Raw genomic sequence first — 97,444 nt, 5'->3', positions numbered from 1 at the left:
TGCCTCTAAAGAACTTAGGGAAAAAATAGCAAATAAAGAAAGTTTTAAAAGATTAGAGTTTTTATAGTTTTTTAAAGAGTTTAAAGTGTTTGAGTTAAAACGAAAATTATCGTTCCCCCCCCCATGAGGTGATTTTTAGATAAATTTATATTCATTGAAAAAGTCCTTTCAAAAAATAGTTAATGTGTTTGATGGGTTATTGTTTATTTGTATATATTTGTAACATTTGTTACTAATATTTTAATAATATAATCGGAATATTAATATTTTATTTATAAATTTTTCCTTAAAAATAATTTAAGATAAAAGTTATCTTAAATACTTTAAACATAACAATATTAATACTTTCAATAAAAATTATTGCAAAAATTTAATCTTATTTTCTAAAATACTTTTTGGGGTAAGTCCGATGAATTTTTCATTTATTTTGCCTTTTTCATCATAAAAAACTATCACAGGCACACCATAAATTCCACCCACAGCTTTAGATAAAAATGAGCTTGCTTTGGCTTCATATAAAAGTGGCAAATCTAGCTTTTTTTCCAAAAGAATTTTTTGAGCTTCTTCTTTTGAATTAGCTCCATTTAACACCGCTAAAATAGGAAAGTTTCTTTCTTTATAAAGCTCGTTTAACATAGGAATTTGTGCATTACATGCACCACAATCTTGCGTGAAAAAAAATAAAGCGTAAGCTTGATTTGCATTTTGTGTTTTTAAGGTTTTTTCAAAACCATCATATTTAAAAGTATAGTTTTGATTTGAATTTAGGGTTTGAAATTCATTATTTGAGCATGCACTAAAGAAAAAAATGCTTATTAAAGCCAAGAAGCAATAGAAGCTTTTAGTTGCGACCATGGTTTTTCTCCTATAATTTTATCTTGCACAACTCCATCTTTAATGACAAAAGTAGTTGGCACTGCAAAAACGCTAAATCTTTGCCACGAGATATCTAAATCATCTTGTAAAAATGTGATATTTTTGTAATCATATTTTGTAGCAAATTCTTCAAAATCCTTACCTTTATCTATAGAATCAAGGGCTAAAATAGTGATTTTTTTAGGGTATTCGTTAGCTAGTTTTTCCAAGAGTGGTAAGTCTTTTAAACAAGATGCACAACCTTGCTCCACAAAGGTTAAAACGATAAGATTATCAAAGTCAGCTAGTTTGATTTTCTCACCTTGTAAATTTTTTGCTGCGATTTCTGGTGCTTTTAGACCTATTTTACCACCATTTTTATTGTTATTTTCAAAACACGCACTTAAAAAAACTAAACATAAACAAGCTAAAATTATACTTTTAATTTTCACTTTTCATCACTCCATGGCTTAAAATGATAGTTCTATCAGCAAAGGTAGCTAAGTCTGGATTGTGAGTGATTAAAACTATGGTTTTGCCATCTTGTTTTAATTTACAAAAAAGTTCTAGAATGTTTTTTTCATTTGCCTCATCTAAATTTCCAGTTGGCTCATCTGCTAATAAAATTTCAGGATCATTCACTAAAGCTCTTGCTATGCATAGTCTTTGTTGTTCCCCGCCACTTAGTTGGCTTGGTAAATGCGTAAGTCTGTGTGAAAGCCCTACTTTTTCTAGCGCCATTATAGCGTCTTTTTGTTCTATGCTTGAGTGATAAAACTGAGCTAGCATAACATTTTCTAAGGCATTTAAATAAGGTATTAAATGAAATTGTTGAAAAATCAAACCTATTTTTTCTCTTCTGATTACGCTTTTTTCTTCTTCGCTTAAATTTCCAACTTCTTTATCATCTAAAAAATACTCCCCGCTACTTTGAGTATCCATCAAAGAAAGTATATTTAAAAGCGTTGATTTACCTGAACCTGATGGACCCATGATAGCTAGCCATTCACCTTGCTTTACTTCTAGGTTGATATTTTGCAAAGCTTTAACTTCATTAAAATTACGATTTAAATTTGAAATTTTTATAATATTTTTCATCACTCACCCTTTAAATTTTCACAAACATTGATTTTTAAAGCTTTTTTTAGCGGCAAAATACTTGCAAAAAATGCAAATACCAAAGAAACAAGTACCGCAAAAAATACTGAAAGCAATCTAAAATCTATACTTGCATTAAAAATCAAATACCCAAAAATATTTGCCAAAAAATATCCACAAAAAGCACCAAGCAAACTCGCACTTAAACTTAAAATAAACACTTCAGCTCCAAAGAGCTTGATGATTTCTTTATGCTTAGCTCCTAGTGCAAGGTGCAAGGCTATTTCTTTTTTTCTTGAAAAAATCACCGCACTAAGAGTGGTATTTACACTCAAAGAACTAATGAGCAAAATAGTTAAACTAATCAAAGCCATTAAAGCTTTGATCTTTTCTAAAATCACACCTTCGCTAATAGATACTGAAGCTATGACTTTAGCTTCTACATTGCCCTTGCTAAGCTCTTTTGCTTTTTGATCTAAACTTTCATAATCACCTAGCAAAATAGCTTGAGCATAATTTATCACTTCTTTAGCTGCTAACTCTTGTGCTTTTTTCAAAGAGATGATTAAAACCCCATCTTGCTCATCGTTGCTTCTTAAAATAGCTTTGATTTTTACTTTGACTATTTTAGATATACTTGGGTTATAAATTTGTAATTCTTGTCCTATTTTAAGCTCTAATTGTTTAGCTAAATCAGCTCCTACAAAGGCACCATCTTCACTAAAATCACTCAAAGAAAAGCTTCCTTTTAAAACTTCCATAAAAGGCTTAGTAAGCTTTAAATTCGCAAAATCAACTCCAACAACCACCGCACTTGAGCTTTCAAGATTATAAAAACCATATAAAAATGGGGTTAAAGCCTTTGCTTTCAAGCTTTCTTTAACTTGATTAAACTCATCCATACTTAAAAACTCATCATCTTTTGGCGTGATGATAAAATTAGCCCCATAAGCCTTTAATTCTTTAGATAATTTTGTGTCAATATCAAAATAAATATTAAAAAATGAAGCACTAACCATAGCACCCATAAACACAGCTATAAAAATAATACAAACTCTTTTATAAGAAAAAATAAGAGATTTAAAAACCTCTTGCATAAAAAAATTATTTGCCATATAAAACCTCTGAAGTAGAAAGTTTAGAAATTCCTTTGATAGAAAACAAACATCCTAAAAATACTATAAGCACCGCAAAAAATAAGCAAATTGGTAAAATAATCCAAGATATAGCAATAGCATGATCAAATATACTAAGAGCAATAACTTCTGAAACTCCCACGCCAAAAGCAAAACCAAAAACTGCTCCAACTAAAGCTACCACAACCCCTTCTAGTGCAAAAATCATATAAATTTGCAAAGTGCTAGCACCCAAAGCTTTTAAAAGTCCTATTTCACTTTTTCTTCTAAAAATATCTGCACTCATTAAAGATGATATGGCTATGGAAGCTACGATTAAACATATAATACTAACTACTGCCATTAAAGATTGAATTTTAGATACTATCAAACTTTCTGCATCTGAAATCGCACTCACTACTTTTGTGCTAGCACCTTTAAAATCTTCTGCGATTTGATAAGCAATAGAACTTACATAAGCAGTACAATACCACTGATCATACTCAAGCTGATCAAGACTATCTACATCGCGTCTTGCTTTTTGTGCTAAATCATTTTCAGGTATAGTCAAAGCCGAAACTTCTGCTTTGGCAAATAAACCTTCTTTTTTAGAAAGCTTTTGTGCTAAAAGCAAAGAAGTAATGATTTTATTTGAAAAGACTTGAGTTAAGTCTATAATACCAACAATTTTTACTTTAAAAATTTGATCATTTTGCACAAGGGTGATTTCATCATCTATTTTTAAATCATACTTTTGTGCTAAGTCTTTTCCTAGCATTATTTCATCTAAACTATCATCTTTTGGGTAATTTCCTTTGATTTGACTATATTTATATAATTCTTTAATACCCGCATAAAAATCATCATCATCTTGCACCTTTATAGCCTTATCAAAATAAGTTCCCACTAAAGAGATATTTTCATAATTTGCATTTGGAGTTTGAATTTTTACTTGAGTATCTAAAAATGGTGCAAAGGCATTGATATTATTTCTCCAAAAAATTTCTTTTATAGTATGAAGCTTGTTTTCTTCTAAAAAATTTTGATTTTTCAAAGGCTCATAGATTTTATTACCCACTTCTACACTTAAACTTGCACCTTTAGGTAAAACTAAAATGTTTGACCCATAACTTCTTAATTCTTTTGTGATTTCATTACCTATACCCAAAGTAAGATTTAACATAGTAGCCATAAGTAAAGTAGCTAAAAAAATCGTCAGCAAAGCTAGGGATTTTTGAATTTTATTTTGAAAAATGGAATTTTTTACAATCTTAACTTGCATAGTCATTTCCTAGTAAATTATGAATTCTATATTTTGAAGTCTTATTCATATCGATATATTTTAAAGGATCGTTTTTAAACTCTTCATAGTTTTTTTCATTCGCAAAAAAATATGTTCTTCCTTTATAAACATAAGATCTTGGTGCTTTTAAATTAATTAATTCAGTATGATCAATAGGATCATAAACTTTCTTTTCTACTACTTGAGTGAAAAAATTAACCCCATCTAAAATTTCTGAAAAAGGTATGATAACCTTACCATTTTCAAATTTATACTTCATAGGGATAGGATTACACCCACCTGCCTTACCTACACTTGGTAAGAAAATTCTAACATTACATGAGATACAAATTAATTCTCCACCTTTTTTAACATACCCCATATCCCCACATATACTACAAGCATCAAAAACAGCTACTGGCGAGTCTTTATCTTCTCTTTTGTTAATTAAAAAAAATCTCACCACTTTACCCTCATCACTAATATAAGCAAAGCGATGTAAGTTATTATCTCTTAAAATCGCTACATCAAAGACAAATTCATTATTTTCATTTGGCTCTACATAGGTTGGCTCGTCTATGGTTACCGGTCTTGAAGCATGCAAGTCATAAAAAAGAAAAATACAAAGACTTAAAATCATAGCACTAAAAATACTTGCACTAAAATTAGTTATAGTTGAATTTTTTGCTTGATTTTTTCTAAATTCTATATCAAAATCTTTTTTCTTGCTGTTTTCACTCACTCTTTGCTTTAGAGCTAAAACTATACAAATTCCTAGCAATAAAAACCATACATAAGTATAAAATTTAGCATAATACACACTTTTTGCCACATAGCTTAAATACAAACTTTCTGTTTCTATCACGCCTTCTCTCATAAGGTGTAATAAAATTTGAGCTAAAGCTTCATTTAGATAAAAAATCACAATAATAAATAAAAATAAATTTAAAAACTTAAATTTAAATTCCCTTAACCATCTTGTAAAAAGATAAGCCCCAAAACACACAACAAAAGCAAGCAAAATAAGTCCAAAAGAGCTAATCGCTAAAGAATCTAAAAAATTAGTGCTTAATATAGGAAAATCGATAGAAATATGTAAGTATTTTATACCAAAAGCAAAAGATAATAAAAAAAGCAATATTGCTTGAATTTTTTCTTTTAAAAAATTCTTTTTCATAAAAGAAAAAATGATAACACCCAAAAACAATAAAACAAATAAAATATCATTAGAAAAATATAACAAATCATAACTTAGTGTTTTAGCACTAATAAAAAAAGCAAAATAAGAAAAAACAAAACCCACAAAAGCAAGTTTAAACACTAAAGAATTTTTTAGATTATAAAAAAATAAAGCACTCAAAAGCGCATAAGAAAAAAATACTCCAAAAAAATGTACAAAATAAATCGACATAGGCTCTTCTTTGATAGAATTTATTTATAAAATCAATAATTTCATAAATAAACCCTAGCAAAAGCTAGGGAAAAATCACTTAGGTTTTCCTGTATATTTGAAGTTATATTTAACCGAAAATGGCTCAAACCACTTACCAACACCTGTTTCTTTATCAACATGGCGTCCAAAACCTTGTTTTTCTGGACTTTCTATTAAAAATACTAACTCGTAATTTCCAATGCCTGTATCCATTTTTAAATTTGCACCATAGTGAGGGCCATCATCTGCTACCATAGGCATAAGAGTTCCTGTTTTTACTTTACCATTGTCAAGATTAGTTAGCTTATAAGCTATAGTTAAATAAGGAATCCAAAAGCCTTCTGGAAAGCCGTTTTTATTGCCTTTTAATGCATGAATATCTGCTTCAAGGTGAATATCTGCTAAACTAGCTGCAAGGTCAATCCCTCTTGGCTCCATTTCAATTGGTTGTAAATAAACCGCTGCTATTTCCATACCATTTAACTCATAAGGATCGCCAATTGGCACCTCTGCTGCAAAAACTGAACTAGCTAAAATACTAGCTGCTGCGCCTAAACTTAATAAAGTTTTTTTCATATTTTTTCCCTTTTATTTGAAATTTGCTTTGTTATAAAAATACCCATAATGAGTAAGATTAAAACCATAAACTGAGGTATGATGCTCTCATAGTAAGGATAAATTCCAAGCCACAAAATTCCTTCAAAATCAAAAGGAAGTAAGCTTGGGGTGATAACCTTAGCTTCTATGAGCTCACCAACGCCTTTGCCCGTAAAGACAAAGACCATATAAAAAATAATGTATGAAGTTATATAGAAAAATTGTTTTACTGGTATTTTTAAAGCACCAGCTTTTAATAAATAATAAAGTATGACAAGTATAATTAATCCACTAGCTAATCCTATAAATATAAAACTATAATCTGTGCTTGTTTTTGCATCAAATAATAAAGCCTGATAAAAAAGAATAGTTTCAGCACCTTCTCTATATACAGCTAAAAATACACTAAACCATAAGGTTTTTGCTGAATTATGTGATATAGCTTCAACTGCTTGAGTTTTTATGTGATTTGCCCATTTTTTATTTTGTGCATTTGATAAAAGCCAAAAACCCACATAAAACAATAATGCAACAGCCACAAGCATAGTAATACCTTCTAGCAACTCTCTGCTTTGCCCTGCTTGTTCTTTAAAAATCCATGATATAAAAAATGCCGTTACAAAACTTAAAAATATCCCACTCCAAAGTGCTGAATATACTATATTTAAACGTTTTTTATTGCCACTTTGAACTAGGTATGAAACTATAGCTACAATGATAATTAAAGCTTCCAAACCCTCTCTTAAGATAATACCCAAAGCCCATATAAATAAAGACATAGGTGAGGATTCTTGAATTTTATCTAAAGAGCCTTCCACTAAGGCACTAAGCTCGTCAAAATTTTGTTTTAATTCTTCTTTAGAAGCACTTGCTTTAATAAGTGCAACGCCTTTTGAAAAATAACTTTCTATTTTTAATTTTAAAGCACTATCAATAGCACCAATTTTACTTTCCATACCACTTGCTTCAAAAATATCCAAATACACATTTTGTAAAGCATCTATACTATTTAAACTAAATCCCTCATAATTTTGCAAAATATCATTAAGAGCAATTTTCATATCATCATATACTTTAGTATAGTTTTTAGCACTCATAGCACTTTCATCAAAGCCTTTAACTTGAAGCAAGGCTAATTCTTCTTTAGGTAGAGCTAAAAACGCTTCATATAATAAATCTGATATGTTTGAAATTTCATCTCTAATAGTTTTTTCATCTAAAATATTAGCATTAATTTTTCTTATAATAGTTCTAAGTTTAGTTTGAATTTTTTTATCCACTCCTGCCTTAGTATATCTTGCCACTAAAACTTCTACTTTTGAATTTCTATAGTCTTCAAACAATGCTGATTGAATCAAATCTTTAGCTTTTTGATAGTCTTTATTTACAAAAGCTAATGCAGCCTGATCAAGCTTTGAAATCATAGAATCCATTAAAAATTGTAACCTTGCATCCAAAGCCGAAGCTTCTTGCAAAGCTAATAATGCTTCATCTTTTTGAGTGTCTTGCTCTTGAGCAATCAAACTTTGAGTTGAGTTTTGTGAAGTTTGTTCTTTAACATTCTCTCCAAGCAAAGCAGCAAACATCGCTTCAGCTTGTGCTTGGCGTTCTTTTTCTGCTTTTAAAGATGAGTTTTCAGCTGCTTTTTTATCATAATTTACATCACTAGCTTCAGCTTTAAGCTGGAAGCCTTTTTCTAAAATAGGAACTATTTCATCTAAATCAAAATACAAACTACTAATCAAAGCTTCTATTTTAGAAAAATCTTCTTTATCTTTATATAACTTTCTTAAATTAACAAATTTACGCTCCATAACGATGGCTTTTCTACCAACATTACGCCCAATAGAGCCTTCCATGGTTTCAAAATGCTGAAAGTATGCATCTTCTGCTTTTTTCTTTGCTTCTAAATTTTTATTTTCTTTGTATAAAATCATACTTTCATTTAAAATTAGTTTGATTGCTTGGGCTTCTTTTTGATAATCAATCTCTCTAGCATAAACAATAGTACAAAATAAAAAAATTATCAACAAGCTTATTTTTTTAAACACTATTTTACTCCGAAATGATATTCATTTTTAAAATCATAGTCGCAAGTATAGTACTAGCTTTCTTAAATTTAGATAAACATTATCATTATTTATTTCATAATAAATCAGATAAAAATACTACAAAATGCTACTTTAATCTACAAAATAAGCAAAAAAATTATTATTTTTAAGAGTATTGTTTATTTTTTATTTGTTTTAATCATAAAAATAAGTTTTTCTTTGCTAATATGTGGTGGTTTTAAAAAATTTCAAGGAGTTTTTGTGCTAGTAATTACCCATGAAAAACCAAGCAAGCTCAAAAAAATGTTAAAAAATTTAGGTTTTTGGGTGATTATAGGAATAATAGCTGGTATTAGCCTTGGTTTATTAGATAAAGAACTTGCACTAGCTAGTAAAATCGGGGTAGATTATTTTATACAAGCTTTAAAATTTTTAATAGGGCCTATTATATTTTTAACTATTGTTTTAGGAGTTGTTAGCCTTGAAAGTCTAAAGCAAGTTGGAAGTATAGGTGCTAAAGCTTTATTGTACTTTGAAGTAGTGAGTACTTTTGCTTTAGCTATTGGTATTTTTATGGCAAATATTATGGGACCTGGAAAAGGAATGAACCTTGATCCAAACACCTTAGATAAAGATAGTGTAGCTCAATTTGTCAATAACAATATAGAAATAAGTGCGCAAAATGAAATTTTACATATTTTAAAAGACGCCATACCTACTGATATCATCGCTGCTTTTAGCGAGGGAAAAACCTTGCAAATCTTAGTTATAGCCCTAGCTTGTGCTTTTATTATTTCGCTTATGAGAATTGATGAAAGAAAAGCTATACAAAAAACCTTAGAAATAATGCAAAGTTTTGTTTTTAAAATCCTAGAAATCATTATGTATTTTTCTCCTATTGCTGCTTTTTCTGCGATGGCTTTTTTAGTGGCAAAATATGGACTTGATTCTTTGTTAAATTTAGGATATTTACTTGTTGTTATGCTACTTGCTTCTTTGCTCTTTATCTTTGGAGTTTTAGGACTTATTTGTTTTATTGCCAAAGTAAATATTTTTAAATTTATGCGTTTTATTTCAAGAGAAGTTTTGATAGTTTTTGCTACAAGTTCTAGCGAATCAGCATTAGCTCCACTTATGAGAAAGCTTGAAAAAGCAGGAATTTCAAAAGCCACTGTGGGTTTGGTATTGCCAACTGGATATAGTTTTAATCTTGATTGTACTAATATTTATTTGGCTATGAGTTTGATTTTCCTTGCACAAGCTTTTAATGTAGAGCTTTCTTTAACGCATGAAATTAGCATTTTAATCGTACTAATGATAGCTTCAAAAGGTGCTGTTGGTGTAACTGGTTCAGGTTTTATTATACTAGGAAGTACGCTGGCAGCTTTATCTAATATGCATATTGCAGAAGCTAACAATGGCTTAGGAGCAAGTTTAGGCGAGGTTTTACCAGTAGCTGCTATTTCTATACTCTTGGGTGTGGATAAGTTTATGTCTGAAATTCGTGCGGTAGGAAATTTATGCGGTAATAGCGTAGCAGCTTTAATCGTAGCTATTTGGGACAAACAAATAGACTGGGAAAAGTTTCGCTACGCTCTTGATAATCCTAAAGAATTTACTAATGCGGGTTTTGATTAAAAAACCTCTTTTTGTATTTTTTCTACATATTTTTCTCTTAGTTTTTGGGTATAAAAGCCTACTTTACCATCATTAATCACCTTGCTATCTGCTTTTATAACACCTAAAATCAAAAAAGTAGCCGCAGAAATAAATACCTCATCAGCCTCATATACTTCTTTCATACTAAAAGCTCTTTGATCTACTTTAAGATCAAGTTCTTTGGCAAATTTCAAGATATTTTTACGGCGAATTCCTGGTAAGATTTCATTAGAAAATGGCTTAGTAATTAAAGTTTTATCTTTTATAATAAAAGCTGAACTACTAGAAGCTTCCGTTACTAAAGCATTTTCTACCATAAAAGCTTCAAAAACCTTAGCTTTTATAGCTTCTTCTTTTGCAAGACATTGAGCCAATAAAGAAATTGATTTTATATCCCTTCTTTTCCATCTTAAATCAGATGTTGAAATAACACTTACCCCATTTTTAGCATACTCATGCTCAATCACCTTGCATTCAAAAGCAAAAGCCATAATAGTAGGTTTTAATCCCTTCAAAAGAGCAAAATTTCTACTAGCAACCCCTCTAGTAACTTGCATATAAAGCCCACCTTCTTTAAGAGAGTTTTTAATGATTAATTGCTCTAAAATATTTTCAAATTCTTCTTTTGTATAAGGAATTTGTAGTTCAATTTGAGCCAAACTACGCTCAAAACGCTCCCAAAATTCTTCTTTGTCAGCTATTTTTGCATTTACCACAGGAACTACTTCATAAATTCCATCCCCAAAGATAAAACCTCTATCAAAAACACTCACTTTAGCTTCACTAGCTTTTACAAACTCATCATTTAAAAACACCACTTCCATTTCTTGCATAAGTCCTCCTTTTAATCAAATAAATCAACAATATCTTTTGGCAAATCAAGCTGATTAGAATAATAAAAATACTTAGCTAAAACTAAAATTCCTATATAAAATTCTATCTTTTCATCTAAAAATTGCTCTATGTAAGCATGGGCATTTTGAATGATTTCTTTTGCTCTATGCGGATTAGTTAAATAATAATCAAGCAAAGCTTCTACATTTTCATAATCATCATCAATCAAAGCAAAGTGCTCATTTGGAACTAGCTTTCCTTCCATAAACCAAGTTTCATAGCGCATTTTTGGAGCTAAAACTAAAGAATTTGTTCTCATCGCCCACTTTAAGTTGCTTGCTACGTCATTGCCTTCTAAAGAAAGTAAAAATTTAAACTGAGTTTGATAGGCTCTACTGATTTTAAAATTTAAATTTTTAATCCATTTTTCAGCTTGAATTTTTCTACCACCAACATGAGCAATATCGCAACGAGGATTATCAAAATACTTTTCAAAAAATTTAATACGATGAGGCTGATAAATCGCACCTCTAAAAAAAAGCAAGTCTTTTTTATCTTCAAATTGATTTTTATCCTGTATAAAATCAAAATGTCTGTTTTTATCTAATTTTAAAATGATGTTATTAAAACCATTTTCAACCGGTCTTGATTTAGCTATACTTGGATATTTAAGATTATAACTAATATCCCCAAAACCTTTAATCCACAAAAAATCATCATCAAAATACTTACTGATTGCATAAGCATCATAAGCATAAGAAGTTTTTTTAAAAGGAAATTTTCCTATTTTTTCATAATTTTCAAATTTTTTTATATCAAAAAAATCATTTTGCAGATTATAATAATTCAAGCGAGTAATAATATTATCTATATTTTTTAATTTTAAAATTTCTTTTAAAATATTTTGCAATTGATTTTGATAAATTTTTCTAGGTATAAAACTCTTAGCTATGCCTTTTACATTCATCATAAATCTAGAATCTGCCATTTTTCTTCCATTTTGATATTAAAATAATATAAATTTTAACACAAGATTTCATTTACAAGACTTAAAATTTAGTTTAATTAAAAACAAAAATGTTAAAATCACAAAAATCACATACTAATTGGGTAAAAAATGAAAATACAAGAATTTATTTTAAACTTTATTTTTAAAGTTTCAAACCAACCTGTTAATTTAAAAGATTTATTAGAAGCAAACGCCTTACTTAATGAAGGCATGATGGTAGATCCTGCGAAATTAAATTTTAAATTTAAGGTGTTTAATTCTTATCTTATTTATGCATTTTTTTGCATAGCTATTTTAGTTCCTATGCTTATCATTAGTCATTATTTTTTAACAATTATTGATTTTCATATTAGTATTTTAAGTGCTGTTTTTGTAACCGCTTGTGTTTTTATTGGCTATGATATTTTTAAAATTTACACTAGAAAAGTAATAAGTAAAAGATTATTAAAAAAAGCTTGGGCTTTGCATTTTCCATATTTTGCTTATGAAAAATATTCAAAAATAGCAGAAAATATTTATAACCAAGCCATTAAAGAAGAAATCCCAAAAAACCAACTCGAGCAATATGTTTTAGAAAAAATCATTCAAACACAAGATTAATCTAAAAAGTCTAAAACTTGATTTTGAAAATATAGCGCCTCAAGCTGTCTTTGAAGCTCTTTGTTTTCCTCATCTAAAACAAGTTCTTGCGATCTTAAATCCGCTATATCTCTACTTACATAATAAATTTGATTTCTAATATAAATTTGTGGGAAAAATATCAATAAAGCAAATGCTATCATCAAACCTGCATATATTAAATTTTTAGGACTTAAATTTTTATTCTCCTCACTTACTATACTATCTAAAAGTTCATATTTATCTTCTTGGTTATACTCTTGGTTTTCTTCAAGTCTTACTTTTTCTTCTAAAATTTTTTGTTCTTGCTTGGCTAGTTTTTCTTTTTCTTTTAATTCCTCTTGAGCTTTTCTTAGTTTTTCTTGTTCGATTTTTTTTTGCTCTTTTAGTTCTTGTTTGAGTTTAGCTTTTTCTTTTCTTTTTTCTTTTAAATCTTGAAATTTTGAAGTGACAAAAACATTGCTTTGGGTAAGAATTTTAGATATTTGAATAGGATCTTTATTTTCTTGTTTTTTTTCTATTTTTCTTACTTCTTGAGTTGATTTGTTACTTTTAAGCGTTTTAGAATTTGCAATATTTTTTTTATCGAATTTTTCTTTTTGCTTTTTGAAAAAATTAAGTTGTAATTTAAAAGGCTTTTTTTCTTCTAATTTAACATTAATCAAATCTTCTTTTAAATAAATAGCAGATTGCTTCTTAGGTTTTTCTTCATACTCTTCATCAAAATCTGTAAATTTAGGTCTTTTTTTACGTTGTATTCTATTTTTTAGTATACGATCGCTCTCATTAAAATTTTGCTCATATTCTTCATAAGGCCTACCTTCTTTAATAGCCCTGGAATATTTCAACATTTTTTCACGTATATTTTGCTTTTCTTTTAAAAAATCATCTTCAACCATTATTTACCTAAAATAAAAAATTCTCATTTTTGCACAACTTGATCTGCTATTATAGCTTATTTCTTCTTTGGAGGCACTTATAGCTTTTTTACTTAAAATTTTCCCAAGACTATGTCCTTTGCCACATTCGCATTTTATGGCTCTTTCATCACAAATGCAGTCTTTTTCCCATCTTTTAAAAGTATTTTTTACTATCCTATCTTCCAAAGAATGAAAACTAATAATGGCTAATTTACAATCTTTTAATTTTGCTTTTTCTATGTTTTCAAGCAAGGATTTTAATTCGCCAAGCTCATTATTTACTTCTATACGCAAAGCTTGAAATACAAGTAAAGCTAAAGACACATTGCGTCCTTTTAGCTTAGCATTTCCTATAATTTGACTTAATTCTTTTGCGCTTGCAATCTCTTTTTGACTTCTTGCATTGATGATTTTTTGAGCAAGCATTGAAGCAACCGGTGTTAAATCTCCATAATCTTTAAAAATTTGCTCCAAGGCTTCCTTACTGTAAGAATTTACCACTTCTTTAGCGCTTAAAGGATGATTTTGATCCATTCTCATATCTAAAAAATCAGAATTTAGTGAAAAACCTCTATCATTTTTGTCAAGCTGCAAAGAAGATACACCGATATCAGCTAAAATTCCTCTTAAGTTTTGCGTTGGAATTTGAGTTAAAATATCTTTAAAACCTATATGATTAAAACTTATCCTATCTTGAAATTTTTTTAAAAATTCTTTAGAAAAATTTAAAGCTTCTAAATCTTTATCACAAGCAATTAATCTTAGTTTCTCATGAGCTTGCAATAACGCCTTAGAATGCCCTCCATAACCCAAAGTGCAATCTAAAAAATCTCCACTATCAAAATCATCAAAAGCGTCTAAAACTTCTTGCAGTAAAACAGGAATATGTGGACTTTGCAAAATAAACCTTTAAAATATTTTTTAGTATAATATCTTAGTTAAGTTTAAAACAAGGTTTTTAATGAATAAAGAAAATATCATTTCTCAAATCAAAATACTTTCTACTTCAATGTTTAAAAAAAATTTTTTTGGAATTTGCCACGGATCGGTTTCAGCAAAACTATCTCAAAGTTCTTTTATTATAAATAAAAATGACACTTTTTTAAATCAACTAGATGAAAAAAGTTTAAGTATTTTAAAATTTGCAAAAGATTATAGCTGGGATGAGGCAAGTAGCGATAGTGAAATCCATAAAAGTATATATGAGAATATACCTGAAGCCAAATTTATATGTTTTGCCTGTCCAACCTATACCTTATCTATGAGTTTAAATCATGATTTTATAACACCTCAAGATTATTTTGGTGAAATTTTTTTAGAAGAAATTCGAGTTTATAATCCTAAAAATTATGAAGATTGGGAGGATAGATCACAAACTGAAATTTATCGTTATATGTTAGAACAAAAACAAAATTTTGTTGTTGTAAAGGGCTATGGTATATTTGCCTATGGTAGAACAAGTTATGAATTAGGTAAAATTATAGATTTAATTGAAAATTCTTGCAAAATTATCCATTTAGCGGAAACAAATTTATCATAATAATTTAAAATTAATCTTTTATTAATCACAAATTATTTATAATTTATAGTTTAATTTATTTAATCAGATTGGGGTAAAAATGCTCACTTGGATGCAGCATCATAAAAAATACTTAGTTGTAACTATTTGGATTAGCGTTATTGCTTTTGTTGGAGCAGGTTTTGTTGGTTGGGGGAGTTATGATTTTAACACCGACAGGTCAAATTCTGTTGCAAAAGTAGGCGATGAAAAAATAAGTTATGATGAGTTTAATCTTAAATATTCTCAATTATTTGGCTATTATTCTCAGCTAAACAATGGCAATTACACACAAGAACAAGCACAAAAAGATGGCTTAAATACCCAAGCTATTAATGAACTTATACAAGAAAAACTACTACTTTCTTATGCTAAAACCTTGGGTTTAAATGTGAGCGAGGAAGAAATTGCTTATGATTTAGCACATCAAAAAATCTTTCATAATGCTTCAGGTGTTTTTGACAAAAATTTATACTATAATCTGCTTGCAAGAAACAACTATACACCAAAAACTTATGAAAAAATCATTCACGATGAGTTATTACTTAAAAAAATCAATGCTATTTTAAATTTACAAATCAAACCCAATGAACTTGATATGTTTGGCGCAAGTTTTTTAATGCAAGATAGTTTAAAAGTTCAAGCTATAAAACTTGATAATAAAAACATAACAATAGATGAAAAAGAGTTAAAACAAACTTGGGAGAAAAATAAAGAGCTTTATAAGACGCAAAAAAGTTACGAGCTTGCAACTTATTTTTTAAACCCTGATATAATCAAAATTGATGACAAAGAAATCCAAGCTTACTATGAAGAAAATAAAAATGATTATAAAGATTTTGCAGGAAAAATTCTAGGTCTAGAACAAAGCAAAGATAAAGTTATAAAAGATTTAAAACTTTCTAAACTTAAACTTAAAGCCAATGAAAGCTATGTGGCTTTGAGAAAGAACGAGCTTAGTTTTGATAAAAATATCACAATCAGCGATGCTGATATTTATTATCCTTTAGAAAATATACAAAAAGCTAAAGAAAATGATTTTATTAAGCCTTTTAAATTTGAAAACGGCTATATGATTGCAAAAATTATAAAAATAAATCCTATACAAACTATGACTTTTGAGCAAGCTAAAAACGAAGTAAGTAAACTTTACATTAAAGAAAAAACTAAAGCCTTATTAGAAGAAAAAGCAAAACTCGCCCTAGATAATTTCCAAGGTATAGACATAGGTACTTATAGCCGTGACTCAAGCAAAAATGCAAAAGTGGGTAATATGATGAATGATACTGAATTTAGTGAGTTTTTAATGCATGTATTTGACTCAAACAAAGCTAAATCTTATGTATTATTTGATGATAAAGCAATAGTTTATGAGATCACAAAACAAACTTTAGAAAATAAAAACAAAGAAGAAATTTACAAATTTATCATAGAGCAAAGCGCTAAACAAACTAAACAAGCTTTACTTAAGGAAGAATTATTAAAAAAACTTATAGAATTATATCCAATTCAACGCTATTATAAAGGAAATACAAATTGAATATTTTAGGAATTGATTTAGGCTCAATACAAACTTGCGCCATATTAGCACAAAAAAGCGAAGAAGGACTAAAAGTCATTGGTTTTGGAAAATCAAAATCAAATGGTATAAAAAAAGGAGCAATTACTAATATAGAACTTGCTTCAAAATCCATAGAAGAAGCAGTAGCTGATGCACAAATGATGTCAGGCGTGCATTATGATAAAGTAATTGTATCTATTTCAGGTGCTTATGCAAAAAGTGTAGATAGTATAGGTGTAGTTAATATACCAAATCATGAAATAGGTATTAAAGAAATTCACAGAGCAGTAAGCACAGCAAAGCATACTGCAAATATACCTAGTGGATATGAAATCATTCATGTATTACCTTATAATTTTAAAGTAAATGATCTTGAACATGTAGAAGATCCTTTGGGAATGAGTGGAAATCGCCTTGAAGTTTCTACGCATATTGTAATCTCACAAGAAGTGCATATTAAAAATCTAAAAAAAGCTGTGGAGCTTGCTGATCTTAGAGTAGATAATATCGTTCTTTCAGGATATGCTTCTTCTATCGCATGCTTTGATGATAGTGAAAAAGAATTAGGTGCTATTTTAATCGATATGGGTGGAGCAGTTTGCGATATGGTCATTCATGCGGGTAATTCTATACGCTACAATGAATGCTTGCAAATTGGCTCAGTAAATATCACCAATGATTTATCCATAGCTTTACATACCCCACCAAAAGAAGCAGAAAAACTAAAATTAAATTATGCATCTTTAGCGCAAAATGAAAACTCAATTATACAAATTCCATACATGGGTGATGAAAAAAGAAAAAATGAAGTTTCAGTAGAAGTCATATCCAATGTAATTTATGCAAGAATTGAAGAAACTATTATTATTTTAGCTAAAATGCTAAGCGATAATGCTTGTGCAAATCAAGCAGGAGCAGGTATAGTATTAACAGGTGGAATGACAAAATTTGCAGGACTTGACAAGCTTGCTTCAGCTTATTTTGATAATAAAGCTGTTAGAATAGCGACTGCAAAAAAAGATACTATGGATGGTTTTAAAGAAATTTTTGAAGATGCAGAAAATAGCTGTGCTATAGGTCTTTGTTTATATGGTGGTGGGCATTTTACTCCTTATGAATTAGATTCTAATGAGAAACTAAGATACAAAGGAGAGCCTGAATTTATCAATAAACAAATCAAACAAAATCTTACCATAGATGAAAATGAAGAAGAAAATAAAGATTTTGAAGAAATTTTTCAAGATCAAAAAGAATTTGAAGATGAAAAAACAGAATTAGCAAAAATAGAAACAAAGAAAGATAAAAAAACGAATTTAATGCATAAATTTTGGAATAAATTAATAAACCAGTTCTAATAGGAGACACAATGAGCGAATATCTAGTGGAAGAAATGCAACACGCAAAAGGTGCAAAAATAAAAGTCATAGGCTGCGGTGGCGGTGGCGGTAACATGATAGATCATATGGTAAATATGGGTTTACATGATCTTGATCTTATTTCAGCTAATACTGATGCACAAGCTATAGCTAAATCTTTAGCAAAAACTAGAATTCAACTAGGTGAGAAAAAAACCAAGGGTTTGGGTGCTGGAATGCAACCAGAAATTGGAGCAGAAAGCGCAAGAGAAAGTTTTGAAGAAGTAAAAGCTGCTTTAAGTCAAAGCGACATAGTATTTATTTCAGCAGGACTTGGTGGTGGAACTGGTACAGGTGCAGCTCCTGTTGTAGCACAAGCTGCTAAAGAAGTAGGTGCGCTAACTGTTTCAGTTGTAACTATGCCTTTTGCATTTGAAGGAAAACAAAGAAAAAAATTAGCAGAAGCTGGTTTAGCTGAATTAAAAAAAGAAAGTGATTCTATCATTGTAATCCAAAACGAAAAACTTCTTAGCATACTCCCAAAAAAAGCAGGTATAAAAGAAGCATTTAAACTAGTTGATGATATTTTAGCTAGAGCTGTTAGGGGTATGGTGTCTATCCTTTTAGAAGATGGTGATATTAATGTTGACTTTGCTGATGTTAGAACTGTTATGAGCCACAGAGGTTTAGCACTAATGGGCGTGGGTCATGGAGAAGGTGAAAATGCTATCATGGATGCATTATCAAGTGCTATAGAATCTCCATTATTAGACGGCATGACTATGAAAGGCGTTAAAGGCGTAATCATCCATTATAAAATTGGTCCTGAATGCTCATTGATAGAAATTTCACAAGCTACTCAAAGCATTAGCGATATAGCAGATGAAAACGCAAAAGTAATCTTTGGTGCAACAACTGATGAGAGTATGGGTGATCGTGTTGAAGTTACTATCATTGCTACAGGTTTTGAAGATAAAGCTGAAATAGAAAGTGCTAAAGAACAAGAAGAAAGTAAAAAAAATAGCTATATGAATTTACGTAAAGCTAGCGGTGGATTTGATGAAGAAGTGATTTCTCAGCTTGATGTTCCTGCTTTCTTGCGTCGCCAAATGGATTAATTTTTTAGTAAAAATCCTTATATGAATTCTTCATTATTATGTGATTTTTACGAACTAAGTATGGCTTATGCTTATTTTAAACAAAATATGCATAAGCAAATTGTTTATTTTGAAGTTTTTTTTAGAAAAGCTCCTGATAATGCTTCTTATGCTGTTTTTTGTGGATTAGAACAAATCATAAATCATATTAATCATTTTTCTTTCTCTAAAGATGACATAGATTTTTTGAAAAATACTAAAAAATTTGATGATGAATTTTTAAACTACCTTTCAACTTTAAAATTTAGTGGAGATATACTAAGCGTTAAAGAAGGTGAATGCGTTTTTGCTAATACTCCTTTAATGACCATTAAAGCACCTATAATAGAGGCTTTATTGTTAGAAACTTTCATACTTTTAACCCTAAATCATCAATGTCTAATTGCCACTAAAGCCAGTAGAATTGCTCAAGTTGCAAAAGAAAAATTGCTTTTAGAATTTGGCTCTCGTAGAGCTCATGGAGAAAGTGCAGCTTTAAATGGTGCTAGAGCTGCTTTTATAGGTGGTTTTCATGCAAGTGCTTGTACTTTAGCTGGGAAAAAATTTAATATTCCTATTAGTGGAACCATGTCTCATGCTTGGGTGCAAATGTTTGATGATGAGCTAAGTGCTTTTAGAGCATATTGTCAAATTTATAAAGACAATATAAGTCTTTTGATTGATACTTATGATTATAAAAAAGGTATTGAAAATGCTATTTTAGTTTTTAATGAGTTAAATGCGCAAGATTCTATGCAAAATTATTCTATCCGTATTGACTCAGGAAATTTGCTTAAAATCTCTAAATATATTAGAAAAAAACTAAATCTTGCTGGATTAACAAAATGCAAAATCATAGCTAGTAATACTTTAGATGAGTTTATCATAGAAAAATTGCTAAAAAACAAAGCCCCAATCGATGCTTTTGGCATTGGAGAAAAGCTTATTACTTCTGCAAGTTCGCCTATTTTTGGAGCTGTTTATAAGCTTGTTGCATTAGAAAAAAACAATCAAATCATCCCTAAAATCAAAATCAGTGCAAGCTCAAGCAAAACAACCTTGCCACATTTTAAAAAACTTATAAGGTATTATAAAAACAATAAAGCAAGTTTTGATATTTTATATACACATGATGAAAGTATTAAAAATTACCAAGGTTATACATATAAAAATTTACATGAGCTTATTTTTAAAGATGGAAAATTAATCTATGAGCTTCCTAACTTGAAAAATATTCAAGAGTATCATAAAAAAAGTGTTGATAGTTTAAATTTTAAACTAAAAAAACTTCAAAATCCAAGTATTTATAAAGTAAAAATTTCTAAAAAATTACAAAATATGCAAAAAACTTACTTAGAAAAAAATTAATCTTTTTCTCTAAGTTTTACCTCATCTTCTACTTCAAGTAAAAATCTATCTACAAGCTCATCTTCTTTTAATTTGGCCACTACTTCACCATGTCTTATAACTAAACCTTGATTTTTTCCAAAAGCAATAGCCACATCAGCACCCTTAGCCTCACCCAAGGCATTTACAACACAACCCATAACACTTATATTTAATGGTTCTTTTATATGCTTAGTTTTTTCTTCTACTATTTTAATCGCTTTGATCAAATCACTTTGAATTCTTCCACAAGTTGGACATGAGATGATATTTACTCCACTTTTTTGCACTCCACTATCTTGCAAAATAGCCCTTGCTGCTTTAATCTCTTCTTCAAGCTCCCCTGTCATAGAAACTCTCATTGTATCGCCTATACCTTTTAAAAGCAAATTTCCTAAGGCAATCGAGCTTTTAACCGTGCTATGAAATTTAGTCCCTGCCTCAGTAACTCCTAAATGAAATGGATAATCACAAAGTGGTCTTAGAGCTTCATAAGCTTTTATGGTATTTTGCACATCTGAAGTTTTCATAGAAATTTTAATATCAAAAAAGTCTAAATCTTCTAGTAATTTTATATTATATAAAGCGCTCCCAAGCATAGCTTCTATATTATAACCATATTTATCGCTAAATTGCTTTTCTATAGAGCCATGATTTACCCCTATTCTAATAGGAATTTTCCTTTGTTTACAAGCTTGCACCACTTCTTTGATATTTTCTTTTGAGCCTATATTTCCTGGGTTAATTCTCACCCCATCAATAAATTCAGCACAAAAGACTGCTAGCTTATGATTAAAATGTATATCCACTATTAAAGGTAAGGGACTTTTTGCTTTGATTTCTTTTAAAGCTCTTGCATCTGCCATATCCAAACAGGCTAAACGCACTATATTTGCACCAGCAAAATAAAGCCTATTAAGCTGCTCTAAACAACCTTCAATATCTCTTGTTTTAGTAAAAAGCATAGATTGCACTGAAATAGGAGCATCTCCACCTATTAAAACATCACCTACTTTTATTTGTCTTGTTTTGTACCTTGTCATTAAAATCACTCTAAAAATATTTTTAGAGTATTATAGCCCAAAAATGGGCTATATCATTAATCTTTTTTATTTTTATTAAGAGATTTATATTTTATATCTGTATCTCTTGTTAAAAGGGTAAAAATTTGATTTGTCAAATCTTGAGTAAGTTTTTTAGCTTCCATTTGATTTTGCAATGAAAAATCAACTAAAATTTGCTTTGCTTTGTTCTTATCTTTTTTATAAAGACTTAAATATTCTTTTTCCATAGCTTCTTGTTTTAAAGATGTATCTTTTTCAAATTTAGCATAAGCATTTTTTACGATAGGAGCATATTTATTATAATCACTCATTACAAGAGTTTGCAACTTGCGATAAATCCAATAAATTGATTTATCATCAGCTTCATTTGTTCCTTGTTGATATCCTGCAATAAACTCATCATTGCCAAAATAATAAGGCAAATACACACTCAAATCAGCCATTCCTATTGCGACATAATTTAACCTACCTATTTCTTTAGGAAGCCACGGTCTAACTTGCATAATGTGAGATTCATAAGTTCTAAACACACTCACAACACGGTAAATGTTTTCATTTTCATTGAAATTTGCATATGGATCATATTTTGTTCCATCATAGTGCGATCTTAAAGCTTTTTTTAAATCATCCACACTAAGTTTTTGCTCAGGTTGCAAAAACACATTAATATTAGCGCCATTTTTTACATCTTGATTTAAAGATGGATTAAACATTTTTTGTATCCACCAAACTCTAGGATAATTATAAGTTAAATCTCTATCATCATTTCTTGTATAAACTTTAAAAAAATCAAAATCCTTATCCACTTTAGGATTATACGCTTTATGAATGACGGCAAAATTTATTAAATTTTTAGAATGTAAGGTATTTTCATCGTTGAATTTTAGTTGTTTTAGCCTACCTTGATTCGCACTAACAAAATACGAATTATTAGGAATTTTTACAGCCATCCACTGATGTGCTGTGGCACTTTCTAAATACCAAATTTCTTTAGAATCCACAAAAGCTACTCCAAAGCCCTCAGCTGCTCCTTGTTTTTCTATAATATCACCCAATAATAAAACACCTTCTTTTGCACTTTTAATTCTTGGAAGCAAAACATCCAAAATATCATCTTCGCTAATGCCATTTTTCTCATTATAAGGATCAAATTTTAAAAGCTCATCTTTTGCATAAATTGATTCAGTAGCGCTTATCCCAACACCCATTTCATTAAAACCAGTAGCACCGTGTAATTTACTTTGCCAATTAGCTATAGTGCTATATTGAAAAGATTTGGTAGGTAAAGGGTAAGTAAAATCATTCATTCCTTGATGTGCTTTAGTGCTATAAATGCCTTTTTGATTTTCAACTCTTGGATGAATTAGAAAAACTTGTGCCTTATCTGCCTTACTGTCAGCACTTCTTGCAACCAACATAGAACCATCTCTACTTGCTTCATTTGGTACTAAAATAGTAGTGCAAGCTAAAGCATTATTAAACAAAGCACCAAAAAGTACACAACCTGCAAGAAAACTAAACTTTTTCATTTTCTCTCCTTTAAATTTAAGAAATTAAAAAAGTATATTCTTATCAAAAATAAATTTAAAATTAAAAATAAAATATTGTTTTTATTATAAAATAATAATTATTTATAAATAAATATATTTTTCAAGAAAAATCAACTGGATCTATATCGCAAGTAATATTTTTAAAATTTAAAGCAAAATGCTCAAATTTTACAAGCTCTTGATGGGTATTAGCACGCAATAATACATAAAAACGCCATTTTTTATTTAGCATTTCAATACCGCAAGCACCATGGCCTACTAATTGCACTTGTTTTAATTCTTGAACTTTATTAGCTATAAATTCACATAAATTTAAAGCTTTGTTTTTATCCTCATCTTCAATAATTAGCCTTAAAAGTCTTTTAAATGGAGGGTAAAGCCCGCTCCTAGCATTTAATTCATCTTTTAAAAAGCTATCATAATCTTGTGTATATTTTTCAAAAAAAGATCTATTTTTAGTTTGCAAAAGCACCCTACCCTCACCCTTTCGACCTGCACGACCTGCTACTTGCATAGCAAGAGCCAAAGTCTCTTCCAAAGCTTTAAAATTAGGTCTAAATAAGTACTCATCAAGACCCAAAATCACACTCAAATCCACGTTGTGATAATCATGTCCTTTAGCAAGCATGGAAGTGCCTACTAAAATATCAATTTTTTCTTGATTAAAATCTTTTAAAATCATATCAAGCTTTTTTACACTGCTAATCTCATCACTATCAAATCTTTTTATGATAGGATTAAACTCAGCTAATTCTTTTTCTAAAAGCTCACAAAGCTCTGCTGTGCCCATTTTTTTAGCTTCAAGCATAACTCCATTGCAAGTTGGGCAGGCTTGATCGATTTCTTTAGTGAAATTACAATAATGACACTTTAATGCATTTTTATTTTTATGCAAACTCAAAGCTATAGAACAAAAAGGGCATTTAATGGTATTAGCGCATTCTTTGCATAAAATTTGTCTAAAATTTGCCCTTGTAGGTAAAAATACCACAGCTTGCTTTTTATTTCTTAAGCTAATTTTTAATTCTAAAAGCAATTTTGATGAGACACTAAGCTCGCTCTCATCATATAAAAACTGCTTTTTACTTTCAAAGAAAGTTCCTTTAAGTCTAAAACAAGGATGTTTATAAAAACTTACAACACTTGGAGTGGCCGAACCCAAAAGAACTTTTATATGCATTTTTTTTGCTATAAATAAAGCCAAATCTCTTGCATTGATTTTTGGATTATTAGAAGCTTTATAAGAATTATCATGCTCTTCATCAATAATAATCAAACCCAAATTCTTAAAAGGTAAAAACAAAGCCGACCTAGCTCCCACTACCAAAAGAGCTTTTGAATTTGCTAAATCTTGCAAATATTCTTGCTTTTTTTTCTTAGTAATTTTAGAATGCCACAAGAAAAAATGCTCGCCAAAATACACTTTTAATCTTTTTTGCATTTGTGGAGTTAGAGCGATTTCTGGCATTAAAAGCAAAACCTGCTTTCCTTGCTCTAAATATTCTTTTATCAAGCTAATATAAATTTCAGTTTTACCACTTCCTGTATCACCAAATAGCAAACTAGTTTGTTTGGTTTTTATAAATTCCAAAGCCTTTTGCTGATTTTTACTTAAACTAGGTGCTTTTTCTATATAAATTTTTTCATTTTTATACTCTTTAATACTTTCAAACATACCTAAAACAAAAGCTATTTTACCAGCATAATAATAAGCAATAAATTGAGCGAGTTCGTATTGATATTGCGTTAGTTTAAAACCTGTTTTTTCCTTTATAGCTTGGGTTTTAAAATCAGGCTTTGAACATTTTTGTAAAATTATAGCTTTGAGATTTTTTTTCCTTGCAAGATCAACTATTACCTCATCTAAAATTTCAAATTCTTCTTCACTTTCATAAGTTAAGGTATCTAAATAATATCCTTTAATAGCAAGTTGATAAAAATTCAAAACCCATAATCCTTACAATTTAAACTCACACATTCTAAAAAAACTTTTTCACTATTATAAGAAAAATCTATGTAATTTTTAGAATTTATAAAAAATCTATATTGAGTATTTGCTATTTTCATCCACGATTTTTTAGATGAAATGATTGGTTTTTCTAAAACGCTGTAAGTGCATTGTTTTGTATTTTTATGATTTTGAGAATGAGAACATACAAATAATTTTTGATTTTCACTATTTATCAAAGCTTCATCTAAAATTGCTGGAAAATCCTTACTTTCTTTAAATAAAAACTGATTTCTAAGTAAAGACAAAGAAGCATTGATAAGCTCCACCTCACTTTTTACTTGAATGAGTTTAGCATCATTTTTTCCAAAAGAAAAATACGGATAAGCAATTACGCTAAGAATAGCAATAATCATCATACAAAAAACAAGCTCTATCAATGTAAAAGCTTTTTTTGTTTGCATTTATTTTATTTCTTCATCGATAGTATTGATAAGTTTATTGAGTTCTTTTTTTAAGATATAGTTTTCGTAGCTAAGTTTTACAAAAGCATTAATGAAATTTGCAAGCTCTATCTTGCCTGTACCTCCAGAAATTAAAGCAATTTCATCTTCAAGATGATTTGCAAATTCATTACTGCATGTTACAACAAAGTCTTTTGCATAGACATTAATTGTAACTTTTCTTTGGTTATTGTTTGCCAAGAACTGCCTCTATTTTTTTGATCACATCTTCACTTTCAATATTTTTATTTTTAAGCTCTTCTTCTAAACGCGCGATTTGATTATTTTTAGCTTCATTTTGTGCTTTTACACTTACTAATTCATTTCTTAAATTTTCATTTATTTCACATACTTCATTATATTTAGCCAAAAGCTCATTTACTTTATCTGTCATTGTGTTGATTATTCTTTCATCATACATATTTTCTTGCCTTTATTGATTTTATATTTAGAGTATTTTAAACACATAATTGTAACAAAAAAAAATTTAATTTTGCATAGCTTTTTGTTTTAAAATTTAAATTTTTACAAAAAATTTTGTGTAAAATTAGCAAAAATACAAGTTAGGAAAATTTATGTTTGAACTTACTAGTGATTTTAAGCCAAGTCCTGATCAAAAACAAGCCATTGATGGTATAGTAAAAAGCATTAAAGCGGGTAATAAATACCAAACCTTGCTAGGTGTTACAGGCAGTGGAAAAACTTTCACTATGGCAAATATCATTAAAAACTTAAACATGCCTACTCTTATCATGAGTCACAATAAAAGCTTATGTGCGCAACTTTATAGCGAATTTAAAGGTTTTTTTGCAAATAATCATGTGGAGTATTTTATAAGCTATTATGATTATTATCAACCCGAGGCTTATATACCAAGAACCGATGTTTTTATAGAAAAAGATAGTTCCACTAATGAAGACTTAGAAAGATTAAGACTAAGCGCAAGTGCTTCGCTTTTAAGTTATGATGATGTTATTTGCATAGCTAGTGTTTCGGCAAATTATGGCTTGGGAAATCCAAGTGAGTATGTGGGTATGGTTTTAATTTTAGAACTAAATATGCAAATTTCACAAAAAGAACTTTTAAAAAAACTTGTAGATATGGGCTATAAACGCAATGATAATTTCTTTGATAGGGCTGATTTTAGAGTAAATGGAGATATAGTAGATATATATCCAGCTTATTATGAAGATGAAGCTATTAGGCTTGAGTTTTTTGGCGATGAGCTTGAGGCAATGTATCATTATAATGTCTTAGAAAATAAGAAAGGTAAAGATTTAAAAAAATTCATACTTTACCCAACCAGTCAATTTAGCGTAGGTGAGGCTAGGCTTAAAGAGGCTATAAAAGGTATAAAAGCTGAATTAAATGAACGCCTTGCTTATTTTGAAAATGAAAATAAACTCGTAGAAGCACAAAGACTAAAACAAAGAGTAGAATTTGACCTTGAAATGCTTCAAAGCACTGGAATGTGTAAAGGAGTTGAAAATTATGCTTTGCATTTAACAGGGCTTAAAAGTGGTGATACACCTTATACACTTTTTGATTATTTTGCTATTAAAAACCAAGACTTTTTAGTCATTGTGGATGAATCTCATGTATCTTTACCACAATTTCGCGGGATGTTTGCAGGGGATAGAAGTAGAAAACAAACTTTGGTTGATTATGGTTTTCGTTTGCCAAGCGCCTTAGATAATAGACCTTTGATGTTTGATGAATTTATTAATAAAAATTGTAAATTTTTATTTGTTTCAGCTACACCTGCACCTTTAGAACTAGAATTAAGCAAAGAAAATATTTTTTATCAAATCATGCGTCCAACAGGGCTTTTAGATCCTAAAATAGAAATCAAAGATAGTGAAAATCAAGTAGAAATTTTATACGATGAAGCTAAAAAAGTTATAGAACGCAATGAAAGAGTTTTAATAACCGTTTTAACTAAAAAAATGGCTGAAGAGCTTAGTAAATACTACTTAGAACTTGGCTTAAAAGTAAAATACATGCACTCAGAAATTGATGCAATAGAGCGTAATGAAATCATCCGTGGTTTAAGAAGTGGTGCTTTTGATATTTTAATCGGAATTAATCTTTTAAGAGAAGGACTTGACTTGCCTGAAGTTTCTCTTATAGCCATTATGGATGCAGATAAAGAAGGCTTTTTAAGAAGTACCACTGCACTCATTCAAACGATGGGGCGTGCTGCTAGAAATGTCAATGGAAAAGTTTTACTTTTTGCCAAAAAAGTCACAAAATCTATGCAAGAAGCTATCGATACTACTAAAGAAAGAAGGGTTTTGCAAGAAGCTTATAATAAAAAACACAACATCACACCAACCTCAGTAAAAAGAAATATAGAAGAAAGTTTAAAACATGAACTTGAGCAAGGAGAAATTTATCGCAAAGGCAAAGAACTTGAAAAAATGCCTGCGAAAGAACGCGCCAAAATAGCAAAAGAATTAAGAAAACAAATGCTAGAAGCTGCTAAAAATCTTGAATTTGAAAAAGCGGCAATGCTTAGAGATGAGATTAATAAATTAAGAACTTTATAAACTCTTACTATTTAAGATTATTTTCATATTATTTTTAATAAACTAAAAATAAATAATAAATTTAAAGTGAAACTATGCTCAAATTTCTTTTGTTTGCCATGTCAATATTTTCTTTCTATGCATGCTCTAATCCAAATGACAAATTTGATGCAATGGGGATTTTTGAAAGTGATGAGATAATTGTCTCTAGTGAAATACAGGGAAAAATTTTAGAATTTAATATCCAAGAAGGACAAAAACTACAAAAAGACCAGATAATAGGAAAAATAGATAGTGTTTCTTTGGAGTTAAAAAAGAAAGAACTTTATCATATTATTGAAGCGTTAAAACTACAAAAACTAGATATAAAAAACCAACTCTCACCTTTATTTCAGCAACTCAAAGATACCTTAGTAGATAAAAAACGCTATTATACACTTTTGAAAAATGAGGCAATTTCTCAAAAAGAATACGATGATATTAATGCAAAATATTCATTATTAGAAAAAGAGATCGATGCTAAAAAAGAAAATCTAACTCTTAAAAACGCTTCTATAGATGAACAAATTCAAACTGCATTGACTCAAATTGCTATCTTAGAAGATAGTATTGCTAAAAGCTTTATAAGATCTCCTATTTATGGCACTGTTTTAGAAAAGTATGCTTTCGCTGGAGAATTAAGTAAAAATCAAGCGTTATTTAAAATAGCAGATTTATCAAACTTATATCTTAAAGCTTATATCATCAATCAAGATTACAACAAAATAAAGCTTAAAGATAAGGTTAAAATAATTTCTGACACAGGCAAAAGCTATCAAGGTGTTATATCTTATATTTCACAAAAAGCTGAATTTACACCAAAGACCATCATGAGTAAAGACGAGAGAGAAAATCTTGTTTATATGATCAAAATAAATGTCAAAAATGATGGTTATTTAAAAATCGGAACCTATGCCGAAGTACATTTTTACCATGATTGAAGTTAAAAATCTTTACAAAAGTTACAATAATAAGAAAGTTCTAAGTGATATTAATTTTAATCTAAATGATGGTGAAATTTTAGGCATTATTGGAGCAGATGGATCTGGCAAAAGTACTTTGTTAAAAATTTTAAGCACTCTTGTATTGCCCGATACAACAAAAACTAAAATTTATGGATACGATCTAGTAAAAGACTATCAACAAATTCGAAAAATAATAGCCTATATGAGTCCTTGTTTTAGCCTCTATGGCGATCTTAGTATAGATGAAAATATAGATTTTTTTGCCAAAATTCACTCTTGCAATTGGAAAGAAAATTTACAAGAAATATTACCTATATATCAGCAACTGCAACAAGTAAAAAATAGAAAAGCAAGCGCTCTTTCTGGAGGAATGAAACAAAAGTTAGCTCTATGTTGCGCTCTCATTCATAAACCAAAACTTTTAATACTAGATGAACCTACAACTGGAGTGGATCCTTGTTCAAGAAAAGATTTTTGGGATATATTATTGTCTTTAAACAAAAGTATTGTCATAACAAGTTCTTATATGGATGAAATTGCAAGATCAGATAAAATCGCTTTTATACAAAATGGTAAATTTATAAGATTAGACAAACCAAAAACACTATGTGAAAATATTCAATCAGAAATTTATGCTCTAGAAGGAATAAAAATCAAAAATATTATGACAATTTTAAAAAATGATGATAATGTAAAAAAATTTTATGCTTTTAAAGAAAATATTCATATTGTTTTTAAAGAACATACTAATACTTCTAAATGGTTATCTATAATAGAAAAAAAATGCAATCAAAAACTTTCCTTATATAAAATCAATGCAAATCTTGAAGATTGTTTTATGGAATTAAACTATGGATAGTGTTATAAAAACTTCTAATCTTTGTAAATATTTTGGAACCTTTAAAGCAGTAGATGATCTAAATTTTGAAGTTCACAAAGGAGAAATATTTGCCTTTTTAGGAGCCAATGGAGCAGGAAAAACCACTGCTATAAAAATGCTTTGTGGCTTGAGTTTACCAACAAGTGGAAATGCTTTTATTGGTGGATATGATGTATATAAAGATAGTGAAAAAATCAAACAAAATATAGGTTATATGAGTCAAAAATTTTCGCTTTATGAAGATCTAAGTGTTTTTGAAAATATAGAATTATTTGGCACAATATATGGTTTAAACACTAAAACAATAAGAGAAAACGGGGACTCATTATTAAATTTTTTAAATATATATGCCTACAAAAACAAGCTTGTAAAAGATCTATCTTTAGGTTTTAAACAAAAGCTAGCCTTTTGCGTAGCAACTTTACACAAGCCAAAGATTATTTTTTTAGATGAACCCACAAGTGGTGTAGATCCAAAAACAAGAAGGGATTTTTGGGAGCTTATTTACAAAGCAAGCAATGAAAATATTTCTATTTTTATCACAACGCACTATATGGATGAAGCAGAATATTGCGATAGAATAAGCATTATGATAGATGGCAAAATTAAAATTTTAGATACTCCCAAAAATCTAAAAAGAACATATAATGCTAAAGATATACAAGAAGTATTTTTTCAATTAGCAAAAGAAGCAAAAAGATCTTAATATGAATATTTTTCTAGCTATTGTTAAAAAAGAGAGTTTGCATATTATAAGAGATAAAAGGACTATGTTGATAGTATTTTTCATGCCTATAGTGCAAATTTTACTCTTTGGTTTTGCGCTTAGTATGGAAGTAAATCATATAAAATTTAGCATTTTAAATTTATCAAAAGATAATACTAGCAAACAAATATCTCAAACACTAATAAATAATCCATATTTTGAATTTATACAAACCTACCACGACATTAAACAAATGCAAGATGATTTTAAAAACTCTAAAATAGATATGATTCTTATATTTGATTATAATTTTGCAAAAAATCAAAAAATTCAAATTTTAATCGATGCAAGTGATCCTAATAGGGCTAGCATTATCAATGCTTATATTGAAAATATTTTATTAGAACAATTTGATATGCAAAATTTCAATATACGTTTTTTATATAATCCTAGTTCTAAAAGTCAATATGTATTTATACCTGGACTAATGGGCATGATTTTAATATTAATTTGCGCGATGATGACTAGCATATCCATAGTGCGCGAAAAAGAAAATCAAACCATACAAATGCTACTTAGCGCCCCAATAAGACCTTTTGTAATTATATTTGCAAAAATGTTACCGTATTTTTTCATTTCTAATATTAGCTTATTTATTATTTTGTTGTTATCGGTTTTTGTTTTAAATATACATATTCAAGGAAATCTTTTTATCTTGCTTTGTTTTTGTATGTTATACATTTTTCTAGCTTTAAGCATAGGGCTTTTTGTATCATGTATAACAAAAACACAAGCAAGTGCTATGTTAATATGTGGAATGGTATTTTTAATCCCTATAATTTTACTCTCAGGTATGATATTTCCCACTGAAAGCATGCCAAAAATTCTAGAATTTTTCACCCATTTAATCCCTGCAAAATGGTTTATCATAGGCATTAAAAAAATTATGTTTATGGATGTTAGTTTAAGCTTTTTATTAAAAGAACTTATTATTTTATTGTCGATGAGTTGTATTTTCCTATTTGCAAGCATTAAAAAATTCAAAGATAGGATTGAATAATGCTGTTAAAAGCTTTATTAAAAAAGGAATTTTTGCAATTTAAACGTAATAAATTTTTACCACGATTGGTTTTGATTTACCCTTTAGTTTTAATACTTATTATGCCATGGGCAACAAATCTTGAAGTTAAAAATATCAATATAGCAGCAATTGACTGGGATAAAAGCCAGAGTACTAAAAATATAATAAATACTATTGCTAATAACAAATATTTTGACAAAATATACACATTTTCCACGTACCAAGATGCTAAAAAATGTATAGAAAACAACATTTGTGATGCAATATTAGAATTTAACTCAAATTTTGAGCGCGATTTTTTCAAAGAAAACAAATTAAGTTTATCTCTTTATATTAATGCTATAAATGGAGTAAAAGCAAATATAAGCTTAATATATATAAATAAAATCATCGCTTCAAGCTTAAATTTCAAACAAGACAAAATTAATATCTTAAGCAATTTCAAATTTAATCCAAATCTTAATTACCAACATTATATGATTCCTGCTTTAAGCACTATAGTACTCACTTTACTTTGTGGTTTTTTACCCGCAATTAACATTGTAAGTGAAAAAGAAAAGGGAAATATTGAACAAATAAATGTTAGTCCTATTTCTAAATTTAATTTTATACTAGCCAAGCTCATTATGTACTGGATAATTGGTATAGTTGCCTTTAGCATATGTCTTTTGGTTTCATTTTTTGTTTATGATTTGTATCCTAAGAGTAATGTGTTGTTACTATGTGCTGTGGTGTTTATTTATATTTTGGCTATTTCTGGATTTGGGATTATCATTTCTAACTATTCTAATACCATAGCACAAGCTATGTTTGTAATTTTTTTCTTCATGATGATTTTTATATTAATGAGTGGCCTTTTTACTTCTATACTTTCTATGCCAAAGTGGGCTTATGCTTTAAGCCATCTAAATCCATTAAAATACTTTATAGAATCTTTAAGAATGATTTTTCTAAAAGAAGTTGATATAACAAATTTATATTCTAATTTTATAATACTTGGTATATTTGCGATTATATTCAACTGTTTTGCTATAATAAGTTACAAAAAAAGAAGCTAAAAGCCTTAAAAAAGGCTTTTATTTATTTGCTCTTTCTATATATTCTCCACGCACAGTATCAACGCGAATTACTTCCCCTTCTAATACATGGAAAGGAATTTGCACTACTGCACCTGTTTCTAAAGTAGCTGGTTTTTTGTTTGAACCTTGAGTATCACCTTTGAAATTTGGTGCTGTTTCGATAATTTTAAGCTCCATTACTTGAGGTACTTCCACACCAATTGCTTTTCCATTGTGAAATAAAACATCCACCATGGTTCCATCAAGCATCCATTTTTTAGCTTCACCCACATCTTCATCACTAATTGCAACTTGCTCATAAGTTTGAGTATCCATAAATTGACAATTTTCACCATCATCATATAGATATTGCATTTGTTTTTCTTCTAAATTTGGAGATTCACATTTATCTCCTGCATGGAAAGTTTTTTCTAAAACCTTACCATCGATAAAAGATTTAATTTTAATACGTACAAAAGCAGGACCTTTTCCTGGTTTTACGTGTTGATATTCTACGATTTTAAAAGGAATACCATCAATTTCTATTTTTAAACCTTTTTTTAAATCTCCCATTCCATAAGAAGCCATATATTTTCCTTAATTTTAAAATTAAAAAATAATTGTAACAATTAAGGCTTATAAAAAGCCTTAAATTTCTGCATATTCTGCAAAAATACAAGCATCAACTGCCCTTAATTCCTCAAGTAAAGCTTTTGAAATTTTTGCATCAAGCAAAATCACAGCTAAAGCTTTTCCAAAACCATTTCTACCAAGTCTAAAATCAGCTATATTGACATTATTTTTAGCTAAAATTCCGCTAACATTAGCAATAACTCCTGGTATATCATTGTTATTTAAAATTATCATTTTCCCTTTTGGTTTAAAATCTACATCAAAACCATTTAACTCTACTATCCTTTGTTCATTTTCACCAAAAATAGTCCCTGAGATAGAAAGGTTAGAATTATCTGTAATTACCTTTATGGTGATTTTGTTACTATAACCACTACTTGGTAAAATACAAGAAGAAAGTTCCACACCCTTGTCTTTAGCTACAAAATGTGCGTTAATATAATTAATATTTTCACCTAAAATTCCTCTTAAAACACTCACTGTTGCAAAAGTTAGCAAAGACTCATTATACTCACTAATTTGTCCTTCACTTTCAAGTTTAATAGCTTTAATAGGAGTTTTATCAAGCTGAGCAGCCAAAAAGCCCATTTTAGAAATAAGCTCAATATAAGGTGCTACAAAACTTGGCAAATCTTCAGTTTTAATTGGTAAATTTAAAGCATTAGGATAAGAAATTCCTCTTGCGGCATTTAAAGCTTGCTCACATGCTTGGATAGCTATATTTTCTTGACTTTCTAAGGTATTTGCACCAAGATGAGAAGTAACAGAAACATTTTCAAAGTCTAAAAATGGATGATTAGTTGCAGGTTCTTTATTAAACACATCGATACCAAGCCAAGCTATTTTACCACTTTTTAATCCTTCACACAAAGCATCTTCATTATAAAGACCACCTCTAGCACAATTTATCAATCTTACGCCATCTTTCATTTTAGAAATTTCTTCAAAAGAAATCATATCTGTTGTTTCTTTTGTTTTTGGTGTATGTATAGTAATAAAATCACTTTGAGTTAAAATTGTATCTAAAGAATTCACGCACTCAATACCCAAATCAGTCATTTTAGAAGCTACCACATAAGGATCATAAGCTATAACTTTCATACCAAAAGCTTTTGCGCGTACAGCTACTCTTGAACCTATATTACCAAAACCTATAACCCCTAAAGTTTTGTTCATAAGTTCAACACCATACCATTTTTCTCTTTCCCATCTTCTTTGTATTTTTAAAAAATTATGAGCATTTACAAAAGATCTTGCAGAGCATAATAGGTGATTCATAGTAAGTTCAACTGCTGCTATGGTATTAGCCGTTGGCACATTCATAACTATAATGCCTTTTTTAGAACATTCATCTATATCAACATTATCAACTCCAACGCCTGCTCTAACTAAAGCTTTTAAATTAGAACATGCATTGATAAATTTCAAATCCACATCTGTTGAACTTCTAGTAATAGCTACATCCACATCACTTAATTTTGTTAAAAGCTCATCTTTAGGTAAATGCGCTGCTTCAATAAGTTCTACATCATCAGCTTTTCTTAAAAGCTCCACACCCTTGTCTAATATTGCATCACATACAATAATTTTTTTCATAACCAAACCTCCTTTAATTTTGCATTTATGTTGTAAATTTTTAATTTGTCGATCAGTGCGTTTAAAACTTTTTCATTATTTGTATCTAAATAAATTGCCACTTCATCTTTACTTTGTGTTAAAGTGTATTTGATAAAAAAAGAATGCAAAGTTTGCTTTAAACAAAACATAGAATAAACATCGTTTTTATTTACATCGAGCATATAGAATTTTTGTTTTGGTTTTACTACAGAATCATCCATATTAAAACTCATATAAAATTCATTCGCTGCTGGAGAAAAATCATTAACTTTAAGATTTGAAAGTTTATCTTGCCAAGTTTGTGGCAATTCTTTTTTTATTTCATCAAAAGAATATTTAACATTTTGTGAGATAGGTAAATTTCCAACACTTACATATCTCACCATAAAAACAAAAGCAACAATCAAAACTAGGCTTAAAAAGCCTAAAATACCATAAAGGGTATATTTTTTCATTTGTTATTATGAAAGTTGATCTTTGATAATATCACCTAAAGTTACTTTATCATTATCATTGATTTCATTTAACGCTTCTCTTTCTTTCATTCTTGCAAGACTTTTTACGCTTAAACGAATTCTATTTTTCTTTTCATCAATGAAAACAATTAAAGCTTCTATTGTATCGCCTACTTTTAAACTTGAAAAATCAATATTACCCAAATCTTCTTTGTGAATTAGTGCATCAACGCCCTCTTCAAGCTCAACAAAAACTCCAAAATCCTTAATATCTCTAATTTTTCCTGAGATAATATCATTTACTTGGTGTTTTTGAGCATAAACTTGCACAGGACTTTTTTGCAATTCTTTAGTACTTAAAGAAATTTTTTGATTTTCTTTGTCAAGCTTGATGATTTTAACTTCTATAACATCACCAACTTTATACATATCTTTGCATTTATCGTTTCTATTCCATGAAGCATCTTCATTATGCAACAAACCTTCTAAGTTTGCAATTTTTACAAAGGCACCAAAATTAGTCACAGAAGTAACACTACCTTTTACCACATCACCTACCTTATGTGATTTTAAAAACTCATCAAAAGGTTTTGCTAATAAATTTTTTAAAGAAACTCTAAGTCTTCTTTCTTTAGCATTAATCTCAATTACTTCCACATCAAGCTCTTGGCCTTCGCTAATATAATCTTTTGGATTTTTAGCATTTTTATCCCAAGAAATTTCACTTATATGTAAAAATCCTTCTATATCATTTCCCAAATCAACAAAAGCACCATATGGCTCTATATTTGAAACCGTAACCTTAATAGTGTCACCAACCTCTAAACCATCTTTAATTTCATCCCAAGGATCAGGCATAGCAAGTTTGATAGATAAAGAAAGATGTTTTTTATCTTTATCATATTTAATCACTTTTACAGGAACCTTATCACCCTCATTATATAATGAACTAGGATTTACCGGTCCTTTATAAGAAATTTCACTATAGTGAACCAAACCATCAACACCGCCTACATCAACAAACATACCATAGGTGGTGATTTTTTTAACAATACCTTCTATGATTTCTTCTTGATTTAACACATTTGAGATAATCTCTTTGCGTTTTTTTCTTTCTTCATCTACTATTTTTTTTCTAGAAACTACTATACTTTGAGCTTCTTTATCTATTTTGATGATTTTAACTTTGAAAGTTTTATTGATGATGTTATTTGAATCTTTAAAACTACTTTGTGATTTTGGTAAGAAAAATTCTACTCCATTTTCATCCACAGCTACAAAACCGCCTCTATTTTTACCAATGATTTTTACATCAAACATACTTTCATCATCTTTATAATTATCAATAAATTCTTTAACTTTTTGCTTTCTTAAAGCTTTTTTATGAGAAAGTAAAGATCTGCCACCGCGAGAACCCACTATAGCAACTTCTAATGTATCGCCTTCTTTGAAGATAAATTCGCCTTTGTCGTTTTGAATTTCTTCTATTGCCAAAATACCTTCTGATTTTTGCCCTACATTTACAAATACCTCATCGCCTTTAATCGCGACAATTATACCCTGTGTAGTTGCCTCCTCATCAGACTTGAAAGATTCTTCAAGCATTTGCTCAAAATCTTCTTCTATAATAATATCCTCTAGTCTGTTTTGAACTTTTTTGTTCACCTCGCTCATCGTGGTCCTTTGTTTTAAATTTTAATTCTTGATTATAGTATTGTTTTCTTTAAACTTAGTTAATTTTGGTGTATTCTTTGATTTTTTCCAAAACCAAGTCAATCACCCAATCAGGCGTAGAAGCACCTGCGCTAATACCGCATTTTTCTTTACCGCTAAACCATTCTTTTTGAATTTCTTTTTCATTTTCGATTAAGTAGCTATCCTCGCAGTAATTTTTTGCTATTAAAAAAAGTTGCTTAGTATTAGCTGAATTTTTTCCTCCAACTATTATCATTACATCACTTTTTTTTGCAAGCTCATTGATTGCTTCTTGGTTTTTAAAAGTCGCATCACATATGGTATTAAAAACGCGCACTTCCTTAACCCTAAGCATTAAATAATTTACAATTTCCATAAATTTTTCTATCTTTTTTGTAGTTTGTGATACCACTGCAATTTTAGAAGGCAATTTAATATCAAATAATTCTTTTTCATCAAGAACCACATAAGCTTTAGTGCTTACATAACTTCTAACCCCTTTTACTTCAGGATGATTTTCATCTCCAAAAATCACAACTTCATAACCTTCATTGCTCATTTGCTCGCAAATTTTTTGAGGTTTAGTCACAAAAGGACAAGTTGCATCAAAAATTTCTATATCTTTTTGCTTTAATTTTTCCAAATCTTGCTTTGTAATACCATGGGTTCTAATGATAGCTTTTTTTTCTGTGCTTAATTCATTGATATCGTTTAATGTTTTAACATTATAATTTTTCCAAAGTCTTGTGATTTCTTCATTATTATGGATTAAAGGGCCTATGGTAGCTGCATCTTTAATCTGTTCAGCCTTTTTAATAGCTCTTTTTACCCCAAAACAAAATCCATAGCTTTTTGCTAGTTCAATCTCCAATTTTAGCTCCTATTTGCTTTAAAATCTCAATAAAATTTGGAAAAGAAGTTTTAATGCATTCACTATCATCTACTTCCATTCCACATCTTAAACCTAAAATTAAAAAACTCATCGCAATTCTATGATCTCCAAAGCTTTTTATTTTAGCACTTTTAACTTCGCCACCTTCTACTTCAAAACCATCTTCTAATTCTTTTACTTTTATGCCACATTTTTGCAAATTTAATACAATTGATTTGATTCTATCACTTTCTTTTACGCGTAATTCTTTAGCATTTTTTATAATGCTTTTTCCTTTTGCGCAAGCAAAAGCTATGGCCAAAGCTGGAATTTCATCAATCAACCATGCGATATTTTCACTCACACTTACTGCCTTTAAGGGCGCACTTTCAACATAAATTTCTCCAATACTTTCAAAATCTTCATTGGTAATATTATAGGTGATTTTTACACCCATTTTTTCTAAAATTTTAAAGGCTTCAATGCGTGTTTTATTTAACAAAACATTTTTTAAAACTACTTTTGAATGAGGTAAAATACAAGCAGCTAAAGCAAAATAAAAGGCCGATGATGGATCATTTGGTACACATACTTCAAATGCTTTTAATTTTTCTTTTAAAGGATTGATTTTGATAAAAGTTTTTTCCTCATTTAAATATTCAATACAAGCTCCCATTTTATTAAGTATAATCTCACTATGATCTCTTGAAAGCTCAATTTCTTTAAAATAACTTTCTTTTTTGGCAAATAAAGCTGCTAAGATTAAAGCTGATTTTACCTGAGCTGAAGCAATATTACTACTAAAATCAAAACCATCCAACTTAGCTCCTTGTATACAAATAGGTGCTAAATTTGCATTAGCTCTTCCATAAATTTTAGCCCCTAAACTCATCAAAGGCTCACTTACACGTCTCATCGGCCTAGCATTTAAATAACAATCCCCACTAAGTACAAAAATTTCATCTTCAATAGCGCTTAAAAGACCTATTAAAAGTCTCATAGCTGTACCTGAATTGCCACAATCTAAAACACAATTTGGAGATTTTATATATTTTGGAGCTTTAATGCAAATTAATCCATCATTTTCTTCAACCTCAGCTCCCAAGGCTTGAATGATTGCTAAAGTATGTAAAGCATCTTGGGCTTTTAAATAATTTTTAATTTTGCAAGTTCCTTGGGTAAGCAAAGAAAAGATAGCAAAGCGATGAGATATAGACTTATCAGAAGCTATATCTTCAAGCTCTGCTGTAAAAGAACTAATAGGACTGATTTTCATCGAAGTTTTAAACCATGTTCATCATCTAAAGCTTTGATGATTTTATCAATATATTCAAGGATAATATTATCTTCTAAGGTTTTTTCAAAATCTCTAAATACCAAATTAATAGTCAAGCTATAAAAATCGCCTAAATTCTCATCTGTATATAAATCTACTACTCTAAAACTTTCTAATCTTTCAATATCTAATTTAGCAATGGTATGTTTGATTTTTTCATATTCAAAACCCTTAGGTATAACTATACTTAAGTCCCTGCTCATAGATGGAAATTTAGAATAAGCTTTAGCGGTTTTAAAGTCTTGTTTTAAGCCTTCTAAATCAAGCTCACAAATATAAGTTTTAACCAAATCTCTTTTATTTTCTATACTTAAATGCACTCTACCTATAAACCCTATACGCTTACCATTTTTATATACATTTGCTTGCTCATATGGGCTTAAAAATACATATTCTGATTTTTGCAAACTAAAATCACCTATAATGCTTTTTAATTCTGCTAAAAAAGTATAAAAATCTACCAAAACAGGCTTGGCCTTATTTGTGATTTTAGCTTCTTCTTTGTAGCCACTAAAGATCATCGCAAATTTAGCATGCTCATTTGAAAACTCATCAAAAACACTACCACATTCAAAAAGTTTGATTTTCTTTTTTGAATTTCTTAGATTAAAGCTTGCTGCATTTAAAAGGTGATTTATCAAAGTGCTTCTTAAAGTATTAAGTTCATTGGTGATAGGATTAATAAGCTTATTTTTAATGCATTTAAATCCTAATTGACTTAATTCTTCTTCATTATCTAAAACATAATGCACACTTTCAAAATATCCATTACTACTTGCTTTTAATCTTAAATTTTTAAGCTCTTGATAATCAAAATATACTTGATTTAGGCGATTTTTTTCTTTAAATTCTAAAGCTTTTGATGGGATATTATCAATGCCAACAATTCTTACTATCTCTTCACTAATATCAGCTATATTTGCTATATCACTGCGATGAAGTGGGATTTTGATATTAAATTGCTCATCATTTACTACACTTATTTCAAAGCCTAGTTTTTTAAGAATTTTTACTAAATTATTTTTATCTATAGGCATACCAATGATTTTATCAATCTCTGCACCAAAAATACCAATAATATTTGCTTCATTTTCTTTAAAAACTTGTTGACTTCCAGAAAAAACACTCATCGCACTAATTTTCAAGCACTCATTAAATAAATACTCCATTCCCAAAGAAAGCTTAGGCTCACTACCTCTTAAAGAACGATATATAGTGTCATTTTTCTTTTTATAAAAGGCCATTGCATTTGCTATAGTTTGAGGATGAGTATAACTTGCTTCTATAATGATGATTTTGCTCTCATCATTAATTTTAAATTTATCTTCTTGCTCTATACCCGCTAAAGCAATCAACTCATCTTTATAATAAACTCCATATTCTCCATGTTCTTGAGTTTTAATTTCTAAAACAATCTTTTCATCGATTTGACAATCTTGACAAAGTTTATGAAAATCATAAGCACAAAAAATCACTCCACTTGCATGAGTTGCATATGTTAAAAGATTTTCTATGTTATTATTTTTATATGCTTCAATCAAGGCAAGGCGAATTTGTATCGTAATATTTAGCTTAAATTCTTCTTTAATCTCTAATGCTTTATAAGCAAAAAAGCCTTCAACATCACTCTGATTTTTAACACTTAGTATTCTTCCTATACCTACGCTATTTTCACTTTCTTTTAAAGGATTTAATTCTTTTAAATTTAAGTCAAGTGCTGCACTTAAATCTCTAGCAACACCATATAAGCTCAAACAATCTCCGCGATTTGGAGTAAGTTCAATTTCAATTAATTCATCATTAAAAAGTTCATAATCATTTAAAGCTTTTCCTAGAACTAATTCCCCCATGCTTTCATCTAAAACCATAATGCCTTCATTGCTTTTTCCAAAACCAAGCTCACTAGAAGAGCAAATCATACCCATAGATTCAACACCTCTAAGTTTTGCAGGTTTTATCTCAAGTCCATTTGGAAGCACTGCACCCACTAAAGATACGGCTACAAATTGATCTTTATTAACATTTTTTGCACCACAAACAATTTGTAAAATTTCATTCCCAACATCTACTTTGCAAATATTCAATTTATCTGAATTTTCATGTTTAACTTTTTCTAAAACCTTACCTATTACAACTTTTTGGGGAGCTTTGACACTTTTGAAACTATCAACTTCTAATCCTATAGAATTTAAAGTATTTACTATAGTTTGCGTTGATATTTCACTTAAATCAATCCATTCATTTAACCAATTTCTACTAATAATCATCTAAATTGCTCCAATAATCTTAAATCACCTTCAAACATAGAACGCAAATCAGGAATTTTATGTAAAAGCATAGCAAAACGCTCCACACCCAAACCAAAAGCATAGCCACTTACATTTTTATAACCAACAAATTTATAAACATTAGGATCAACAACACCGCATCCTAAAACTTCAAGCCATCCTGTTTGCTTACAAACCCTACATCCACAACCTTTACAAAATACACAAGAAATATCTACTTCAGCAGATGGCTCTGTAAAAGGAAAAAAGCTAGGTCTAAAACGCACTTTTACATCACCAAACATATGTTTTAAAAAATGTTCTAGCATATCTTTTAAATTTGCAAAATTTACCTTATCGCCCTCTTCTACCACAAGTCCTTCCACTTGATGAAACATAGGTGTATGGGTAATATCAAAGTCTCTTCTAAAAACTGCACCTGGTGCTATCATTCTAATAGGTGGTTTTTGAGATAGCATAGTTCTAATTTGAACTGGAGAAGTTTGGGATCTAAGCAAGGTTTTATCTTCAAAATAAAAAGTATCTTGCATATCTCTTGCGGGATGATTTTGTGGTAAATTTAATGCTTCAAAATTATGAAAATCATCCTCAATCAAAGGCCCTTTTTCTATGCTGAAATTTAAAGCTGTAAAATATTCTATGATTTTATCCATAGTTTGCATGATTGGGTGCAAAGCACCTGCATTTGAAGTTTCATCAAAAAAGCTAAAATCTTGCACATCTTGTTTCATTTTTTCATTTAAAACTTTTTCTTCCAATTCTTTTAATTTTACTTGATAAGCTTCATTAAATTCATCTCTTGCTTTATTTAAACCATTAGCAAATTCTTTTTTTTCTTCACCTTGCAAATCTTTTAACTTTGCAAATTCCAAAGTCAAAATACCTTTTTTTCCTAAAACACTTACTTTTATATTTTCAAGTTCTGCTAAAGTACTTGCAGAAGCAATTTTTTCTATCATATCTTGCAATTTTAGCTCCAACTAAATTTTTTTTAAACATTCTAATGTAAAATTATTTAAAATTAGCAAAAATAACAAAAAAAGGACTATTAAATGAGAGAAAAAACCGTATTTGAACTAATCATAGAAGGAAAAATCCCTGCTAATAAAGTTTTAGAAAGTGAAAAATTTTTAGCTTTTCATGATATTAATCCTAAAGCACCTATTCATATTTTAATCATTCCAAAAGAGCATTTTGAAAACTTTCAAGAATTAAGACCTGAATTAATGAGTGAAATGACACAATTCATTCAAGAACTAGCTACTCTTTTAGGACTTGATAAAAGTGGGTACAGATTAATCACAAATTGTGGAAAAAATAGCGGACAAGAAGTTTTTCATTTGCATTTTCATATGTTAGGTGGATTTGAGCTTCCAAAAAATAAAGAAACCCAAATCAATCCTGAATCACTATTCTAAAAAGAGCTTAACTCTTTTTAGATAGCAGGACCAGCTAATTTAAATTCTGCTCCTTCTTTTACATCTTCATAGCGTTTGAAATTTTCTATAAACATTTTCGCAAGCTTTAATTTAGTTTCTTCATAAGCTTTTTTATCCTCCCAAGTATTAATAGGATTTAATAGCTTACTTTCTACACCTGCTAATTCTTTTGGAACTGCAAGATTAAATAAATCATAGTTTTCAAACTCACAATTTTGTATGCTACCATCTAAAATCGCATTAATGCAAGCTCTAGTAGCTTTAATACTCATTCTTTTACCTACACCATAAGCTCCACCGCTCCAACCGGTATTTACCAAATAAACATTCACATTATGCTTGCTGATTTTTTCGCCCAAAAGTTTTGCATAAACAGTTGGATGTAATGGTAAAAATACTTCCCCAAAACAAGCCGAAAAAGTCGCAACGGGCTCAGTAATACCTCTTTCAGTTCCTGCTACTTTAGCAGTATAACCACTTAGAAAATAATACATTGCTTGTTCTTTACTAAGTTTACTAACCGGAGGTAAAACGCCAAAAGCATCCGCTGAAAGGAAAATGATATTACTAGGATGACCTGCGCTAAGACTTGGCTCGTGATTTAAAATATGTTCTATCGGATAAGAAACTCTAGTATTTTCAGTTTTAGAACCATCATTGAAATCAACACTTAAATCATCTTTTAAAACTACATTTTCTAAAAGTGCATTTTGCTTTATAGCTCCATAAATTTCTGGCTCACTTTGAGGGTCAAGGTTAATACATTTTGCATAACAACCTCCTTCAAAATTAAACACGCCCTCATCATCCCAACCATGCTCATCATCGCCTATTAATTTTCTTTTTGGATCAGTTGAAAGAGTAGTTTTACCTGTACCGCTAAGTCCAAAGAAAAGCGCCACATCACCTTTTTCTCCAACATTAGCACTACAATGCATAGGAAGTTTATTTTCTAGCGGAAGCCAGTAATTCATCATAGAAAAAATTCCTTTTTTCATCTCTCCGCCATACCAAGTCCCACCAATTACTGCTATATTTTTTTCTATGTTAAAAATGACAAAAACTTCTGAATTTAAACCATCTTTTTCATAGTCTTCATTCACACATTTGCAAGCATTATACACCACAAAATCAGGTTTAAACTCACCAAGCTCTTCTTCTTTTGGACGAATAAACATATTTTTTACAAAATGCGCTTGCCAAGCAATTTGTGTTACAAAACGCACAGCTTTGCGACTTTTTAACGAAGCACCACAATATGCATCTTGGATATAAATATCACTATTACTAAGCTGCTTTTTAGCTTTTGCTAAAAGTTTTTCAAATAATTCCTCGCTAATAGGTTGGTTAATCTTACCCCAAGCAATATATTTTTGTGAAGGATCTTGTTTTACAAAATATTTATCCTTAGGACTTCTTCCGGTAAAAATTCCCGTATCCACACTAAAGGTACCATTTTTAGTACATACACCTTCATTGTTATTTTTTTCATGTTTTAAAAGCTCATCATAACTAAGATTATGAAAAATTTGCCCAATATTTTCTAAACCTAAATTTTCTAAACCTATCATTTTTGCCTCCTTATTTATAAGTCATTAAAACCTGGCCTTCACTTACACTCTCACCAGCATTTACTAAAAGTTCTGCAATTTCTCCATCTTTACTTGCACTAACTTCAATCTCCATTTTCATAGCTTCAAGCACAGCTACAACTTGACCTGCTTTAACACTGTCATTTTCTTTTACTAAAATTTTAAATACATTTGCATTCATACTCGCAACGATGGCATTAGCACTGTCATCTACTTGTGCCTTTTTCACTTCTGTTTTATCTGAATTTACCTTGACAACACTTTTAACATTAACATCTCTATCAAAACCTGCACTTACTTCCACATGATATTTATTACCATTAACTGAAACGGTAAATTGATTTTCATTGATAAGACTTGGTTTTAATTTGTTATTTTTTCTAACATTAACCTTAGCTTCACCTTTTAAGAAAGCTATACCTTTTTCTTTACAAGCTGCAACGATAAAAATATTTTCTTCACTTGTTTCTAAATTTTCTTTTTCCAATAAGTTTTTAATATAAGCTATACTTTTACTCTCATCTGCATCAGCGATATCTGTAGCTAATTTTGTAGTTGGTTCTAATTTTAATTGCTCGCTTGCAAGCTTAATTACTTCAGGATCTGGAACAACGGGAGTTTTTCCAAAATATCCTAAAACCATCTTACCATACCCATCTGCTATTTTTTTCCAAGGTCCAAACATTACATTATTAAAAGCTTGTTGAAAATAAAATTGCGATACAGGAGTAACCGAAGTACCATAACCACCTTTTTCTACCACTCCTTGCATGGCTTTTATAACTTGAGGAAATTTATCTAAAATATTATTATCTCTCATCATTTGTGTATTAGCAGTTAATGCTCCACCTGGCATAGGTGAAAAAGGTATTAAAGGATTTACCGCTGTTGCTTCAGGTGGTAGAAAATAATCTTTTAAACAATCTTTTAACACTTCTTCATATTTTAAAATTTTTTCTTCATCCAAACCAAGATCAAAATTGCTTCCCTTTAAAGCATGAAGCATGGTTAAAATATCAGGTTGGCTTGTACCACCACTAACAGGAGCTGCAGCTAAATCTATACCATCAACACCTGCTTCTAAAGCTGCTAAATAGCATGCTATGCTTACCCCTGCAGTTTCATGCGTATGTAACCTTATATGCATATTTTCAGGCAAGTTTTTTCTAGCCATTTTAATAACTTCATAAATTTTATTTGGATTTGAAGTTCCACTTGCATCTTTAAAACAAATACTATCAAAAGGAATTTGCGCTTGTAGGATTTCTTTTAAAATTCTTTCATAAAAAGGTACATCATGCGCACCTTTACATTTTGGAGGCAAATCCATTAAAGTAATAGTAATTTCATGTTTTAAACCATGCTTAACTATACATTCTCCACTAAATTTCAAATTATTTACATCATTTAATGCATCAAAATTTCTTATGGTGGTTGTGCCATGTTTTGCAAACATTTTTGCATGTAAATCAATAATTTCTTTACTACCTGTATCAAGCGCTACAGTATTAACCCCTCTTGCAAGGGTTTGCAAATTTGCTTCTTTTCCAACGATGGCTCTAAATTTATCCATCATTTCAAAGGCATTTTCATTTAAATAAAAAAATAAGCTTTGAAACCTAGCTCCACCACCAAATTCAAAATGCTTAATATCTGCTTCTTTAGCTGCTTCTAAGGCAGGAAAAAAGTCATTCATCAAAACTCTAGCACCATAAACAGATTGAAAACCATCTCTAAATGTGGTATCCATCACATCAATTAATTTTTTAGCCATAATTTTTCCTTATTTTTGCATCTTTGCAATTATAACCTTACTTTCTTAAAAAATAAATTTATAAAATTTGGTTTAACATAATGATAATAATCGCAACAGGCGCAACAAATCTGAGTAAAAAATACCATATTTCAAAAATACTTTTACTCATAAATTTAGAAAACAAATTATACATTTTCATTTTATCTACAAAAAATCCTACAAAAATAGCACTAGCAATAGCTCCAAGTGGGAGCATAAAATTAGAAGTTAATTTATCCAAAATATCAAAAAAACTAAAACCAAAAAAACTAAAACTAGCCCCATAACTAGCACTAAAAGATAAAATACAACTCATCCCTAAAAGAAAAACCACAAAACCTATAAAAACCAAAGCTTTTTTTCTTGAAATTTTATATTCATTCACAAGATAAAAAGTAAAAGGTTCTATCATAGAAACTGCTGAAGTAATCCCTGCAAAAAACAAAGCCAAGAAAAAATAAAAGGCTAAAAAATGCCCAAAGATAGCACCTAAGTTGGAAAATAAAGTCGTTAAAGATATAAATACAAGTCCAGCACCTTCTGCGGGATTGGCATTAAATTTAAATATAAAAGTAAATACAATAAGCCCCATCATTAAGCCTATGCTGATATTTAAAAGCACAATTATGGCTGAACTTGTGATTAAATTTGTATCATCTTTTAATGAAGCTGCGTAAGTAGTAATACAACCTATACCTAAACATAAGGTAAAAAAAGCAAGGCCTAAAGCTGTTAAAACAGAGTTTAGATTAAGTTTAGTAAAGTCAGGATAAAACAAATAAACAAAAGCTTCTTTAAAACCATCTTGAAAAAAGCAATACACTAGCATTAATACAAGCATGATAAATAAACTTGGCATGATCCAAACATTTAGTTTTTCTATACCACTTTTAACCCCTCTTGAGACAACAAACAAGGTAAGAAAAAAAGCAATTAAAAAATACAAACTACTTTCTAAAATACTATTTTGTATTAAATTTCCAAACAAAGCTCCTGCCTCTTGGGTATTACTAGGCAAATAATAAATCGAAGTTATCATGTATTTTAAAACCCAACCCATAATAACAAGATAAAAAGATAATACAAAAATTCCACCAAGCATAAAAAATCCCGCAAATTTCCATTTTTGAGCATACTTGGTTGCTAAACTTTTATAAGCATTTACAGGATCACTTTGACTTAATCTTCCCATAGCAATTTCAGCTAAAAATACACAAAATCCCACGCTAATAGTCAAAAGCAAATACAAAAGCACAAAAGCAAAACCACCATTTTGCCCTACTAAGGTTGGAAATTTCCAAGCATTTCCAAGCCCTATAGCCCCACCTGCAACGGCTAATACAAAGCCTATTTTAGAAAATTTATCATTCATTTTAATGCCTTAGAAAAAAAGCTGTCTGGCCATGATTAAAATCACTGCTAATGGAGAAATATATCTTAAAAAGATATACCAAATTTCAAAATATACCCCACGCATAAATGGTTGAAATAAAATTTGCAAAGCTTCTTTTTTAAGCACAAAACCTACAAAAAATGCTGTAATTAAAGCAGAAATTGGCATTAATAAATTTTGTATGAAAAAGTCTAAAATATCAAAAAAACTTTTTCCAAAGAAATTTAAACTTGGTGCGCTTACATGATAAAAAGAAAGTATAGATAAACTTCCAAGAAAATAAACAATCACACCTACAAAAACCAAAGCTTTCTTTCTTGAAATTTGATAACGATTTATAAGATAAAAAGTAAAAGGTTCTATCATGGAAATAGCCGAAGTAATCCCTGCAAAAAACAATGCGATAAAAAAGGCTATGGCTAAAATATTTCCCAAAAATCCTAATTTTGCAAAAAGTGTTGTTAATGATATAAATATAAGCCCTGGACCTTGTTGGGTAGGATCAGCCCCAAATTCAAATATAAAAGTAAATACAATAAGCCCCATCATTAAGCCAATGATAGTATTAATGATGATAATATTTAAAGCACTACTTATAAAATTTGTTTTATCGGGCAAGCTTGCTGCGTAAGTTAAAATCACACAAACACCCAAAGACATACTAAAAAATGCAAGCCCTAGTGCATCTAATATAGAATTAACACTTAATTTTGAAAAATCAGGTACAAACAAAAACTCACTCGCTTTAGAAAAACCATCCATACTAAAAGAATACCCGAGCATTAAAATAAGTAGTATAAATAAACTTGGCATCATCCAAACATTAAGTTTTTCTATACCACTTTTAACACCTTTTGATACTACATAAAAAATAACTATAAATACAAAAGTAAAACATATAAATTGAGATAAAACATCATTAGAAAGTAAATTTCCAAAAATAGCGCCTGCTTCATTTGTATCTTTAGGTAGTTCAAAAAACCCAAAATAAGCATATTTTGCTATCCAACCTATCACAACACTATAAAAAGACACTAAAATAATAGCACCGAGCATAAAAAATCCCGCTAGTGACCATGCCTTTTTATTTTTTGGTGCTAAAGTATAATAAGCATTTACAGGGTCTTTTTCACTAAGTTTTCCTATGCTAAGTTCTGCTAAAAATATCACAAAAGCCACACCTAAGGTTAAAAGCAAATACACCACTACAAAAGCTGAACCGCCATTGTTACCCACTAAAGTTGGAAATTTCCAAGCATTTCCAAGCCCAACGGCTGAACCTGCCACTGCTAATACAAAACCTATTTTAGAAAATTTTTCATTCATCTTTTAACCTTAAAAAAATAATTGTTTTATCATGATTAAAATCACCGCCAAAGGTGAAATATATCTTACAAAAAAATACCAGCACTCAAAGTATTTACCCCTCATATAAGGATAAAATAAAGTTTGCAAAGCTTCTTTTTTAAGTACAAAGCCTACAAAGATTGCACCAAATAACCCGCCCAAAGGCATCATTAAATTTGAAGCTATAAAATCTAATATATCAAAAAAACTTTTTCCAAAAAATTCCAAAGAATCTTTACTCCACTCAATTCCTGATAAAATACACAAACTTCCCAAAAAATACACAATGAAAGCTATAAAAATCAAAGCTTTTTTTCTTGTAAAATTATAAGAATTAATTAAATAAAAGGTTAAAGGTTCTATCATGGAAACTGCCGAAGTAATCCCTGCAAAAAATAAAGCTATAAAAAAGGCTATGGCTAAAATATTTCCCAAAGGTAAAAAGCCAATTGGATCAATATTTGAAAACAAACTCATTAAAGATACAAAAATCAAACCTGGACCTTGCTGAGCTGGATTGCCATTAAATTCAAATATGAAAGTAAATACAATAAGTCCCATCATAATACCAATGATAATATTAATAATAATAATATTAATAGTACTTGTAATAAAATTTGTTTTATCAGGCAAACTTGCAGAATAAGTTATAATCGAACCCACTCCAATAGATAAAGAAAAGCAAGCAAGTCCTAAAGCACTCAAAAACGCCCCTACACCAAGCTTGGAAAAATCAGGAGAAAACAAAAATTCACTCGCCTTAGAAAAACCATCCATACTAAAAGAATATCCAAGCATTAAAATAAGTAGTACAAATAAACTTGGCATCATCCAAACATTGAGTTTTTCTATACCACTTTTAACACCTTTTGATACTACATAAAAAATAACTATAAATACAAAAGTAAAACATACAAATTGAGATAAAACATCATTAGAAAGTAAATTTCCAAAAATAGCGCCACTTTCTTCTATGTTTTTTGGTAAAGGAAAAAATCCAAAATAAGCATACTTCACAATCCATCCTATAATCACACTATAAAAAGAAACAATCAAAATAGCGCCTATTAAAGAAAAACCGACTATAGACCAAGCTCTTTTGTGTTTTGGTGCTAAAGTATAATAAGCATTTACAGGATCTTTTTCACTAAGTTTTCCTATGCTAAGTTCTGCTAAAAATATCACAAAACCTACACCCAAAGTCAAAAATAAATACAAAAGTACAAAAGCTGAGCCTCCATTTTGTCCTACTAAAGTTGGAAATTTCCAAGCATTTCCAAGCCCAACAGCTGAGCCTGCCACTGCTAATACAAAGCCTATTTTAGAAAATTTATCATTCATAAAAATAACCTTAAATTTTATAAACACATAAAAAACATTTAATGTAGCTAAAAAAAACTTTAATTTATTTTAAAATATGCTTATTAATTTAAATTTCAATAATTTTAAAGCTATATTAATATATAATTTCGCTTTTATAAATCACGAGTAGGGATACGCAAGCCGAAAGGATTTAAATTTTATATCGAGGGAATACTATGAAAAAAATCGTATTTTTAATGCTAGCTTTAAGTGGTTTTGCATTCGCTGCTGAAGGCTCTATGAATCAATGGTTAGCTTCTTTTTCTATCTTAGCAGCAGGTTTAGGACTTGGCGTTGCAGCTTTAGGTGGTGCTATTGGTATGGGTAATACTGCGGCAGCAACTATAGCAGGTACTGCTAGAAACCCTGGTCTTGGTGGTAAATTAATGACTACTATGTTTATTGCTTTAGCGATGATTGAAGCTCAAGTTATCTATGCACTTGTTATTGCTCTTATCGCTCTTTATGCTAATCCATTCCAAGCATTAGTAGCAGCTTAATTTAAAGCCCTTTTTAGGGCTTTATGCGGTTATGGTGGAACTGGTAGACACGCCATCTTGAGGGGGTGGTGCGCTCAGCGTGTGCGAGTTCAAATCTCGCTAACCGCACCATTTAAGGAATTTTAAAAAATGGTTTTTTATCTCTTAATTAGTGCAATAGCTTTTTTAATTCTTTTTTTTGCTATTAAAAAATATACACTAAAATTAGATGAGCAAGCCTTACTTGAACCCATTAAAAATGATATTTATCCTGAGTTTTGTGATCTTATTAACGAAGAAATAAGAAATATCAAAAACAATCTTTTACAAAACACTTTTACACTTCAAAATGAAAATAATAAAGATGAATTTTTGGAAAATTTAAGCGATATGAGCAGAAAGCTTAACCATATTCAAACTATGAATTTAAGTAAAAAAAGCAATGCTTTGTGGGAAGAAGCTCTTTTTGACTTTTTAAAAGAGCTCGAAAAGCTTAATGAACAATACTTAAAGAATAGTGATGAGATTAATGATTCAATCAGAACTTCTTTGCAAGAAAAATTTTCTAATTTAACAAAAAACTAACACAAACAAATTATTTATTTCAAAAAACACTTTATAATTTTAAGCTATTTTTATAAAGGAAATTCATGTTTGTCAATAAGAAAAAAATCAATGAGCAAATTATTCAATTAGAACAATCTAATCAAGCTTTTCAAGATATACTTAATGCTATTAGCAAAACTATGGCGATGATAGAATTTCAAACAGATGGGACCATCATTAGCGCTAATGAAAATTTTCTAAAAACTATGAATTACTCTCTAGATGAAATTAAAGGAAAACACCATAGTATGTTTTGCTTACCTGAAGTAGTAAAGTCTCAACGCTATGTTGATTTTTGGAGAGATTTAAAAGATGGTAAATCAAGAAATGGTCTTTTTAGACGCATCGCAAAAGGTGGAAAAGACATTTATCTTGAAGCTAATTATCTTCCTATTTTAGATCAAAATAACAAAGTATACAAGGTTATTAAATTCGCCAATGACATTACTCAAAGGCACTATGAAATGCTTGATTTAAAAAACACCATAGATGCAGCTAATCGTTCTATGGCTATTATTGAATTTAATCCTTATGGAGAGATTTTAAATGCTAATGAAAACTTCACTCAAACTATGGGTTATTCACTAAATGAAATCAAAGGAAAACACCATAGTATGTTTTGCGAAGAAAAGTTTAGAAACTCAAAAGAATATACAATTTTTTGGGAAGAATTAAGAAGTGGTAAATTCCAATCAGGAAAATTTATACGCTTTGGTAAAAACAATAAACTAATCCACCTAGAAGCAAGCTATAATCCTATCAAAAATGATGATGGAGAAATTTATAAAGTTATTAAATTTGCAACAGATATTACCGAGCAAGTTGTAAGAGATGAGGAAAAACTAAAACTCATTAGCGAGCTAGCAGAACAAAATGATAATTTAACTCAAGAAGGTGATAGTGTTATAGAAAATACGGTTCAAAATATTCAAGGCATTGCTGATATGATGAATAATAGTAGTAATTTAGTTTCATCGCTAAATGAGCAATCAGAAGAAATCAAAAATATCATTCAAACTATTAGTGATATAGCTGATCAAACTAATCTTTTAGCACTAAATGCTGCCATAGAAGCAGCGCGTGCTGGAGAACATGGACGTGGTTTTGCTGTGGTTGCTGATGAAGTTAGAAATCTAGCTGAAAGAACTGGACATTCAGTAAATGAAATTACTACTACCATTAATTCTATTAGAAATGTAACAGCTGAAGTGGTACAAAGTATTAAAGATGGTTTAAGTGGTGTAAATCAAAGTGTGGATTTAGCCAAAGAAGCTAGAGAATGTATGGAAAAAATTAGAAATAGCTCAGCTCAAGTAGCACAAGCTATGCAAAATAAATAAGAGTTTTTAGCTTAAAAGCTAAAAACTTTTCCTGCTATAAAGCTTTTTTCTACCTTACCTTGCAAGGTATCATTTGCATATAAACCCTCCCCTTTAAAAGAAAGATTTTCTTCAAATACAACCAAATCAGCATCAAAACCAAGTTCTATTTTACCTTTGTTTAATCCTAAAAATTGCGCTTGATTATAGCTTGTAAAATCACATAATTCTTTCCAAGTTAAAATACCTTCTTTTACTAAATATGTAAAACATAAACTCATATACATAGCTATGGCATTAATTCCAAAGTCTGCTTCATCAAAAGCTAAATCTTTTTTAGTGCTAGGAGTATGCAAAGAGCTTAAGAAAGTAATTTTTTTATCTTGAAGTAATTTTTTAAGACCTATTAATTCATTTTTTGCTCTTAGTGGAGGTAAAATTTTTGCTTGAGTATTGAAATTTTCACAAGCGTTTTCATCTTTGATTAAATGATGGATTGAAATTTCACTATATTGATCATGTAGTAATTCAAATGATCTTGTAATTGCTAAAGAGTTAAAACAAGCTTTGTTTTTATAAAACTCCACTAATTCTTTCATTTTTGCTACTTCACTAGTCTCAGCTATATCACTAATTCCTATAAGTCCTAATTCAAAACTTGTTTGCCCATCATTCATCACCCCATGATCATCAAAACTCTCATCAAAACACTTTAAAAACACCGGAGTTGATTTCATATTAGCATATTGCATGCACTGTCTTAAATAATTTGCACCTAAAGTACTTGAAAGTTCCAAGCCTTTTGCACCCATATCAATTAAGGTGGCGATATTTTTTAATTTTTCTGTTTTATCCAATACATTAATAGTAGGTAAAACATTAATATCTAAAGATTTTAATTTATCAAAATAAAGTGCATAGCCTTGAGTGTTAGCTTCTAAACTATCTTTTAAAACAATAGTCCCTACCCCGCCTTTTAAGCATGCTTTTTCAAGATCATATAATTTATCTATACTAAATTCATTATCAAGCAAACTAACATTTAAATCAATAAACGAAGGAAGCAAAGTTTTGCCTTTTATATCAACAATATACTCATCATTATTTAAATCATTGGCAATTTGAGTGATTTTTCCATCTTCTATTTTAAGATCAAGTACTTGTTCACCATAAATTTTTGCATTTTTGATAATCATGATATTTCCTCCTTTGATGACATCAAATCTTTCAAAGATTCCCAAGCATTTTTACCCTCTAGCATTAAAACCACTTCATTGACAATCGGGGTATAAATTTGAAATTGCTTTGATAAGGCATGTATAGCATAAGCAGTTTGCACTCCTTCGGCTACCTCTCCAAGCTCCATTAAAATATCTTTTATATTTTTGCCACTAGCCAAACTCAAACCTACTCTATAATTTCTTGATAGATTGCTTGAAGCTGTTAAAAATAAATCTCCAGCCCCACTAAGTCCTAAAAATGTTTCCTCTTTAGCACTAAAAAACTGCCCAAAACGGTGCATTTCTACTAAACCTCTTGAGACTAAAGAAGCTCTTGCATTATTGCCTAAATTTAAGCCATCGCAAACTCCGCTTGCAATTGCTAAAACATTCTTATAAGCACCACAAATTTCAACACCTTTAACATCAGAACTTGTATAGGTTTTAATATAGTTTGGAAAAAAACTCGCAAATTGATTACAAAGTTCTTGATTTTTACCACTAATAACCAAAGCACAAGGTTTTTTTTCTAGCACTTCGCTTGCAAAAGAAGGTCCACTTAAAAAACAAAGTCTATCACTACTTATGAACTCACCAAAAACCTCATCCATAAATTTTAAACTTTTGCAATCAATGCCCTTAGAAGCTACAAGAATTTTTTGATTTAAATCTTTAAAATTATTTACAAGCCACTCATGTATTCCTTGAGCATATAAAGCAAAAACCAAATATTCATACCCTAAAGCTTCTTTGGTGCTAACAAAATAAGAAAGATCTTTTTCGTGAAAAGAAGTTATCACGCATTCATTTTTAACACTCAATGCATCATATAAAGCACTTCCCCATTTTCCTGCACCAATAACTGCTATTTTCATATTTAACCAAGTTTTGCTTTTAAAATTTCATTTACCTTAGCAGGATTAAACGCACCCTTGCCTGCTTTCATTGCTTGACCAACAAAGAAACCAAAAAGTTTATCTTTACCACTTTTATATTCAGCTACTTTATCTTCATTGTTTGCTAAAATTTCATCAACAATCTTTTCAATAGCACCATCATCGCTTACTTGTTTTAAACCAAGTTTTTCAATAGCATTATCAATTTCAACTTCTGTATTTTCAAACACATAAGCTAAAATATCCTTACCTGCTTTAGCACTAATAACACCTTCTTCTATACGTTTGATTAAAACAGCTAATTTTTCTTGTTTTATAGGTGAGTTTTCTATAGTTAATTCACCTTTTAAAAGTCCCATTAACTCGGTCGTAAGCCAAGTAACACAAAGTTTTGGATTTAATTTTTGATCAATTAAATACTCAAAATATCTACAAAGCTCTAATGAAGAAACAATCACTTCACTATCGCTTTCTTTAATACCTAACTCACTAACAAATCTAGCTTTTTTCTCATCAGGAAGTTCAGGTATATCTTGACTTAGCATTTCATCATCTAAAATTACAGGTAAAAGATCAGGATCAGGAAAATATCTATATTCAGCAGAATCTTCCTTGCCTCTCATACTTCTAGTAACTAAATTAACCGTATCAAATAATCTTGTTTCTTGCACAACTTCTTGATCGTATTTTCCATCTTCCCAAGCTTCACTTTGGCGTTTTACTTCATACTCAATCGCCTTTTGGATAAAACGGAATGAATTTAAATTTTTAATCTCCACTCTAGTATAAAGCTTATCATCACCCTTTGGACGAATACTAACATTAGCATCACATCTAAAACTACCTTCTTGCATATTTGCATCTGAAATATCTAAAAATCTTATAATAGAATGAAGCTTTTTCAAATAAGCCACTGCTTCATCAGAACTTCTAAGTTCAGGCTCGCTAACGATTTCAAGCAAAGGTGTACCTGCTCTATTTAAATCTACTTTTGAAAAATTACTTTCATGTATATTTTTCCCCGCATCTTCTTCTAAATGAGCTCTAGTAATACCTATGCGTTTATTTTCTCCATTTACATTAATAAACAACTCGCCATTTTCTACTATAGGAATGTCAAATTGCGAAATTTGATAAGCCTTTGGTAAATCAGGATAAAAATAATTTTTTCTATTAAAAATACTTTTTTTATTTATAGTTGCATTAACTGCTTTTCCAAACGCTATAGCTTTTTTCACTGCTTCTTGATTTAATACAGGCAAAGCACCTGGTAAAGCTAAACATGTTGGGCATACATTAGTATTTGATTTTTCTCCAAAAGAAGTTGCACATGAACAAAAGATTTTTGTTTTGGTATTTAATTGTGCATGAACTTCAAGTCCTATAACAACTTCAAACATTAAAATTTTCCTTAGAATTTTTTGTTTATTCTAGCGTTTTTTATTTCAAAAAGAGTTTAAAAAAAGAATAAAAGAGGAATAATAAAAAAGAAAAAAGCAAAAAATATTTTTTGCTTTTTAAAAATTAATGATGTTCATCAACTACAGTTGCACCCGCTAAATAAACATAAGTTAAAATCATAAAAATAAAAGATTGCAAAAATGCCATAAAAGTTAAAAGCATATAAGCAGGCAATGGCGCAACCCAAGGCACAAGAGCTAAAATAACTGCTAAGAATAAATCATCTCCTTTGATATTACCAAATAAACGGAAAGATAAAGAAATAACTCTTGAAAAATGAGAAACCACTTCTATAGGAAACATTAAAGGTGCTAGAATTTTAACAGGTCCCATAAAATGTGCAAAATACTTAAAAAATCCTTGAGTTCTAATGCCTTCAAAATGATAATACACAAATACTATAATAGCTAAAGAAGCACTAAAATTTAAACTAGCACTTGGAGCTTCAAAACCTGGGATAATTCCTATAATATTACTAAAAAACACCATAAAACCTATAGTTGCAACCAAAGGTAAATATTTTCTAGCAGCTTCATCACTACCCATGGTGTCTCTACCCATACTTAAAATACCTTCCATATAGGCTTCAGCTAAATTTTGACTTCCTCTTGGAACAATTTGCATAGATCTTGTAGCAAGTTTTGCTAAAACCAAAGAAATCACAACTACTATAGCCAAATGAAAAAAGTAAGCAAAAGTGTGACTAGAATCTATAAAAGAACTAAATAAAAATAAATCCTTCATTAAAAATCCTTAGCAGAATAATTATTTCAAAGCTAATATTATAAAAAAAAATTGCTTATATTTTAATGAAAATTCATTTTATTCGCACAAAAATATCCACCCAAAATCACACCCGTAAAACCGCCTCCAGGAAAAATAAAAGAATTTGCAAAATACAAATTTTCTATGCTTTTACTTTTATAATGCAGTCTATTTTTAGCACCTTCTTGATCTTGTGAAAAACCATAAATCGTGCCTTTATAAGCTTTAGTATATCTTTGTATAGTTTTTGGAGTAGCTAATTCTTTGTGGATTAGATGCGAACTTAAATTTGGAAAAATTTCATCTAATCTTTGAATAGTAGAATTCAACACCTCTTCTTTTTTATTTTTATAAGTTTCTTTGTCAAGATCCCATTCATCATAATTTGAACTAAAAGCTACAACACCTATGTATCTATCGCTAGCTAAACCACTATCAATTTTAGAATAATTCACAAAAGCCATAGGTCTTTTTTTGATATCTAGTTTTAAAATATTAGTATTTTCATATGAACTATTTAAAAAATCATCTTCAAATATAAAATTACAATAATCCATATTTTCATAAATTTTAGAAATATCTTTATCATAAATAAAATAAGCACTTACCAAAGAACAAGCACGCTGTTTAGACTCTATTGCTTTGATTTCTTGGGTTAAATTTAAATCTTTAAGCAAGTCTTTATATACGATTAAAGGATCACAATTTGCAATGATATTTTGCGCATAGATGGTGTGTTTTTGATTATTTTGAATGTATTCTACTCCATAAGCTTTTTGATCTTTTGTGAGTATTTTAACAACTTCAGCCTTAGCTAAAACCTGTCCTTGATTTTCTTTTATAACCTCAGCCAAAGCATCACTTAAAGCTTGTGAGCCACCTTTAATATATACCCCACCATCATAATAATGCTTTTGAGCAATGCCATGAAAACTAAAAATAAATTCCTTACTATCATGATGATAATAACTCATATTTGCATTTAAAATCTTTTTTAACTTATCATTTTTAATATAAGCATTTAAAACATCATAAACTTTTTTATTAAACAATCTATTTTTGATAAATATCCAAGAAGTGCTAAATGGAAATAACAATAATTCACTTAATTTTAAATCCCAAGGAAACCTTCGAATAGCATAAGCTTGCGTTTTTATAGCTTTAAAATATTTATCAATACCTTTGCATTCTTGTGGAAATTCCTTTTTTAAAACCTCTTTTACTCTTTCTATACCGTGAGGTAAAGTTAGATTATAATTTTTACTTTTAATACTCCATGCACTTGGTAAAGGTAAAATTTCAATTTTATTTTTTATACCAAGTTTTTCAAAAACCAAATGCTTCATGTCAGTTTTTGCTTCACCTAGGTCCATTTCATGAAGCCCCGCATCAATCAAAGCACCTTTTCTTTTAAAACAAGTAGCACAACCACCGATTAAAGAATGCTGTTCTAAAACTAAAACTTTTTTACCATTTCTAGCTAAAAAAGCACCCGCACTTAAGCCTCCAAGACCTGAACCTATAATGATTACATCAAATTTTACATCCATTCTAAAACCTCACGTAATTCTTTGGCTACAAAACATTTTAAACCAAGTTCTTCCATAGGTTTAACCGGCACTATGGCATTTTTAAATTTTTGCATTTTAGCTTCTTTTAAACGCACATCAAGCGAAAATACTTCTTTAATCTCACCATTTAAACTAAGCTCACCCACAAAAACACTATCTTTGCTTAAAGGGCGGTTTTTAAAACTTGAAATAATCGCTGCAACCACCGCTAAATCTGCCGCAGTTTCACTAATTTTCACCCCACCACTTACATTAATAAACACATCATAATGTCCCAAAGGAATTTCAAGCTTTCTCTCAAGTAAAGCTATGAGCATATCTAAACGATTTTTTTCATAGCCTGTTGCACTGCGTTTTGGGTAAGCACTCTCACAAACTAAGGCTTGAATTTCTAGTACTAAAGCTCTGCTTCCTTCCATCACTACACTCAAAGCGCTACCACTTACTGCCTTACCACGCGTAAAAAATCTATTAGCTATGTCTTTAGCACTAATTAAACCCTTAGAAGTCATTTCAAAAATACCAACTTCGGAAATATTTCCAAAACGATTTTTAAAACCTCTTAAAATCCTTATTTCTTTATTGGCATCACCTTCAAAATAAAGCACCACATCTACCATATGCTCTAAAATTCTAGGTCCAGCTATAGCTCCATCTTTAGTAATATGACCTATGATAAAAGTGCTAATATTATTAGCCTTAGAATAGCGCATTAACTCAAAAGTAATTTCTCTAACTTGAGTGATACTACCTGCTGCTGAAGTAATTTTATTAGAATATAAAGTTTGAATAGAATCAATAATTAAAATTTCATAATCTTTTTTAGAAAGCTCGCTTAAAATATCTTCCAAGCAAAGTTCAGTAAGTAAAAATAAATTCTCGCAATTTGCATTCAAACGATCTGCGCGCAGTTTGATTTGAGATTTACTCTCCTCTCCACTTACATAAAGTACTTTTTTACCACTTTTTGCCAAATTGGAAGCAATTTTTAATAAAAGTGTGGATTTTCCAACCCCAGGTGAACCCCCAATTAACACCAAAGAGCCCACAACAAGCCCACCACCTAAAACTAAATCAAGCTCATTATCGTCAGTGCTAATGCGAGTGAAATTTTCTGCTATAACGTCATTTATACATACTGCAGAACTTGGAGTGTTTGAGAGTGAATTTAACTCTTTTAAAACCTTAATTTGTTCTTGCTTTAGCTCAACAAAACTATCCCAAGAACCGCATTCAGGACATTTGCCTAGCCATTTACTTTGCTGATTTCCACAAGCTTGACATTCAAATAAAATATGTTTTTTAGCCATAAATTATGCAAAAATCTCTTCAACTAAAGTTTTAACGTATTCATTAGGATTAAACTCATGAATTTGTCCTAGCTGCTCCCCTACTCCTACATATAAAATAGGAAGCTCAAGTTCTCTTGCTATGCTAAATAAAGCTCCACCTTTAGCGGTTCCATCAAGTTTTGTAATAATCACTCCATCAAGTTTTACTAAATCATTAAAAGCTTTTGCTTGCAAAATTCCTGCCACACCTTGAGTGCCATCAAGTACAAGGATTTTTCTATGAGGAGCTCCCTGCATAGCTTTATCACTTATACGAACAATTTTTTCAAGCTCATTAGCAAGATTTTTTTGATTTTGCAAGCGTCCTGCTGTATCTAAAATAACCCTATCATAGTTTTTTGCCAAAGCTTTAGAAATAGCATCATAAGCAACTGCTGAAGGATCATGTCCTTGTGAAGTAGCTATGATATCTATATCTAATTTTTGCGCCCATAATTTTAACTGCTCTATAGCTCCTGCTCTAAAAGTATCACAAGCTCCAAGTATAACCTTTTCACCATTTTCTTTATACAAATGTGCCATTTTAGCAATGCTTGTGGTCTTACCTACCCCATTTACACCTAAAATCAAATCCACAAAAGGCTTGGCATTAGCAAGTTCTGGTTTATCATAAATAAAATAAGTCCCCATAACACGCTCTAAATCAGCCTTTTTAACCTCATCATTTGGAGGAAGATAGTAAATAATCTCTTCAACTATCTCATATGCCACATCAGCTTCTAAAAGCATTTCTTCAAGTAAATCTTTAGTAATGATTTTATTTGAAGCCTTAACTAAATGAATACTTTCTAAGGTTTTTTTCAAACCATTTTTTAAAAATCCAAACATTACATTATCGCTTTTTGTATATCTATATCTAACATTTCTTCAGGAATTATCCCTAAATACTCTTTAATCTTTTCGCCTTTTGCATTAAACAACACCATTGTTGGTACAGAACTGACATTTAAAACCTTGGAAAAAACAAAATTATTCCCCCCTATAGCCACTGGAAATTTCATTTTTTCATCTTCTATAAAAGTTAATATTTCTTGCTCCTTATTCTCTTCTAAAAAAAGCGCTATTACTTCAAATTTGTCTTGATATTTTTTATTTAGATTATTTAAATGTGGAATTTGAGCCTTACAAGGCGCACACCAACTTGTAAAAAAAACAAACAATTTAGCTTTAGCTGTATCATCAAAATTAAATGCTTGCTCATGATATTTTACATACATTTTTCTACCATCTAAAAATTTTAAAGTAAAATCAGTATTTTCACTTTGAGTTAAACTTGCATTGTCTATATTTTCAATGCTAGAATTTTCTTTATCACTCGAACATGAAGTAAAAAATATCATAATAAAAATTACTAAAAAAATTTTAAATTTCAAATCTTATCCTTATGATTTTTTAAGCTTAAAAGTATAACATAAAAAGTTAAAAACTTTAAGGAAAGCCTTGATAAAAAACAATTTTAGAATAAAACAAAAATCCAAAATGCATTTAAAATTAAAGTATCAATACAAAAGGGATTTTTTGGTTTTTCAAGAAATAAAGAAAATTCTAAATTTATGCAAAAATTGTAGAAATATCCTTATATATATCCCTTTAAAATATGAAATTAATCTTTATAAATTCAGGCATTTTCTAACAAAAAAATATCAAATTTTCGTCCCATTTATGCAAGATAAAAGTTTAAAGGTAGTAAAATTAAGATTAGCTCTTGAAAAAAAGAGCTTTGGGGTGTATGAGCCAAAAGATTCTTTTTTGCAAACTCGCATTGATGTTGCGATTATCCCTGTAATAGGCGTAGATGCAAAGTTAGGAAGAATCGGTCATGGTCAAGGTTTTTACGATAGGTTTTTTGAAAGCATTTCTTATAAAAAACCTTTGGTTATTTTTACGCAAATGATCGATGCAAAATCTGATCAATTTTTTAGCCAAGATCATGATATAAAAGGAAATTTTTATATAAACCCTTATAAAAAATATTTTAGGAAAGTTAAAAACAATGATAGAAATATTAGTCGCATTAATAGCCGTTTTTATAGGCGGAGGGATTGGGTATATAGTCGCCAAAAAGATTAATGATGCAAATTTCAATATCTTTTTAGAGCAAGCAAAAGCAAAAGCAAAAGCCATTGAATATGAAGCTGAACTAACACTTAAAGATGCTAAAAATTCAGTTGCTGAAGCTGAATTTGCAGCAAAGAAAAAATTTGATGAAAAAATTCAAAAACTTCAAAAAGAACATTCTATTAAGCTAGAAGAGCTTAATAAAAAAGAACAAAATCTTCATTATCAAGAAAAACTTCATGAGGAAAACAAAAACAAGCTGGCAAAAGAACAGCAAGCTATAAAAGCTTTACATGAGGAAAATGAAAATTTAAAACAAAATTATGAAGCAAAACTTAGTGAGGTATTAAAAATTCTTGAACATTCAGCTGGTCTTACACAAGAAGAAGCAAAAAATATAGTTTTACAAAAAGTAGAAGAAAACTCAAGAGCTGAAATTGCTCATATTGTTAGAAAATACGAAGAAGAAGCTAGAAATGAAGCTAAAAGAAAGGCTAACTTTATCTTAGCGCAAGCTACTTCAAGATTTGCAGGAGAATTTGCCGCTGAAAGATTAATCAATGTAGTAAATATCAAAAATGATGAGCTAAAAGGTCGTATTATAGGTAAAGAAGGAAGAAATGTTAAAACCTTAGAAATGGTTTTGGGTGTTGATATTATCATCGATGATACACCTGGAGCGATTATAGTAAGTTGTTTTAATCTTTATAGACGCGCCATTGCTACAAAAGTGATTGAACTTTTAGTTGAAGATGGCAGAATACAACCTGCAAAAATAGAAGAAATTCATGAAAAAGTTTGCAAAGAATTTGAAGATAATATCTTAGAAGAAGGTCAAACTATAGTAATGGATTTAGGACTTAATAATATACATCCTGAAATTGTCAAATTAATAGGAAAATTAAGATATAGAGCAAGTTATGGCCAAAATGCTCTAGCACATTCTTTAGAAGTGGCACATTTAGCTGGAATCATAGCAGCTGAGTGTGGAGGGGATGAAAAATTAGCAAGAAGAGCTGGGATTTTACACGATATAGGTAAGGCTTTAACACATGAATTTGAAGGCTCTCATGTGGATTTAGGAGCTGAACTTTGCAAAAGATACAAAGAACATCCTGTTGTGATTAATGCAATTTATGCTCATCATGGGCATGAAGAAGCTATAAGCATAGAATCAGCTGCAGTTTGTACAGCAGATACACTAAGCGCTGCACGCCCTGGTGCAAGACGTGAAGTTTTAGAAGCCTTCTTAAAAAGAGTGAGCGAACTTGAAGATATAGCAAAGAGTAAAGAAGGGGTTAAAAAAGCTTATGCTATTAATGCTGGCAGGGAAATTAGAGTTATTGTTAATGCAAAATTAGTCAATGATGATGAATCTGTGCTTTTAGCTAAAGAAATAGCTGAAGAGATTCAAGAAAAAGTACAATACCCTGGTGAAATAAAAGTCAATGTCATCAGAGAACTTAGAGCTATTGATTTTGCAAGATAAGGTTTTTCATGCAAGAAATGATAGATAATCTAAGCACTTATGGCTATTTGATTTTATTTTTTTATTCTTTTGGTGGAGGTATGGTTGCTATACTTGCTGCAGGAGTGCTTTGTGCAAGTTCTACTAAACTTGATTTGCATTTATGTATATTTTTAGCCTTTTTAGCTAATACCATAGGCTCAACCTTGTTGTTTATCTTGGGAAAATACTACAAAAAAGACATAATGCCTTATTTTAAAAATCATAGAAGAAAAATCGCTCTTGCTATGATGAAAATCAAAAAATACGGCGACTTGCTTTTAGTGGTGCAAAAATTTATCTATGGAGTAAAAACCATCATTCCTATAGCAGCAGGTCTTTGTAAATTTAGCTTTGTAAGATTTTTTATCATCAATACATTAGCTAGTTTGATTTGGGCTGTTATTTTAGGTTATGCTGGTTTTATTTTTGGAAATACCCTAAAAGAAGCTTTTGAAGCATTTGCCAACTATCCTTACATAGCTCCTGTTTTTATAATCACTTTAATTTTTATTATATGGTTATATTTATCACGCTTTTCTAAGAAAAAATGAGTTTAAAATTCTCTATAAAAGAAACTTATAGAGAATTTTTTATTTTATTATTGTGTTTTTTAGCAATTTTTAGTTTAAATCTCATCTATGAGTATAAAAAATATCAAAATTTTAAACTTACTAAGCATTTATTACTTAAAGATAACATTGTTTTGTCTTATTATGAAAAAACTAATAAAAAAGGTAAAAAATATCAAGTTTTAAAACTCAAAAATTCTGATTTTATTTTTTACACCACTAGCTTTAAAGATCTAAATTTAAGCAAAAATGATGTAATAAATCTTAGAATAATTACTAAAAATATTAACTTCAAAGATTATCTTAGTAAAAGTTTTTATGCACCAAGTTATGATTTTAACAAAACTAAAACACAAAAAGAAAACTCCTTAATAAAGTATTTTCTAAATCAACATCAAAATGAAAAAATCAAAGAATTTTACGGTGCTTTATTTTTTGCCAAAAATGTATCAAGTGAGCTTAGAAATGATGTAAATTTTTACAATATCGCACATTTAATTGCTATTAGTGGATATCATTTGGGCTTGTTATTTAGCTTTTGCTTTTTGATTTTTGCTCCTTTATATGCTTTTTTTCATAAACGATACTTCCCTTATAGAAGTTTAAAACTTGATATTAGTATTTTTGCTTTCTCACTTTTAATTTTTTATATATTTTTAATAGACTTTAGCCCTTCTTATACAAGAGCTTTACTGATGAGTCTTTTTGCTTTTTATTTATTTAGTAAAAATATTAAAATACTCAGTTTTAAATTTTTATTTTTAAGTATAGCATTTTGTATTAGCATTTTTCCAAAACTTCTTTTTAGTGTTGGATTTTTATTTTCTATTTTTGGGGTTTTTTATATTTATTTATATCTTCACCATTTTAAAGATCAATTTTCAAATTTTACTCATGTTTTTTTGCTAAATATTTGGACCTTTTTAGCAATGATTATCCCCGTCTTATACTTTTTTCCTCTACTTAGCTTTCAGCAATTTTTAGCCATACCTTTAAGCTTAGCCTTTATAATATTTTATCCTTTGGTTTTAATCTTGCATATTTTTTCTTATGGAAATTTATTAGATTTATATTTAATGCATTTTTTTGAGTTTAAAATGCATGCGATTAATCTATCAATATCTTTTATGTTTTATTGTATTTATTTAATTTTATCTTTAATCGCTATATTTAATAAATACTTAGCTCTTTTTGTAGTTTCTCTTGGGTTTATTCCCTTTATTTTCTTGATTTAAAAGTAAATAAGCCTTTAATCCCAAAAGATAAATAATCCAAGATATATAAATCCACAAAAAGAAAAATAATATTACAGAAAAAGAACCATATACATTTAAATAAGTTTTATTATATACAGCATAATACACAAAAATCATCTTAGAAATATACCAAATCACAGAAGCACCAAAAGAACTAATAAGCAAAGTTTTTAAATCACCTTTTTTGCTTACTGAACTTGAATAAGATACAAAAAACAAAGCCCATACAATCACATAGGGTAAAATCTCAAAAAAATTTAAAGCAATATTAAAATCATCTAAGGTTTTTTGTATAAAACCTGAAATATAAAAACTCACCCCAAGTCCAAGTGGAGTTAAAGTTGCCAAAGTCCAATAAGAACTTATACTGTGCCAAAGACTTTTAGAATCTTCTTCTAAAAGCTTATTAATCACATAATCATAACCTGAAAAAAACGCCAAAGAAGTCAAAGTCATAGCAAAAAGCCCTATAAGTCCTAAATTTACGCTGTTTTTTAAAAATGTATTGATATATTGTATGATTAATTCTTGTTGAGTTGGGATTAAAAAAGTAAAAATTAAATTTTTAATTTTTTCTTGATACATTTCAAAACTTGGAATTTGAGTAAAAACCCAAAAACACAAAAACAAAAGTGGTATTAAAGATAAGATAGTATAAAAACTCAAGGCCGCAGCATAATTTAAAATTTCTTTATCTCTTAAAGCCAAAAGAATTTTAAAAAAGTTTTTAAAATTCATCAAAGTCCCATTTTGAAAGGATTGAGTATATTATTTGGATCAAATGCTTTTTTGATATTTCTCATTAAGTCCATTTCAGCTTCGCTAAAAGCAAGCTTCATAAAAGGAGCTTTTGAAATGCCTATACCATGTTCTCCACTTAAAGTCCCACCCAAAGAAACTGTAAGCTTAAACACCTCTTCTACAGCTTCATAACCTTTTTTAACTAACTCAGGATTATTTTTATCACTTACCATTACATTAGTATGCACATTCCCATCACCAGTATGACCAAAACAAGGGATTTTAAAACCATATTTTTTAGAAATTTCAGCAATACCTTTTAAAAGTTTAGGTAGTTTTGAACGCGGTACTGTGATATCTTCATTAAGCTTTAAATTTCCATACATTGCTATGCTTTGAGAGCAATTTCTTCTAGCAAACCAAATATTAGCTGCTTCTTGCTCATCTTTTGCTATTTTAAACTCTCTTACGCCAGATTCATAAAAACTCTCTTGCAAGATTTTTAAATCTGCTTCAATAGCCTCTTCTACATTACCATCTACATCGGCGATTAAAATCGCACCCGCATCCATAGGTAAACCTTTTTGGAATTTTTGTTCCAATGCTTGTATGCTTAATTGATCTAAAAATTCCATAGATACAGGAGTTACACCTTTAGCTAAAGTTTTATAAACTGCATTCATCGCTTCATCAATGCTGTTAAAAATCCCCATAGCTGTCTTTTTAAACTTTGGCAAAGCAACTAGTTTTAAAGTAATCTCGCTAAGCACAGCCAAAGATCCCTCACTTGCTATTAAAATTCCAGCTAGATTATAACCTGCCACATCTTTTATGGTTTTTTTACCTGCTCTAATGATTTCTCCATTAGGTAAAACTGCTCTTAAAGCCATTACATAATCTTTAGTTATACCATACTTAGCAGCCCTCATACCCCCTGCATTTTCGCTTACATTGCCCCCTAAAGAAGAATACTCCATACTAGCAGGATCAGGTGGATAAAATAAGCCATATTCTTTTACTTTTTCTTGTAAAGCCACATTTATCACACCAGGTTGTACCACTGCGACTAAATTTTCAAGATCAATTTCTAAAATCTTATTCATATGCTTTTCAAAGCTTAGCACCACTCCGCCATTAACAGCCAAGCTTCCACCGGTAAATCCGCTGCCTGAGCCCCTAGGAATGACGATGATTTTATTTTCATTACAATATTTTAGAATTTGACTAATATCATTTTCATCTCTTGGGAAAAGCACTCCATCAGGCAAATAATGCTTTTTAGTAGCATCATAACTATACGCTCTTTTATGGATAGGATCAAAATGTGCATTTTCAACCCCTAAAAGATCTTGAAAGAATTTTTGATGAATTTCTTGCATTATTTTTCTCTAGTTAAGCTAATTAATTTTTCATAATATACATAATAATTTCCAATAGCCTCATCATTTAAGCTAAAAATATCACTTTTATAACCTGTAATTCTTGAATAAAATGGAATTTGCAAACTTTGAGCTTGCGGTATGGCAAATTCTTCTACCTTGCCAAAATCTTGACAATCAACTATCTCAGCTTTATTTTCTAAAGCTACTACTAAAAGCCCTACAGCATTTTTTGAACAAAAAGATCTAAAATCTGATCTTCTTGGAGTTTGGCGGTATTCTTGTATCATATGCGCACCAAATAAATCAGGATGTAAAAAATAAATTCCATTTAATTTTTGAGCTATAAAATCATACACACTTTTATCAGGAGCTACAATCAAAGCTCTATCGTATAAATAATTTAAAACTATTTTATCCCCTACTTGTGGCAATACATTTGGCAAAGGCATAGCATCTTGAGCTAGCATATCAAAAACTTTAAATTGTAATTTAACCAAGCCATTTTCACGCCCTATTACACTAGCTCTTGCAATGATAGATTTTTGTGTATCAATTTCATGCACAACTATACCACTTGAGTGCAATAAAATTCTAGGATCATCTTTTATATAACCATAAATATCATCTACTTTTTCAAGTTTTGTTTGTATTAAATCAAAATTTTTAGCTTGTAAAAATGCTAAAAAACAGCAAAGCATTAAGATAATTCTTGACAATTTATACTCCTTAAAAAGTGTAAAAAATAAATTATATTGTTTTTTCCTTACAAAATTGTAAGAAAAATTAAGTAAAATACAAATTTATGTTTAAATTTTAGAAGGCTTTAGATTATCATGAAAAAAATTTTCATATCTTTACTTATATCCATAAAACTTTTTGCTATTTCAAGTGTTGAAGAACTTTCTTGGGAAAATGGCAAAACTTTACTTGATTTTTTACAAGATCATTCTATACCGCTTAATTTATATTATAATCTTGATGGAGAAGATAAAGAACTAAGTGCAGAAATCACAAGTGGTGTTAAATACCAAATGCTAAAAGATGAACAAGGTGAACTTGAGCAAGTTTTAATCCCAATTAGTGATGATTTACAAATTCATATTTACAAAAATATAGAAAATAAATTCGTATTGAGTTTTACCCCTATTTCTTACACTAAAGAAAAAAGAACCATTCGCGTAGCTATTAACAACTCAGCTTATCAAGATGTTTATGATGAAAGTGGCAGTGTAACCTTAGCAAGAGCTATGGTGAGAGCTTTTAAAAATAGTGTTAACTTTAAAAATGTCAGAAAAGGCGATAGCGTAGTATTAATTTATGAGCAAAAAAGAAGACTAGGAAGACTTTTTGGCGACATTAACATCCAAGCAGCTTTAGCTAACATTAGAGGTAAAGAATATTCTGTGTTTTTATATAAAGATTCTTATTATAATGCTCAAGGAAAAGAGCTTGAAAATTTCTTTTTAACCAAACCTGTTAAATACACAAGAATTTCAGATCGCTTTACTAGAGCAAGATATCATCCTATCTTAAAACGCTATAGAGCACATTTAGGTATTGACTATGCAGCTCCAACGGGTACTCCAGTTAAAAGTGCAGGAGATGGAACGATTAGCTTTGTTGGGACAAAAGGTGGTTATGGTAAAGTTGTTCAAGTAAAACACATGTCAGGCTATATGACTTTATATGCTCACCTTAGCCGTTTTGCAAAAATCAAACGTGGTCAAAAAGTCAAACAAGGACAAGTGATTGCTTATGTAGGCTCTACTGGTATGAGTACTGGACCACATTTGCATTTTGGACTTTATCTAAATAACAAAGCAATTAATCCTGAAACCATAGTAAAAATTCCAAAATCAAGCCTAAGCGGTAAAAATAAAGAAGAATTTTTAAAAATGGCAAAAGAGTATGAAAATCGCTTGCAAAGCATTGATGAAAACTATAAAAATCCACCAAAAGAACAAAATATAGAAAATTCTATGGAGCTTTGAGATGATGAATGATTTTTTAGAAGCACAAGAACTTTTAAAAAATATTTCCAAAGATCAAAGCACCTATGAAACCAATGAAGCCCTAAAGACTATCAAAAGATATAACGAAGAGCTTTATTTGCAAACTCTTAAATCTTTTGATACTTACACACTTGCAAATGTAGCTACTATAACACCTGAACATATCTTAGAAGATATTTTAGAACACTTAAGTATTATAAAGATTGCAAAAGCGGTAGAAGAGCTTGAAAGTGATGATGCAACAGACTTAATTAAGCGTTTTGAAGAGCTAAATCCACAAAAAACTTTAGCCATTTTAAACCGCTTAAGCTCAGAAGATAAAGAAGAAATTTTACGCCTTAAAAATTATGATGAAAATACTGCTGGTGCTTATATGCAAACAGAAATTTTCACAGCTTCTATTGATGAGAGTATAGAAAAAGCTATTAAAAGATATAGAATTTTAAAACATTCAGGACAAGTAGATCAAATTTTTCAAGTTTATATCATAGATAATCAAGGAAAGCTTTGCAATGCTATCAACCTAAGCGATCTTTTGCTTTGGGATTTTAAACTAAGTTTTGCAGATATTATTAAAAACAATAATGAAAGATATAAAAGCTATAGCATAAAAGATCATGAAGACATACAAAAGGCTATTGATATAGTGGAAGATTATGATTTAAGTGTTTTAGCAGTTGTAAATGATGATGGAGTGCTTTTAGGTAGAATTACCTATGATGATATCCATGATTTAATCCAAGAAAATGCAACAGAACAAATTTATAACTTAGCCGGAGTTGATGCAGATGTTGAGGAAGAAAGTGCTTTTAAAGCGGCTAAAGCTAGAGCTTTTTGGCTTATGATTAATCTTACTACTTCATTAATCTCAGCTAATATCATTAGCCTTTTTTCAGGTGAAATAGAACAACTTGTAGCCCTAGCAGTACTTATGCCTATCGTAGCTTCCATGGGAGGCAATACAGGCTCACAAGCTTTAGCAGTAACAGTTAGAAAGCTCTCACTCAATGAAGTAGAATTTAAAGATGCTAAAAAAGTTATATTAAGAGAGAGTGGAATTTCTTTACTCAATGGATTTATATTTGCTAGTATTATGAGCATTATAGCTTTCATATGGTTTAAAACAGCTCTTTTGGGACTTGTTATAGCCTTATCAATGCTAATTAATCTAGCCTTAGCCGGTTTTGTAGGTTCTTTTGTACCTCTAACTTTGAAAAAATTTAAAATCGATCCTGCGGTAGGATCAAGTGTAGTGATTACTGCGATTACTGATGGTTTGGGATTTTTTAGCTTCTTACTTTTAGCAAAAATGATTTTATTATAAAAAAGGGAAATTATGTCAAGCATTACATATAAAGGTCAAATTATAGAACTTGCAGGAATTGAATTAGAAGTTGGAGATAATGCTCCAAGGGTAGTTCTAAGAACCAAAAATCTTGCCCCAGTAGAAATAGCACCACCTGGGAAAACTCAAATTTTATTAACTCTACCCAGCTTAGATACACCAGTATGTTCAAAACAAGCCAAAGAAACCAATAAAAGACTAGCTTCTATGAAAAATATTGAAGTTATTATTGTTAGTATGGATTTACCTTTTGCTATGGATCGTTTTTGTGCTACCGAAGGAATTGATAATATTATAACCGCAAGTGATTTTGCCTTTAAAGATTTTGGCATAAACTATGGGGTATTAATAAATGATAGTATATTTGCAGGATTGCTAGCAAGAGCAGCTTTTGTAATTAAAGATGGAAAAATAGTATACAAACAGCTTGTAAAAGAGCTGATGGGAAAAATCGATTTTAAAGATTTAGAACTTTTTATGCATAGAAATTATGGTTACCCTTTGAATTAACCTTCAAAGTTTGTAACCACAAAATCTTCTTTTGGAGCTTCAATAAAGCACGATTTTTCTTTCAAAAAAAGCAAATCCACATGCCCTACAGGGCCATTTCTATTTTTACCTATAATGAGCTCAGCCTTTTCTTGCACAGGATTTGGCATAAATTTTCTCTCATAAGTCTTGCCTTCATTTTTGGCTTTATTTTCTCTTTCTTTTTCTTCTTGCTCTCTATAAACTTCATCTCTATATACAAATAAAATCGTATCTGCATCTTGTTCTATAGCACCACTTTCTCTTAAATCACTAAGCATAGGACGCTTGTTTGCTCTACTTTCTAATGAACGATTTAATTGCGAAAGTGCCACTACTGGCATATTTAATTCTCTTGCTAAAAGCTTTAAACCTCTTGAAATTTCACTCACTTGCAAATGCCTATCATTAAAAGCTGAATTACTCATCATAAGACCGATGTAATCAACTACGCAAAGCTCGATACTCTCATCTTGAGCTTTAATTTTGCGTAAAATCGAACGAATATCAGCTATACTAGCATAACCGCTATCATAAATATAAAGATTTTTTTGTGCATATTCATTACAAGCATCACCCACCCTACTCCACTCATCATCATTTAAATCTGCGATTAGAATTTTTTGCAAAGGAATGGAAGTTTTTGCACTGATTAATCTTTGCATGATTTGTGTAGCAGGCATTTCTAGTGAAAACATTACAACGCCTTTATTTTGTCTTAGTGTTTTTTCTATAAAATTTAAACAAATTGTAGTTTTTCCCATACCAGGGCGTGCAGCGATGATTACAAGATCGCCAGGTTTAAAGCCTTTTGTCATTTTATTAAGCTCACTAAAGCCTGTATCAAGTCCCAAAATATCTTTGTTTTCAGCTTCTTTTTGCTTTTTAAACTCATCCATAAGCTCAGACATAACCATAGTCATATCTTTAATACTATTACTATTTACACGGTTGGTGAGATTAAAAATCTCTTTGCCTATTTCATCTGAAATTTGAGAAATGCTTTTATCTTCATTTACCCTTGTAGGTATAGTATAAGCAAAATTTAAAAGTTGGCGTCTAATAGACTTTTCTCTTAGCTCATAAGCATATTTACTCACATCTGCTATAGAAGTAGTGGCTAAAACTTCAGCTAAAATTTGCTCATCTATTTTTTTATGTTTTCTTATAAAACTTGCACTTATAGGCTCGCCTGCATTCACACAAGCTAAAATAGCTTTATAAATATCTTGATGAGCTTTGAGTGAAAAATCATTAATCTCAATATCTGAAGAAATACTAAAAAAAGAATCTTCACTATATATACAAGAACTTAAAATCGCCCTTTCAAGATCTAAATCAAAATGCTCATTATTTTGACTCATATTCACTCCAAATTATAAATTTGCAAATAAATCAGTTGATAAATACCGCTCGGCTGTATCATTTAACATAGTCAAGACTTTTTTATTTGGATTTTCTAAAGCAATTTTTCTAGCCATATATACATTTGCCCCGCTTGAAATTCCTGCCATTATGCCGTTTTTACCAAGCTCTAAGGCTGTATTTATAGCATCTTCATTGCTTACACAAACTATCTCATCTATGATTTTTTGATTTAAAATTTTAGGGATAAAATTTGCACCTATACCTTGAATTTTATGGCTTGCAGCGGTATTTTGGCTCAAAAGTGGTGAAGATGCAGGTTCTAAAGCTATGATTTTGATATTAGGATTGTGTTCTTTTAAAATTTCTCCTACCCCACTAATAGTTCCGCCTGTGCCAAAACCTGCTAAAAAAATACCAAGATCAGGTAAAACTTTTAAAATTTCTAAAGCGGTATTTTTTCTATGTGCGTTTTTGTTGTTGATATTTTCAAATTGACTTACCATAAACGAATTTGGAATTTCACTCAAAAGCTCATTAGCTCTATCAAGCGCTCCTTGCATACCTTTGCTTGCCTGAGTAAGCTCTAACTTTGCACCAAAAAAACTCATCATTTTTCTACGCTCAATACTCATAGACTCAGGCATAGCTATAATAAGTTTAAGCTTTAAGCTTGCACAAATCATTGCTAAAGCTATGCCGGTATTTCCACTTGTAGCTTCTATAATGGTTGTTTCTTGATTGATCTTACCTTCACTTAAAGCTTGTTTTATCATCTCTACAGCCGCTCTATCTTTTATAGAATGACTTGGATTAAAATACTCACATTTAGCATAAAGATTTGGAGCAAATTCTTTTAAAGAAACAATCGGGGTATTACCTATACAATCTAAGATATTCTTATAAATTGACATTGTTTTCCTTCTAATTTTTTAAAACAATATCAAAAGAAAATTAATACTTAATCTATGAAGAAAAACGCAAAAGTTAGAAACTTTTGCGCAAAGAATTATTTTTTAGCTTTTTTAGCAGTTTTAGCAGCAGCAACTGCGTCTTTAAGGTTTTTACCTACTTTAAATTTAGCAACTTTAGTAGCAGGTACTTTGATAGTAGCACCAGTGCTTGGTACTCTAGCTTCTCTAGCAGCTCTTTCAGCTACAGAAAATGTACCAAAACCGATAAAGCTAATGCTATCACCTTTAGCTAATACATCAGTAATAGTAGCGATTACTGCATCAGTAGCTGCAGTTGCATCTTTTTTAGTTAGCCCAGCAGTTTGAGCAACTTGAGAAATAAAATCTGCTTTAGTCATAAAAAGCTCCTTGATTAAAAATGATTGTTAAGTTTAACACATTTATCAAGCTTTTGCAAGAGGTTTAAACCCAAATCACAAAGAAAAATATGCTAAAAAAATGTTTTTGCTAAATTTATTACCACTTCAGGCTTTAAATCTTTCATACATTTATGATGTTTTAAAGGGCAAACCTTTTGCATACAAGGCATGCAAGCTAAATTTAAATGTGCTATTTTAGCATTTTCTTGCCAAGGCGAGGTTTGACTAAATTTAGTCGAGCCAAAAACAGCCACCGTTTTCACCCCATAAGCTGCGCCTATGTGCATAGGACCACTGTCGTTTGTGATGAGCAAATCAAGCATAGAAATATTTTTACATAAAGTATAAATACTAGTTTTGCCACAAAGATTTTTTGATTTGATACCTTCTTTTAGAAAAAAATACTCAATTTCATCACAAATTTCTCTCTCACTTTCCACTCCAAAGATTAAAATTTGATGGGTGGAGCTAAATTCTTTTGCTACCCTTGCAAAATAGCTCGCTTCCCATCTTTTAGCACTTCCAAAATGCGCACCTGGGTTTATACCTAAAATTTTTTGAGTTGATTTTGCTTTTATAGGGAGTTTTAAAACATTTGAAGTTGCTTTAAAATTTAAGGCTTTTTCTATGAAATTTAAGTATTTTAAGACTTGATGTTCTTCTTTTAGAATATTTTTATCAAAATAAAATCTTTTCTTTGCTTTGATTAGATTTAAAATAATCTTGCTTGAAAATGCCGAACGAAACGAAAAAGCTAGATCAAATTTACCAAGACTTTTTCTAGCTTGTAAAATTTGCTTATATCTTTGCTTTTTATTTTCTACTAAAATTTGAGCATTTTCAAAGCGTTTAAAAAGCTCTGTACTTACAAAAGAACCATAAAAAGTAAATTTGGCTTGGGGATATTTTTCTTTTATAGCATAAATAGCCGCACTAGCCATTACTGCATCGCCAAGCCAAGTGGGAAGATTGATAAAAATATTCATGATTTTCCTTAAAAATAAAAGCTATAATTATATCAAAAAATAAAGAGTTAACATGAGTCAAATTTCCATCATACTGCCAACTTATAATGTGGAAAAATATATAGCTAGAGCGTTAGAAAGTTGTATTAACCAAACTTTTAAAGATATAGAAATTATTGTAGTAGATGATTGTGGAAGTGATAAAAGTATAAATATAGCTAAAGAATATGCTAGTAAAGATGATAGAATAAAGATCATACATAATGAAGAGAATTTAGGAACCTTTGCTAGTAGAAATATAGGCGTATTAAATTCAAGTTCACCCTATATAATGTTTTTAGATCCTGATGATTATTTAGAGCTTAATGCTTGTGAGCTTGGGCTTGAAAAAATTAAAAATGTAGATATGGTAGTGTTTGATGCATATGTACATAGAGTGAAATTTAAGAAATTTTATAGATTTAAACAAGATGAGCTTTTTAATAAAGATGATTTTTTGGAATTTTTACTTAAGCAAAAACATTTTTGCTGGAGTGTTTGGGCAAAAGTATATAGGAAAAATTTGATTTTAAAAAGCTTTGAATATGTTGATTTCAAAGAAAGGCTTTGCTATGGGGAGGATGTGCTTTTTAACTATATAAATTTTATGATTAGTGAAAGTTTTTTTATATTACAAGAATGTATATACCGCTATGAATTTAATGAAAATGGTAGATATGAAAACAAAAATAAAGAAATTTTATGGCAAAATTACGAGCACAAAAAGCAAAGTTTAAAATGCATTAAAAAATTAGCTAATATTTTTCCACATAAGCATTTTAATGAAAAAATATTAGAAATCTTAGAGAAAGAAATTTTAGGGCTAAAGAATAGGGTAATTTATCTATCTTGAATACTTCTTAGAAAAATATTTTTTTATAGCACTCGGTGTCTTTAAAATATCATACACAAATTTTACAAAACTATTGGATAATAAATACATTCTTTTATATCTCTTTATAGCTTTTTCACTTGGAAGTAATTTATTTTTAATAGCTTCTTGCGGTTTAGCTATAGGTTTATATATATTATTGTTTATACCTTTTGCCAAAGGAATAAAATTATTAATAGGGCTTTTTGGGCATATAGAATAAATTTTTACATTATATTTTTTCTGCAAAAAATTAATAATTTCAATATCTTTGTTTTTATGATGTATAACAGTCTCTTTTAAGTCCATTTTATAATTGCTATAAAAATGAGAATTTCCTTGTTCATAAAAATCCATCCCTGCTAGGTAAATTTCTTTATAACCACTAGCAACAGCACAACAAATTGCATAAGTGCCTGTTAACATTTCCACTCGTTCAAAATTATAACAAACATCAAAATCTATAGCGGCGCTAAGATATTTTAGCTTTGAAAAGTAAGTATCATATCCATTAGTAGCCATAGGAAAAAAATATTTAAAATTTTCTCTTAAAACCTCTTCTTTCCTATCTTGAAAATTATACATCTTGCATACTATATCTTCACACTCATAATCTCCATTTTGTATAAGCTTTTGCATCATATAATATTGTTCAAAAAATTCCCGTGCAATAAAAAAACATGCTTTTATCTTTTTACCTAGGTAATACTTATCCTCTAAATAAAAATGATTACATCTAAATACATCATAATCATCAGGTAGTAAAGAATAGTCAATTTCTTTTACACTAGGTCCATTTCCCGCTACGACAACGGCATTTTTCATTTTAATCCTAAATTATTGAAATTTTATTAACTTAAAAATTATATATTATTCCGTAATAAAATACAAGTTAATTTTACTTTACTACAAGAGAAAATATGAAGCAAGAAGTTAGTAGTTTTTGGTATACACCCAAAGGTTATAAAGGCATAGGATTAATGGAATTTTTGTCTATAAAGTCTTTTATGGATAATGGTTATAAATTTATTCTTTATACTTACAATCTTGACAATAAAATTTTTAGAAAACTAGATGAATTATTTGATGATTTTGAATTAAAAGATGCAAATGAAATAGTTCCTTTTGAAAACTATTTTAGTGATGATAGAGGAGCAGGTGTAGCAGCTTTTAGTGATTATTTTAGATTTAATATGTTACATAAACAAGGTGGAGTATGGGTGGATCTTGATATGGTTTGTTTAAACTATATAAATTTAAATCAAGAATATATCTTTACACAAGAAGTAGATAAAGATGACACAAAACCAAGAATCACAACTTCTTTTTTAAAATTTCCAAAAAACAGCGAATTTGGTAAAAATCTAATAATGCAAGCTGAAAAAATAATAAATAATCAAAAATTAATCAAATGGGGAATTATAGGACCTAATTTCTTGGCAAAGGAAGTTAGTAAATATAATTTAGAAAATTATATTTGGGATTATAAAAAAACTTGTCAAGTATCGCACCTACAAAGTAAAAAATTCATAAAAGAACTACATTTAGATGAAAGTCAGCCTTTTTTACATTTATTTTCAGAAATGTGGAGAATATATAATTTAAATAAAAATTATTTTTATAAGAAAGGAATTTATGGGAAATTATTAAAAAAACATAAAATAGAAGACTTGATAGAAAAACTTGATTATCAACCTTCATTTAAAGATAAATATTATTTTTTATCTGTTATATATCCTACTATTAAATATTATATTTGTCACCCAAAAAGAATATTCAAGAAAATATAAAATGGGTCAAATTTCCATCATACTGCCAACTTATAATGTAGAAAAATATATAGCCAGAGCATTAGAAAGTTGTACTAACCAAACTTTTAAAGATATAGAAATCATTGTAGTAGATGATGTTGGTAATGATAAAAGTATAGATATAGCTAAAGAATATGCTAGCAAAGATAATAGAATAAAAATCATACATAATGAAGAAAACTTAGGAACTTTTGCTAGTAGAAATATAGGTGTATTAAATTCAAGCTCACCCTATATAATGTTTTTAGATCCTGATGATTATTTGGAGCTTAATGCTTGTGAAGAATGTATAAATGCTTTAAACAAGGAAAAAAACATTGATTTAATATGGTTTAACTTTCTATACGACAAACAAGGGATTATCAGTAAAGACAATTTTTTAAAAGACAAATTTTATACTATATCTGAATATTGCCAACTTATATTAAAACAAAAAAAGAACATATGCTATTGGAATCTTTGTTCAAAATTAATAAAAAAACAAATCTATTTAAATGCACTATTATACTTAGAAAGTCAAAACCAAACAAAATTAACAATGGCAGAAGATGCTTTAGTCTTTTTTTTCATTATATTAAATTGCAAAACAGTAACTACTGGCTCAAAAAATATATATTATTATTTTCAAAACTGCAAAAGTTCAATTAATACAAAAGATGTAATGATAATTCAAAAAAATTTAATAGACGAACAAAAAGTAATTAAATTTTTACAATCTTTTTTGAAAAACAACAAAAACAATATAGATAAAAATATTTACAATCTTTTAAAAAAATTAATTACCGATTTGATTATAAATAAACTGCATAGGGAAATAAAAAAAGCTAAATTAAAATTTAATTATATACCTTACAAATGTAGAAAAACATATAACAAAACCATAATAAAATATTATACATTTTTACAATTTTTTAACCAAGCATTTTAGTTAAATAATCTATATAATATATAACTTATTTCCAATCTAAGACAAAAATAGAATTTATATTTTAATTATTTTATGTTTTAATACAATTAAAAAATTGCGTATTTTATATTTTATTTTTAAAATTCTATAAGGTTGCAATATTTGTAATTTCTCTTTAATATACAAAGGATCTTTATCAAATTTTTTAATTTTAAATGCATTTTTGACATAAAAATACAAAATAGTATCTTTCAACAATGAAGAAATTTTTTTATCATGATAATTTTCTATAAATTGCACTAATTCTAAGCTAGTTTGCACCCAACTAGCGCATTTAAAATACTCTTTTGCTAAAGTTGCATTCTCTTCAAATGCAATAAATATATCTTTAAAATATGGAAGTATATTATCTTTAGTGATTTTTTTATCTTGATTTGTCAAAGAATTTGCTCGAATTCTATAATAATAAAATATTTTAGGATAAATATAAATGCTTTTAGCCTGAGAAAAAAGCAAAATTCCAAACAAATGATCCTCAGCAAAGATATAATCTTTAAATTTTATTTTTTTATCTTTTAGATAATTAAAATTTATTACACCAAAACATGCAAAAGCAAAATCTTTCATAGGGCTTTTTGCTAAACACTTAACCCATGTATAAGAATCGATTTTGCATTCTTGTTTTATATTTATTTTTTCTAGTCTAGTATACTGTCTCCACTCATTGTTATTAATTTCGTGATATTCAATCATATCAAACCACACCACATCTACCCCATCCATTCTAGGTATACATTCTTCTATGCAGTTTAATTCCCAATAATCATCAGAATCTAAAAAGATAATATAATCTATAATAGGATAAGTAAAGCTAGTTAAATCTTGTTCATCATTAAAAGCTTTATAGCTTTTATATACAGTATATATTTCATAAGGATTATTACCTTCTATATTAAATTCTATTAAAGAATTTTCTTTTATAGTTTGAGTTTTATTTTTGAGTTTATATTCTCCACTAAAATATTCTATACCTACATTTCTTGCACTACTTAAACCACCATTTTTTTTATTAAAAAGAGTTATTCTTTTATCTTTTAGAGTATATTCTTTTGCAATATTAAGTGAGTTTTCATCTGTACTACCATCATTTACTAGTATGATTTCTAAGTTAGTGTAAGTTTGATTGATTACACTATCTAAACATTCTTTTAGATATTTTTCTACATTGTATATGGGGATTACTACGCCTACTTTTTTCATGCTTTATCTCCAAGTTATTTTTTTATTTTTTTAAGTTTTAAGATGAAACATTAAATTATTTAAAAAACTTTTTTACTTTTTGCCAAAACTTCCAAATATCATAAGGAATTCTTGTCTCAACATATGGTATAATAATAGGTAATTTTTCCTTTAAATTTAAAGGATCTTTTTTAAATTTTTTAATCATCAAAGCTTTTTTTACATAAAAAGATAAAAAAGTCTCTTTTATAGCCAATGCATTTTCACTCTTTTGATCTTTAAAAAAATCTATTAATTCTAAAGCTGTTATCATTCTACTTGCTGATTTTAAATAGTTTTTTGCCTCTTTAGCATTTTCACCAAAAAATTCATATAAATCTTTAAAGTACTCTGATACATTTGCTTTTGTAATTTTTTTATCGTGATTGGATATACTATTAGATCTTAAAATACAAATATATAATGGTTTAGGCAAAATACAAATAGACTTAGCACAAGCAAATAAAACCATACCAAAATGTATATCCTCATTGATGACATAATTAATAAACTTTAATTTTATAGACCTTAAAAAGTCAAAATCTATCATCCCCATAACACCAAAAGAAATATCTCTCATACCAACGTCTTCTGCTCTTTGCGCATATTCTTTTGGACTAATAATACATTCATCATTGTAAGAAAATTTTTGAAATCTCGTTTCTTTACCTTTATCTTTAATCCCATCTTCATAAATACATTTATAATCAAATAACAATACATCTACATTTTGCATTCTCGCAACGCACTCTTCTATGCAGTTTAACTCCCAATAATTATCAGAATCTAAAAAGATAATATAATCAATCTTTGGAATTTCTAATTTATCATCAATTAAAGTATTTTTGTACTTATAAATTTTATAAATATTTTGTGGATTATCGCCAATAATCTTAAAAACATTTAATTCATTTTCTTTTTTAATATATTGTATTTCATATTCACCATAAAAATATTCTATACCTACATTTCTTGCACTACTTAAACCACCATTTTTTTTATTAAAAAGAGTTATTCTTTTATCTTTTAGAGTATATTCTTTTGCAATATTAAGTGAGTTTTCATCTGTACTACCATCATTTACTAGTATGATTTCTAAGTTAGTGTAAGTTTGATTGATTACACTATCTAAACATTCTTTTAGATATTTTTCTACATTGTATATGGGGATTACTACGCCTACTTTTTTCATGCTTTATCTCCAAGTTATTTTTTTATTTTTTATAGTTTCAAGATAAATTTGGTGATTGATTTCAAGCATATTTTTGCTGTTTTCTTCATGGTAAATATGATAAGCTAGAGCATTAAATTTAAGCCTTTTAAATGCTCCGTCATTAAATAAAAATCTAGCTACAAACTCACTATCTTCCCTACCCCAGCCTATAAATTTTTCATTAAATCCCTCAATGGCTTCAAAATCACTTTTATAAAAGCTCATATTACAACCTCTTATACCTTTAACGAGTTGTGATTTTTTAAAAAATTTCTTAGTTAGTCTTGAAAATTTATATATACATTTGGCTAAAAAAATATTTCTTTGATTTTTAAAACCCTTTTTATTAAATGCTAAACTAAAATCTTTTTTGCTTAAAAGTTCTTTGCTTTCTCTTTCATTTAAAATCACTCTAGAACATTGCAAAAATACTTTTTTTTGTGCAAATTTCAAATGATCATTAATGAAGTTTTTTTCTAAAATCATATCTCCATCTATGACGATTATATATTCGCTTTTAGAAGTTTTAATAGCTTTATTTCTAATCTCACTTAGTCTAAACCCCTCATCTTCTTGCCAAATATGCTCTAACTTACAAGGAAAATCTTTTTGATAAGTTTGTATAAGTTTAGCCGTATCTTCCCTGCTTCCATCATCAGCTATTAAAACCTCATCTGGTAAAGGCTCTAAGTTTTTAACACTATCAAGCACCAAAGCAAGCCTTTCTTTTTGATTATAGGTTGTGATGATTAAAGCACAAGTTTTTGGCTTTTGCTTTTTAAGTTCATACAATTTCATATATTTAAAAAAAGCTCCAAGGCCATTGCAAGTACTTATGATAAAGCCTTTATAGCCATAAAAAATTCCCTTTTTTAAAACATAATTTCTAAAAAAAGTCCAAATTCCTCTTAGCAATGCCTTGCAAACACTACTTTCTTTGTGTAAATTTTGCAAAGCCCAAAGCTTGGAGTATTTTTGAAGCTTATCTAACAAACTATCGATATCTTCAAAAGCAAAATGCCTCAAACCATTTTGCAACTTAATCTTTTTGCTATCTTCATGTAAAATCAAACTCTCATGTACCAAATTTTCATTAAAATTAGTATAGGTTTTATTAAACACCCGCATTACATGATCGGGCCACCACCCACAAGCTTTAATCCACTCTCCATTGTATAAATTTTCTCTTGGTAAGGCTATGATATCTTCTTTATTAGGCTCAATTTTCCTTAACTCTTGTAAAAATTCTTTCTTAGCAAGTTCATCTGCGTCAATATTAAAAATCCAATCATTACTAGCATAACTTATGGCTAAATTTTTCAAAGGTCCAAAACCTATAAATTTATGCTGATAAATCTTGATATTTTTATAGTTTTTACTAAATTCATAAGCAATTTTCAAAGTATCATCATTGCTATCATTTTCTATCAAAACTATCTCGCCAAATTCTTGCAAAGATTCCAAGCAAGCTTTTAAGGTTTTTTGAGCATTTTTAACAATCATTATCACACTAATTTGCTTTAAATCCATTTTAAATCCTACAAATACAACTCATGATTGTATCTTTTAAATCTCTTATGAAAGAAAAAATACTCATCAGGTTTAAATTTAATCATCTCTTCACAACACTTTGCTTGATACTTAGTAAGCTCTTCTATACTTGCTTTACTTGCGTCTAAAGCCTTAAAAGTTTTTACAAAAAATTTCTCATCTTTTTGATACACAAAACAAGGTAAAATCATAGCATTTGTTTTTTTGGCAAGCACACTTGCACCTGCTATAAAATTTACTTCTTGGTTAAAATATTGTATTTTTACACTTTCACCATCTACCGCATCTTGATCGGTTAAAATTCCAAGCGATCTGCCTTCTTTTAAGGCTTTTAGCATTTTTTTAAGACCACCCTTTTTTTCTATAAGCTCTATGTTAAATTGCGTGCGATTTTTACTTAAAATTTTATCCATTATCATACTATCAAGCGCTCTTCCAACTATGGAAATTCCTTGAAATTTAGCCCCAAAAGATAAAGCCAAAAGTTCCCAGTTACCATAATGAGCCGTAGTTACGATCAAGGGTCTTTTACTTTGCATTATATTTAAAATTTGCTCCTCATCATCAAAGCAAATTTTATTGATGATTTCTTCTTTACTTGCATTTTGATTTTTGATAAAATCAATCCCAAATTTAGCAAAATTTTTATAGATATTAAGACTAGTTTCATCACGCCATTTTTGATCTTTTTCAGGAAAGCAAATTTTTAAGTTTGTATCAATGATTTTGCGGTGTTTGTGATTAAGCCTATAAGTGATTAGAGCAACCAAATTTACAAAAGAGTTCAAAAGCTTTGAAGGTAAAATCTTCACAAGAGTTTTTAATATATAAAAAAGACTTAGATATACATAATTTATCATTTTTCTAAAAGCTCACAAGCTAGTTTAAAAATATCTTTTTCATCGATATTTTGTATGCAAAAATCACTTCTATCAAATTTAAATTTAACATTAGTATCAAATTTTTTGCCCGCACTTATGGTTTTATTAATCTGAGTTTCAATGCACACACGACTATCCCATGTAGCGCCAAATATAGTTATAGAAGGTTTATTTAGCGCAAAAGCTAAATGAGTAGGTCCACTATCATTACCTATAACCAAATCACTTATCTTTGTCATGCATATTAATTCTTTTAAAGATAATTTTGGCAGTTGAATTAATGCTTGAGTTGAAGAATTAACAATTTGACTTAATTGAATTAATTCCTGTGATAAGTAATATTCTTTTTGATTGCCCCAACAAAGATAAATATTAATTTCTGAAAAAGTATTTACAAGCATTTTACACAATAATGCCATTTTCGTTATAGAATATATTTTATTATCCTCTGCAGAACCAACATGGATTAATATATTTTTTAAATTTTGATTAAAATCAATTCTTTGAATCAATTCATCTTTAATCTCCTCATCCAAAGGAAAAACTGCTTGTTTATGATAAATTTCTTTATAATCAAATTCTTCATTAAAAGCATAGTGCACAAGAGATAAATACCGAATGTACACATTTTCATTATAACTTGCATCAAATTTTTGGCTATAAAAATTATGCGCAAAAGTTTCCCTTAAACCATTTTTATCAAAACCAAAAACATTAGAGCCTAAAATTCTACTGACCACAGCTGATTTAATCAAACCTTGCAAGTCAATCACAACATCATATTTATTTTGCCTGGCTTCAAAAAGTATTGCAAAGGTTTCTTTGAATTTTTTATCTTTTAAAGGTAACACATAAAGTTCATCTATCAAAGGATGATCTTGTAATAAATTAGCAAATCTTTTATCGACAAACCAATGAATTTCAATATTTTTGTTTATTTTTTTAATAAACTGCAAAACGATCGCAGATTGAATAATATCGCCCAAAGCAGAAAGTCTTACAATTGCTATTTTCATTTTATATTAAACCTAATTTTAAATTTTCTGTTATGATTTTAACAAAGATTTTTTTAAAAAAAGGTTTATCATGCAAGAATATATTTGCGTTTTTGATTGTGAGAGCATTCCTGATGTAGAGTTGATAAAACATCTTTATGATTTTAATGGCGATGATTTAAGCATTAGCAAGCAAGCCTTAGAAAGACAAAAAGAAGAAAGCGGGAGTGAATTTTTACCCCTGCCTTTTCATAAAGTTGTAAGCATTTGTGCGGTGATTGCAGATAAATTTGGAAATTTCATCAAAGTTAATAAAATCAAGGGCGAAAATGAAAAGCAAATGCTAGAAGAGTTTTTTAACTTCATAGACAAGCACCAACCCCGCCTTGTAAGTTTTAATGGTAAAAGCTATGATATGCCTTTGCTTGTTATAAGAGCATTAAAATACAATATCAACGCAAGTGCTTATTTAGACGCAAGCGATAAATGGAATAACTACAAAAGTAAATTTGTAGAAAATAAACATTGTGATTTATTAGAATCTTTAGGAAGTTTTGGTCAAAAAGGCTTAAGACTTGACACACTTTGTGTTATGGCAGGACTTCCTGGAAAATATGATGTGCATGGAAATGAGGTATTAGAACTCTTTTATCAAAACAAATTAGAAAAAATTCACGAATACTGTGAAAGTGATGTGTTAAACACTTATATGCTATTTTTAAAATACGAACTCATCAAGGGCAACTTAACCCAAGAAGATTATCTTAATATTTTAGAAAATTTCAAAGAAGAACTTTTGCAAAAACATAGTGATAAAAGCTATCAAAAGCCATTTTTAGAGGCCATAGAAAAAGAAAAGAACAAGTTTTAAATTAATTAAGAAAAGTATATTAAAATAACTATTATTAAATATCACAAAAAGGATAAAAATGAAAATTTTAATCACCGGTGGCGCAGGATACATAGGCTCTCATACTTTAAAACAATTTTTAGAAACAAATCATGAAATTTGTGTATTAGATAATCTTTCAAAAGGTAGCAAAAAAAGTTTGGATGAACTTTCTAAAATCAGACCTTTTAAGTTTTTTGAGCAAGATTTAAGCGATTATGCTGGGATTAAAAAACTTTTCAAAGAAGAAAATTTTGATGCGATTGTGCATTTTGCAGCTAGCATTGAAGTTCCTGAAAGTATGGAAAATCCTTTAAAATACTATATGAACAATACCGCAAATACAAGTAATCTAATCCAAACTTGTTTAGAAACAGGTGTGAAAAAATTCATTTTTTCTTCAACCGCAGCTACTTATGGAGAACCACAAACTCCTATTGTAGATGAGCAAAGTCCATTAGCACCGATTAATCCTTATGGACAAAGCAAACTAATGAGTGAAAAAGTCTTACAAGATGCTAATATGGCTAATCCTGAATTTAAATACTGCATTTTAAGATACTTCAATGTAGCAGGTGCTTGCATGAGTTATCCTATAGGTCAACGCTATCCAAAAGCTACTTTACTTATCAAGGTTGCTGCTGAAGTAGCCACAGGAAAAAGAGAAAAACTTTATATTTTTGGCGATGATTATAATACTAAAGATGGTACTTGTATTAGAGATTTTATCCATGTTGATGATATTTCAAGTGCGCATTTAGCTGCTTTAGAATACCTAGAAAACAATGAAAGTAATATTTTCAATGTAGGCTATGGGCATGGCTTTAGCGTAAAAGAAGTTATTGAAACCATGAAAAAAGTAAGTGGAGTAGATTTCACAGTAGAACTTGCACCAAAAAGAGCTGGGGATCCTTCTGTGCTTATTTCAAATGCGGATAAAATCAAAACTCTAACTAATTGGAAACCAAAATATGATGATTTAGAATTAATCTGTAAAAGTGCTTATGAGTGGGAAAAACAGTGTTAAAAAAACTTTTTTTCATACTCAATGCTCATGATAAGAAATTTTTATTTGCCTTACTAATTTTTTCTATTTTTATAGGATTTATAGAAAGCTTTGCTATTTCTTTGATCATGCCTTTTGTATCGGTAGCGAGTAATTTTGAGCTTTTAGAAAAAAGCTCCTATTTTCAACCTATCTATGAGTATTTTAATCTACCAAGCTATAAGATTATTGCTTATTTTGGCTGTATATTAATCGCCTTTTATATTTTTAGAGCCTTTTTAAATGCCTTTTATTTTCATTTGCTTGCGCGTTTTTCTAAAGGGCGCTATCACAGCCTTGCTTGTCGTATTTTTGATAAATACTTACATCTTGAATATGAAAATTTTACTAATAAAAATCAATCAGAACTTTTAAAAACTATCACTCAAGAAGTATTTCATTTAAGTACTTTAATTAGTGCATTTTTACTTATGCTAAGTGAAAGCTTTGTGGTGTTTTTGCTTTATACTTTATTGCTAATTATCAACTATAAAATCACCCTAGCTTTAAGTGCTTTTTTACTTTTAAATGCTTTTATTTTGATTAAAATCCTCTCACCCTTGGTAAAAAAAGCTTCCATAGCTAGAGAAGAGGCGATGAAAAATTATTTTGAAATTTTAAATGCAAATTTAAACAACCTTAAAATCATCAAACTCAAAACCAAAGAACAAAGCACACAAAAGCTTTATGAAATTCAAAGTGGGCTTTTTGCCAAAGCAAACATTAGCAATGAAAGCATGTCAAGCATACCTAGAATTTACCTTGAAGGTATAGGTTTTTGTATGCTTTGTTTTATTGTAGTGTATTTAGTTTTAAGATATGAAAGTGATATTTCATCTATCTTAGCAACCATTACTATTTTCGTAGTAGCTCTTTATAGGCTTATGCCAAGTGCTAATCGTATCATCACAAGTTACAATGAAATCACATATTATAAAAACTCTTTAGATATTATTTATAATATGCTTAATGAAAAAGAAGAAAAGTTAGGCGATGAAAGTATTGAATTTAAAGAAAAAATCGTTTTGAAAAATCTTTTCTTTGCTTATAAGGGTAAGAAAAATTTATTTAAAAATTTAAATTTTGAGCTTAAAAAAAATGAAAAAATCGCTTTTATAGGTAAAAGTGGAAGTGGTAAAAGTACTTTAGTTGATCTTATCATAGGGCTTTTAAAACCAAGCGATGGAGCTATTTTTGTAGATGGAATTAAGCTTGATGAGAGCAATATAAAAAGTTTTAGAAGTAAAATTGGCTACATACCTCAACAAATTTATCTTTTTAATGATTCTATTGCTAAAAATATTAGCTTTGGAGAAGAAGTGGATGAAGCACTTTTGCATAAGGTGATCAAACAAGCTAATCTTGAAAGCTTTGTAAATTCACTTGAAGATGGAGTGCATACTAAGGTGGGTGATTCAGGTTCGTTTTTAAGTGGAGGCCAAAGACAAAGAATAGCCATAGCAAGAGCGCTTTATCAACAACCTGAAATTTTAGTTTTAGATGAAGCAACTAGTGCTCTTGATCAAGAAAGTGAAGCAAAAATCATGGAAGAAATCTATAAAATTTCAAAAGATAAAACCCTCATCATCATAGCTCATAGACTTTCAACTATACAAGGTTGCGATAGAGTATTTGAAGTAAAACATGGACATTTAAAGGAACAAGTATGAAAATCACTTTCATCATAGCTACTTTAAATTCAGGTGGCGCTGAAAGAGTATTGGTCACTTTAGCTAATGAGCTTTGCAAAAATCATGAAATAAATATTATTAAATTTCACAAAGAAGACTCTTTTTACAAGCTTGATCCAAAAATCAAACTTTTTACCCTAGAGCAGTTTGACTTTTCCACTCTTTATAATAAAATAGCCTCACGCATTAAAAAATTCAAAGCCTTAAAACAAGCACTTAAAGAGCATAAAAGCGATATTTTTATCTCATTTTTAGATACCACTAACATCGCTTGCGTTTGGGCAAATAAAGGTTCTAATACACCTTTAATCATTAGCGAGCATAGCTCTTATACTTATTTAAAATCTAAAATTTGGAAATTTTTACGCCGTATAAGTTTTCCTCATGCAAATGCTCTAACCGTGTTAAGTAATGATGATAAAAATTATTATGAAAACTTTGTTAAAAAAGTTATCAATATGCCAAATCCTTGTCATTTTAGCCCTATTAAAGAAAATTTAGAAAAAGAAAATAATGTCATTTTCGTAGGCAGACTTGATCATAATAAAAATGCTTCTATGTTTTTAAAAGCCATAGCAAGGCTAGATACAAATTTACAAAAACAATACAATTTTTTCATAGCAGGCGATGGAGAATTAAGACAAGATTTAGAACAAGAAGCTAAGAATTTAAATATCAAGGTTAATTTTTTAGGTAAAGTTGAAAATATGCAAGAGCTTTATAAAAAAGCAAAAATAATCTGCCTTTGCTCTTTCATAGAAGGCTTGCCAACAGTTTTACTTGAAAGTTTATATTATCAAGTAGCACGCATTAGCACTAAATACACGAGCGGCCATAAAGATTTAATTGATAATGGAAAAGATGGATTTTTAGTAGATTTAGATGATGAAAAAGCTTTAAGCGAAAAACTCGCCCTTTTAATGCAAGATGAAAATTTAAGAAAAACACTAGCGCTTAATGCACAGCAGCGATGTAAAGATTATGAAGTGGCCAATGTAGCACAAAAATGGCTTGATTTGATCAAAGAAGTAAGGGTTTAACATGAAAAAACTAGCAATTTTTATTTATTCTTTAGGAAGTGGTGGTGCTGAAAGGGTTGTATCTACGCTATTGCCTGTATTAAATTTAAAATATGAAGTGCATTTGATTTTAATGAATGATAAAATATCATATGATATTCCTGAAGTTAATATCCACTATCTTGAAAAATCAAGTCCAAGTGAAAGTAACTTAGCTAAATTTTTAAAACTACCCTTGCTAGCTATGAAATACAAAAAACTTTGTGAAGATTTAAAAATCAACTTGCAATTTGTATTATTAAATAGACCTAATTATATTGCGTTAATGGCAAAATCCCTAGGACTTAAATCAACCCTTATTATCAATGAATGCACCACTCCAAGTGTAATTTATAAACATAATAATCTAAATTCTTTTATCAATAAATTTCTTATTAAAAAACTTTACAATAAAGCAGATTTAATCTTAGCAAATTCTATAGGAAACAAAGAAGATTTAATACAAAATTTCAATATAGAGGCTAAAAAATGTGATATTTTATACAATGCCATAGATTTAGAAAGCATTATAGAAAAATCTAAAGAAGCAATCGACTTTAAAGAACCTTTTATACTTAGTGTTGGCAGACTTGATCATGGTAAAAATCATGCTATGCTTATAAGAGCTTATGCAAAAGTTAAAACTGATTTAAAATTAATCATTTTAGGCGAGGGTATTTTAAAAGATGAGCTTTTGGCTTTAATAGAAACTTTAAATTTAAAAGATAAAGTCTTTTTACTAGGTTTTGACAAAAATCCTTATAAATACATGAGCAAATGTGACTTTTTTGCTTTTGCTTCAAGTTTTGAAGGCTTTTCTAATGTTTTAATCGAATGCCTAGCTTGTAATACTGCCGTGCTTTGCACTGATCATAAAAGTGGCGCAAGGGAGCTATTTTTAGATGATGAGTTTGGACTTTTAGTAAAAGTAGATGATGAAAAAGCCATGCAAGAAGGCTTAGAAAAAATGTGCAATGATGAAGCATTAAAAGCTTCATATAGACAAAAGGCTTTTTTACGTGCAAAAGAATTTGATAAAATTAGTATAGCAAAGCAATTATTTGAATTTTTCAACAAGGCATAAAATGAAACTACGACAAAATTTCACTGATAATAATTCTATAAAATATACCTGTATTTTAATCCTTATAGCCTTTGCTTTTAGTGTTTTGTGTAGATTATACTGGGTAGCTTGGGCAAGTGAGTTTTATGAGTTTTTCTTTAATGATCAACTTATGATTACTACTAATGATGGCTATGCTTTTGCAGAAGGTGCAAGGGATATGATAGCAGGTTTTCATCAACCCAATGACTTATCTTATTTTGGAAGCTCACTTTCTACTTTGACTTACTGGCTTTATAGTATTTTGCCTTTTAGCTTTGAAAGTATTATTTTATATATGAGTACTTTTTTTGCTTCTTTGATTGTTGTGCCTATTATATTAATCGCAAGAGAGTATAAACTCACTACCTATGGCTTTATAGCAGCCTTGCTTGGAAGCATTGCAAATAGTTATTATAACCGCACTATGAGCGGGTATTATGATACAGATATGCTAGTGTTAGTTTTACCAATGCTTGTTTTACTTACTTTTATACGCTTAACTATTAATAAAGACATTTTCACCCTACTTTTAAGTCCAATTTTCATCATGATTTATTTATGGTGGTATCCATCAAGTTATTCTTTAAATTTTGCTATGATAGGACTTTTTGGACTTTATACTTTAGTATTTCATAGAAAAGAAAAGATTTTTTATCTAGCTATTGCTTTAATGATCATAGCTTTAAGTATGCTAGCATGGCAATATAAACTTGCTTTGATTGTATTATTATTTGCTATTTTTGCTTTTAAAGAAGAAAAAATTAATTTTTATATGATTTGGGCTTTGATTTTTATTAGCATTTTGATTTTACATTTAAGTGGTGGCTTAGATCCTGTTTTATATCAACTTAAATTTTACGTTTTTAAAGCTTCTGATGTACAAAATTTAAAAGATGCTGCCTTTGTGTATTTTAATGTTAATGAAACTATTATGGAAGTAAATACTATCGATCCTGAAGTGTTTATGCAAAGAATTAGCTCTAGTGTTTTAGTATTTATCCTTTCTTTTATAGGTTTTATCTTACTTTGTAAAGATCATAAAAGCATGCTTTTGGCTCTACCTATGCTTGCACTAGGTTTTATGGCTTTAAGAGCTGGACTTAGATTTACTATTTATGCAGTTCCTGTGATGGCTTTGGGTTTTGGGTATTTTTTATATGTATTTTTTAATTTTTTAGAAAAAAAACAAATCAAACTTAGTCTAAGAAATAAAAATATCTTACTCATACTCATTGCATTTTTTAGCATAAGCCCTGCTTTGATGCATATTTATTATTATAAATCCTCTACTGTTTTTACTTCTTATGAAGCTAGTATTTTAAATGATTTAAAAAATAAAGCTCAAAGAGAAGATTATGTCGTTGCTTGGTGGGATTATGGTTATCCAATACGCTATTATAGCGATGTAAAAACCTTAATCGATGGTGGAAAACACCTAGGAAAAGATAATTTTTTCTCATCTTTTGTCTTAAGTAAAGAACAAATTCCAGCAGCCAATATGGCAAGACTTAGCGTAGAATACACTGAAAAATCTTTCAAAGAAAACTATCCTGATGTGTTAAAAGCCATGGTTAAAGATTATAACCAAACAAGTGCTAAAGATTTTTTAGAAAGTTTAAATGATAAAGATTTTAAATTTGATACCAATAAAACTAGAGATGTATATATTTATATGCCTTATAGAATGTTGCGTATCATGCCTGTGGTGGCACAATTTGCAAATACAAATCCTGACAATGGAGAGCAAGAAAAAAGTTTATTTTTCTCCCAAGCTAATGCCATAGCTCAAGATAAAACTACAGGTTCTGTTATGCTTGATAATGGAGTAGAAATTATTAATGATTTTAGAGCCTTAAAAGTAGAAGGTGCAAGTATACCTTTAAAAGCTTTTGTGGATATAGAATCCATCACTAATGGCAAATTTTATTACAATGAAATTGATTCAAAAGCTCAAATTTATTTGCTCTTTTTAAGAGAATACAAAAGCTTTGTGATTTTAGATGAAAGTCTTTATAATAGTGCTTATATACAAATGTTTTTATTAAATCAATATGATCAAGATTTATTTGAACAAGTCACTAATGATGCAAGAGCAAAAATTTATAGGCTAAAAAGATGAAAATAGGAATTTTAACCCATAGTGCAATGAGTGTGTATTATTTTCGTCTTGCACTCATTAGGGCTTTAGAAAAAAATAATCATGAAGTTATAATCATCACTCCAAAAGATGATTTTGCTATTAAATTACAAGAGCTAGGTTACAAGGTTTGCTTTTATGATTTAGCCAGATCAAGCGTTAACCCTTTAGTCGTTTTTAAAAATCTACTTAGTTTAAAAAATACACTCAAAAGTTTAAATTTAGATCTTTTACAAACAAGTGCCCACAAAAGCAATACAACAGGTATTATAGCAGCTAAAATGGCGGGCATTAAATACACTTTTGGTTTGGTTGAGGGCTTAGGAAGTTTTTATATAGATGATGATTTTAAAAGCAAATTAGTAAGAATGAGCATTAATTTACTTTATAAAATTTCTTTTAAACTTGCTAATGGTTTTATTTTTGTCAATGAAAGCAATGCTTTATTTATGAAAAATTTAGGCTTAAAAGAAGAAAAAATCAAAATCATCAAATCCGTAGGGCTAAATTTAAAACAATTTTTACCTTTAAAAATTAGCACAGAAGAAAAACAAGCTTTTTTAAGAGAACACAATATGCCCAATAAGCCTATCGTTTTAATGATTTCAAGAGCGCTTTGGCATAAAGGTATTAAAGAATTTTATGAAGCAAGTCAAATTTTAAAAGATAAGGCAAATTTTGTTTTAGTGGGTGGAAGAGATGATAATAAATCTTGTGCACCATTAGAATTTTTAAACTCAAATGATGTTTTTTATCTTGGCGCAAGAAGTGATATTGCACATTTATTAAATTTATGCGATATTTTTGTTTTACCAAGCTATAAAGAAGGCTATCCAAGAACGGTTTTAGAAGCACAAGCTTGTAAAAAAGCATGCGTGGTAAGTGATGCTGAGGGTTGCATTGAGGCAGTGGATAATGCCATAGATGGTTTAATTTGTAAATGCAAAGATAGTAAAGATTTAGCCGAAAAAATCGCAGTTTTATTAGAAGATGAAAAACTAAAAAATACTTTAGCACAAAATGCTTTTCTTAGAGCACAAATTTATGATGAAAATATCATAGCTTTGAAATATCTTGACTTTTATAGGGGTTTTATAAATGTATAAAAATGGTTTAAAACGTGTTTTTGATTTTTTTTTGGCTTTGATTTTATTGATTATTTTTTTACCCTTTATAGTGCTTATAGGCATTGTTTTAAAAATCGTTCAAGGAAGTGTGCTTTTTAAACAAGCAAGACCAGGATTAAATGAAAAAATTTTTTATATTTATAAATTTAAAACCATGAGTGATGAAACCGATGAAAATGGAGAATTACTTCCTGATGAATTACGCTTAAAGCCTTTTGGCAAACTAGTTAGAAGCTTGAGCTTAGATGAATTACCACAGCTTTTTAATGTATTAAAAGGCGATATGAGCTTCATAGGCCCAAGACCTTTACTTGTAGAATATTTGCCCTTATACAATCAAGAGCAAAAAAAACGCCACGATGTAAGACCAGGCATTACAGGTTGGGCGCAAATCAATGGACGCAATGCTATTTCTTGGGAGCAAAAATTTAAATATGATGTAGAATATGTGCAAAATTGCTCTTTTTTATTTGATCTTAAAATCTTTTTTATGACCATTATTAAAGTTTTAAAAAGAAGTGGGGTTAATAAAGAAGGAGTAGCTACAACGGATAAATTCAATGGACACAACTAAAAGTATTTATATATATGGTTCTAGTGGGCATGGTTTAGTCTGTGCTGATGTAGCTAGAAATTTAGGGTATGAAAAAATCATCTTTTTAGATGACAATAAAGGCTTAAAATATCACTCCAATTTAGAAAAACACGATATGTTTATTGCTATTGGCGCAAACTCTATTAGAGAAAAACTTTTCAAAAAAGCAAAAGAAGATGGATTTAGATTAGTAAATTTGATACACAAAAGTGCTATTATTAGCCCAAGTGCTTTTTTAGATGATGAGGGTATTTTAATCATGCCAAATGTCGTAGTTAATGCTAAAGCTAGCATTGCAAAAGGTGTGATTTTAAATACTGCTTGTGTGATTGAGCATGAGTGTTTTGTAGATGAGTTTAGCCATATTAGCGTTGGAGCTAAACTAACAGGAAATGTAAAAATAGGAAAGCGTTGTTTTTTGGGAGTTAATTCAAGCGTTATTCCTTGTATGAGTTTAAATGATGATATAACTTTAGGTGCAGGAGCAGTTGTGGTTAAAAATTTAACTTCTAAAGGTATTTATACTGGAGTTCCTGCTAAGAAAATAAAGGAGGTAAAATGAGATTTTTTCTATCAGCGCCACATATGAGTGGAAAAGAATTAGAATACATACACAAAGCTTTTGAAAGTAATTATATAGCACCTTTAGGTGAGTTTGTTAATGCCTTAGAACAAAGTATTAAAGATTATACAAAAAGTTCTAACGCACTTGCTCTAAATGCAGCCACTGCAGCTATTCATCTAGCTTTAAGAGTTTTGGGTATCAAAGAAGGCGATGTGGTTTTAGCTTCAAGCTTTACTTTTATTGCTTCAGTAGCACCTATTTCTTACATGAATGCTACGCCTGTGTTTATTGATTGTGATGAAACTTATAATTTAGATGTAAATTTATTAAAAAAAGCCATCAAAGAAAGTCCTAAAAAGCCAAAAGCTCTTATTTTAACACACCTTTATGGTAATGCTTCTAAAATGGATGAGATTGTCCAAATTTGTAAAGAAAATGAGATTTTTTTAATCGAAGATGCCGCTGAAGCTTTGGGAAGTTTTTACAAAAATAAAGCTTTAGGTACTTTTGGGGATTTTGGAGTATATTCTTTTAATGGTAATAAAATCATCACAACAGGTGGTGGTGGTATGCTTGTAAGTGAAAATCATACCAATCTTGAAAAAGCAAGATTTTATAGCACTCAAGCTAGAGAAAATTGCCTTCATTATGAGCATAAAGAATACGGCTATAATTATAGAATGAGCAATATCTTAGGTGCAATCGGCACTGCTCAAATGGAAGTTTTAGAAGAAAGAGTGAATAAAAAGCGTGAAATTTATAGCTGGTATAAAGAATTTTTAAGTGGCACTTTTACTTTTTTAGATGAGCTTGAAAATACCAAGTCAAATCGCTGGCTAAGCACTGCTTTACTTGATTTTGATTTAAATAAACTTAATACTTATGAAAAACATTGTATATGTGAAAATAAAAATGTTCAAATTCAAGATAAAATTTTAAAAATCATACAAGTTTTAAAAGATAATAAAATCGAAAGTCGTCCGCTTTGGAAACCGATGCATTTACAAGAACTTTACAAAGGTTGCGATGCTTACTTAAATGGCAATAGTGAGTTTTTCTTTAGCAATGGAATTTGCCTTCCAAGCGCAACTACTATGAGTAAAGCCGATGTAGAGGAAGTTTCTACTTTAATCTTAAACACCTTAAAGGACTAAGATGGATTATAAAAGCAAACGCTTAGGATTTTTTTTAGGCGCTGATATTTTACTTTTTGTTATAAGTATTTATTTGTCTTTTTCTTTACGCTTTAGTGCAGACATTCCAAGTGAATTTTATGAAGGTATGTTTAAAAGTGCTGTGATTTTGATTTTACTTAAAATCATTTTTCTAGCTTTTTTTAGAATTTATCAAGTTGCTTGGAGATTTTTCTCACTTAATGAAGCACGTAAATTAGTTATCGCTTTAGCTTTAGCTGAACTTGTATTTTTAGCAATTTATTATTTTTATGATGATTTTTTTAATCCTTTTCCAAGAAGCGTTATAGGAATAGACTTTGTTTTATCTTGTATGCTAATTGGAAGTTTGCGTATAAGCAAAAGAATGATAGTTGATTTTAGAAAGCCAAAATACAATGAAGAACATCCTTGTATAGTAGTTGGTGCCACTTCAAAGGCTTTACATTTATTAAAAGGAGCCAAAGAAGGAAGCTTAGGACTTTTCCCCGTAGCTGTGGTAGATGAGCGTAAAAATTTAATAGGTACTTATTGTGATAAATTTATAGTTGAAGAAAAAGAAGCTATTAGAAAATATACCGCTGAAGGAATTCATACTGCTATCATTGCTTTAAAACTTGAACAAGAAGAACTCAAAAAGCTTTTTGATGAGCTTATTGCTTATGGGATTAATGATATAAAACTTTTTTCTTTTACACAAAATGAAGCAAGAGATATAAGCATTGAAGATTTATTAGCGCGTAAGCCAAAAGATTTAGATAATGCTTGCGTGATTGATTTTATCAAAGATAAGGTAGTTTTAGTTAGTGGGGCTGGTGGGACTATAGGAAGCGAGCTTTGTAAACAATGCATTAAATTTGGCGCAAAACACTTAATCATGCTTGATCATAGCGAGTATAATTTATATAAAATCAATGAAGAATTAAGCTTGCATAAAGAAAAAATTGAACCTATTATGATGAGTATATTAGACAAAGAAGCATTAGAAAAACTTTTACAAGAAAAAAACATAGATTTGATTTTACATGCAGCAGCTTATAAACACGTGCCTTTGTGTGAGCAAAATCCACATTCAGCTATTTTAAATAATATCATAGGTACTAAAAATTTAATCGATCTTGCAAAAACTTACAAGGTTGCTAAATTTGTTATGATAAGCACTGATAAAGC

The 97,444-nt window shown here is 29.4% G+C and carries 90 protein-coding genes, 1 tRNA gene and 1 pseudogene (1 of these 92 cut by a window edge); 40 read left to right on the top strand and 52 right to left on the bottom strand.

Features of this window, described 5'->3' with window-relative positions; genetic code table 11:
- Nucleotides 1-357: 357 nt before the first annotated feature.
- From L8X24_RS02735 to L8X24_RS02700, 8 genes are all read right to left on the bottom strand, one after another.
- Complete coding sequence (locus L8X24_RS02735) at nt 358-855, bottom strand: TlpA family protein disulfide reductase (RefSeq protein ID WP_263663508.1); 498 nt, start codon at nt 853-855, stop codon at nt 358-360.
- Nucleotides 816-1,307, bottom strand: a complete 492-nt coding sequence (locus tag L8X24_RS02730) for a TlpA family protein disulfide reductase (protein ID WP_257404557.1) — start codon at nt 1,305-1,307, stop codon at nt 816-818. The genes L8X24_RS02735 and L8X24_RS02730 overlap by 40 nt, the downstream gene beginning before the upstream one ends.
- Nucleotides 1,297-1,953 (bottom strand): ABC transporter ATP-binding protein, encoded by a 657-nt coding sequence (locus tag L8X24_RS02725; RefSeq protein ID WP_012661870.1) that lies wholly within the window; start codon nt 1,951-1,953, stop codon nt 1,297-1,299. Before L8X24_RS02725 ends, L8X24_RS02730 begins: the two co-directional genes overlap by 11 nt.
- A complete protein-coding gene (locus L8X24_RS02720) occupies nt 1,953-3,068 on the bottom strand; it encodes an ABC transporter permease (RefSeq protein WP_263663507.1) in 1,116 nt (371 codons plus the stop codon). The genes L8X24_RS02725 and L8X24_RS02720 overlap by 1 nt, the downstream gene beginning before the upstream one ends.
- The gene (locus L8X24_RS02715; RefSeq protein ID WP_263663506.1) at nt 3,058-4,350 is read right to left on the bottom strand and encodes an ABC transporter permease; all 1,293 of its coding nucleotides are present in this window, start codon (nt 4,348-4,350) and stop codon (nt 3,058-3,060) included. The genes L8X24_RS02720 and L8X24_RS02715 overlap by 11 nt, the downstream gene beginning before the upstream one ends.
- On the bottom strand, nt 4,340-5,761 hold the full coding sequence (locus tag L8X24_RS02710; protein WP_263663503.1) for a Fe-S-containing protein: 1,422 nt from the start codon (nt 5,759-5,761) through the stop codon (nt 4,340-4,342). The genes L8X24_RS02715 and L8X24_RS02710 overlap by 11 nt, the downstream gene beginning before the upstream one ends.
- A 75-nt stretch (nt 5,762-5,836) precedes the next feature.
- Nucleotides 5,837-6,358 carry a ferrirhodotorulic acid transporter, periplasmic binding protein gene (locus L8X24_RS02705; RefSeq protein ID WP_012661874.1) on the bottom strand — a complete coding sequence of 174 codons (522 nt, stop codon included), beginning with the start codon at nt 6,356-6,358 and terminating at the stop codon, nt 5,837-5,839.
- Entirely contained in the window at nt 6,355-8,430 is a 2,076-nt protein-coding gene (locus L8X24_RS02700; RefSeq protein WP_412175324.1) for an FTR1 family iron permease, read from the bottom strand. Before L8X24_RS02700 ends, L8X24_RS02705 begins: the two co-directional genes overlap by 4 nt.
- Before the next feature lie 303 nt (nt 8,431-8,733).
- Between L8X24_RS02700 and L8X24_RS02695 the strand changes: the two genes are divergently transcribed.
- Complete coding sequence (locus L8X24_RS02695) at nt 8,734-10,068, top strand: cation:dicarboxylate symporter family transporter (protein ID WP_263663514.1); 1,335 nt, start codon at nt 8,734-8,736, stop codon at nt 10,066-10,068.
- Here L8X24_RS02695 and L8X24_RS02690 read toward each other — a convergent pair.
- Nucleotides 10,065-10,922 (bottom strand): D-amino acid aminotransferase, encoded by an 858-nt coding sequence (locus tag L8X24_RS02690; protein WP_263663501.1) that lies wholly within the window; start codon nt 10,920-10,922, stop codon nt 10,065-10,067. The genes L8X24_RS02695 and L8X24_RS02690 overlap by 4 nt on opposite strands.
- A gap of 11 nt (nt 10,923-10,933) precedes the next feature.
- The gene (locus tag L8X24_RS02685; protein ID WP_263663499.1) at nt 10,934-11,911 is read right to left on the bottom strand and encodes a glycosyl transferase family 90; all 978 of its coding nucleotides are present in this window, start codon (nt 11,909-11,911) and stop codon (nt 10,934-10,936) included.
- Between the two features lie 129 nt (nt 11,912-12,040).
- Here L8X24_RS02685 and L8X24_RS02680 point away from each other — a divergent pair, with 129 nt between their 5' ends.
- Entirely contained in the window at nt 12,041-12,532 is a 492-nt protein-coding gene (locus tag L8X24_RS02680; protein WP_220517091.1) for a hypothetical protein, read from the top strand.
- Here L8X24_RS02680 and L8X24_RS02675 read toward each other — a convergent pair.
- Nucleotides 12,529-13,449, bottom strand: coding sequence for a hypothetical protein (locus tag L8X24_RS02675; protein ID WP_263663496.1), 921 nt, complete (start codon nt 13,447-13,449; stop codon nt 12,529-12,531). The genes L8X24_RS02680 and L8X24_RS02675 overlap by 4 nt on opposite strands.
- A 3-nt stretch (nt 13,450-13,452) precedes the next feature.
- The gene (gene rsmH / locus L8X24_RS02670) at nt 13,453-14,370 is read right to left on the bottom strand and encodes a 16S rRNA (cytosine(1402)-N(4))-methyltransferase RsmH (RefSeq protein ID WP_263663494.1); all 918 of its coding nucleotides are present in this window, start codon (nt 14,368-14,370) and stop codon (nt 13,453-13,455) included.
- Nucleotides 14,371-14,431: 61 nt separating this feature from the next.
- On the opposite strand from rsmH, the gene L8X24_RS02665 reads away from it, so the two are divergent.
- The 5 genes from L8X24_RS02665 to L8X24_RS02645 all read left to right on the top strand — a co-directional run bounded on the left by L8X24_RS02665 (nt 14,432) and on the right by L8X24_RS02645 (nt 20,448).
- On the top strand, nt 14,432-15,010 hold the full coding sequence (locus L8X24_RS02665) for a class II aldolase and adducin N-terminal domain-containing protein (protein ID WP_257397147.1): 579 nt from the start codon (nt 14,432-14,434) through the stop codon (nt 15,008-15,010).
- A 79-nt stretch (nt 15,011-15,089) separates the two neighbouring features.
- Nucleotides 15,090-16,568, top strand: a complete 1,479-nt coding sequence (locus L8X24_RS02660) for a peptidylprolyl isomerase (RefSeq protein WP_263663489.1) — start codon at nt 15,090-15,092, stop codon at nt 16,566-16,568.
- Complete coding sequence (gene ftsA, locus L8X24_RS02655) at nt 16,565-17,944, top strand: cell division protein FtsA (protein ID WP_263663486.1); 1,380 nt, start codon at nt 16,565-16,567, stop codon at nt 17,942-17,944. Before L8X24_RS02660 ends, ftsA begins: the two co-directional genes overlap by 4 nt.
- An 11-nt stretch (nt 17,945-17,955) precedes the next feature.
- Nucleotides 17,956-19,062 carry a cell division protein FtsZ gene (gene ftsZ, locus L8X24_RS02650; RefSeq protein WP_039626779.1) on the top strand — a complete coding sequence of 369 codons (1,107 nt, stop codon included), beginning with the start codon at nt 17,956-17,958 and terminating at the stop codon, nt 19,060-19,062.
- A gap of 21 nt (nt 19,063-19,083) precedes the next feature.
- Entirely contained in the window at nt 19,084-20,448 is a 1,365-nt protein-coding gene (locus tag L8X24_RS02645; RefSeq protein WP_263663485.1) for a nicotinate phosphoribosyltransferase, read from the top strand.
- Here the strand turns inward: L8X24_RS02645 and ispG are convergent.
- From ispG to L8X24_RS02615, 6 genes are all read right to left on the bottom strand, one after another.
- Nucleotides 20,445-21,509 carry a flavodoxin-dependent (E)-4-hydroxy-3-methylbut-2-enyl-diphosphate synthase gene (gene ispG, locus L8X24_RS02640; RefSeq protein WP_412175323.1) on the bottom strand — a complete coding sequence of 355 codons (1,065 nt, stop codon included), beginning with the start codon at nt 21,507-21,509 and terminating at the stop codon, nt 20,445-20,447. The two genes, L8X24_RS02645 and ispG, sit on opposite strands and share 4 nt — an antisense overlap.
- A 56-nt stretch (nt 21,510-21,565) precedes the next feature.
- Nucleotides 21,566-23,059 carry a C69 family dipeptidase gene (locus L8X24_RS02635; RefSeq protein WP_263663484.1) on the bottom strand — a complete coding sequence of 498 codons (1,494 nt, stop codon included), beginning with the start codon at nt 23,057-23,059 and terminating at the stop codon, nt 21,566-21,568.
- A gap of 121 nt (nt 23,060-23,180) precedes the next feature.
- A complete protein-coding gene (locus L8X24_RS02630; RefSeq protein ID WP_263663483.1) occupies nt 23,181-25,025 on the bottom strand; it encodes a primosomal protein N' in 1,845 nt (614 codons plus the stop codon).
- Nucleotides 25,022-25,492, bottom strand: a complete 471-nt coding sequence (locus L8X24_RS02625; RefSeq protein ID WP_257927896.1) for a type II secretion system protein — start codon at nt 25,490-25,492, stop codon at nt 25,022-25,024. The genes L8X24_RS02630 and L8X24_RS02625 overlap by 4 nt, the downstream gene beginning before the upstream one ends.
- Nucleotides 25,493-25,732 (bottom strand): hypothetical protein, encoded by a 240-nt coding sequence (locus tag L8X24_RS02620; RefSeq protein WP_012661889.1) that lies wholly within the window; start codon nt 25,730-25,732, stop codon nt 25,493-25,495.
- The gene (locus L8X24_RS02615) at nt 25,719-25,952 is read right to left on the bottom strand and encodes a hypothetical protein (RefSeq protein ID WP_012661890.1); all 234 of its coding nucleotides are present in this window, start codon (nt 25,950-25,952) and stop codon (nt 25,719-25,721) included. Before L8X24_RS02615 ends, L8X24_RS02620 begins: the two co-directional genes overlap by 14 nt.
- A gap of 154 nt (nt 25,953-26,106) precedes the next feature.
- Between L8X24_RS02615 and uvrB the strand changes: the two genes are divergently transcribed.
- From uvrB to L8X24_RS02585, 6 genes are all read left to right on the top strand, one after another.
- Nucleotides 26,107-28,080, top strand: coding sequence for an excinuclease ABC subunit UvrB (gene uvrB, locus L8X24_RS02610; protein WP_263663482.1), 1,974 nt, complete (start codon nt 26,107-26,109; stop codon nt 28,078-28,080).
- Nucleotides 28,081-28,154: 74 nt separating this feature from the next.
- Nucleotides 28,155-29,039 carry an HlyD family secretion protein gene (locus L8X24_RS02605; RefSeq protein ID WP_263663481.1) on the top strand — a complete coding sequence of 295 codons (885 nt, stop codon included), beginning with the start codon at nt 28,155-28,157 and terminating at the stop codon, nt 29,037-29,039.
- Nucleotides 29,011-29,922 carry an ABC transporter ATP-binding protein gene (locus L8X24_RS02600; RefSeq protein WP_263663480.1) on the top strand — a complete coding sequence of 304 codons (912 nt, stop codon included), beginning with the start codon at nt 29,011-29,013 and terminating at the stop codon, nt 29,920-29,922. Before L8X24_RS02605 ends, L8X24_RS02600 begins: the two co-directional genes overlap by 29 nt.
- On the top strand, nt 29,915-30,649 hold the full coding sequence (locus L8X24_RS02595) for an ABC transporter ATP-binding protein (RefSeq protein WP_263663478.1): 735 nt from the start codon (nt 29,915-29,917) through the stop codon (nt 30,647-30,649). Before L8X24_RS02600 ends, L8X24_RS02595 begins: the two co-directional genes overlap by 8 nt.
- Before the next feature lies 1 nt (nt 30,650).
- Nucleotides 30,651-31,709: an ABC transporter permease gene (locus L8X24_RS02590; protein WP_263663477.1), complete on the top strand. Its 1,059-nt coding sequence runs from the start codon at nt 30,651-30,653 to the stop codon at nt 31,707-31,709.
- Between the two features lie 32 nt (nt 31,710-31,741).
- A complete protein-coding gene (locus L8X24_RS02585; protein ID WP_412175322.1) occupies nt 31,742-32,788 on the top strand; it encodes an ABC transporter permease in 1,047 nt (348 codons plus the stop codon).
- An 18-nt stretch (nt 32,789-32,806) separates the two neighbouring features.
- Here L8X24_RS02585 and efp read toward each other — a convergent pair whose 3' ends face one another.
- The 8 genes from efp to pheS are packed head-to-tail and all read right to left on the bottom strand — an operon-like array spanning nt 32,807 to nt 42,651.
- Nucleotides 32,807-33,376, bottom strand: a complete 570-nt coding sequence (efp, locus tag L8X24_RS02580; RefSeq protein ID WP_039618934.1) for an elongation factor P — start codon at nt 33,374-33,376, stop codon at nt 32,807-32,809.
- Nucleotides 33,377-33,436: 60 nt separating this feature from the next.
- A complete protein-coding gene (locus tag L8X24_RS02575; RefSeq protein WP_039618935.1) occupies nt 33,437-35,017 on the bottom strand; it encodes an alpha-ketoglutarate reductase / D-3-phosphoglycerate dehydrogenase in 1,581 nt (526 codons plus the stop codon).
- Nucleotides 35,014-35,493 carry a hypothetical protein gene (locus L8X24_RS02570; RefSeq protein WP_220555329.1) on the bottom strand — a complete coding sequence of 160 codons (480 nt, stop codon included), beginning with the start codon at nt 35,491-35,493 and terminating at the stop codon, nt 35,014-35,016. Before L8X24_RS02570 ends, L8X24_RS02575 begins: the two co-directional genes overlap by 4 nt.
- Nucleotides 35,494-35,499: 6 nt before the next feature.
- A complete protein-coding gene (locus L8X24_RS02565; protein WP_039618939.1) occupies nt 35,500-37,167 on the bottom strand; it encodes a 30S ribosomal protein S1 in 1,668 nt (555 codons plus the stop codon).
- Between the two features lie 55 nt (nt 37,168-37,222).
- On the bottom strand, nt 37,223-38,059 hold the full coding sequence (locus L8X24_RS02560; RefSeq protein ID WP_039668700.1) for a 4-hydroxy-3-methylbut-2-enyl diphosphate reductase: 837 nt from the start codon (nt 38,057-38,059) through the stop codon (nt 37,223-37,225).
- The gene (aroA, locus tag L8X24_RS02555; protein ID WP_263663474.1) at nt 38,049-39,335 is read right to left on the bottom strand and encodes a 3-phosphoshikimate 1-carboxyvinyltransferase; all 1,287 of its coding nucleotides are present in this window, start codon (nt 39,333-39,335) and stop codon (nt 38,049-38,051) included. The genes L8X24_RS02560 and aroA overlap by 11 nt, the downstream gene beginning before the upstream one ends.
- Nucleotides 39,332-41,662 carry a phenylalanine--tRNA ligase subunit beta gene (pheT, locus tag L8X24_RS02550; RefSeq protein WP_263663473.1) on the bottom strand — a complete coding sequence of 777 codons (2,331 nt, stop codon included), beginning with the start codon at nt 41,660-41,662 and terminating at the stop codon, nt 39,332-39,334. Before pheT ends, aroA begins: the two co-directional genes overlap by 4 nt.
- A complete protein-coding gene (pheS, locus tag L8X24_RS02545; protein ID WP_263663472.1) occupies nt 41,659-42,651 on the bottom strand; it encodes a phenylalanine--tRNA ligase subunit alpha in 993 nt (330 codons plus the stop codon). The genes pheT and pheS overlap by 4 nt, the downstream gene beginning before the upstream one ends.
- An 84-nt stretch (nt 42,652-42,735) precedes the next feature.
- Here pheS and L8X24_RS02540 point away from each other — a divergent pair, with 84 nt between their 5' ends.
- The gene (locus tag L8X24_RS02540) at nt 42,736-43,101 is read left to right on the top strand and encodes a histidine triad nucleotide-binding protein (protein WP_220555324.1); all 366 of its coding nucleotides are present in this window, start codon (nt 42,736-42,738) and stop codon (nt 43,099-43,101) included.
- Nucleotides 43,102-43,118: 17 nt separating this feature from the next.
- Here L8X24_RS02540 and pckA read toward each other — a convergent pair whose 3' ends face one another.
- The 5 genes from pckA to L8X24_RS02515 are packed head-to-tail and all read right to left on the bottom strand — an operon-like array spanning nt 43,119 to nt 50,590.
- Nucleotides 43,119-44,693 (bottom strand): phosphoenolpyruvate carboxykinase (ATP), encoded by a 1,575-nt coding sequence (pckA, locus tag L8X24_RS02535; protein ID WP_263663471.1) that lies wholly within the window; start codon nt 44,691-44,693, stop codon nt 43,119-43,121.
- A 10-nt stretch (nt 44,694-44,703) separates the two neighbouring features.
- Complete coding sequence (locus L8X24_RS02530) at nt 44,704-46,488, bottom strand: biotin/lipoyl-containing protein (protein ID WP_263663470.1); 1,785 nt, start codon at nt 46,486-46,488, stop codon at nt 44,704-44,706.
- A gap of 58 nt (nt 46,489-46,546) precedes the next feature.
- On the bottom strand, nt 46,547-47,881 hold the full coding sequence (locus L8X24_RS02525) for a sodium-dependent transporter (protein WP_263663469.1): 1,335 nt from the start codon (nt 47,879-47,881) through the stop codon (nt 46,547-46,549).
- A 9-nt stretch (nt 47,882-47,890) separates the two neighbouring features.
- The gene (locus tag L8X24_RS02520; protein WP_263663468.1) at nt 47,891-49,228 is read right to left on the bottom strand and encodes a sodium-dependent transporter; all 1,338 of its coding nucleotides are present in this window, start codon (nt 49,226-49,228) and stop codon (nt 47,891-47,893) included.
- A gap of 9 nt (nt 49,229-49,237) precedes the next feature.
- On the bottom strand, nt 49,238-50,590 hold the full coding sequence (locus L8X24_RS02515; protein WP_263663467.1) for a sodium-dependent transporter: 1,353 nt from the start codon (nt 50,588-50,590) through the stop codon (nt 49,238-49,240).
- 197 nt (nt 50,591-50,787) lie between these two features.
- On the opposite strand from L8X24_RS02515, the gene L8X24_RS02510 reads away from it, so the two are divergent.
- From L8X24_RS02510 to L8X24_RS07970, 5 genes and pseudogenes are all read left to right on the top strand, one after another.
- A complete protein-coding gene (locus L8X24_RS02510) occupies nt 50,788-51,111 on the top strand; it encodes a F0F1 ATP synthase subunit C (protein ID WP_012661906.1) in 324 nt (107 codons plus the stop codon).
- 25 nt (nt 51,112-51,136) lie between these two features.
- Nucleotides 51,137-51,222 (top strand) — tRNA-Leu (locus tag L8X24_RS02505).
- 18 nt (nt 51,223-51,240) lie between these two features.
- The gene (locus tag L8X24_RS02500; RefSeq protein WP_263663465.1) at nt 51,241-51,675 is read left to right on the top strand and encodes a hypothetical protein; all 435 of its coding nucleotides are present in this window, start codon (nt 51,241-51,243) and stop codon (nt 51,673-51,675) included.
- Nucleotides 51,676-51,740: 65 nt separating this feature from the next.
- Nucleotides 51,741-52,508: pseudogene (locus tag L8X24_RS07975) on the top strand (PAS domain-containing protein); the annotation flags it as partial.
- Entirely contained in the window at nt 52,488-53,036 is a 549-nt protein-coding gene (locus L8X24_RS07970; protein WP_391527395.1) for a methyl-accepting chemotaxis protein, read from the top strand. The pseudogene L8X24_RS07975 and the gene L8X24_RS07970, both read left to right, overlap by 21 nt.
- A gap of 11 nt (nt 53,037-53,047) precedes the next feature.
- Here L8X24_RS07970 and L8X24_RS02490 read toward each other — a convergent pair whose 3' ends face one another.
- The 8 genes from L8X24_RS02490 to L8X24_RS02455 form a co-directional block, all read right to left on the bottom strand.
- Entirely contained in the window at nt 53,048-54,211 is a 1,164-nt protein-coding gene (locus L8X24_RS02490) for a metal-dependent hydrolase (protein ID WP_263663463.1), read from the bottom strand.
- Nucleotides 54,208-55,110 carry an NAD(P)H-dependent glycerol-3-phosphate dehydrogenase gene (locus L8X24_RS02485; RefSeq protein ID WP_263663462.1) on the bottom strand — a complete coding sequence of 301 codons (903 nt, stop codon included), beginning with the start codon at nt 55,108-55,110 and terminating at the stop codon, nt 54,208-54,210. Before L8X24_RS02485 ends, L8X24_RS02490 begins: the two co-directional genes overlap by 4 nt.
- A 2-nt stretch (nt 55,111-55,112) precedes the next feature.
- Nucleotides 55,113-56,531: an Asp-tRNA(Asn)/Glu-tRNA(Gln) amidotransferase subunit GatB gene (gene gatB / locus L8X24_RS02480; protein ID WP_263663461.1), complete on the bottom strand. Its 1,419-nt coding sequence runs from the start codon at nt 56,529-56,531 to the stop codon at nt 55,113-55,115.
- 124 nt (nt 56,532-56,655) lie between these two features.
- Complete coding sequence (locus L8X24_RS02475; RefSeq protein ID WP_263663460.1) at nt 56,656-57,336, bottom strand: F0F1 ATP synthase subunit A; 681 nt, start codon at nt 57,334-57,336, stop codon at nt 56,656-56,658.
- A gap of 62 nt (nt 57,337-57,398) precedes the next feature.
- A complete protein-coding gene (locus tag L8X24_RS02470; RefSeq protein ID WP_263663459.1) occupies nt 57,399-58,907 on the bottom strand; it encodes a phytoene desaturase family protein in 1,509 nt (502 codons plus the stop codon).
- Nucleotides 58,898-60,238: a DNA repair protein RadA gene (radA, locus tag L8X24_RS02465; protein WP_258108000.1), complete on the bottom strand. Its 1,341-nt coding sequence runs from the start codon at nt 60,236-60,238 to the stop codon at nt 58,898-58,900. The genes L8X24_RS02470 and radA overlap by 10 nt, the downstream gene beginning before the upstream one ends.
- Nucleotides 60,239-60,241: 3 nt before the next feature.
- Nucleotides 60,242-61,108, bottom strand: coding sequence for a signal recognition particle-docking protein FtsY (gene ftsY / locus L8X24_RS02460; protein WP_263663458.1), 867 nt, complete (start codon nt 61,106-61,108; stop codon nt 60,242-60,244).
- The gene (locus L8X24_RS02455) at nt 61,108-61,653 is read right to left on the bottom strand and encodes a TlpA family protein disulfide reductase (RefSeq protein WP_263663457.1); all 546 of its coding nucleotides are present in this window, start codon (nt 61,651-61,653) and stop codon (nt 61,108-61,110) included. The genes ftsY and L8X24_RS02455 overlap by 1 nt, the downstream gene beginning before the upstream one ends.
- A 67-nt stretch (nt 61,654-61,720) precedes the next feature.
- On the opposite strand from L8X24_RS02455, the gene L8X24_RS02450 reads away from it, so the two are divergent.
- From L8X24_RS02450 to L8X24_RS02435, 4 genes are read left to right on the top strand one after another with little or no spacing between them, the layout of a single operon-like run.
- Nucleotides 61,721-62,350, top strand: a complete 630-nt coding sequence (locus tag L8X24_RS02450) for a 5-formyltetrahydrofolate cyclo-ligase (protein WP_263663456.1) — start codon at nt 61,721-61,723, stop codon at nt 62,348-62,350.
- Complete coding sequence (gene rny, locus L8X24_RS02445; protein ID WP_263663455.1) at nt 62,274-63,827, top strand: ribonuclease Y; 1,554 nt, start codon at nt 62,274-62,276, stop codon at nt 63,825-63,827. The genes L8X24_RS02450 and rny overlap by 77 nt, the downstream gene beginning before the upstream one ends.
- Before the next feature lie 8 nt (nt 63,828-63,835).
- Nucleotides 63,836-64,399 (top strand): DedA family protein, encoded by a 564-nt coding sequence (locus tag L8X24_RS02440; RefSeq protein ID WP_039668721.1) that lies wholly within the window; start codon nt 63,836-63,838, stop codon nt 64,397-64,399.
- The gene (locus L8X24_RS02435) at nt 64,396-65,652 is read left to right on the top strand and encodes a ComEC/Rec2 family competence protein (RefSeq protein WP_263663454.1); all 1,257 of its coding nucleotides are present in this window, start codon (nt 64,396-64,398) and stop codon (nt 65,650-65,652) included. Before L8X24_RS02440 ends, L8X24_RS02435 begins: the two co-directional genes overlap by 4 nt.
- On the opposite strand, the gene L8X24_RS02430 is transcribed toward L8X24_RS02435, so the two are convergent.
- The 3 genes from L8X24_RS02430 to L8X24_RS02420 are packed head-to-tail and all read right to left on the bottom strand — an operon-like array spanning nt 65,599 to nt 68,503.
- Nucleotides 65,599-66,411, bottom strand: a complete 813-nt coding sequence (locus L8X24_RS02430) for a YihY/virulence factor BrkB family protein (protein WP_263663453.1) — start codon at nt 66,409-66,411, stop codon at nt 65,599-65,601. The genes L8X24_RS02435 and L8X24_RS02430 overlap by 54 nt on opposite strands.
- Complete coding sequence (locus L8X24_RS02425; protein ID WP_263663452.1) at nt 66,411-67,793, bottom strand: FAD-linked oxidase C-terminal domain-containing protein; 1,383 nt, start codon at nt 67,791-67,793, stop codon at nt 66,411-66,413. Before L8X24_RS02425 ends, L8X24_RS02430 begins: the two co-directional genes overlap by 1 nt.
- Nucleotides 67,793-68,503, bottom strand: coding sequence for a plasminogen-binding N-terminal domain-containing protein (locus L8X24_RS02420; protein WP_412175325.1), 711 nt, complete (start codon nt 68,501-68,503; stop codon nt 67,793-67,795). Before L8X24_RS02420 ends, L8X24_RS02425 begins: the two co-directional genes overlap by 1 nt.
- 126 nt (nt 68,504-68,629) lie before the next feature.
- Between L8X24_RS02420 and L8X24_RS02415 the strand changes: the two genes are divergently transcribed.
- Genes L8X24_RS02415 through tpx form a run of 3 tightly spaced genes read left to right on the top strand, consistent with a single transcriptional unit; the run spans nt 68,630 to nt 71,663 of the window.
- A complete protein-coding gene (locus L8X24_RS02415; RefSeq protein WP_263663451.1) occupies nt 68,630-69,787 on the top strand; it encodes a peptidoglycan DD-metalloendopeptidase family protein in 1,158 nt (385 codons plus the stop codon).
- A gap of 1 nt (nt 69,788) precedes the next feature.
- Complete coding sequence (gene mgtE, locus L8X24_RS02410; protein WP_263663450.1) at nt 69,789-71,132, top strand: magnesium transporter; 1,344 nt, start codon at nt 69,789-69,791, stop codon at nt 71,130-71,132.
- Nucleotides 71,133-71,144: 12 nt separating this feature from the next.
- Entirely contained in the window at nt 71,145-71,663 is a 519-nt protein-coding gene (gene tpx, locus L8X24_RS02405; protein WP_263663449.1) for a thiol peroxidase, read from the top strand.
- On the opposite strand, the gene L8X24_RS02400 is transcribed toward tpx, so the two are convergent.
- From L8X24_RS02400 to waaF, 4 genes are all read right to left on the bottom strand, one after another.
- Nucleotides 71,660-73,045 (bottom strand): replicative DNA helicase, encoded by a 1,386-nt coding sequence (locus tag L8X24_RS02400; protein ID WP_039618998.1) that lies wholly within the window; start codon nt 73,043-73,045, stop codon nt 71,660-71,662. The genes tpx and L8X24_RS02400 overlap by 4 nt on opposite strands.
- Before the next feature lie 12 nt (nt 73,046-73,057).
- A complete protein-coding gene (gene cysK / locus L8X24_RS02395; RefSeq protein ID WP_263663448.1) occupies nt 73,058-73,960 on the bottom strand; it encodes a cysteine synthase A in 903 nt (300 codons plus the stop codon).
- Nucleotides 73,961-74,055: 95 nt separating this feature from the next.
- Complete coding sequence (locus tag L8X24_RS02390) at nt 74,056-74,358, bottom strand: HU family DNA-binding protein (RefSeq protein ID WP_039619003.1); 303 nt, start codon at nt 74,356-74,358, stop codon at nt 74,056-74,058.
- Between the two features lie 92 nt (nt 74,359-74,450).
- Nucleotides 74,451-75,365 (bottom strand): lipopolysaccharide heptosyltransferase II, encoded by a 915-nt coding sequence (waaF, locus tag L8X24_RS02385; protein ID WP_263663447.1) that lies wholly within the window; start codon nt 75,363-75,365, stop codon nt 74,451-74,453.
- A gap of 52 nt (nt 75,366-75,417) precedes the next feature.
- Between waaF and L8X24_RS02380 the strand changes: the two genes are divergently transcribed.
- Entirely contained in the window at nt 75,418-76,236 is an 819-nt protein-coding gene (locus L8X24_RS02380; RefSeq protein ID WP_263663446.1) for a glycosyltransferase family 2 protein, read from the top strand.
- Here L8X24_RS02380 and L8X24_RS02375 read toward each other — a convergent pair.
- The gene (locus L8X24_RS02375) at nt 76,228-77,079 is read right to left on the bottom strand and encodes an alpha-2,3-sialyltransferase (protein WP_263663445.1); all 852 of its coding nucleotides are present in this window, start codon (nt 77,077-77,079) and stop codon (nt 76,228-76,230) included. The genes L8X24_RS02380 and L8X24_RS02375 overlap by 9 nt on opposite strands.
- Before the next feature lie 95 nt (nt 77,080-77,174).
- Here L8X24_RS02375 and L8X24_RS02370 point away from each other — a divergent pair, with 95 nt between their 5' ends.
- Together L8X24_RS02370 and L8X24_RS07955 are read left to right on the top strand one after the other, a co-directional pair.
- Nucleotides 77,175-78,044 carry a glycosyltransferase gene (locus L8X24_RS02370; protein ID WP_263663444.1) on the top strand — a complete coding sequence of 290 codons (870 nt, stop codon included), beginning with the start codon at nt 77,175-77,177 and terminating at the stop codon, nt 78,042-78,044.
- A 1-nt stretch (nt 78,045) separates the two neighbouring features.
- Nucleotides 78,046-78,993, top strand: coding sequence for a glycosyltransferase family 2 protein (locus L8X24_RS07955; RefSeq protein WP_318529556.1), 948 nt, complete (start codon nt 78,046-78,048; stop codon nt 78,991-78,993).
- 54 nt (nt 78,994-79,047) lie between these two features.
- On the opposite strand, the gene L8X24_RS02360 is transcribed toward L8X24_RS07955, so the two are convergent.
- From L8X24_RS02360 to waaC, 5 genes are read right to left on the bottom strand one after another with little or no spacing between them, the layout of a single operon-like run.
- A complete protein-coding gene (locus L8X24_RS02360; RefSeq protein WP_263663443.1) occupies nt 79,048-80,232 on the bottom strand; it encodes a glycosyltransferase family 2 protein in 1,185 nt (394 codons plus the stop codon).
- 55 nt (nt 80,233-80,287) lie between these two features.
- Nucleotides 80,288-81,442 carry a glycosyltransferase family 2 protein gene (locus L8X24_RS02355; protein ID WP_263663442.1) on the bottom strand — a complete coding sequence of 385 codons (1,155 nt, stop codon included), beginning with the start codon at nt 81,440-81,442 and terminating at the stop codon, nt 80,288-80,290.
- A gap of 3 nt (nt 81,443-81,445) precedes the next feature.
- Nucleotides 81,446-82,993, bottom strand: a complete 1,548-nt coding sequence (locus tag L8X24_RS02350) for a glycosyltransferase family 2 protein (protein WP_263663441.1) — start codon at nt 82,991-82,993, stop codon at nt 81,446-81,448.
- An 8-nt stretch (nt 82,994-83,001) separates the two neighbouring features.
- Entirely contained in the window at nt 83,002-83,874 is an 873-nt protein-coding gene (locus L8X24_RS02345) for a lipid A biosynthesis lauroyl acyltransferase (RefSeq protein WP_263663440.1), read from the bottom strand.
- A complete protein-coding gene (waaC, locus tag L8X24_RS02340) occupies nt 83,871-84,911 on the bottom strand; it encodes a lipopolysaccharide heptosyltransferase I (protein ID WP_263663439.1) in 1,041 nt (346 codons plus the stop codon). The genes L8X24_RS02345 and waaC overlap by 4 nt, the downstream gene beginning before the upstream one ends.
- Before the next feature lie 70 nt (nt 84,912-84,981).
- Between waaC and L8X24_RS02335 the strand changes: the two genes are divergently transcribed.
- The 11 genes in view from L8X24_RS02335 to pglF are tightly spaced (at most 58 nt apart) and all read left to right on the top strand, a layout consistent with a single transcriptional unit that may run on beyond the window.
- Nucleotides 84,982-85,761, top strand: a complete 780-nt coding sequence (locus tag L8X24_RS02335; protein ID WP_263663438.1) for a 3'-5' exonuclease — start codon at nt 84,982-84,984, stop codon at nt 85,759-85,761.
- A 58-nt stretch (nt 85,762-85,819) separates the two neighbouring features.
- Nucleotides 85,820-86,806 (top strand): UDP-glucose 4-epimerase GalE, encoded by a 987-nt coding sequence (galE, locus tag L8X24_RS02330; protein ID WP_263663437.1) that lies wholly within the window; start codon nt 85,820-85,822, stop codon nt 86,804-86,806.
- The gene (locus L8X24_RS02325) at nt 86,800-88,494 is read left to right on the top strand and encodes an ABC transporter ATP-binding protein (protein ID WP_263663436.1); all 1,695 of its coding nucleotides are present in this window, start codon (nt 86,800-86,802) and stop codon (nt 88,492-88,494) included. The genes galE and L8X24_RS02325 overlap by 7 nt, the downstream gene beginning before the upstream one ends.
- Nucleotides 88,491-89,555 (top strand): glycosyltransferase, encoded by a 1,065-nt coding sequence (locus L8X24_RS02320; protein WP_263663435.1) that lies wholly within the window; start codon nt 88,491-88,493, stop codon nt 89,553-89,555. The genes L8X24_RS02325 and L8X24_RS02320 overlap by 4 nt, the downstream gene beginning before the upstream one ends.
- Before the next feature lies 1 nt (nt 89,556).
- A complete protein-coding gene (locus L8X24_RS02315) occupies nt 89,557-90,657 on the top strand; it encodes a glycosyltransferase (RefSeq protein ID WP_263663434.1) in 1,101 nt (366 codons plus the stop codon).
- Nucleotide 90,658: 1 nt separating this feature from the next.
- Nucleotides 90,659-92,797 (top strand): STT3 domain-containing protein, encoded by a 2,139-nt coding sequence (locus L8X24_RS02310; protein ID WP_263663432.1) that lies wholly within the window; start codon nt 90,659-90,661, stop codon nt 92,795-92,797.
- Complete coding sequence (gene pglA, locus L8X24_RS02305) at nt 92,794-93,921, top strand: N,N'-diacetylbacillosaminyl-diphospho-undecaprenol alpha-1,3-N-acetylgalactosaminyltransferase (RefSeq protein ID WP_263663431.1); 1,128 nt, start codon at nt 92,794-92,796, stop codon at nt 93,919-93,921. Before L8X24_RS02310 ends, pglA begins: the two co-directional genes overlap by 4 nt.
- Entirely contained in the window at nt 93,914-94,516 is a 603-nt protein-coding gene (pglC, locus tag L8X24_RS02300; protein ID WP_039626890.1) for an undecaprenyl phosphate N,N'-diacetylbacillosamine 1-phosphate transferase, read from the top strand. The genes pglA and pglC overlap by 8 nt, the downstream gene beginning before the upstream one ends.
- A complete protein-coding gene (gene pglD, locus L8X24_RS02295; protein WP_263663430.1) occupies nt 94,503-95,099 on the top strand; it encodes a UDP-N-acetylbacillosamine N-acetyltransferase in 597 nt (198 codons plus the stop codon). Before pglC ends, pglD begins: the two co-directional genes overlap by 14 nt.
- Complete coding sequence (gene pglE, locus L8X24_RS02290) at nt 95,096-96,256, top strand: UDP-N-acetylbacillosamine transaminase (protein ID WP_047208559.1); 1,161 nt, start codon at nt 95,096-95,098, stop codon at nt 96,254-96,256. The genes pglD and pglE overlap by 4 nt, the downstream gene beginning before the upstream one ends.
- A 1-nt stretch (nt 96,257) precedes the next feature.
- Nucleotides 96,258-97,444 carry the 5' portion of a UDP-N-acetylglucosamine 4,6-dehydratase (configuration-retaining) gene (gene pglF / locus L8X24_RS02285; protein ID WP_263663429.1) on the top strand. The gene runs 577 nt beyond the window's last position, so the window shows 1,187 of its 1,764 coding nt (coding positions 1-1,187); the start codon lies at nt 96,258-96,260; its stop codon lies off the right edge, out of view.

The organism is Campylobacter sp. CNRCH_2015_0814 (assembly GCF_025772765.1).
Lineage (GTDB): Bacteria > Campylobacterota > Campylobacteria > Campylobacterales > Campylobacteraceae > Campylobacter_D.
Note: the sequence above shows the minus strand (reverse complement) of the source record. Positions and strands in the feature narration are given on the sequence as shown.

What these genes read in the sequence shown, in the direction of transcription:
- L8X24_RS02525 (WP_263663469.1), bottom strand. Translation starts at nt 47,881, where the DNA reads ATGAATGATAAATTTTCTAAAATAGGCTTTGTATTAGCCGTTGCAGGT.
- ispG (WP_412175323.1), bottom strand. Translation starts at nt 21,509, where the DNA reads ATGACAAGGTACAAAACAAGACAAATAAAAGTAGGTGATGTTTTAATA.
- L8X24_RS02530 (WP_263663470.1), bottom strand. Translation starts at nt 46,488, where the DNA reads ATGGCTAAAAAATTAATTGATGTGATGGATACCACATTTAGAGATGGT.
- L8X24_RS02350 (WP_263663441.1), bottom strand. Translation starts at nt 82,993, where the DNA reads ATGGATTTAAAGCAAATTAGTGTGATAATGATTGTTAAAAATGCTCAA.
- pheT (WP_263663473.1), bottom strand. Translation starts at nt 41,662, where the DNA reads ATGATTATTAGTAGAAATTGGTTAAATGAATGGATTGATTTAAGTGAA.
- L8X24_RS02500 (WP_263663465.1), top strand. Translation starts at nt 51,241, where the DNA reads ATGGTTTTTTATCTCTTAATTAGTGCAATAGCTTTTTTAATTCTTTTT.
- L8X24_RS02360 (WP_263663443.1), bottom strand. Translation starts at nt 80,232, where the DNA reads ATGAAAAAAGTAGGCGTAGTAATCCCCATATACAATGTAGAAAAATAT.
- L8X24_RS02335 (WP_263663438.1), top strand. Translation starts at nt 84,982, where the DNA reads ATGCAAGAATATATTTGCGTTTTTGATTGTGAGAGCATTCCTGATGTA.
- L8X24_RS02380 (WP_263663446.1), top strand. Translation starts at nt 75,418, where the DNA reads ATGAGTCAAATTTCCATCATACTGCCAACTTATAATGTGGAAAAATAT.
- pglA (WP_263663431.1), top strand. Translation starts at nt 92,794, where the DNA reads ATGAAAATAGGAATTTTAACCCATAGTGCAATGAGTGTGTATTATTTT.
- L8X24_RS02725 (WP_012661870.1), bottom strand. Translation starts at nt 1,953, where the DNA reads ATGAAAAATATTATAAAAATTTCAAATTTAAATCGTAATTTTAATGAA.
- L8X24_RS02400 (WP_039618998.1), bottom strand. Translation starts at nt 73,045, where the DNA reads ATGAGTCAAAATAATGAGCATTTTGATTTAGATCTTGAAAGGGCGATT.
- L8X24_RS02605 (WP_263663481.1), top strand. Translation starts at nt 28,155, where the DNA reads ATGCTCAAATTTCTTTTGTTTGCCATGTCAATATTTTCTTTCTATGCA.
- L8X24_RS02720 (WP_263663507.1), bottom strand. Translation starts at nt 3,068, where the DNA reads ATGGCAAATAATTTTTTTATGCAAGAGGTTTTTAAATCTCTTATTTTT.
- efp (WP_039618934.1), bottom strand. Translation starts at nt 33,376, where the DNA reads ATGGCTTCTTATGGAATGGGAGATTTAAAAAAAGGTTTAAAAATAGAA.
- L8X24_RS02440 (WP_039668721.1), top strand. Translation starts at nt 63,836, where the DNA reads ATGCAAGAAATGATAGATAATCTAAGCACTTATGGCTATTTGATTTTA.
- L8X24_RS02510 (WP_012661906.1), top strand. Translation starts at nt 50,788, where the DNA reads ATGAAAAAAATCGTATTTTTAATGCTAGCTTTAAGTGGTTTTGCATTC.
- L8X24_RS02645 (WP_263663485.1), top strand. Translation starts at nt 19,084, where the DNA reads ATGAATTCTTCATTATTATGTGATTTTTACGAACTAAGTATGGCTTAT.
- L8X24_RS02615 (WP_012661890.1), bottom strand. Translation starts at nt 25,952, where the DNA reads ATGTATGATGAAAGAATAATCAACACAATGACAGATAAAGTAAATGAG.
- L8X24_RS02490 (WP_263663463.1), bottom strand. Translation starts at nt 54,211, where the DNA reads ATGATTATCAAAAATGCAAAAATTTATGGTGAACAAGTACTTGATCTT.
- L8X24_RS02635 (WP_263663484.1), bottom strand. Translation starts at nt 23,059, where the DNA reads ATGAAAAAGTTTAGTTTTCTTGCAGGTTGTGTACTTTTTGGTGCTTTG.
- waaF (WP_263663447.1), bottom strand. Translation starts at nt 75,365, where the DNA reads ATGAATATTTTTATCAATCTTCCCACTTGGCTTGGCGATGCAGTAATG.
- L8X24_RS02680 (WP_220517091.1), top strand. Translation starts at nt 12,041, where the DNA reads ATGAAAATACAAGAATTTATTTTAAACTTTATTTTTAAAGTTTCAAAC.
- L8X24_RS02370 (WP_263663444.1), top strand. Translation starts at nt 77,175, where the DNA reads ATGAAGCAAGAAGTTAGTAGTTTTTGGTATACACCCAAAGGTTATAAA.
- L8X24_RS02520 (WP_263663468.1), bottom strand. Translation starts at nt 49,228, where the DNA reads ATGAATGAAAAATTTTCTAAAATAGGTTTTGTATTAGCAGTGGCAGGT.
- gatB (WP_263663461.1), bottom strand. Translation starts at nt 56,531, where the DNA reads ATGTTTGAAGTTGTTATAGGACTTGAAGTTCATGCACAATTAAATACC.
- uvrB (WP_263663482.1), top strand. Translation starts at nt 26,107, where the DNA reads ATGTTTGAACTTACTAGTGATTTTAAGCCAAGTCCTGATCAAAAACAA.
- L8X24_RS02475 (WP_263663460.1), bottom strand. Translation starts at nt 57,336, where the DNA reads ATGAAGGATTTATTTTTATTTAGTTCTTTTATAGATTCTAGTCACACT.
- ftsZ (WP_039626779.1), top strand. Translation starts at nt 17,956, where the DNA reads ATGAGCGAATATCTAGTGGAAGAAATGCAACACGCAAAAGGTGCAAAA.
- L8X24_RS02415 (WP_263663451.1), top strand. Translation starts at nt 68,630, where the DNA reads ATGAAAAAAATTTTCATATCTTTACTTATATCCATAAAACTTTTTGCT.
- L8X24_RS02715 (WP_263663506.1), bottom strand. Translation starts at nt 4,350, where the DNA reads ATGCAAGTTAAGATTGTAAAAAATTCCATTTTTCAAAATAAAATTCAA.
- L8X24_RS07955 (WP_318529556.1), top strand. Translation starts at nt 78,046, where the DNA reads ATGGGTCAAATTTCCATCATACTGCCAACTTATAATGTAGAAAAATAT.
- tpx (WP_263663449.1), top strand. Translation starts at nt 71,145, where the DNA reads ATGTCAAGCATTACATATAAAGGTCAAATTATAGAACTTGCAGGAATT.
- pckA (WP_263663471.1), bottom strand. Translation starts at nt 44,693, where the DNA reads ATGATAGGTTTAGAAAATTTAGGTTTAGAAAATATTGGGCAAATTTTT.
- L8X24_RS02575 (WP_039618935.1), bottom strand. Translation starts at nt 35,017, where the DNA reads ATGAAAAAAATTATTGTATGTGATGCAATATTAGACAAGGGTGTGGAG.
- L8X24_RS02685 (WP_263663499.1), bottom strand. Translation starts at nt 11,911, where the DNA reads ATGGCAGATTCTAGATTTATGATGAATGTAAAAGGCATAGCTAAGAGT.
- ftsY (WP_263663458.1), bottom strand. Translation starts at nt 61,108, where the DNA reads ATGTTTGGATTTTTAAAAAATGGTTTGAAAAAAACCTTAGAAAGTATT.
- L8X24_RS02595 (WP_263663478.1), top strand. Translation starts at nt 29,915, where the DNA reads ATGGATAGTGTTATAAAAACTTCTAATCTTTGTAAATATTTTGGAACC.
- L8X24_RS02320 (WP_263663435.1), top strand. Translation starts at nt 88,491, where the DNA reads ATGAAAATCACTTTCATCATAGCTACTTTAAATTCAGGTGGCGCTGAA.
- radA (WP_258108000.1), bottom strand. Translation starts at nt 60,238, where the DNA reads ATGGCTAAAAAACATATTTTATTTGAATGTCAAGCTTGTGGAAATCAG.
- cysK (WP_263663448.1), bottom strand. Translation starts at nt 73,960, where the DNA reads ATGTCAATTTATAAGAATATCTTAGATTGTATAGGTAATACCCCGATT.
- L8X24_RS02665 (WP_257397147.1), top strand. Translation starts at nt 14,432, where the DNA reads ATGAATAAAGAAAATATCATTTCTCAAATCAAAATACTTTCTACTTCA.
- L8X24_RS02675 (WP_263663496.1), bottom strand. Translation starts at nt 13,449, where the DNA reads ATGGTTGAAGATGATTTTTTAAAAGAAAAGCAAAATATACGTGAAAAA.
- pglE (WP_047208559.1), top strand. Translation starts at nt 95,096, where the DNA reads ATGAGATTTTTTCTATCAGCGCCACATATGAGTGGAAAAGAATTAGAA.
- galE (WP_263663437.1), top strand. Translation starts at nt 85,820, where the DNA reads ATGAAAATTTTAATCACCGGTGGCGCAGGATACATAGGCTCTCATACT.
- L8X24_RS02565 (WP_039618939.1), bottom strand. Translation starts at nt 37,167, where the DNA reads ATGAGCGAGGTGAACAAAAAAGTTCAAAACAGACTAGAGGATATTATT.
- pglC (WP_039626890.1), top strand. Translation starts at nt 93,914, where the DNA reads ATGTATAAAAATGGTTTAAAACGTGTTTTTGATTTTTTTTTGGCTTTG.
- rny (WP_263663455.1), top strand. Translation starts at nt 62,274, where the DNA reads ATGATAGAAATATTAGTCGCATTAATAGCCGTTTTTATAGGCGGAGGG.
- L8X24_RS02485 (WP_263663462.1), bottom strand. Translation starts at nt 55,110, where the DNA reads ATGAAAATAGCAGTTATTGGTGCAGGAAAATGGGGAAGTGCTTTATAT.
- L8X24_RS02315 (WP_263663434.1), top strand. Translation starts at nt 89,557, where the DNA reads ATGAAAAAACTAGCAATTTTTATTTATTCTTTAGGAAGTGGTGGTGCT.
- L8X24_RS02345 (WP_263663440.1), bottom strand. Translation starts at nt 83,874, where the DNA reads ATGATAAATTATGTATATCTAAGTCTTTTTTATATATTAAAAACTCTT.
- L8X24_RS02515 (WP_263663467.1), bottom strand. Translation starts at nt 50,590, where the DNA reads ATGAATGATAAATTTTCTAAAATAGGCTTTGTATTAGCAGTGGCAGGC.
- L8X24_RS02590 (WP_263663477.1), top strand. Translation starts at nt 30,651, where the DNA reads ATGAATATTTTTCTAGCTATTGTTAAAAAAGAGAGTTTGCATATTATA.
- L8X24_RS02705 (WP_012661874.1), bottom strand. Translation starts at nt 6,358, where the DNA reads ATGAAAAAAACTTTATTAAGTTTAGGCGCAGCAGCTAGTATTTTAGCT.
- L8X24_RS02735 (WP_263663508.1), bottom strand. Translation starts at nt 855, where the DNA reads ATGGTCGCAACTAAAAGCTTCTATTGCTTCTTGGCTTTAATAAGCATT.
- waaC (WP_263663439.1), bottom strand. Translation starts at nt 84,911, where the DNA reads ATGAAAATAGCAATTGTAAGACTTTCTGCTTTGGGCGATATTATTCAA.
- L8X24_RS02375 (WP_263663445.1), bottom strand. Translation starts at nt 77,079, where the DNA reads ATGAAAAATGCCGTTGTCGTAGCGGGAAATGGACCTAGTGTAAAAGAA.
- L8X24_RS02470 (WP_263663459.1), bottom strand. Translation starts at nt 58,907, where the DNA reads ATGGATGTAAAATTTGATGTAATCATTATAGGTTCAGGTCTTGGAGGC.
- L8X24_RS02355 (WP_263663442.1), bottom strand. Translation starts at nt 81,442, where the DNA reads ATGAAAAAAGTAGGCGTAGTAATCCCCATATACAATGTAGAAAAATAT.
- L8X24_RS02435 (WP_263663454.1), top strand. Translation starts at nt 64,396, where the DNA reads ATGAGTTTAAAATTCTCTATAAAAGAAACTTATAGAGAATTTTTTATT.
- L8X24_RS02660 (WP_263663489.1), top strand. Translation starts at nt 15,090, where the DNA reads ATGCTCACTTGGATGCAGCATCATAAAAAATACTTAGTTGTAACTATT.
- L8X24_RS02695 (WP_263663514.1), top strand. Translation starts at nt 8,734, where the DNA reads ATGTTAAAAAATTTAGGTTTTTGGGTGATTATAGGAATAATAGCTGGT.
- L8X24_RS02710 (WP_263663503.1), bottom strand. Translation starts at nt 5,761, where the DNA reads ATGTCGATTTATTTTGTACATTTTTTTGGAGTATTTTTTTCTTATGCG.
- aroA (WP_263663474.1), bottom strand. Translation starts at nt 39,335, where the DNA reads ATGAAAATCAGTCCTATTAGTTCTTTTACAGCAGAGCTTGAAGATATA.
- L8X24_RS02430 (WP_263663453.1), bottom strand. Translation starts at nt 66,411, where the DNA reads ATGAATTTTAAAAACTTTTTTAAAATTCTTTTGGCTTTAAGAGATAAA.
- mgtE (WP_263663450.1), top strand. Translation starts at nt 69,789, where the DNA reads ATGATGAATGATTTTTTAGAAGCACAAGAACTTTTAAAAAATATTTCC.
- L8X24_RS02600 (WP_263663480.1), top strand. Translation starts at nt 29,011, where the DNA reads ATGCCGAAGTACATTTTTACCATGATTGAAGTTAAAAATCTTTACAAA.
- L8X24_RS02390 (WP_039619003.1), bottom strand. Translation starts at nt 74,358, where the DNA reads ATGACTAAAGCAGATTTTATTTCTCAAGTTGCTCAAACTGCTGGGCTA.
- L8X24_RS02540 (WP_220555324.1), top strand. Translation starts at nt 42,736, where the DNA reads ATGAGAGAAAAAACCGTATTTGAACTAATCATAGAAGGAAAAATCCCT.
- L8X24_RS02310 (WP_263663432.1), top strand. Translation starts at nt 90,659, where the DNA reads ATGAAACTACGACAAAATTTCACTGATAATAATTCTATAAAATATACC.
- pglD (WP_263663430.1), top strand. Translation starts at nt 94,503, where the DNA reads ATGGACACAACTAAAAGTATTTATATATATGGTTCTAGTGGGCATGGT.
- L8X24_RS02690 (WP_263663501.1), bottom strand. Translation starts at nt 10,922, where the DNA reads ATGCAAGAAATGGAAGTGGTGTTTTTAAATGATGAGTTTGTAAAAGCT.
- L8X24_RS02625 (WP_257927896.1), bottom strand. Translation starts at nt 25,492, where the DNA reads ATGCAAACAAAAAAAGCTTTTACATTGATAGAGCTTGTTTTTTGTATG.
- L8X24_RS02425 (WP_263663452.1), bottom strand. Translation starts at nt 67,793, where the DNA reads ATGCAAGAAATTCATCAAAAATTCTTTCAAGATCTTTTAGGGGTTGAA.
- L8X24_RS02570 (WP_220555329.1), bottom strand. Translation starts at nt 35,493, where the DNA reads ATGAAAAAATATACCCTTTATGGTATTTTAGGCTTTTTAAGCCTAGTT.